At 67.1% G+C, this 111,695-nt stretch carries 110 protein-coding genes, 2 tRNA genes and 4 pseudogenes (1 of these 116 running past the window's edge); 58 read left to right on the forward strand and 58 right to left on the reverse strand.

The genetic code is table 11. The features are described 5' to 3' along the window. Positions 1-742 (reverse strand): annotated as a pseudogene (locus NS6_RS16475) (hypothetical protein); the annotation flags it as partial. Between the two features lie 618 nt (positions 743-1,360). Between NS6_RS16475 and sucC the strand changes: the two are divergent. From sucC to purH, 6 genes are all read left to right on the forward strand, one after another. After that, positions 1,361-2,524, forward strand: a complete 1,164-nt coding sequence (sucC, locus tag NS6_RS16480) for an ADP-forming succinate--CoA ligase subunit beta (protein WP_068042786.1) — start codon at positions 1,361-1,363, stop codon at positions 2,522-2,524. Between the two features lie 42 nt (positions 2,525-2,566). After that, complete coding sequence (sucD, locus tag NS6_RS16485) at positions 2,567-3,481, forward strand: succinate--CoA ligase subunit alpha (RefSeq protein ID WP_068042789.1); 915 nt, start codon at positions 2,567-2,569, stop codon at positions 3,479-3,481. A 181-nt stretch (positions 3,482-3,662) separates the two neighbouring features. Continuing rightward, positions 3,663-4,613 (forward strand): DUF5336 domain-containing protein, encoded by a 951-nt coding sequence (locus tag NS6_RS16490; RefSeq protein WP_068042791.1) that lies wholly within the window; start codon positions 3,663-3,665, stop codon positions 4,611-4,613. 67 nt (positions 4,614-4,680) lie between these two features. Continuing rightward, positions 4,681-6,240, forward strand: coding sequence for a cell division protein PerM (locus NS6_RS16495; protein WP_068042793.1), 1,560 nt, complete (start codon positions 4,681-4,683; stop codon positions 6,238-6,240). 140 nt (positions 6,241-6,380) lie between these two features. Continuing rightward, positions 6,381-7,028 carry a phosphoribosylglycinamide formyltransferase gene (gene purN / locus NS6_RS16500; RefSeq protein ID WP_210747017.1) on the forward strand — a complete coding sequence of 216 codons (648 nt, stop codon included), beginning with the start codon at positions 6,381-6,383 and terminating at the stop codon, positions 7,026-7,028. Continuing rightward, positions 7,025-8,587 (forward strand): bifunctional phosphoribosylaminoimidazolecarboxamide formyltransferase/IMP cyclohydrolase, encoded by a 1,563-nt coding sequence (gene purH / locus NS6_RS16505; RefSeq protein ID WP_068042795.1) that lies wholly within the window; start codon positions 7,025-7,027, stop codon positions 8,585-8,587. Before purN ends, purH begins: the two co-directional genes overlap by 4 nt. Before the next feature lie 376 nt (positions 8,588-8,963). Here purH and NS6_RS16510 read toward each other — a convergent pair whose 3' ends face one another. The 6 genes from NS6_RS16510 to rpmB form a co-directional block, all read right to left on the reverse strand. Then, on the reverse strand, positions 8,964-9,257 hold the full coding sequence (locus tag NS6_RS16510) for a hypothetical protein (RefSeq protein WP_068042796.1): 294 nt from the start codon (positions 9,255-9,257) through the stop codon (positions 8,964-8,966). Between the two features lie 162 nt (positions 9,258-9,419). Next, positions 9,420-9,890 carry a hypothetical protein gene (locus NS6_RS16515; RefSeq protein ID WP_068042798.1) on the reverse strand — a complete coding sequence of 157 codons (471 nt, stop codon included), beginning with the start codon at positions 9,888-9,890 and terminating at the stop codon, positions 9,420-9,422. A 120-nt stretch (positions 9,891-10,010) separates the two neighbouring features. Further along, positions 10,011-10,265: a 30S ribosomal protein S18 gene (gene rpsR / locus NS6_RS16520; protein ID WP_033243519.1), complete on the reverse strand. Its 255-nt coding sequence runs from the start codon at positions 10,263-10,265 to the stop codon at positions 10,011-10,013. A 33-nt stretch (positions 10,266-10,298) separates the two neighbouring features. Further along, positions 10,299-10,604, reverse strand: coding sequence for a 30S ribosomal protein S14 (rpsN, locus tag NS6_RS16525; RefSeq protein ID WP_062973670.1), 306 nt, complete (start codon positions 10,602-10,604; stop codon positions 10,299-10,301). Continuing rightward, the gene (gene rpmG / locus NS6_RS16530) at positions 10,604-10,774 is read right to left on the reverse strand and encodes a 50S ribosomal protein L33 (protein ID WP_068042800.1); all 171 of its coding nucleotides are present in this window, start codon (positions 10,772-10,774) and stop codon (positions 10,604-10,606) included. Before rpmG ends, rpsN begins: the two co-directional genes overlap by 1 nt. A 10-nt stretch (positions 10,775-10,784) precedes the next feature. Next, positions 10,785-11,021 (reverse strand): 50S ribosomal protein L28, encoded by a 237-nt coding sequence (rpmB, locus tag NS6_RS16535; protein WP_033243516.1) that lies wholly within the window; start codon positions 11,019-11,021, stop codon positions 10,785-10,787. Positions 11,022-11,125: 104 nt separating this feature from the next. On the opposite strand from rpmB, the gene mrf reads away from it, so the two are divergent. The 3 genes from mrf to rpmF are packed head-to-tail and all read left to right on the forward strand — an operon-like array spanning position 11,126 to position 12,949. Further along, positions 11,126-12,496 (forward strand): ribosome hibernation factor-recruiting GTPase MRF, encoded by a 1,371-nt coding sequence (mrf, locus tag NS6_RS16540; protein ID WP_084471115.1) that lies wholly within the window; start codon positions 11,126-11,128, stop codon positions 12,494-12,496. Then, on the forward strand, positions 12,496-12,765 hold the full coding sequence (locus NS6_RS16545; protein ID WP_068042802.1) for a type B 50S ribosomal protein L31: 270 nt from the start codon (positions 12,496-12,498) through the stop codon (positions 12,763-12,765). Before mrf ends, NS6_RS16545 begins: the two co-directional genes overlap by 1 nt. Before the next feature lies 1 nt (position 12,766). Further along, positions 12,767-12,949, forward strand: a complete 183-nt coding sequence (rpmF, locus tag NS6_RS16550; RefSeq protein ID WP_068042804.1) for a 50S ribosomal protein L32 — start codon at positions 12,767-12,769, stop codon at positions 12,947-12,949. 294 nt (positions 12,950-13,243) lie between these two features. Here the strand turns inward: rpmF and NS6_RS16555 are convergent, their stop codons facing one another. The 6 genes from NS6_RS16555 to NS6_RS16580 form a co-directional block, all read right to left on the reverse strand. Next, the gene (locus tag NS6_RS16555; protein ID WP_068042806.1) at positions 13,244-13,558 is read right to left on the reverse strand and encodes a hypothetical protein; all 315 of its coding nucleotides are present in this window, start codon (positions 13,556-13,558) and stop codon (positions 13,244-13,246) included. A gap of 6 nt (positions 13,559-13,564) precedes the next feature. Further along, a complete protein-coding gene (locus tag NS6_RS16560) occupies positions 13,565-14,491 on the reverse strand; it encodes an MHYT domain-containing protein (RefSeq protein WP_068042808.1) in 927 nt (308 codons plus the stop codon). Continuing rightward, the gene (locus tag NS6_RS16565; RefSeq protein WP_068042810.1) at positions 14,484-15,116 is read right to left on the reverse strand and encodes a GTP-binding protein; all 633 of its coding nucleotides are present in this window, start codon (positions 15,114-15,116) and stop codon (positions 14,484-14,486) included. The genes NS6_RS16560 and NS6_RS16565 overlap by 8 nt, the downstream gene beginning before the upstream one ends. Beyond that, positions 15,097-15,411 (reverse strand): DUF742 domain-containing protein, encoded by a 315-nt coding sequence (locus NS6_RS16570; RefSeq protein ID WP_068042993.1) that lies wholly within the window; start codon positions 15,409-15,411, stop codon positions 15,097-15,099. Before NS6_RS16570 ends, NS6_RS16565 begins: the two co-directional genes overlap by 20 nt. Before the next feature lie 200 nt (positions 15,412-15,611). Next, positions 15,612-16,025: a roadblock/LC7 domain-containing protein gene (locus tag NS6_RS16575; protein ID WP_068042812.1), complete on the reverse strand. Its 414-nt coding sequence runs from the start codon at positions 16,023-16,025 to the stop codon at positions 15,612-15,614. After that, the gene (locus NS6_RS16580) at positions 16,022-18,820 is read right to left on the reverse strand and encodes a sensor histidine kinase (RefSeq protein ID WP_068042814.1); all 2,799 of its coding nucleotides are present in this window, start codon (positions 18,818-18,820) and stop codon (positions 16,022-16,024) included. Before NS6_RS16580 ends, NS6_RS16575 begins: the two co-directional genes overlap by 4 nt. A 316-nt stretch (positions 18,821-19,136) precedes the next feature. Between NS6_RS16580 and NS6_RS16585 the strand changes: the two genes are divergently transcribed. The 9 genes from NS6_RS16585 to NS6_RS16625 all read left to right on the forward strand — a co-directional run bounded on the left by NS6_RS16585 (position 19,137) and on the right by NS6_RS16625 (position 27,368). Further along, the gene (locus NS6_RS16585) at positions 19,137-19,823 is read left to right on the forward strand and encodes a response regulator transcription factor (protein ID WP_068042816.1); all 687 of its coding nucleotides are present in this window, start codon (positions 19,137-19,139) and stop codon (positions 19,821-19,823) included. 9 nt (positions 19,824-19,832) lie between these two features. After that, positions 19,833-21,311, forward strand: a complete 1,479-nt coding sequence (locus NS6_RS16590; RefSeq protein WP_068042817.1) for a HAMP domain-containing sensor histidine kinase — start codon at positions 19,833-19,835, stop codon at positions 21,309-21,311. Positions 21,312-21,498: 187 nt separating this feature from the next. Further along, a complete protein-coding gene (locus tag NS6_RS16595) occupies positions 21,499-22,899 on the forward strand; it encodes a S1C family serine protease (protein ID WP_084471116.1) in 1,401 nt (466 codons plus the stop codon). Next, the gene (locus tag NS6_RS16600; protein WP_068042819.1) at positions 22,899-23,453 is read left to right on the forward strand and encodes a MogA/MoaB family molybdenum cofactor biosynthesis protein; all 555 of its coding nucleotides are present in this window, start codon (positions 22,899-22,901) and stop codon (positions 23,451-23,453) included. The genes NS6_RS16595 and NS6_RS16600 overlap by 1 nt, the downstream gene beginning before the upstream one ends. Before the next feature lie 15 nt (positions 23,454-23,468). Continuing rightward, a complete protein-coding gene (locus NS6_RS16605; RefSeq protein ID WP_068042821.1) occupies positions 23,469-23,666 on the forward strand; it encodes a hypothetical protein in 198 nt (65 codons plus the stop codon). Between the two features lie 565 nt (positions 23,667-24,231). Then, a complete protein-coding gene (locus tag NS6_RS16610) occupies positions 24,232-24,906 on the forward strand; it encodes an MspA family porin (RefSeq protein WP_068042823.1) in 675 nt (224 codons plus the stop codon). An 80-nt stretch (positions 24,907-24,986) separates the two neighbouring features. Further along, positions 24,987-25,652: an MspA family porin gene (locus tag NS6_RS16615; protein WP_068042825.1), complete on the forward strand. Its 666-nt coding sequence runs from the start codon at positions 24,987-24,989 to the stop codon at positions 25,650-25,652. 305 nt (positions 25,653-25,957) lie between these two features. Next, positions 25,958-26,632 (forward strand): MspA family porin, encoded by a 675-nt coding sequence (locus tag NS6_RS16620; RefSeq protein WP_068042826.1) that lies wholly within the window; start codon positions 25,958-25,960, stop codon positions 26,630-26,632. A 67-nt stretch (positions 26,633-26,699) separates the two neighbouring features. Further along, positions 26,700-27,368 (forward strand): MspA family porin, encoded by a 669-nt coding sequence (locus tag NS6_RS16625; RefSeq protein WP_068042828.1) that lies wholly within the window; start codon positions 26,700-26,702, stop codon positions 27,366-27,368. A gap of 95 nt (positions 27,369-27,463) precedes the next feature. Here the strand turns inward: NS6_RS16625 and NS6_RS16630 are convergent, their stop codons facing one another. The 3 genes from NS6_RS16630 to NS6_RS16640 all read right to left on the reverse strand — a co-directional run bounded on the left by NS6_RS16630 (position 27,464) and on the right by NS6_RS16640 (position 29,524). After that, complete coding sequence (locus tag NS6_RS16630; protein WP_068042830.1) at positions 27,464-28,153, reverse strand: SAF domain-containing protein; 690 nt, start codon at positions 28,151-28,153, stop codon at positions 27,464-27,466. A 115-nt stretch (positions 28,154-28,268) separates the two neighbouring features. Further along, positions 28,269-28,601 carry an FmdB family zinc ribbon protein gene (locus tag NS6_RS33955; protein WP_084471117.1) on the reverse strand — a complete coding sequence of 111 codons (333 nt, stop codon included), beginning with the start codon at positions 28,599-28,601 and terminating at the stop codon, positions 28,269-28,271. A 338-nt stretch (positions 28,602-28,939) separates the two neighbouring features. Next, the gene (locus NS6_RS16640) at positions 28,940-29,524 is read right to left on the reverse strand and encodes a 5-formyltetrahydrofolate cyclo-ligase (RefSeq protein ID WP_068042997.1); all 585 of its coding nucleotides are present in this window, start codon (positions 29,522-29,524) and stop codon (positions 28,940-28,942) included. Between the two features lie 228 nt (positions 29,525-29,752). On the opposite strand from NS6_RS16640, the gene NS6_RS16645 reads away from it, so the two are divergent. The 6 genes from NS6_RS16645 (at position 29,753) to NS6_RS16670 (ending at position 35,024) form a co-directional block, all read left to right on the forward strand. After that, positions 29,753-30,718 (forward strand): UTP--glucose-1-phosphate uridylyltransferase, encoded by a 966-nt coding sequence (locus NS6_RS16645; RefSeq protein ID WP_068042999.1) that lies wholly within the window; start codon positions 29,753-29,755, stop codon positions 30,716-30,718. A 37-nt stretch (positions 30,719-30,755) separates the two neighbouring features. Continuing rightward, positions 30,756-32,015 carry a molybdotransferase-like divisome protein Glp gene (gene glp / locus NS6_RS16650; RefSeq protein WP_068042833.1) on the forward strand — a complete coding sequence of 420 codons (1,260 nt, stop codon included), beginning with the start codon at positions 30,756-30,758 and terminating at the stop codon, positions 32,013-32,015. Positions 32,016-32,026: 11 nt separating this feature from the next. Further along, on the forward strand, positions 32,027-32,677 hold the full coding sequence (locus NS6_RS16655) for a GNAT family N-acetyltransferase (protein ID WP_068043002.1): 651 nt from the start codon (positions 32,027-32,029) through the stop codon (positions 32,675-32,677). Positions 32,678-32,906: 229 nt separating this feature from the next. After that, positions 32,907-33,962: a divisome protein SepX/GlpR gene (sepX, locus tag NS6_RS16660; RefSeq protein WP_245669388.1), complete on the forward strand. Its 1,056-nt coding sequence runs from the start codon at positions 32,907-32,909 to the stop codon at positions 33,960-33,962. 122 nt (positions 33,963-34,084) lie between these two features. Next, a tRNA-Ala gene (locus NS6_RS16665) sits at positions 34,085-34,157 on the forward strand. A 429-nt stretch (positions 34,158-34,586) separates the two neighbouring features. Further along, positions 34,587-35,024, forward strand: a complete 438-nt coding sequence (locus tag NS6_RS16670) for a DUF4254 domain-containing protein (protein ID WP_068042835.1) — start codon at positions 34,587-34,589, stop codon at positions 35,022-35,024. Positions 35,025-35,135: 111 nt separating this feature from the next. On the opposite strand, the gene NS6_RS16675 is transcribed toward NS6_RS16670, so the two are convergent. From NS6_RS16675 to NS6_RS16700, 6 genes are all read right to left on the reverse strand, one after another. Then, a complete protein-coding gene (locus NS6_RS16675; RefSeq protein WP_068042837.1) occupies positions 35,136-36,263 on the reverse strand; it encodes a glycosyltransferase in 1,128 nt (375 codons plus the stop codon). 89 nt (positions 36,264-36,352) lie between these two features. Beyond that, positions 36,353-38,188, reverse strand: coding sequence for a bifunctional diguanylate cyclase/phosphodiesterase (locus NS6_RS16680; protein WP_084471136.1), 1,836 nt, complete (start codon positions 38,186-38,188; stop codon positions 36,353-36,355). Positions 38,189-38,231: 43 nt separating this feature from the next. Further along, the gene (locus tag NS6_RS16685) at positions 38,232-40,376 is read right to left on the reverse strand and encodes an Rv1355c family protein (RefSeq protein WP_068042839.1); all 2,145 of its coding nucleotides are present in this window, start codon (positions 40,374-40,376) and stop codon (positions 38,232-38,234) included. Further along, on the reverse strand, positions 40,366-41,142 hold the full coding sequence (locus NS6_RS16690; protein WP_068042842.1) for a hypothetical protein: 777 nt from the start codon (positions 41,140-41,142) through the stop codon (positions 40,366-40,368). Before NS6_RS16690 ends, NS6_RS16685 begins: the two co-directional genes overlap by 11 nt. Positions 41,143-41,411: 269 nt before the next feature. Continuing rightward, the gene (locus NS6_RS16695; protein WP_068042844.1) at positions 41,412-41,867 is read right to left on the reverse strand and encodes an effector binding domain-containing protein; all 456 of its coding nucleotides are present in this window, start codon (positions 41,865-41,867) and stop codon (positions 41,412-41,414) included. Next, positions 41,864-42,307 carry a GyrI-like domain-containing protein gene (locus tag NS6_RS16700; RefSeq protein ID WP_068042845.1) on the reverse strand — a complete coding sequence of 148 codons (444 nt, stop codon included), beginning with the start codon at positions 42,305-42,307 and terminating at the stop codon, positions 41,864-41,866. Before NS6_RS16700 ends, NS6_RS16695 begins: the two co-directional genes overlap by 4 nt. A 529-nt stretch (positions 42,308-42,836) precedes the next feature. Here NS6_RS16700 and NS6_RS16705 point away from each other — a divergent pair. Together NS6_RS16705 and NS6_RS16710 are read left to right on the forward strand one after the other, a co-directional pair. Then, positions 42,837-44,972, forward strand: coding sequence for a hypothetical protein (locus NS6_RS16705; RefSeq protein ID WP_068042846.1), 2,136 nt, complete (start codon positions 42,837-42,839; stop codon positions 44,970-44,972). Positions 44,973-45,079: 107 nt separating this feature from the next. Next, a complete protein-coding gene (locus NS6_RS16710; RefSeq protein ID WP_068042849.1) occupies positions 45,080-45,994 on the forward strand; it encodes an SDR family oxidoreductase in 915 nt (304 codons plus the stop codon). Here the strand turns inward: NS6_RS16710 and soxR are convergent. Next, entirely contained in the window at positions 45,915-46,493 is a 579-nt protein-coding gene (soxR, locus tag NS6_RS16715; RefSeq protein ID WP_084471118.1) for a redox-sensitive transcriptional activator SoxR, read from the reverse strand. The genes NS6_RS16710 and soxR overlap by 80 nt on opposite strands. 131 nt (positions 46,494-46,624) lie before the next feature. Here soxR and arcA point away from each other — a divergent pair, with 131 nt between their 5' ends. Together arcA and NS6_RS16725 are read left to right on the forward strand one after the other, a co-directional pair. Then, positions 46,625-47,884 carry an arginine deiminase gene (gene arcA, locus NS6_RS16720; RefSeq protein WP_068042850.1) on the forward strand — a complete coding sequence of 420 codons (1,260 nt, stop codon included), beginning with the start codon at positions 46,625-46,627 and terminating at the stop codon, positions 47,882-47,884. 30 nt (positions 47,885-47,914) lie between these two features. Next, complete coding sequence (locus tag NS6_RS16725) at positions 47,915-48,274, forward strand: GntR family transcriptional regulator (RefSeq protein WP_068042852.1); 360 nt, start codon at positions 47,915-47,917, stop codon at positions 48,272-48,274. A gap of 13 nt (positions 48,275-48,287) precedes the next feature. Here NS6_RS16725 and NS6_RS16730 read toward each other — a convergent pair whose 3' ends face one another. Beyond that, positions 48,288-49,913, reverse strand: a complete 1,626-nt coding sequence (locus tag NS6_RS16730) for a dolichyl-phosphate-mannose--protein mannosyltransferase (RefSeq protein ID WP_084471119.1) — start codon at positions 49,911-49,913, stop codon at positions 48,288-48,290. 259 nt (positions 49,914-50,172) lie between these two features. Between NS6_RS16730 and rsmI the strand changes: the two genes are divergently transcribed. Then, the gene (rsmI, locus tag NS6_RS16735; protein WP_068043011.1) at positions 50,173-51,063 is read left to right on the forward strand and encodes a 16S rRNA (cytidine(1402)-2'-O)-methyltransferase; all 891 of its coding nucleotides are present in this window, start codon (positions 50,173-50,175) and stop codon (positions 51,061-51,063) included. Between the two features lie 85 nt (positions 51,064-51,148). Here rsmI and metG read toward each other — a convergent pair whose 3' ends face one another. After that, a complete protein-coding gene (metG, locus tag NS6_RS16740) occupies positions 51,149-52,714 on the reverse strand; it encodes a methionine--tRNA ligase (RefSeq protein ID WP_068042853.1) in 1,566 nt (521 codons plus the stop codon). Positions 52,715-52,923: 209 nt separating this feature from the next. On the opposite strand from metG, the gene NS6_RS16745 reads away from it, so the two are divergent. From NS6_RS16745 to rsmA, 3 genes are all read left to right on the forward strand, one after another. Then, complete coding sequence (locus tag NS6_RS16745) at positions 52,924-53,757, forward strand: TatD family hydrolase (RefSeq protein ID WP_068042855.1); 834 nt, start codon at positions 52,924-52,926, stop codon at positions 53,755-53,757. Positions 53,758-53,908: 151 nt separating this feature from the next. Beyond that, the gene (locus tag NS6_RS34760; protein ID WP_157112794.1) at positions 53,909-54,100 is read left to right on the forward strand and encodes a hypothetical protein; all 192 of its coding nucleotides are present in this window, start codon (positions 53,909-53,911) and stop codon (positions 54,098-54,100) included. Positions 54,101-54,452: 352 nt separating this feature from the next. Continuing rightward, entirely contained in the window at positions 54,453-55,340 is an 888-nt protein-coding gene (gene rsmA, locus NS6_RS16750) for a 16S rRNA (adenine(1518)-N(6)/adenine(1519)-N(6))-dimethyltransferase RsmA (RefSeq protein ID WP_210747013.1), read from the forward strand. On the opposite strand, the gene NS6_RS16755 is transcribed toward rsmA, so the two are convergent. Next, complete coding sequence (locus tag NS6_RS16755) at positions 55,322-55,531, reverse strand: heavy-metal-associated domain-containing protein (RefSeq protein ID WP_068042859.1); 210 nt, start codon at positions 55,529-55,531, stop codon at positions 55,322-55,324. The two genes, rsmA and NS6_RS16755, sit on opposite strands and share 19 nt — an antisense overlap. A 144-nt stretch (positions 55,532-55,675) precedes the next feature. Here NS6_RS16755 and NS6_RS16760 point away from each other — a divergent pair, with 144 nt between their 5' ends. Both NS6_RS16760 and NS6_RS16765 read left to right on the forward strand, forming a co-directional pair. Further along, the gene (locus NS6_RS16760; RefSeq protein ID WP_084471137.1) at positions 55,676-56,647 is read left to right on the forward strand and encodes a 4-(cytidine 5'-diphospho)-2-C-methyl-D-erythritol kinase; all 972 of its coding nucleotides are present in this window, start codon (positions 55,676-55,678) and stop codon (positions 56,645-56,647) included. Positions 56,648-57,093: 446 nt separating this feature from the next. Beyond that, entirely contained in the window at positions 57,094-58,908 is a 1,815-nt protein-coding gene (locus NS6_RS16765; protein ID WP_068042863.1) for an ABC-F family ATP-binding cassette domain-containing protein, read from the forward strand. An 8-nt stretch (positions 58,909-58,916) separates the two neighbouring features. Here NS6_RS16765 and NS6_RS16770 read toward each other — a convergent pair whose 3' ends face one another. Then, on the reverse strand, positions 58,917-59,774 hold the full coding sequence (locus NS6_RS16770; protein WP_068042865.1) for an Abi-alpha family protein: 858 nt from the start codon (positions 59,772-59,774) through the stop codon (positions 58,917-58,919). Then, on the reverse strand, positions 59,765-61,087 hold the full coding sequence (locus NS6_RS16775; RefSeq protein ID WP_068042867.1) for a DUF445 domain-containing protein: 1,323 nt from the start codon (positions 61,085-61,087) through the stop codon (positions 59,765-59,767). Before NS6_RS16775 ends, NS6_RS16770 begins: the two co-directional genes overlap by 10 nt. Before the next feature lie 226 nt (positions 61,088-61,313). Here NS6_RS16775 and NS6_RS35340 point away from each other — a divergent pair, with 226 nt between their 5' ends. After that, a complete protein-coding gene (locus tag NS6_RS35340; RefSeq protein WP_245669390.1) occupies positions 61,314-62,294 on the forward strand; it encodes an Abi-alpha family protein in 981 nt (326 codons plus the stop codon). 342 nt (positions 62,295-62,636) lie between these two features. Beyond that, positions 62,637-63,137: pseudogene (locus NS6_RS16785) on the forward strand (nuclear transport factor 2 family protein); the annotation flags it as partial. Positions 63,138-63,281: 144 nt separating this feature from the next. On the opposite strand, the gene NS6_RS16790 reads toward NS6_RS16785, so the two are convergent. Continuing rightward, positions 63,282-64,916 carry a peptide chain release factor 3 gene (locus tag NS6_RS16790; protein WP_157112795.1) on the reverse strand — a complete coding sequence of 545 codons (1,635 nt, stop codon included), beginning with the start codon at positions 64,914-64,916 and terminating at the stop codon, positions 63,282-63,284. Between the two features lie 383 nt (positions 64,917-65,299). Here NS6_RS16790 and NS6_RS16795 point away from each other — a divergent pair, with 383 nt between their 5' ends. The 4 genes from NS6_RS16795 to NS6_RS16810 all read left to right on the forward strand — a co-directional run bounded on the left by NS6_RS16795 (position 65,300) and on the right by NS6_RS16810 (position 67,111). Further along, positions 65,300-65,899: a 50S ribosomal protein L25/general stress protein Ctc gene (locus NS6_RS16795; protein ID WP_068042869.1), complete on the forward strand. Its 600-nt coding sequence runs from the start codon at positions 65,300-65,302 to the stop codon at positions 65,897-65,899. A gap of 19 nt (positions 65,900-65,918) precedes the next feature. Continuing rightward, positions 65,919-66,494, forward strand: coding sequence for an aminoacyl-tRNA hydrolase (pth, locus tag NS6_RS16800; RefSeq protein WP_068042871.1), 576 nt, complete (start codon positions 65,919-65,921; stop codon positions 66,492-66,494). Between the two features lie 75 nt (positions 66,495-66,569). Further along, positions 66,570-66,794, forward strand: coding sequence for a hypothetical protein (locus tag NS6_RS16805; RefSeq protein ID WP_068042873.1), 225 nt, complete (start codon positions 66,570-66,572; stop codon positions 66,792-66,794). Then, entirely contained in the window at positions 66,791-67,111 is a 321-nt protein-coding gene (locus tag NS6_RS16810) for a type II toxin-antitoxin system PemK/MazF family toxin (protein ID WP_068042875.1), read from the forward strand. Before NS6_RS16805 ends, NS6_RS16810 begins: the two co-directional genes overlap by 4 nt. Positions 67,112-67,120: 9 nt before the next feature. Here the strand turns inward: NS6_RS16810 and egtD are convergent, their stop codons facing one another. From egtD to egtA, 4 genes are all read right to left on the reverse strand, one after another. After that, entirely contained in the window at positions 67,121-68,095 is a 975-nt protein-coding gene (gene egtD, locus NS6_RS16815; protein WP_157112803.1) for an L-histidine N(alpha)-methyltransferase, read from the reverse strand. After that, positions 68,089-68,925: an ergothioneine biosynthesis protein EgtC gene (gene egtC / locus NS6_RS16820; RefSeq protein ID WP_068042879.1), complete on the reverse strand. Its 837-nt coding sequence runs from the start codon at positions 68,923-68,925 to the stop codon at positions 68,089-68,091. The genes egtD and egtC overlap by 7 nt, the downstream gene beginning before the upstream one ends. Continuing rightward, positions 68,925-70,220 (reverse strand): ergothioneine biosynthesis protein EgtB, encoded by a 1,296-nt coding sequence (gene egtB, locus NS6_RS16825; protein WP_157112804.1) that lies wholly within the window; start codon positions 70,218-70,220, stop codon positions 68,925-68,927. The genes egtC and egtB overlap by 1 nt, the downstream gene beginning before the upstream one ends. A gap of 160 nt (positions 70,221-70,380) precedes the next feature. Then, a complete protein-coding gene (egtA, locus tag NS6_RS16830; RefSeq protein WP_068042883.1) occupies positions 70,381-71,673 on the reverse strand; it encodes an ergothioneine biosynthesis glutamate--cysteine ligase EgtA in 1,293 nt (430 codons plus the stop codon). A 118-nt stretch (positions 71,674-71,791) separates the two neighbouring features. On the opposite strand from egtA, the gene NS6_RS16835 reads away from it, so the two are divergent. Further along, a complete protein-coding gene (locus tag NS6_RS16835) occupies positions 71,792-72,964 on the forward strand; it encodes an aminotransferase class V-fold PLP-dependent enzyme (protein WP_068042885.1) in 1,173 nt (390 codons plus the stop codon). Here NS6_RS16835 and NS6_RS16840 read toward each other — a convergent pair. Further along, the gene (locus NS6_RS16840) at positions 72,919-73,392 is read right to left on the reverse strand and encodes a hypothetical protein (protein WP_068042886.1); all 474 of its coding nucleotides are present in this window, start codon (positions 73,390-73,392) and stop codon (positions 72,919-72,921) included. The two genes, NS6_RS16835 and NS6_RS16840, sit on opposite strands and share 46 nt — an antisense overlap. Next, a complete protein-coding gene (locus NS6_RS16845) occupies positions 73,389-73,718 on the reverse strand; it encodes a hypothetical protein (RefSeq protein ID WP_068042888.1) in 330 nt (109 codons plus the stop codon). Before NS6_RS16845 ends, NS6_RS16840 begins: the two co-directional genes overlap by 4 nt. A gap of 307 nt (positions 73,719-74,025) precedes the next feature. Here NS6_RS16845 and NS6_RS16850 point away from each other — a divergent pair, with 307 nt between their 5' ends. From NS6_RS16850 to NS6_RS34770, 7 genes are all read left to right on the forward strand, one after another. Next, positions 74,026-74,913 carry a helix-turn-helix domain-containing protein gene (locus tag NS6_RS16850; protein ID WP_068042889.1) on the forward strand — a complete coding sequence of 296 codons (888 nt, stop codon included), beginning with the start codon at positions 74,026-74,028 and terminating at the stop codon, positions 74,911-74,913. Further along, positions 74,910-75,107, forward strand: coding sequence for a DUF397 domain-containing protein (locus tag NS6_RS33965; RefSeq protein ID WP_084471121.1), 198 nt, complete (start codon positions 74,910-74,912; stop codon positions 75,105-75,107). Before NS6_RS16850 ends, NS6_RS33965 begins: the two co-directional genes overlap by 4 nt. Positions 75,108-75,344: 237 nt before the next feature. Further along, on the forward strand, positions 75,345-75,896 hold the full coding sequence (locus tag NS6_RS16855) for a DUF3558 domain-containing protein (protein ID WP_068042891.1): 552 nt from the start codon (positions 75,345-75,347) through the stop codon (positions 75,894-75,896). Positions 75,897-75,926: 30 nt separating this feature from the next. Continuing rightward, complete coding sequence (locus NS6_RS16860; protein WP_068042893.1) at positions 75,927-76,310, forward strand: hypothetical protein; 384 nt, start codon at positions 75,927-75,929, stop codon at positions 76,308-76,310. Then, a complete protein-coding gene (locus NS6_RS34765) occupies positions 76,310-77,653 on the forward strand; it encodes a hypothetical protein (protein WP_068042895.1) in 1,344 nt (447 codons plus the stop codon). Before NS6_RS16860 ends, NS6_RS34765 begins: the two co-directional genes overlap by 1 nt. A gap of 67 nt (positions 77,654-77,720) precedes the next feature. After that, on the forward strand, positions 77,721-78,488 hold the full coding sequence (locus tag NS6_RS16870; RefSeq protein ID WP_068042896.1) for an ESX secretion-associated protein EspG: 768 nt from the start codon (positions 77,721-77,723) through the stop codon (positions 78,486-78,488). A 91-nt stretch (positions 78,489-78,579) separates the two neighbouring features. Continuing rightward, a complete protein-coding gene (locus tag NS6_RS34770; protein WP_157112797.1) occupies positions 78,580-78,726 on the forward strand; it encodes a hypothetical protein in 147 nt (48 codons plus the stop codon). Positions 78,727-78,832: 106 nt separating this feature from the next. Here NS6_RS34770 and NS6_RS16875 read toward each other — a convergent pair whose 3' ends face one another. The 4 genes from NS6_RS16875 to NS6_RS36560 all read right to left on the reverse strand — a co-directional run bounded on the left by NS6_RS16875 (position 78,833) and on the right by NS6_RS36560 (position 82,009). Next, on the reverse strand, positions 78,833-79,144 hold the full coding sequence (locus NS6_RS16875; RefSeq protein WP_068042898.1) for a helix-turn-helix domain-containing protein: 312 nt from the start codon (positions 79,142-79,144) through the stop codon (positions 78,833-78,835). Continuing rightward, positions 79,137-79,517, reverse strand: a complete 381-nt coding sequence (locus NS6_RS16880) for a type II toxin-antitoxin system RelE/ParE family toxin (RefSeq protein WP_068042900.1) — start codon at positions 79,515-79,517, stop codon at positions 79,137-79,139. Before NS6_RS16880 ends, NS6_RS16875 begins: the two co-directional genes overlap by 8 nt. A 606-nt stretch (positions 79,518-80,123) precedes the next feature. Further along, positions 80,124-80,666, reverse strand: coding sequence for a lipoprotein LpqH (locus NS6_RS16885; protein ID WP_068042901.1), 543 nt, complete (start codon positions 80,664-80,666; stop codon positions 80,124-80,126). Between the two features lie 674 nt (positions 80,667-81,340). After that, positions 81,341-82,009, reverse strand: coding sequence for a pentapeptide repeat-containing protein (locus NS6_RS36560; protein ID WP_503826299.1), 669 nt, complete (start codon positions 82,007-82,009; stop codon positions 81,341-81,343). Between the two features lie 329 nt (positions 82,010-82,338). On the opposite strand from NS6_RS36560, the gene NS6_RS16895 reads away from it, so the two are divergent. Both NS6_RS16895 and NS6_RS36540 read left to right on the forward strand, forming a co-directional pair. After that, a complete protein-coding gene (locus NS6_RS16895; protein ID WP_068042903.1) occupies positions 82,339-83,520 on the forward strand; it encodes a hypothetical protein in 1,182 nt (393 codons plus the stop codon). Between the two features lie 505 nt (positions 83,521-84,025). Beyond that, positions 84,026-84,169, forward strand: a pseudogene (locus tag NS6_RS36540) (hypothetical protein); the annotation flags it as partial. 73 nt (positions 84,170-84,242) lie between these two features. Here the strand turns inward: NS6_RS36540 and NS6_RS34790 are convergent. Continuing rightward, positions 84,243-84,360, reverse strand: a pseudogene (locus tag NS6_RS34790). Between the two features lies 1 nt (position 84,361). On the opposite strand from NS6_RS34790, the gene NS6_RS35205 reads away from it, so the two are divergent. Continuing rightward, positions 84,362-85,036, forward strand: a complete 675-nt coding sequence (locus NS6_RS35205; RefSeq protein WP_168443452.1) for a hypothetical protein — start codon at positions 84,362-84,364, stop codon at positions 85,034-85,036. A 123-nt stretch (positions 85,037-85,159) separates the two neighbouring features. Continuing rightward, on the forward strand, positions 85,160-86,416 hold the full coding sequence (locus tag NS6_RS16905; protein ID WP_068043015.1) for a CHAT domain-containing protein: 1,257 nt from the start codon (positions 85,160-85,162) through the stop codon (positions 86,414-86,416). 140 nt (positions 86,417-86,556) lie between these two features. On the opposite strand, the gene NS6_RS16910 is transcribed toward NS6_RS16905, so the two are convergent. Next, positions 86,557-87,465 carry an NADP-dependent oxidoreductase gene (locus NS6_RS16910; RefSeq protein ID WP_068042908.1) on the reverse strand — a complete coding sequence of 303 codons (909 nt, stop codon included), beginning with the start codon at positions 87,463-87,465 and terminating at the stop codon, positions 86,557-86,559. 113 nt (positions 87,466-87,578) lie between these two features. Between NS6_RS16910 and NS6_RS16915 the strand changes: the two genes are divergently transcribed. Continuing rightward, positions 87,579-88,043: a winged helix-turn-helix transcriptional regulator gene (locus tag NS6_RS16915; protein ID WP_068043018.1), complete on the forward strand. Its 465-nt coding sequence runs from the start codon at positions 87,579-87,581 to the stop codon at positions 88,041-88,043. 40 nt (positions 88,044-88,083) lie between these two features. On the opposite strand, the gene NS6_RS16920 is transcribed toward NS6_RS16915, so the two are convergent. The 8 genes from NS6_RS16920 to NS6_RS16955 all read right to left on the reverse strand — a co-directional run bounded on the left by NS6_RS16920 (position 88,084) and on the right by NS6_RS16955 (position 95,102). Then, positions 88,084-88,608: a VOC family protein gene (locus NS6_RS16920; protein ID WP_210746932.1), complete on the reverse strand. Its 525-nt coding sequence runs from the start codon at positions 88,606-88,608 to the stop codon at positions 88,084-88,086. A gap of 88 nt (positions 88,609-88,696) precedes the next feature. Beyond that, positions 88,697-89,614 carry a ribonuclease Z gene (locus NS6_RS16925; RefSeq protein ID WP_068042909.1) on the reverse strand — a complete coding sequence of 306 codons (918 nt, stop codon included), beginning with the start codon at positions 89,612-89,614 and terminating at the stop codon, positions 88,697-88,699. Positions 89,615-89,764: 150 nt separating this feature from the next. After that, complete coding sequence (locus NS6_RS16930; protein WP_157112800.1) at positions 89,765-90,985, reverse strand: phage holin family protein; 1,221 nt, start codon at positions 90,983-90,985, stop codon at positions 89,765-89,767. Positions 90,986-91,044: 59 nt separating this feature from the next. Beyond that, on the reverse strand, positions 91,045-91,290 hold the full coding sequence (locus NS6_RS16935) for a hypothetical protein (RefSeq protein ID WP_068042912.1): 246 nt from the start codon (positions 91,288-91,290) through the stop codon (positions 91,045-91,047). A 235-nt stretch (positions 91,291-91,525) separates the two neighbouring features. After that, complete coding sequence (locus NS6_RS16940) at positions 91,526-92,506, reverse strand: ribose-phosphate diphosphokinase (RefSeq protein WP_068042913.1); 981 nt, start codon at positions 92,504-92,506, stop codon at positions 91,526-91,528. Continuing rightward, the gene (gene glmU / locus NS6_RS16945) at positions 92,506-93,993 is read right to left on the reverse strand and encodes a bifunctional UDP-N-acetylglucosamine diphosphorylase/glucosamine-1-phosphate N-acetyltransferase GlmU (protein ID WP_068042915.1); all 1,488 of its coding nucleotides are present in this window, start codon (positions 93,991-93,993) and stop codon (positions 92,506-92,508) included. The genes NS6_RS16940 and glmU overlap by 1 nt, the downstream gene beginning before the upstream one ends. A 232-nt stretch (positions 93,994-94,225) precedes the next feature. Further along, positions 94,226-94,795 carry a chymotrypsin family serine protease gene (locus NS6_RS16950; RefSeq protein WP_068042917.1) on the reverse strand — a complete coding sequence of 190 codons (570 nt, stop codon included), beginning with the start codon at positions 94,793-94,795 and terminating at the stop codon, positions 94,226-94,228. Between the two features lie 236 nt (positions 94,796-95,031). Beyond that, positions 95,032-95,102, reverse strand: a tRNA-Gln gene (locus tag NS6_RS16955). Between the two features lie 327 nt (positions 95,103-95,429). On the opposite strand from NS6_RS16955, the gene NS6_RS16960 reads away from it, so the two are divergent. From NS6_RS16960 to NS6_RS16980, 5 genes are all read left to right on the forward strand, one after another. Then, complete coding sequence (locus NS6_RS16960) at positions 95,430-96,092, forward strand: TetR/AcrR family transcriptional regulator (protein ID WP_068043022.1); 663 nt, start codon at positions 95,430-95,432, stop codon at positions 96,090-96,092. Between the two features lie 162 nt (positions 96,093-96,254). Further along, complete coding sequence (locus NS6_RS16965) at positions 96,255-96,902, forward strand: TetR family transcriptional regulator (RefSeq protein ID WP_068042919.1); 648 nt, start codon at positions 96,255-96,257, stop codon at positions 96,900-96,902. Positions 96,903-97,143: 241 nt separating this feature from the next. Further along, complete coding sequence (mfd, locus tag NS6_RS16970) at positions 97,144-100,758, forward strand: transcription-repair coupling factor (protein ID WP_068042922.1); 3,615 nt, start codon at positions 97,144-97,146, stop codon at positions 100,756-100,758. A 179-nt stretch (positions 100,759-100,937) separates the two neighbouring features. Then, entirely contained in the window at positions 100,938-101,594 is a 657-nt protein-coding gene (locus NS6_RS16975; protein WP_245669393.1) for a nucleoside triphosphate pyrophosphohydrolase, read from the forward strand. Between the two features lie 10 nt (positions 101,595-101,604). After that, a complete protein-coding gene (locus NS6_RS16980; protein ID WP_068042923.1) occupies positions 101,605-102,084 on the forward strand; it encodes a hypothetical protein in 480 nt (159 codons plus the stop codon). A gap of 22 nt (positions 102,085-102,106) precedes the next feature. Here NS6_RS16980 and NS6_RS16985 read toward each other — a convergent pair whose 3' ends face one another. The 9 genes from NS6_RS16985 to NS6_RS17025 all read right to left on the reverse strand — a co-directional run. After that, positions 102,107-103,492, reverse strand: coding sequence for an NAD-dependent succinate-semialdehyde dehydrogenase (locus tag NS6_RS16985; RefSeq protein WP_068042924.1), 1,386 nt, complete (start codon positions 103,490-103,492; stop codon positions 102,107-102,109). Positions 103,493-103,683: 191 nt separating this feature from the next. Beyond that, entirely contained in the window at positions 103,684-104,259 is a 576-nt protein-coding gene (locus NS6_RS16990; RefSeq protein WP_068042925.1) for a TerD family protein, read from the reverse strand. A 69-nt stretch (positions 104,260-104,328) separates the two neighbouring features. Then, complete coding sequence (locus tag NS6_RS16995; RefSeq protein WP_068042927.1) at positions 104,329-104,811, reverse strand: pyridoxamine 5'-phosphate oxidase family protein; 483 nt, start codon at positions 104,809-104,811, stop codon at positions 104,329-104,331. Between the two features lie 315 nt (positions 104,812-105,126). After that, positions 105,127-106,476: an MATE family efflux transporter gene (locus NS6_RS17000; RefSeq protein WP_068043027.1), complete on the reverse strand. Its 1,350-nt coding sequence runs from the start codon at positions 106,474-106,476 to the stop codon at positions 105,127-105,129. Positions 106,477-106,574: 98 nt separating this feature from the next. Then, positions 106,575-107,717 carry a PLP-dependent cysteine synthase family protein gene (locus NS6_RS17005; RefSeq protein WP_084471127.1) on the reverse strand — a complete coding sequence of 381 codons (1,143 nt, stop codon included), beginning with the start codon at positions 107,715-107,717 and terminating at the stop codon, positions 106,575-106,577. Positions 107,718-107,797: 80 nt separating this feature from the next. After that, positions 107,798-109,174, reverse strand: coding sequence for an alanine racemase (locus tag NS6_RS17010; RefSeq protein WP_084471128.1), 1,377 nt, complete (start codon positions 109,172-109,174; stop codon positions 107,798-107,800). After that, positions 109,165-110,175 (reverse strand): ornithine cyclodeaminase, encoded by a 1,011-nt coding sequence (locus tag NS6_RS17015; RefSeq protein ID WP_068042929.1) that lies wholly within the window; start codon positions 110,173-110,175, stop codon positions 109,165-109,167. The genes NS6_RS17010 and NS6_RS17015 overlap by 10 nt, the downstream gene beginning before the upstream one ends. Further along, positions 110,147-111,325, reverse strand: coding sequence for a TauD/TfdA family dioxygenase (locus tag NS6_RS17020; RefSeq protein ID WP_084471129.1), 1,179 nt, complete (start codon positions 111,323-111,325; stop codon positions 110,147-110,149). The genes NS6_RS17015 and NS6_RS17020 overlap by 29 nt, the downstream gene beginning before the upstream one ends. A gap of 300 nt (positions 111,326-111,625) precedes the next feature. Continuing rightward, on the reverse strand, positions 111,626-111,695 hold the 3' portion of the coding sequence (locus NS6_RS17025; RefSeq protein ID WP_068042932.1) for a DUF7373 family lipoprotein. 1,139 nt of this gene lie beyond the right edge of the window; the window shows 70 of its 1,209 coding nt (coding positions 1,140-1,209); its start codon lies off the right edge, out of view; its stop codon occupies positions 111,626-111,628.

A 111,695-nucleotide genomic window follows, 5' to 3' on the forward strand; every position in this document is an offset into this window, starting at 1 on the left:
CCGCGACCACCGCGGCCCGGCCCTTGAGCGCGGACGGTGGGGCAGCGACCCGGTGGGCGCCGCGGGAGCGGGACGGTCGCGATTCCTCGTCGGTATCGGACTTGGCAGGCTTGTTCGCCAGGGCCTCGGCGACCGTGCCGGGCCGGTTGTACGGCGCGGGCTCGGCGCTGCTGCCGGGGGCGGGATCGTCGGCCCAGGTCTGCGCCTCGGCCCAACTCTGGTGGCTGTTCCAGTTCGGATCGCTGTGCCAGGCGGGCTTATCGCTGCGGTTCCAGCCGTCCTCACCGTGCCAGTCGCGACCCGACCAGGCGGTGGTCTGCGGCTCCGGCCACGTCCCGGCCTGTGGCTCCGACCAGGCGGCCCGGTGTTCCCGGCCGGCGGGCGTGGGCTCGGGCCAGGTGCTGTTCTGCGGTTCGGACCATGCAGCGCCCTGCGGTTCGGACCACATAGTGGTCTGCGGCTCGGACGACTCCCGGTCGGTGCGGGCGTCGCCGGATTCGGCCCAGCCCTGGTTGGTCGACCAGAAATCGTCGGCGGCGCTGCGCTGGGAATCACTGCGCTGAGAGTCGGCGGCAGCGGATGCCGCGGCGGTATTCAGCGGATGCCTACGCGACCGGCTGTCACCGGGGGCGCCGAAGGCATTGAACGGCTGGGGAGCTTCGGCGGCCGGTGCGCCGTTGTTGCCGCGCGGCCGGTGCCGGTGGCCGTTGTATTGGGCATCCAGGGTGCCGTGGTGGTTCATCAGCGGATCCGCATCCGATCGGCCATCCGAAGGGGTGTACAGGGAATACGTCCGGCCGGGGCGGGACGCGGTGGGAAGGCTGTCACCGAACGGTTCTGCGACTGCGGAGCGGTGTGCTGCGTCAAGCTGCCGTCCTCTCTCAACCTGCTCACGGGAGCAACATCACGGAGATCTCTACTCGCGCGACAACCGGATGCGCAAGCAACACGCCTGGCGACGCTCGTGATCGAGCTGTGACATCGATCGGTTCGACGGTAACGAAACGATTGCGACGCGGCAAGCGGTAGGACGATTCCAAACGTTACTGTGATGTTCCTCACGTTTCGATGTCGTGATAGCTCGCTGCCGGAAACGTTGCGCGGTGATCCGGGAATCCGTCCGTTCGAACGCCGGCCGCCGGGCCCCCGTGTCGCCTGGGGATCCGCAGATAAGCTACTCGCCGGTAGGCATGGCCTGCGGGTTTGACCTCCCCGCAGACGCGCCCGTGACCTGTGCCACTTAGGATGAACGTGCGCGATCGGCCGTCCCTATGAGTGGTTAGAGTCCGAACGACCCGCTACCGACGTCGGGCCGCCAACAAAGACGTTGTCATAGCAACGCAGACGAGACGGTGAATACATGGATCTCTTCGAATATCAGGCGAAGGAGCTCTTCGTAAAGCACGGGGTGCCTTCGTCGGAAGGTCGCGTGACCGACACTGCCGAGGATGCCCGCGCGATCGCCGCGGAAATCGGCAAGCCGGTGATGATCAAATCTCAGGTGAAGGCCGGCGGCCGCGGTAAAGCCGGTGGCGTCAAGTATGCGGCCACCCCGGACGACGCGCTGACCCACGCGAACAACATCCTCGGCCTGGACATCAAGGGGCACATCACCAAGAAGGTCCTGGTGGCCGAGGCGAAGGATATCGCCGAGGAGTACTACATCTCCTTCCTGCTCGATCGCACCAACCGCACCTACCTGGCCATGTGCTCGGTCGAGGGCGGTATGGAGATCGAAGAGGTCGCCGCCACCAAGCCCGACCGGCTGGCCAAGGTGCCGGTCGACGCGGTCAAGGGCGTCGATCTCGCGTTCGCCCGCTCCATCGCCGAGCAGGGCCACCTGCCCGCCGAGGTGCTGGACGCCGCCGCGGTGACCATCCAGAAGCTGTGGGAGGTCTTCGTCGCCGAAGATGCGACCCTGGTGGAAGTGAACCCGCTGGTGCGCACCCCGCAGGACGAGATCCTGGCGCTCGACGGCAAGGTGACCCTGGACGAGAACGCGGAATTCCGGCACGCCGATCACGCGGAGTTCGCGGACAAGGACGCGACCGATCCGCTGGAGCTCAAGGCCAAGGAGAACGACCTCAACTACGTCAAGCTCGACGGTGCGGTCGGCATCATCGGCAACGGCGCCGGTCTGGTCATGTCCACCCTGGACGTCGTCGCCTACGCCGGCGAGAAGCACAGTGGTGTGAAACCGGCCAACTTCCTCGATATCGGTGGCGGCGCCTCCGCTGAGGTGATGGCCAACGGCCTGGACGTCATCCTGAACGATTCCCAGGTGAAGAGCGTTTTCGTGAACGTCTTCGGTGGTATCACGGCGTGTGACGCGGTCGCCAACGGCATCGTGAAGGCGCTGGAGATCCTGGGCGACGAGGCGAACAAACCGCTGGTGGTCCGCCTGGACGGTAACCGGGTGGAAGAGGGTCGCAAGATCCTCGCCGAAGCCGCGCACCCGCTGGTGACGCTGGCGCAGACCATGGACGAAGGCGCCGACAAGGCCGCCGAACTCGCTGCCCGCTGAGTCGACCTACCCGGGCACGCCCAGTAAAGGACAAACAGAACTATGTCAATCTTCCTCAACAAGGACTCGAAGGTCATCGTCCAGGGCATCACCGGCGGCGAGGGCACCAAGCACACCGCCCTGATGCTGAAGGCGGGCACCCAGGTCGTCGGCGGTGTGAACGCGCGTAAAGCGGGCACCACCGTCTCGCACACGGACAAGGACGGCAACGCGGTCGAGTTGCCCGTGTTCGCCACCGTGGCCGAGGCCATGGAGAAGACCGGCGCCGATGTGTCGATCGCCTTCGTGCCGCCGAAGTTCTCCAAGGACGCCATCATCGAGGCCATCGACGCAGAGATCCCGCTGCTCGTGGTGATCACCGAGGGCATCCCGGTGCAGGACACCGCCTACGCCTGGGCATACAACGTCGAGAAGGGCACCAAGACCCGGATCATCGGCCCGAACTGCCCCGGCATCATCACCCCCGGCGAAGCGCTGGTCGGCATCACTCCGGCCAACATCACCGGCAAGGGCCCGATCGGACTGGTTTCCAAGTCCGGCACCCTGACCTACCAGATGATGTACGAGCTGCGCGATTTCGGCTTCTCCACCTCCATCGGTATCGGTGGCGACCCGGTGATCGGCACCACCCATATCGACGCCATCGAGGCGTTCGAGAAGGATCCGGAGACCAAGCTGATCGTGATGATCGGCGAGATCGGTGGTGACGCCGAAGAGCGCGCCGCGGCCTACATCCAGGCCAACGTCACCAAGCCGGTCGTGGGCTACGTCGCCGGGTTCACCGCGCCCGAGGGCAAGACCATGGGGCACGCGGGCGCCATCGTGTCCGGTTCGTCGGGTACCGCCCAGGCGAAGAAGGACGCGCTGGAAGCCGCGGGTGTGAAGGTCGGCAAGACGCCGTCCGAAACCGCCGCCCTGGCGCGCGAGATCCTGGAGAAGGCTGCCGTCAGCGCCTGAAACCGCTCATCCGGTGAGACATCCGAGGCCACCCGCACCCTGGTGTGCGGGTGGCCTCGGTCGTTGACCCCGGACCTCGCGCTGCCGGAGATAGCGCCGATGACACGGCCCGCGTGTGTGCAGTAGCGTCAAAGGGAATTCAGCTGTCAAGTACGTATGACTCGACCGAGGAGACGACGACATGTCATACCCGACCGGGGGCTCCGGGTACAACGCACCCGTTCCGCCCTCCGTACCACCCAATCCCGGCCAGCCACAGGCTGCCGGTGGTGCGAATGCCGCTGAGGCCGGCGGGAAAGGCCTGCCGTTCTTCCTGACCATCGGTGCGGCCGCCGTGGGCGTGCTCGCGTTCCTGCTGGGCTTCCTCGCCTATGTGGGTGCGGATACCGATATGGACCTGCCTTCGTCGGCCGACACCAGCCTGAATCTCTGGGAGTACCAGGAAGCCTCGATCGGTGGCCTGCTGCTGATCGCGGGTCTGCTCGCGGGGCTGTCGCTGCTGCCGAAGCAGAACTGGGTCGGGGTTTCCGCGGCAGTCGCGACCGGTACCTTCCTCACCATTCTGTTCCAGCTGTTCACGCTGCCCGAGGGCGCCAAGGCCGAGATCGGGCTGTACCTGATCCTGGTTCTTGCGCTGGTGCAGGCCGGTTTGGCGATTGCCGTTGTGCTGTTCGACGCGGGCATCCTGTCCCCGCCGGCCGCCCGCCCGTCCGCTCCGTCCGGTTTCCCGGCCGGGCAACAGCAGCAGGGCTACGGCCAGCAGCAGTACCAGGGCCAGCAGGGCTACGGTCAGCAGCCGGGCTACGGCCAGCAGCAGCAGTACAGCAGCGGCCAGCAGCAGCAGCCGGGCTACGCCCAGCCGGGTCAGCAGCAGGCGTACGGTCAGCAGCAGGCCTTCGGCCAGCAGCCGCCACAGCAGGCCCAACAGCAGTACGGTCAGCAGCAGTCGCCATACGCCGGTGGCCAGCAGCAGCAATCGCCGTACGGGCAGCAGCAGCCGCAGGCGGGTTACGGGCAGCCGCAGCAGCCGGGCCAGCCGGGACAGGCGGGGCAGCCGTTCGGCGGTGAACAGGGCTCCGACCCGGCAGGCGACGCCACCCGCGCGTTCCGCCAGTCCGACGACCAGAAGTGATCCTCGGCGGTCCCCGGCGCGGCGCGCCTGAAGCGCCCGCGCCGGGGCAACTGCCACTCTGAAATCCATGAGTGCCCCGCGTACCTCGTCGAACCGACCGTTCCGGGGCGGGCGCCGGGTCTCGGCGCATCCAGCCGGTGAATCGGGTTCGCTCGCCTTACCACCGGACCGCGCCCGGGTGTTGCTCTACGCCGCGTTCCGGCCGGCGGCGTTCGCTCTCGCTGTCATCGTGGTGGCGATGCTCGCAACACTGCTCACTGCGGGTAGTGATCTCACCGGCCTCAGCGGCGCCGTGGCCGCAGGCTGGCTCGCGGTACATCAGGTTCCGCTGACCATCGGTACCACCACCGTGGGCCTGCTGCCCGTGCTGGTCACCGCGCTGGTGATGTGGGCGGCCGCCCGGGAAGCCGTTGCGGCCACCGACACCGATCCCACGCGTGCCGAAATCGGCTGGCTGCTCGGGGCCGCGGCCGGTGGGCCATTGCTCATCACCGCCGTCTGCCTGGCCGTCACCGAAGACGCATCGGGTTCCATCGCCTTGCAACGCCCCAACCCACTGGCCGCATTCGCCTGGGTACTGGTTCTGCATCTGCTTGCCGCGGGCACCGGGATCGTGTTCCGGTGCCGGGAGCGGATCTTCGACCTTCTGCCCTACGATGCGATCGCCGCCGCATATGTGGCCGGGCGGGCTGCCCTGCGACTATCGGCCGCCTCGGCTGCGATGATCGTGGCCGGGCTCGTGGTGCATTGGTCGCAGGTCGGCGATACCTACGGTGGCGCCGAGAATTTCGTGGATGTGCTGGGCTTCACGTTGCTCTCGCTGGTGTACTTCCCCAACGCGGTGATCGCCGGAGTGGGTGTGCTCGTCGGCCCGGGTGTGCAGTTCGGTGATGCCTCCGTCGGGGTGTTCACGGTGGTCGGCGGCCCGGTACCGGCAGTTCCTGTGCTCGCGGCCGTACCGACCGGCGCGGCCGCACTGTGGTGGGCCGTTCTGCTGATCGTGCCGGCGGCGATCGGGGTGTACGCCGGAGTGGAATCCGCCCGGGTGAGCTACGACCGGCCGGCCGCGCCGTGGGCGCTGCTCGCCGCCGCCGGAATGGGAAGCGCCGCGCTCACCGCCCTGGCCGCCCTGGCCGGAGGCGAATTGGGGAATTTCGGCCGGCTGGGTGTCGAGTTGCCGATTTTCGCGCTCGCAGTATTCGCCTGGCTGGCCATCCCCGGGTACGCCGGTTTGCTCTACGCGCGGACCTTCCTGGTCTCGTTCCCGACCCCTCTGCTGCGCCATCCGGATGCGCTGTTCGATCCGGCGGACGACGATTACGACGACGACCGCGACGACTACTTCCCCGGTTATCCGGAGCACGTCGCCGCTCTACCGGCCGGGAAGCTGCCCGAACTGCCCGCGGATACCGCGACCTCCGCCGACCGCTATGCGGGCCTGCTGGAACAACCCCGCAACGAGCCGGTCGGCCCGCAACCACCGCTGGACGTCGAGGTCGTGGACGGTGAACCGGCCGAACCCGGATCGCGGCCGCTGTCGGATTCCGTGGAGTCCGAAACCGAAATCGTGGACGCCGAGGTGGTCGAACCCGACCCGGTCGACGACGAGAACAGCGACCGGCGCTAGCAGGGTTGCCGGCGCGGGTATCGGGCCACCCGACTGCCGCCGGATCGGCCGCGAACCGCGTCTACTAGGCTCTCTCCGTGCCTGCGGGTCCGGTCCCGCCATCACCGGCCACCGCCCCTTCGAACTCCAGGAGTAGAGCCCTGACCGCCCCGGAACCCACCGATTCCATCCCGGCCGGCCTGGTCGTACTCGCCTCGGGAACCGGGTCGCTACTGCGCGCGCTCATCGAGGCCGCCGCAGATACCGCGTATCCGGCGCGGATCCGGGCTGTGGGCGTGGACCGGGATTGCGCCGCCGCCGACCATGCCGCGGCCGCAGGTATCCCCGTGGTGCGCATCCCGGTCGGCGATTACCCCGACCGCGCCGCCTGGGACCGTTCGCTCGCCGAGTCGGTCGCCGGATACGGGCCCGATCTGGTGGTCTGCGCCGGTTTCATGAAGTTGCTCGGCCCGACCTTCCTGGACCGGTTCGGTGGCCGGATCATCAACACCCACCCGGCGCTGCTGCCCGCGTTCCCGGGCGCGCACGGGGTGCGCGACGCGCTCGCCTACGGGGTCCGGGTGACCGGTAGCACGGTGCATCTGGTGGACGCCGGGGTGGATACCGGGCCGATCCTGGCGCAGGAAGCGGTGCCGGTGCGTGCCGATGACGACGAGCCCACTCTGCACGAGCGAATCAAAATTGTGGAGCGACGGTTACTGGTGGACGTTGTCGCCGCCGTCGCCACCCGCGGAATTGTCTCCGATGGACGAAAGGCAGTGATCCCAGATGAGCGAGTTCTCCGGTGAGTGAACGCAAGACCATCCGCCGGGCGCTGGTGAGCGTCTACGACAAGACGGGGCTCGCGGAGCTGGCGACAGCGCTGCATGCGGCGGGTGTCGAACTGGTGTCCACCGGTTCGACAGCTGCCCGGATCGCCGACGCCGGTGTGCCGGTGACCAGGGTCGAGGAGTTGACCGGTTTTCCGGAGACTCTGGACGGCCGGGTCAAGACGCTGCACCCCCGGGTGCATGCGGGCATCCTTGCCGATACCCGTAAACCCGAGCATCTCGCGCAGCTCACCGAACTCGGTGTCGAGGCGTTTCAGCTGGTGGTCGTGAACCTTTACCCGTTCAGCGAGACGGTGGCAAGCGGTGCGACCTCGGACGAATGCGTTGAGCAGATCGATATCGGTGGCCCGTCGATGGTGCGTGCAGCGGCGAAGAATCATCCGTCGGTGGCTGTGGTCGTCGCCAGCGGTGATTACGACCAGGTGCGCAAGGCAGTGGCCGAGGGCGGATTCACACTCGCCGAACGCACCGCGCTGGCAGCCAAGGCATTCCAGCACACGGCGAGCTACGACGTGGCCGTGGCGACCTGGATGGCGGAAACACTGACCGAAAGCCCCGCCGGGGAGACGGAGTTCCCGGCATGGATCGGCGGGAACTGGCACCGTTCGGCGGTGCTGCGTTACGGCGAGAATCCGCATCAGGCGGCCGCGCTGTACACCGGTGGTTCCGGCGAGCCCGGTCTGGCGCAGGCGCAGCAGTTGCACGGCAAGGACATGTCGTACAACAACTACGTCGACGCCGACGCCGCCTGGCGCGCCGCACACGACCACGCCGAGCCCGCGGTCGCGATCATCAAACACGCCAATCCCTGCGGTATCGCCGTGGGTGCCGATATCGCCGAGGCGCATCGCAAGGCCCACGACTGCGATCCGGTGAGTGCCTACGGTGGTGTGATCGCGGCGAACCGCGAAGTCACCGTGGAGATGGCGCAGCAGGTCGCGGAGATCTTCACCGAGGTGATCGTGGCGCCGTCCTACGCCGACGGTGCGGTGGAAGTGTTGCAGCGCAAGAAGAACGTACGCATCCTGATCTCCGAACCGCCGCGGCGTGCAGGTGCGGAACTGCGCCCCATCAGCGGTGGCGCCCTGCTTCAGCAGCGCGACGTACTCGACGCAGCCGGTGACGACCCCGCCGGCTGGACGTTGGCGGCCGGCGATCCGGCGGATGCGGAAACACTCGCCGATCTGGCATTCGCGTGGCGCGCCTGCCGGGCGGTGAAATCGAACGCGATTCTGCTTGCCCACGACGGCGCCTCGGTCGGTGTGGGAATGGGACAGGTCAACCGGGTCGACGCGGTCGGTCTCGCGGTCCAGCGGGCCGGTGACCGGGCCACGGGCTCGGTTGCCGCCTCGGACGCGTACTTCCCGTTCCCGGACGGCCCGGAGACGCTGATCCAGGCGGGCGTGCGGGCGATCGTGCAGCCCGGCGGTTCGGTCCGGGATCAGGAGACCGTGGATGTGGCCCGGGCGGCCGGGATCACGATGTACTTCACCGGCGCCCGCCACTTCGCCCACTGAGCTCCGCCGTTTGCGCCGCCTCCGGCGGCGCGGGTTTTGGCCCCTTGGTCCCTCTGCTTTCCGCGCTCGACACTCGCGGCTGCGCCGCATCGCATCGAGCGCGGAAAGCAGGGACGGGCCAAAACCTCTCAGGGCCTCCTAAGACTCGGCTGCGCCGTCGGTTGCGTTCGGGACGCGCCGAAGTTCTTTCAGGCGCCGTCGCTGGTTGCGGTGGAGGTCGGTGGGTCCTGTTCGTACTCCGCCGAGGGATTCCGTTCTGGGAGTGGCACCGTTCGTCGTTGTGTCCGGGCAGGGTGCTGGTCAGGCCGAGCACTGTGCCGCGTCGGTTTCACAGCTCACCAGGCCGGTTCGGGGCCGGCGCGCGGCTTCCTCGGCGCTACAGCGGCAGGCAGCCTGCGGTGCAAGGGTCGGCGGAGAAGGTGACGACCAGGGGGACCACGATGTTGCGGAAAACTTCGGCAGATCCGGAGGATACCGGGCCGGAGAAGGCGGAGCCGCTGGGCTCGTGCATGAAGCCCGAGCCACTGGAGGGGGCGTTCACCGGCTGGGGATCGGTTACCGCCGGAGCGGCCGATTCGAGGGGGAGACCGGGAGCCGCTGCTGCTACGCCGGTGACCGAGCCGAGCGTCAGCGCGGCCGCGAATACGCCGGAGACCAGTACACGCTTCATTCTGTTGTTTCCTTGTCGTCGACCGCCCGGGCGGTTCGGATTCCTACGTGCAGTAGGTTAGGAAAGCCGCCCCGGCGCGGAAAGCCGAGAATTGCTGTGCCCCTGGAATTCTGGGCATCGACATTCGGTGGGCCCGCGAGGGCCGGACAGCAGGTCGCGGGATCAGACCGCGCTGAGTACCCGGCGTTCCCCGAGCGGTTCGTCCAACTGGATCTCCAGCGTGCCGAAGACCGCCATCATCACGCACATCTTGTCGGTGGCGTCGGCGCGGGTGCCGCTGCGGAGTTCTACGATGACCGTGTTTTCGGCTTCGGTGACCGAGGCGTCCACGCCGTAGCATGCGGGCACTCCGGACTCGAAATGCACGGCGATCCGGTCCTCGGCGACGCGAGTCCAAGAAGTGAAGGGGATGGGGTGGCTGCCGACGATGGACGGGTCGGCGGTGAACATCTGCCCCGGGTCGGCGGTCGGGTCCTCGGTCGGCGTGCTGGGTGATTTTTCCGAGGTGGGGCTCGCCGACGGCCCGGAGGGCGGGCCCGGCTCCGCGCCGGGATCACTGTTGCCGCCGCAGGCCGTGACCGACAGCGCGGCGCAGATTGTGAGAATCGCCAGGAACCCGCGCGCTGAGATCATGTGGACGACTCTAGTGGCCGGGGCCCGGCGTCGCGGGCCGGTGGCCGAGGGGGCGGTGCCCCGGGAAGTCGGATGCCCGGTACCGCTGTGCGGTACCGGGCATCCGACTTCGATATGCGGTCAGCGGTTGGTGAAGGGCAGCAGGGCCATTTCGCGGGCGTTCTTCACCGCGACCGCGACCTGCCGCTGCTGCTGCGGGGTCAGGCCGGTGACCCGGCGGCTGCGGATTTTGCCGCGATCGGAGATGAACGTGCGCAGCAGGTTCACATCCTTGTAGTCGACGGTTTCGATCCCTGCGGCGATGAGTGGATTCTTCTTCGGCCGGCGGGCCTGCTCGGCGCGGGCCTTCTTCGACGGGCCTCGTCTGATTGCCATATGACCGGCTCCTAACTCACGAGATCAGTGGGTTTACCAGCTCGATTTGTGCACACCGGGTAGTTCGCCCCGATGGGCCATCTCGCGTACGCGCACCCGCGAGAGACCGAATTTCCGAAGGTAACCGCGTGGTCGCCCGTCGGCGGTGTCCCGGTTGCGCAATCGTACCGGACTGGCGTTGCGCGGCAGGCGACGCAGGGCGGCCTGGGCGGCCAGGCGTTCGTCGTCCGGGGTGGTGGGTTTGCGGATGAGTTCTTTGAGTTCGGCCCGGCGTTCGGCGTACCGCGCTACGACCTCCCGGCGCTGGGCATTGCGGGCGATCTTCGATTTCTTGGCCATTACCGTTCCTCCCGGAAGTCGACGTGTTTGCGGATCACCGGGTCGTATTTCTTCAGGATCATCCGGTCGGGGTCGTTGCGGCGGTTCTTGCGGGTGACATAGGTGTATCCGGTACCGGCGGTGGAACGCAGCTTGACCAGCGGGCGGAGCTCGGTCGATTTCGATGCCATCGTGGTCTCCTCAGATTCGTTCGCCGCGGGCGCGTAGCCGCGCCACCACGGCCTCGATACCGTCGCGGTCGATCGTCTTGATCCCCTTCGCCGAGACGTTCAGGGTTATCCGGCGGCCCGCACTGGGCAAGTAGTAGGTCTTGCGCTGGATATTCGGGTCCCAGCGACGGTTGGTGCGCTTGTGGGAATGCGAGACGGATTTGCCGAACCCGGGTTTGCGGCCGGTGACCTGGCAGTGGGCCGACATAACGGCTCCCTTCGACGGAGAACGGTGACGACCGCTGTCGAGGTGATGATGACAATCGTTTTCGACAACGGCGAATCGACACTGTAGCGTGTGCCCGGTCCTAAATGAAAATCATTGCCGAAAGGGTCGTGGTGTCCATCTCCGCACAAGCATCCGCAGGCCACCACTCCCGCCGCACTCCGGTCGTGGTGGTCGCCGGTCTGTACGGCGATCCGGCCGGAACCGCCGGTCTCGTCGCCGGTGCCCTCGGCGCGGCCGCCGGCACCGTGATCGTTCGGCACGATCTCACCGAACTTCGTCAGGGAATAGTCCGCCGCACCGTGCACTCCGCCGGGAAAACGTCCGAATCGGTGCACGAACTCGCCCACGGCTGTGTGTCGTGCACGTTGAAGGCGGATCTGCTGCCGCTGCTGTGCACCTTGGCCGCACGCGCCTCGGTGCATCGCATCGTGCTCGCCCTGGATCCCGCCTTCGAGGCCGAGGCGGTCTGTGCCGGGATCGCCGAGATACCGGTCACGGGAATCGTGGGCCGGGTGGACGGTCCGGCGGCACGCGATGTGCACGTGGCCGCGGTGGTGACCGCGATCGACGTCCGTACCTGGCCGGCCGCGGCGACGGGTGACGCGACGCTCGAGGAACTCGGCTGGGCCTGGGCCGACGACGACCGGACAGTCGCTCAGCTCGCCGTGGGCCAGGTCGATTTCGCCGATGCGCTCGTGGTGGCGGGCGGTGCGGACGTGGACCCGGTGGAACACGCCCGGTTGAGCGCCGTACTTTCCCGGCTCGTCCCCTCGGCGCCGGTGCTCTGGCCCGAATCGGCTGCCGCGATCACACCCGCTGCGATGGACGCGCTGCTGAGCCTTGTCCCCCCGGAAGCGCGCCGAGGCCGCACCTTCGATGCACACGCGCCACTACTGCGCGGCGGGCCACCGCTCGGGCCGGAACACGGAGTGGAGCTGGTCGAGTTCGCCGCGCGGCGGCCCTTCCATCCGGAACGGTTGCACGGTGCCCTGGACATGCTCTTCGACGGCGTGGTGACCGCCCGCGGCCGGATCTGGCTGGCCACCCAACCGGATGAGGTGGTGTGGCTGGAATCGGCCGGTGGCGGTCTCCGGATCGGTGGGGCGGGGCGGTGGCTGGCGGCTGTGCCGGCGGACGAACGTGCCGGCGCCGATCCGGAGCGACTGGCCATGGCAGGACTGCGCTGGGACGAGCGATTCGGCGACCGCGATATTTCGCTGGTGATCCTGGTGTACGACGCCGATCCGCACGAGATCCGGGAGGCGCTGCACTGGGCGCTGGTGGACGATGCCGAGCTGTTGCAGGTGGCACGGTCCCCGCAGTCGGTGGCGCGGTGGCCGGATCCGTTCGGTGAATGGCATGCCGACCCCTGCGAGCCGGATGAACCCAGCTCCACCGCCGCCGGTGAGGGGCGGGCAACCGATACGGGCGAGCATGCCCGGAAGGAGAAATGATGAAACCGGGAATCCACCCCGACTACCGGCCGGTCGTGTTCGAGGACGCGAGTACCGGCAAACAGTTCCTCACCGGGTCCACCGCCGGCGCGGACCGGACGGTCGTCTGGTCGGACGGCAATACCTATCCGTTGCTCATCGTCGATGTCACCGCGGATTCGCATCCCTTCTGGACCGGGGCGAACCGTCTGCTGGATACCCAGGGCCGGGTGGAGAAATTCGAGCGCAAGTACGGCAAGCGCGGCGCGCGGGCCCGGAAGGAGAGTTGAGATGGCGGTCCCCAAGCGGCGGATGTCCCGGTCGAATACCCGCAGCCGGCGAGCGAATTGGAAGGCGACCGCGCCGGATCTGGTTCCGGTGACAGTGGGTGGTGTCGTCCATCGGGTACCGCGCCGGTTGGTTGCGGCGGTGCGGCGGGGTGTGATCGATCCGGACGAGTTGAAACGCCGCTGATCTGTCATGCCCCCTAGATATGAATCCGTCTCCGCGGCAGGTCTATCTGGCTCCTGCCGGCGGCGAAAAGTGCTGTCCGGGCAATCGTCCGGCTAGCGTCGAAATATGCTCGACCTGGAATATTCGCTTGCTGGTCGATAGCCGACCGATGGACTGCTGAGTACCGCGATTACGGGCCCGGACACCGCGAAAAGCGGAAAAACTTGCCGGAGGTGCTGATTTCGGGACCTGTTCCCGTTATCCTCGTGCGTGAGGGCGGGTCTCCCAGAAATGGGAGACCCGCTCATCGCCACTTCAGGGGGTCTTGCGCACAGTTTCCGGCAGTTCTTTTTGTGCCGGATCACATTCCGTCGTCAGGGCACGTGCGAGCTCGTCGACCTGCCGGATCAATGCCAGCGTCAGCGCAGCCGGCAGTAGGAGCAGCGAAACCGGCCACGGCAGCTGTATCCGATCGGTCTCGTCCGCCCCGTCCACTAGATCCGCTACGGTGGCTTCCATTTCGCTGATCTCGACCCGCAGGTCGGATACTTCCGTGCGGAGCGCGCGCACCTGCGCCCACAACTCCCGCAGCAGTGTGTCCTGCTCCCCGGCCACGAGTTCCTTCTCCATGGGCGATCAGTGAACGGGCTCGGGCAACGGCCGTGCCCGCTGCGCGAGCGCCGCTGCCGCGGACGGCCGGAGTTCGCGTCCGGGTAGGCCGGATCCGGCGCCATCGTTCGAGTTACCGCCGCCCGGCCCCTCATCCGGTGTAGTCGCCGATTTCCCGGGGCTCTTCCGGGCCGGGGCGGGTTGCTCGTCGCGGCGTTCGGGCGCCACCAGAACCGCGGTGATCGGCACGGCCAGTGACAGCAGCCCGATGACCAGCATCGGGAAGGCGTAACCGAACAACTCCATGCCCTGGGCCGGCTGCGCCTCGGGGTCCGGCCGGAATTCCAATCCGGCGATACCGGTGAAGTAGAACACCGCCACACCCGCCGCGAACATCACGATCGACCCCACCCGTGCGGCCGGGAAACGGAAACGCTGGAAAAGCCATACACACAGCGACGAGGCGAGCACCGCGATCACCACAGCGATCAGGTACATCCAGACGGTCACCGATACCGACCCCTGAATGGCGGCCGAGGACAACTGCAACCACAGCATGACCCCGAAGCCGACGCCGATGGCCGCGGCTGCGCTCCCCATCCGCTTCACATCGAATTCGCGACCCGCCAGCAGCAATCCGGCGAAGACCGCGGCGACGGCGAAGACCAGTGAAAGCGTGAGGTCGGAGATGTCGTAACGCACGACCGTCCCCGGAATGGAAACACCCAGCAGGGAAACCGTACTGGCCAGCCATACGCCGACCCCGCCGATCGAGACGGCGGCGGCGGCGATCCAGACCGGCCGGAACCGGACCGAACGGCGACCGTTGATCGCGCACGCCAATCCGACGAACATGCCGACGGCGGAGACCAGTGCGGTCAGCAGAGTGAGCCAGTAGCCCATGGTGAACAGCTCGACGGTCGCGACCGTCTCCGCGGCCAGCAGGTCAACCATGCCGGGCGACTCCCTCGTACTCCTGTGCCTTCAGCCGGTTGATCGCGTACTCGGTGACGGCTGCCAGGGCCTGGCGGACCTCTTTGGCGTCACGGGCATCGATATCGACGATCGGTACCCCCTCGCGGACCGACAGCGCCTCCCGCAGTTCGGCCATCGCGAACCGCGGCGCGTTCGGGAAACGGTTCACCGCGATGAGGAACGGCAGGTTGCGCGCCTCGAAGAAATCGACCGCGGCGAAACTGTCTTCCAGTCGGCGGGTATCGATCATGACCACCGCGCCGATCGCGCCGCGGATCAGGTCGTCCCACATGAACCAGAACCGTCGCTGGCCCGGCGTACCGAACAGGTACAACGTCAGATTGCCGGGCAGGATGATCCGCCCGAAGTCCATGGCGACGGTGGTGGTCTGTTTATCCGGGGTATCGTCCAGATTGTCGACGCCGTCGGAAAAGCTGGTGACCATCGCCTCGGTGCGTAGCGGCACGATCTCCGATACCGCGCCGACGAATGTGGTCTTCCCCACACCGAAGCCGCCCGCGACCACGATCTTGGTCGACGCGACGCGGGTATCCGATCCCGCCGCGGAACCACCCTCGGTCTTGCTATAGGGCTCGGAGTCCACTCAATGTCCTCTCCATCAGCGACCGGCGCTCGTCGTAGCTCGCCTGCTCGGTCAAAGTCGAATGCACTCGCAGGTTGCCGTCCACGACGAGATCACCGATGACGACGCGGACCATACCGAGCGGACGATCGAGATGGGCGGCGATTTCGGCGACCGACAGCTGGTGGGCACCGAGCCGAAGGATTTCGGCCCGGATATCACCGGACGGCCAATCGAATTGTGCATGATACGAGATGGTTTCGATAACCGCCTCCATCGGCAGATCGACAGCCGGTTGGGTGCGGCCCGAGGTCAGGGCATACGGCCGGACCCGCCCGGCCCGGCGCGGAGCCTTCGGCGCCGGCTCGGTGCGGAACCGGTACGCACCGGTGTTGAACTGCGCGGATGCGGGATCGCTCTGCTGGGCTCCCGGGCCGAAATTATGTGCACCGGGCCCGTAGTCGGGCCCGCCGGCATTGAAGTTGGGCGTCGCTTGGCCGAATTGGGACATGGTGCTCAGACGGTTGATCGGGCGGTCGCGCTGACCACCGAGCCGACGCGGTCCACAAGTAGTGCCATTTCGTAGCCGATCCGGCCGATATCGTGCTGCTTGTTGGCCAGCACGGCGATATGGGACCCGTTGCCGACACTCATGACCAGTAGGTAGCCGCGCTGCATCTCGACGATCGACTGCATCACCTTGCCGCCGTCGAACAATTGGGCGGCGCCGGTGGACAGGCTGGCCAGACCGGCGGTGACCGCGGCCAGCTGTTCGGCCCGGTCGGCGGGCAGATGCGGGCTGACCGCCTGCAGCAGCCCATCCGCGGAGACCAGGACGGCGTGGGAGACACCCGGAACATCCCGGGTAAATCTGGCGACCAGCCAGTTCAGGTTCTCGTCTGTGTCCGTGCTGCCATTCGGGGTGGTCATGCAAGCCCTCCGTCATTGTGCTGTGCGTCGGTCCGCCCACTGCGGACGCCGCTCAGATGTCTGGTCAGATTGCTCCGGATCTCCTCCGGATTCCGTGGGGCCTCGTCTTCGACGGGGGCGAGCCCGCCGGGCACGAGCTGTGCGCCCGGCCGGCGGATCGGGAGCCCGTTGGCGGTTGTGGAATCCGAGCTGGGGCGCGCCGCATCCTCGGCGGCCAGCCAGCCGGCATCGGCCGGCGACGTCCAGTCCTGTCGTGGTTCGTCTTGTGTGGACGCCGGCTCCACCAGCCACTCCGACACCATGCGCTGGTAGATCGGGGTGGGTGTGGCGGCGCCGACGGGCTGTAGCCGGGTGGACGTGGCCGGGCCTGCGGATGCTTCGTCGAGGCGTTGTTCGGCGCGGCCGAACGAATCCTCGCGTTCCATACCCGGGCGGCGGATCGGCAACCCCGAGCGGGAGGTGATCGATGCCGGAGCGTCGTGTGCCGGTTCCGGCCCGGTGTGCGCGGATTCGACCGGGGCCGGGAACGACCGGGGCTTATGGGTCTCCGACCACAATCCGGTCGGAGTTTCGTCGGGTTCGGGCTCTTCGACGGGGTCGAACGCCGAGAACGTATCCCGTGTGCCGTTCGCGCCGGGCCGGCCGTTGCCCGCACCTGTCATCGGCGGGAAACTCGCGGACGGCCGCCGCTGGGGCAGTCCGGCGGCCGTGGTGCCGAGACCCGAGGCAGTGGTACCGGCCCCCGATCCGGTGGGTACCGGAGCCGGTGGCGGCACCGGGTCCCGCCGCACCGGCCAGGACTCGGTCTGCGGCAGGCTGGGTACCGGCATCAACTGTCGTGGCTGTGGCTGCGCCGGCAGCGCGGGGGAGGAGTGCAGCGCCGGTGGCAGCTGGGATGGGGACCCGAGCGAGAAGTCTGTAGTGAGGGTGGTGGAGTTGTCCGGGCCGGTGTCGGGCGAGACCAGCAGCCCCGGTAGATGCAGGCTGGCGGTGATCCCCGGCTGCTGGGCCATCGTCGAGGTACGGCGCAGACCGACCGTGATCTGATGGCGTTTGGCCAACCGGCCCACGACGAACAGGCCCATCCGGCGCGCGGTTTCGACATTGATCTCACCGCCGGAGGCCAGCCGGGCGTTGGCCGCGTGCAGGTCCTCGGTGGCCATTCCCAGGCCGCGGTCGGTGATCTCGACCAGGTATCCGCCGTCCACCGCGCGCGAAACTGTCACGGCCACCGGAGTATTGGGCGGCGAGTAGCGCAGCGCGTTATCGATGACCTCCGCAAGCAGATGTTCGATATCGACAGCCGGCTCACCGGCCACGACCCCATCGGGGACATGACCGATCTCGACCCGCTGATAGTCTTCGACCTGAGATACCGCACTCCACAGCATATCCGAGAGCGGGACGGGTTCGAGCTGACCGCGGCGCAACGCGGTGCCGGCCAGCACCAGCAGGTTGTCGCCGTTACGCCGCATCCGGGTGGCGAGGTGGTCGAGCCGGAACAGGCTCTGCAGCCGCCCGGGATTTTCCTCGTCGTGTTCCAGTTCCTCGATGATCCCGAGCTGCTGTTCGACCAGCGATTGACTGCGCCGGGACAGGGTTTCGAACATATTGCCGATCTGGACCCGCAGACGGGCCTGGTCGGCGGCGAGGTTGAGTGCCTGCTGATGCATTTCGTCGACCGCGCGGGCCAGCTGGCCGATCTCCTCGGTGCCCTGGACGCCGACCGGTTCGATCTCCGGGGTTTCGGCGCCGCCGCGAACCTGCTCGAGTTCCTCGGGCAGCCGGACATGGGCCACTTCCAGTGCGTCGCGGCGCAACCGGCGTACCGGTATGACCAGGGTCCGGGCCACGGCCAGTGCCAGGGTCAGGCCGCCCAGCAGAGCTCCGATCAGCAACGCGGTTTCGCGCAGAGCGATGTTCTGGGCGGAGATGGTGGCGTGGTGGAGCGCGCCGGTGATGGTCGCGGACAGCTGTTCTGTCGTGGTGTCGTAGCCCTGCAGGCTGGCATCCAGTGAATCGCGCGCGGCCGGATCGTTCAGCGCGCCCTGGGTGCCCTGGCTGAAGATGGCCAGCCGGGTCTGGACCGCGTCCAGTAGTGGCCGGATACCGGCGGCCGCGTCCGGCAGGAACTGACCGTACTGCTGGATCATGGTCAGCTCCGCACCGCCGGAGGTGAGGACGCGGGCGCGCAGGGCCGGATTGTCCACGGCACTGGGTGAACTGATCACCAGGCGCTGGGCGGTGAGCGAGCGCCGTGCCGCCTGGACAGCGCTCAGCTGCAGGAAATAGCGCTGGACGGAGAGGTTATCGACGGTCGGCGACTGTGCGAGCGCGTTACCGACCCGTACCGAGATCTCGTCGGCCTGGTCGCCGAGCATGGCGGGCGAGCCGTTGCCGACACCGCTGCGCATGGTGGAGCCGAGGGTGAGCGCGGAGGAGAGTTCGCGTGAGACCGCCGGCGAGATGCGGTTGCTGTCCATCGCGCGTTCGAGGATCTGGTGGGCCGAATCGAACCGGGCGAGCGCCGCCGTGGTCCGGGACTCGGTATCGGAACCCCGCGCGGTGGCTGTCACCGCCAGGTTTTCGGCCGCGGCGTTGTAACCGACGATCGGCTGGATGACACGGGACTGTTCGGTCGCAGCTTCGAGCTGTTCCAGGGTGCGCAGCTCATTGTTGATCCGCAGGACCGCGAACAGGGTTGCCAGGACGACCGGCAACACCAGGACGATACCGACCTTGCGGGTGACCGACCAGTTGGACAGGCTGAATTGCCACGGTCGCGGGGTTTCCATCCGCCTCTGTCGCCTCCGCATCACGATCGACCTCATTTGGTGCGTGGCCGTTTCAGTTATGGTTGAATGTCATACCGAACCGACCGGAGGTCTAGTTTTTCCCGCTCGGAACATACCGTGCATGGTAGCGGTGGGCAATCGGGACGTTCAGCCGGTTATACCGCGAATAAAGCGGATGATGAACAGGTTTCACGACATATCACAGATCGGTAATGGCCGGTCCGGCAATCGGATGAATCCCCTGGTCGGCACCGCGGCGCGCGGGCCGGCCGGGGCCTCTCAGTAGCCTCTCAGTCACTGCGGTCAAACTGGTGCAATGCGCATTCTGGTGGTCGACGACGATCGTGCGGTGCGGGAATCGCTGCGCCGATCACTGACCTTCAACGGCTACACCGTCGATCTGGCGGTGGACGGTATCGACGCTCTGGAAAAGGCGACCGCCGATCGGCCCGACGCCCTGGTACTCGACGTCATGATGCCCAGACTGGACGGCCTGGAAGTATGCCGCCGGCTACGCAGCACCGGCGACGACCTCCCGATACTGGTACTCACCGCCCGCGATTCGGTATCGGAGCGGGTCGCCGGACTGGACGCCGGCGCCGACGACTACCTCCCCAAACCATTCGCGCTCGAAGAACTGCTCGCCCGGCTGCGGGCGCTGCTGCGCCGCCGCGCGCCCGATCCCGGAGAGATCTCGGAAACGATGCGGTTCGCCGATCTCTCCCTGGACCCGGTCACCCGGGAGGTCGCGCGCGCAGACCGGTCCATTTCGCTGACCCGCACCGAATTCTCACTGCTGGAAATGCTGATGGCCAATCCGCGCCGGGTATTGACCCGGGGCCGGATCCTCGAGGAGGTATGGGGTTACGACTTCCCGACCTCCGGTAACGCACTGGAGGTCTATATCGGCTATCTGCGCCGGAAAACCGAGGCCGACGGCGAACCTCGGCTCATCCACACAGTGCGCGGCGTCGGCTACGTGCTACGCGAAACGCCTCCGTAAGCCCGGGATATGGCACGTACCCCCCGCTCGGCGGCCAAAAAACATGCGGTGGCAACACTCGGCGGGCCGTGGCCGGACGAACCCCCGACCATGCGCCCGCCTACCCCGTTGACACGTACCGTTTCACTGCGGTGGCGCGTCACGTTGCTGGCGGCATCGCTGGTGGCGATATTCGTGGCGATCACCTCGATCGCGGCCTACGCCATGGTGGCGCGGGCGCTCTACGGTCAGGTCGACGCCCAGCTGCACGCCCGCGCGGCCACCATGATCAGCGGCGATATCGACAATATGGCGTTCCAGTCGCTGGGCGTCGCCACACTGTTCTCGAACGATATCGGTGTCGCGCTCATCTACCCGGTGCCACCGTCGGGGGCGGAGAAACCGGCGAGCATTCCCGTCTACCTGCCGCCGCAGCCCACCACACCGCCCATCGGCACCGAAGAGGTCGCCGTGGCGCAGGGCAACCGCGATTCCTCCCTGCGCACCTACAACAGCCAGCGAGTGCTCGCCGAGCGGATGGACTCCGGAGTCACCCTGGTCATCTCGCAGCGGCTCGAACCCACTCGCGAGGTGCTGGACCGGCTGGCGTGGTTGCTGTTCGCCGTCGGCGCCTCCGGGGTCGTGCTCGCGGCCGGTGCCGGTACCACCGTCGGCCGCACCGGGTTGCGCCCCATCGCGCGCCTCACCGCCGCGACCGAGCGAATCGCGCGCACCGATGACCTGACCCCCATCCCGGTCACCGGTGACGACGAACTCGCGCGGCTGACCGAGAGTTTCAACACCATGCTGCGGGCACTCGCCGAATCCCGCGACCGGCAGCGCCGGCTGGTCGCCGACGCCGGTCACGAATTGCGAACCCCGCTGACCTCGTTGCGCACCAATACCGAATTGCTGATCGCCTCGAGTCGCCCCGACGCCCCGGCGATACCCGAGGAAGATATGGCCGAACTGCGCTCGGATGTGGTGGCGCAGATCGAGGAGCTGTCGAACCTGGTGGGCGATCTGGTGGACCTGGCCCGTGAGGACGCACCGGAAACGGTGTACGAGCGGGTCGATCTCGGTGAGGTGACCGAACGCGCCCTGGAACGGGTCCGCCGCCGCAGTGCCGTGGCCTTCGCCGCCGAACTGCGGCCCTGGTTCGTCTACGGCCACGAAGCCGCCCTGGAACGCGCGATACTCAATGTGCTCGACAATGCGGCGAAATGGAGCCCGCCGGGTGAACCGGTCCGGGTGCGGATGGCCGAAACGGGACGCGGACTGCTGGAACTATCGGTCGCCGACGGCGGTCCGGGGATACCCCCCGCCGAACGCGAACTGGTCTTCGAGCGCTTCTACCGGACAACGGCGTCTCGTTCCATGCCCGGTTCAGGACTGGGCCTGGCCATTGTGAAACAGGTCGTCACCAAACACGGCGGCACGATCGCGATCGACACCTCCGAGGGCGGCGGCGCGATGATCCGGATCGTATTGCCCGGTCAGAGCCAGTGATCTGCGTCCCCTTCGACCCAACCGGATCCCTGGCCCACCAGGGGCACTCCCCGAACCCCAACGCAACCAACGGCGGGGCCGAGTTCAGCGAGGCCCCGAAGGCGCCGCAAATACACACAGCAATCTCAGATCGTTCTCAGTCGTGTTCGGCACTCTGGACAGGGAGTATGGGCAGAATAGAGAGACTATGACCGAGGATTCCACCAACCGGCCGGACCGGCCGCACGAAGGACCGGTGCCGCCCTCGAATTCGCATCCCCAGCCGAGTGCGGCTCATGACCCCGGCGCCCCAGCGCCGCCGGGGCAGACCTATCCGGGCGGGCAGCCGTTTCCGGGGCCGAGACCCGGCGATACGGCCGTGTACCCGACGATGGGCCACCCCTACGGCGGGCCGCCGCCCCCTGGCGGGCCGCCGCCCGGCGATACCGGGCAGTTCTACGCCGCCGGCCCACCACCCGCGCCGCGCAAGAGTTCGCTGCGTACCCGTCTGGTGGCCGGTGGGATTGCGCTCGCACTGGTCAGCGGTGGTGTCGGTGGTGCGGTCGGTGCCCTGGTCGCCGATTCCGGTAGCGGGCCGGTGGCGACCAACGCGCTCGATGCGCCGGTGCCCGACATCAAGGATGCCGCGCACGCGCCGGCCGGTTCGGTGCAGGCGGTCGCGCAGGAGGTCACTCCGTCCGTCGTGATGATCGAGGTGGCGAGTAACCGCGGGCAGGGCGAAGGCTCCGGCGTGGTGCTTTCCTCCGACGGCCTGATCTTGACCAACAACCATGTCGCGGCCGGTGGCGGCACCGGGGGCGATATGCGGGTGACGTTCGCCGACGGCAGTACCGCCCCGGCCACCCTGGTCGGTGCTGATCCGGTATCGGATCTGGCGGTGATCCAGGCGCGCGGGAAAACGGATCTGAAACCGGTAGAGCTGGGCAGTTCGGCCGGTCTACAGGTCGGGCAGCCGGTGGTGGCCATCGGTTCGCCGCTCGGCCTGGCGGGCACCGTCACCACCGGGATCGTTTCGGCGCTCAACCGCCCGGTCTCCACCACCGGTGAGGGTGGAGGCGACCCGACCGTGCCGAATCCGGTGATCGACGCTGTCCAGACCGATGCCGCGATCAACCCCGGTAACTCGGGTGGCGCGCTGGTCGACGACCAGGGCCGGCTGATCGGTATCAACACCGCGATCGCCAGCTTGGGGTCGTCTGGCGCGGCCGGTCAGCAGAGCGGTTCGATCGGGCTCGGGTTCGCGATTCCGGTGGACCAGGCGCGGCGGGTTGCCGATGAGCTGATCAAGTCCGGCCATGCCACGTACGCTCAGATAGGGATGACCGTGCAACGCGACGAATCCGTGCACGGAGCGCGGGTTCTCGAGGTCACCCCGAACGGCCCGGCGGCGCAGGCCCGGATTCCGGCGGGCTCGATCGTGACCAAGCTCGACGATCGCACGATCGATTCCGGGGATGCCCTGGTGGCCGCGGTGCGATCGAAACAACCCGGGGACAAAGTGCAAGTGACGTACACGGATCGGCAGGGCGGTGGTTCGGAGACGGTCGAGGTGACCCTCGCCGCCGCCGCGGTGGAAGGAGCACGGTGATGCAGTTGCTGACCGGGGGCGGCCACGCCGCGACCGATATCGACGCTACGGTGAGCGGTATGGAAATCGATGCTCCTGTGGCGGGGCGCGCACTGGTGGTGGTCGTCGACGATCGAACGGCACACGGCGGCGAGGATTCGCTGGGGCCGTTGGTCACCGAACTGCTCACCGAGGCGGGGTTCCTGGTCGATGCGTCCGTTTCGGTGGAGGCGGACGAGGTGGCGATCCGGAACGCCTTGAACACCGCGGTGATCGGCGGTGTGGATATCGTGATCTCGGTCGGTGGTACCGGGATGTCGCCGCGTGATGTCACGCCGGAGGCGACAGCCGAGGTTCTCGATCGGGACCTGCCCGGGATCAGTGAGGCGCTGCGGGCATCGGGCCGGGTGGCCGGGTCGCTGGACGCCGGTCTTTCGCGCGGGCTGGCCGGGATCTCCGGTAGCACCCTGGTGGTGAACCTGCCGGGTACGCGGGCCGCTGTCCGCGACGGAATGGCGACCTTGGGTCCGTTGGCGAGTCGCGTCATCGGCGAGCTGTCCGGTCTGCTGGAGTGAGCCGGGGCATGCGGTATGAGTGAGGGTGAGACCCCGGAGGTCCCCCGCCGGGCACGACGCCGGGCGGGGGACCTCGCACGTGTGGACCGGGTTTTCGGTGAGGTGCTGCCGAGTACGACGCGCGATGAATGGGACGACGGCTCGTCAGCGGACCGCGACGGCGACGACTGGCTGCGCTCGCAGGTTCCGCCGCATCACGGGGACGCGGGCTGAGACGCACGGGGGCGGGTGCCGCAAAAGGCTTGGCGCTTAACGTATTCCATTCGAATGCGGTATGAATGTCCTATCTCGAGGGGGTAACGGCGTGGGGTTTTCGGCCTAATTTTCCAGAACTCGGGTCAGCGGGATTCTGACGGTGGGCGTTTGGGCGACGCGCATATTTTCTTTCTTCCATAGGCCTACCGGCCGATCTGTTTACGGATTCTTATCGTTTCGACGTGGCCGCGCGGCATTTCTGCTATGGCCGGTGACCTGCATGTGCACGCTTCGCTATACGTAGATGTGAAATGGATCACATCAACGTATAGCGAAAAGTGCCTTTGTCCAACCTGTTATCGACCGCCTAATCTCGGTGCGTCGACCGCCGCAAAGGCGGTCCGGCGGGCTTGCAAAACGGGGTCAGCCGGTCGCTTTCGTGTGCATTGTCTGTTTTCGGGCTTTGCACCGAAATAACAACGGGTCACCTGTAGGTAACAAACGAGCGAAACACTGGTCGGAGCCGGAGAGCGGTGTGTCCGAGCTCGAAGGCCTGCTGTTTGTCCGAATGATGAGGGGAAATATGAGCGAGAACCGCACCGACGGTGTACGCAGTGGCGCCAGGATCGCGGGTATCGGTGCCGCGGCCGCTGTCGCCGTGGGCCTTCTGTCGGTTGGCGCTGCCAACGCCGATACCTTCGTGCCGCTACCCGACGGCCAGAAAGCCGGTCCCGGGGTCACCATCTCCCGCACCGGTGAACATGCCGTTATATCGCCTTCCATGGCCGCGAACGGTGCGGGCCGGGTCGTGTGGGTTTCCGGCAACGCGATCGCCGATGTCACGGTCACCCCGGAGGGGGAACCGGGGCCGAACAACGGACCGACCGGTGCAGACGGCACCAACAATTCGTCCACCCATGGGTCTTCGCAGCTCAACACCGGTTATATCGTCGGCTGCCAGGTCGGCATCGGCGACGAGGCGATCGGGCTGGGCGGGTCCCTCGGTTTGAGCCTCGACGGCGGAAACGTCGGCGGTTCGGTCGGGTTGGAGGTGGGCCCGGGCGAGGTCAAGTTCGCCCAGATCGACTACAAGAACATCACCAAGCCCGGCCGGTACTCCGTCGAGTACCAGGACGCCGAAATCGAGATCCAAGGTTGCGCGGGTTACGCGCAGGCGCGGTCGTACACGGTGGTCGAGATCATCGGCGACCACTACTCGAAGACGACCCTGTACGGCCAGCCGTTCAGCATCGGCTGAACCGCCCGGCCCGTCCCGTCGTATCGAAACGAACCTCGTCTCGCGTCGATTCGCGAGCTTTCCTCTCGAAGGGTCCAACCATGATCAACCGAAAGAAACTGGTGCGCTTGGCAGGTATCGGCGCCGCTGCCACCCTCGCCACGGGTCTGTTCTCGACCGGAGCGGCCAATGCAGATACATTCGTACCGCTGCCCGGCGGTGAAATCGTCAAAACGCTGTCCGACGGCACGGTAGTGACCGTGCGCATGGTCGGCGAGTCGGCCAATATCAGCCCGTCCATGGGCGCTACCCCGGTGCATCGCAATGCGTGGGTCTCCGGGAGCGCGCAGGTCGAGATCGCCGGCGGTGAAGAGGTGGGCGGCAAGATCTACCCCGGCTATGTCGTGGGCTGCCAGGTCAACATCGCCGGCGGTGGTGCCGAGGGTGGCGCCAGTGCAGATATGGATACGGAAGGAAACGTCAGCCCCGGCGCCGAAACCGGCGCCAACCTGACTGTCGGCCCCGGCCAGGCGAAATCGTTCTATGTCCTCGATATCGAGAAGCCGGACGACTACGGCAGCGAGAACCACTCCACCAACAACAGCTTCGGTGGCAACACCGGTTCGGTGACCTGGTCCGACCAGACCATCGGCCTCAACGGCTGCGGCGGCTACGCCCAGGCGCGGTCGTTCATCAGCGTAGAGGTGGAAACCGAGAACGTGATCAGCTACGTCACGCTGTGGGGTCAGCCGTTCAGCCTCGGCTGACACCCGATCCAACGTTCGTACCGGCACGGAGACAGGCCCGCCGCGGCAGCGGCGGGCCTGTCTCGTCTCTGGATATCCGGTGCCGGGTGGTCCCCTCAGTGCGCGTCACCTTCTGGTTACCTGCGAATCATCCGGATGCCACACCGAATCGGTGGCGCGGTAGCCGAGTATTCACCGGCCGTGTGGTTTCGGGTTCATCTAGTGGCTACAGCCGTAACCCAAGCTCTATGGAGCCTGTTCTCGGGCCGCCCCGACGTCGATCGCTGCGAAGTCGGGTGTCGTTGAAAACCTTGATGAGGGGAAATATGAGCAAGAACCGCACCACCGGTCTGCGCTACGGCGCGCGCGCCCTGGGCGTGGGCGCCGTAGCCGCTGTGGCCATGGGTCTGTTCTCTACCGGTGCCGCCAACGCGGACACCTTCGTTCCGCTGCCGGACGGTGAGAAGCTGGGGCCCGGTGTCAAGATCAACCGCACGCACGAGAGCGCGCTCGTCTCGCCGTCGATGGCCGCCAACGGCGCGGGCCGGACCGTGTGGGTCTCGGGCAACGCCGCCGCCGACGTCTCGGTCACGCCCGAGGGCGAAGCCGGCCCGAACAACGGCCCGACCGGTGCGGACGGCACCAACAACTCCTCCACCCACGGTGCCTCGCAGCTCAACACCGGCTACATCGTCGGCTGCCAGGTGAGCATCGGTGACGACGCGATCGGCTTGGGTGGATCCCTCGGCCTCACCCTGGACGGCGGCAGCCTCGGCGGCTCGACCAGCGTGGAGTTGGGTCCGGGTGAGGTCAAGTTCGTCCAGATCGATTACAAGGACATCGAGAAGCCCGGTGTCTACTCCGTCGAATACCAGGACGTTGAGATGGAGATCCAGGGTTGCGCCGGGTATGCGCAGGCCCGTGCCTACACCGTGGTCGAGATCATCGGTGACCACTACTCCAAGACCACCCTCTACGGGCAGCCGTTCAGCATCGGCTGACGCTGACACCGGTTCACTCACCACAACTCTCGCTGTAGCGAATTCAACCCCAGAGGGGCATCCACACATGTTCAACCGTAAGAATCTGGCGCGCCTCGCCGGCGTCGGTGCGGCCGCCTCGGTCGCGCTCGGTCTGTTCTCCACCGGCGCCGCCCATGCCGACACTTTTATTCCGTTGCCCGGCGGCGAAATCGTCAAAACCCTCTCCGACGGCACCGTGGTGACGGTCCGCATGGTCGGTGAGTCCGCCACCATCAGCCCGTCCATGGGCTCCACTCCGGTCCATCGCAACGCCTGGGCCTCCGGTAGTGCCCAGGTCGAGATCTCGGGCGGCGGCGAGGACGTGGGCGGCAAGATCTACCCCGGCTATGTCGTGGGCTGCCAGGTCAATATCGACGGTGGCGGTGCCGAAAGCGGCGCCAGCGCCGAGGTCGATTCCGAGGGCAGTGTCAGCCCCGAGGGCGAGGTCGGCGGCAACCTGACCCTGGGGCCCGGCCAAGCCGATGCTTTCTACGTCCTCGATATCGAGAAGCCGGACGACTACGGCAACGAGGACCATTCGACCAACAACGGATTCGATGGCAACAGCGGTTCGGTCACCTGGTCCGATTCCACCATCGGCCTGAGCGGCTGCGGCGGCTACGCGCAGGCGCGGTCCTTCGTCAAGGTCAAGGTCGAGACCGACAACGTCATGTCCGTCGTAACGCTGTGGGGCCAGCCGTTCAGCCTCGGCTGATAGGCACCCCGTGTTTCCCGGCCGAACAGCTCGCGCCGGCCGGAACGGCTACCCGGAGGGCCCCTCGCGCAACTGCGCGGCGGGCTCTTCGGCTGTCAATGGAAGATCACCGTGAGCGCGCTGTTCAGCGAAGCCGCGGCGACGGCGGCCGCGCGCCGCGAATCGAGCGCCACCAGCACCACCGGCCCGGCCCGGCCCGCGCCGGGTTCGCGAGGTGGTTCCGGAACCAGCACCACCGCGGCGTCCTCGGCCAATGTCGCGGCCGCCGCCGGATCCGTGGTGTCGGCGGCGACAACGTCCACCCGGTCTCCGGCGCGCAGGATTTCGGTGATGGCGGAATCGGCGAGCCGTATGGGCACGATCCGGGCATCCCGGGAGCCGGTCGCCACCTCGGCCAGGCGTGGTCCGACGATCCGGACATCGGTCAGTACTTCGCCGGGACGGAGTGCTGCGGTGAGGACCGCACCCGCGACCTCGGCCGGATCGGTCTCGGCGCCTTCGGGCGCCGCGCCCGGCGGCAGCCGTGCGAGCCGGAGATCCGCAGGCGCCAGCAGATGGCCGGGAGCGAGATCACGGGTGGCCACCACCACGGAGATACGGGCGCGTTCGGGATCCTCGCGGAGGAAGAGCATCACGGCCGCCACGGCACACAGGCCGGCGAGGATTCGCCGTAACAGGACCGCATCCGCCCACGGTGGCCGGTTGTCGAACGCGTCGCGCCAGGTTTCCCCGGACCCGAGCCGGCCACGGGTACGGGTGGCGGAGGACGGACGTAGACGACTCATAGGCCGAGCGTATGGGCGGAAACACCGCCTCGACCCGGCCTCGGAATGATTGTGGACAACTCGCGGGCTGTGGATGAATCAGCGCGCGGGCACCGACCCCGGTGCGGGTGTTCGCTCAGCTGGCGGCGGCCGCCGGTGCCGAGGAAGTGCCGGCGGAACCTGCGGAACTCGAGGAACTGCCTGCGGAACTCGAGGAACTGGAGCCGGAATCGGAGGAGCCGGACGAGCTGGAGCTGTCCGATTTCGCCGGTTCGCTGGCGGACGACGACCCGCTGCGACTGTCGGTCCGATAGAAGCCACTGCCCTTGAAGACGATGCCCACCGAGTTGAACAGCTTGCGCAGCGTTCCGGAGCACTCCGAGCACACTGTGAGTGCGTCATCGGTGAACGACTGAGCGATATCGAAGCGGTTGTCGCACTGGGTGCACGCGTATGAATAGGTTGGCACTGGGTCCTCCGCGGTATTCGAGAATTAGCACTCTACAGGCCACAGTGCCAACAGTGCCAATCGCGGATTGATTCCCGCAGGTACGAGGGTGTGCTGAGGGTCTCGGTGTCATCGAGAGCTGGGTGGGGCTGTGATTCTGGAGTCACTCCGCGGCTCGCGGGTGGGACCCTGTCGACCCTGGACTTCTCCGCTCCGGACCGAGGGCCCCGGGGGAGGTGAACATGCGGGGGAGCGGATGGTGAGTCGAGCCTTGGTTGACCTCGCTGTCGGGGAGGACCATCTGGGGGTCTCGCCGGCCGGGGTGAATCGGCGGGGTGCCGGGTCTCGCTGATGGGTGATCAGGGGTGGGTGGTGTTCAGGGGGACCGGTCCGGCGGTCGGAGTGAGGGCCCAGGGCATGCGGATGTCGTGTGGTTCTTCCGGCAGATGCTCGACCAGTTCGTCGTCGCGGACCACCACCATCAGTTGCGCGGCGGGGTCGGCCAGTCCGAGCGTCCGGTCGTAGTATCCGGCGCCCTGCCCGAGTCGAACGCCGCGCCGGTCCACTGCCAGGGCCGGAACCAGGATCAGCTCGGCCGTGGCGACCGTTTCCGGTGCCAGGATCGGTCCATCCGGTTCGAGTAGGCCGTAGCGCGCGGGAACCAGGGCGTCCGTGCCGGTGTATTCGCCCCAGTACAGCGGGCCGGTCTCGCGGGTTACGGGCAGCAACACCCGGCTCCCCGCCGCCCGCAGCGCCTCGGCGATCGCCACCGATCCGGGTTCCCCGCGGACCGGCACATAGGCGCACACCCACTCGCCGGTGCCCAACCTGCCGGCGGACGCCGCGAGCGCGGTGGCTTCCGCGGCGCGTACCGAGTCCGGAACTTGCAGGCGCCGGGCACGAATCGTCGCCCGCCAGGCCTGCTTGTCGATCTCCTCGGGCATCCGCACGGCGACAACCCTATGCGCCCACATGGCCTCTGGCGCCGCTCCGGCCGGTTGCGCCCGGATACCGCTCCCGGAACGCGCCGGCAGTGGCACCGAGAACACGCTGGTCCGAAATGTCCGGCGCAGTGGGCTGGACGCACGAGCCGCGCCGCCGGACTCGGGCTCGGAAGGCGCGCCGATATATACAGCCGTTTGAACGCGGAGCACCGTGGATAGGGTGTGTATATGACAGCAGAGGCCGCAGTGCAGGGGAACGGGGAAGTGCACCCGTCGAAACCGGAATTCCGGACGGCCGTCGTACCTGCGGCCGGGCTGGGGACCCGATTCCTGCCCGCCACCAAAACCGTTCCCAAAGAATTGCTGCCGGTGGTCGACACCCCGGGCATCGAACTGGTGGCCAGCGAGGCTGCCGGGTCCGGTGCCCAGCGGCTGGTAATCGTGACCTCCCCCGGTAAAGACGGGGTCACCGCGCATTTCGTGGAGGATCTGGTGCTGGAGAGCACACTCGCCGAGCGCGGGAAGTTCCAGCTGCTGGAGAAGGTGCGCAAGGCGCCGGGGTTGCTCGATGTCACCTCCGTGGTGCAGGAGGAACCGCTGGGACTCGGACACGCGGTGGCCCAGGCCGAAGCAGTGCTCGACCCCGATGAGGAGACCATCGCGGTGCTGTTGCCCGACGATCTGGTCCTGCCGTGCGGGGTGCTGGATGTGATGAACCGGGTCCGGCGTAAACGTGGTGGGTCTGTACTGTGCGCCATCGACGTCCCCGCGGACCAGGTGAGCGCTTACGGAGTTTTCGATGTCGCCCCGGTGCCCGACGCCGTCAATCCAGATGTGATGCGCGTCAAGGGGATGGTCGAGAAGCCGAGCGTGGACGAGGCGCCGTCGACCTACACTGCCGCCGGCCGCTATCTGCTCGACCGCGCGATTTTCGATGCATTGCGCCGGATCGGACCGGGTGCCGGTGGGGAACTGCAACTCACCGACGCGATTTCGCTGCTGATCGAAGAAGGACATCCGGTGCATGTGGTTGTCCACCGTGGGTCGCGCCACGACCTGGGTAACCCGGGCGGCTATCTTCGTGCTGCGGTGGATTTCGCGCTGGAGCGTGATGAATACGGTCCGGCGCTACGCGAGTGGCTCCAGCACCGGCTGAGTCCGGACTGGGACCCGAAACTCACCGTGGACGAATGAGGTCGCCTGCGCCGGCGAGGACATCGGGAAGGGCTGGATGCGCTCTGTCGAGGATCAGCAGATCAAAGTGACGGCCGCGGCCGTCGCGCCGCGACCGGTGCGGGTCGCGATATCCGAGGCCCAGGGGCTGCTGTGCGCCGAGGATGTGGTGACCGAGCGGCCGCTGCCGGGTTTCGACCAGGCGGCGATCGACGGATACGCCGTGCGCAGTGTGGATGTGGCATCCGCGGGCGCCGATATCCGTGACGAGGACGGTGAACTGGTCGATCTGACCCTGCCGGTGGTCGGGGAGGTACTCGCCGGCTCGCGCCAGCCCATTCGGCTGCAGCCGCGGCAAACTGTCCGAGTGGCCACCGGGGCGCCGCTGCCCACGCTCGCGGACGCCGTACTGCCGCTGGATTTCACCGACGGCGGCCGTGGGCGCCTCAAGGTGTACGAGCCGGTGCGGTCCGGCGATTACGTGCGCCGCGCCGGTGACGATGTGCAACCCGGCGATGTGGCCGTGCAGGCGGGCACGATCATCGGTCCCGCTCAGGTCGGGCTGCTGGCCGCGGTGGGGCAGGACAAGGTGCTGGTGCATCCGCGGCCGCGGCTCTCGGTGATCTCCCTCGGGGAGGAACTGGTCGATATCGATCGGATGCCGGGGCCTGGTCAGGTCTACGACGTGAACTCCTATGCGCTGGCCGCGGCCGCGCGCGACGCGGGCGCGGACGTTAATCGGGTCGGTATCGTCGACGCCGACCCGCGCCGGCTGCGCGATGTGGTCGAGGGCCAGCTGGTGCGTGCCGAGGTCGTGGTGATTGCGGGCGCGGTGGGCGGCTGGGCCTCCGACCAGGTGTGTGAGGCGCTGGAAGGTCTCGGTGAACTGGAGATCGCGCGGGTCGCGATGCACCCGGGATCGGTTCAGGGATTCGGCCGGCTCGGCCGCGACGAGGTACCGACCTTCCTGCTGCCGTCGAATCCGGTGGGCGCCCTGGTGGTTTTCGAGGTGATGGTGCGGCCGCTGATCCGGATCGCGCTGGGCCGGCGGCAGCCGATGCGCCGGATCGTGCGCGCCCGTACGATCACTCCGATCCAGTCCATGGCCGGGCGCAAGGGCTATCTGCGGGCCCAGTTGATGCGCGACGAGGCCACCGGCGAGTACTTGGTGCAGCCCTTGGGCAACAGCGCGGGGGGCTCGTCGCATCTGCTGGCCGCGATGTCGGAGGCCAACAGTTTGATCGTGGTCGAGCCCGACGACACCGAAATCCGCACCGGTGACAAGGTTCGAGTCGCGTTCCTGGCGCAGCGCGGCTAGAAGTGGAGTCCATGAACGTATTCCGGGCTACGCAGCATCCCGGGTGGCCTGCGCATCTGGGCCCGGTGCGGGTCGGGGCCGGTGCGGTCACGTTGCGGCCGGTGCGGTTACGGGACGCTGCGGCCTGGAGCCGGATCCGGATGCGGGATCACGACCATCTGGAACCATGGGAGCCGACAGGGCGCGGCCCCTGGGAAGCGCGTAATCATGCGTCGAACTGGCCGCCGTTGTGGTCGAGTTTGAAGGCCGAGGCGCGGCGCGGGGCCATGATCCCGCTGGTGATCGAGGTGGACGGCGCGTTCGGTGGCCAGCTCACAGTCGGCAATATCGTGCGCGGCGCACTGCGGTCCGCGTGGATCGGGTATTGGGTCACCCGGGATCTGGGCGGACGGGGCGTCGCGACCGCGGCCCTGGCGCTGGGGCTCGATCACTGTTTCGGCCCGGTCGGATTGCATCGGGTCGAGGCCACGGTCCGTCCGGAGAATCTGGCCAGTCAGGCCGTGCTGCGCAATGTCGGCTTCCGTGAAGAAGGTTTGCTGCGTAGATATCTCGATGTGGACGGTGCCTGGCGCGATCATCTGCTGGTCGCTGTGACGGCGGAAGAACTGTCCGGCAGAGTGGTCGACCGGCTGGCCCGGGAAGGGCGGTTGACGTTGCGCTGAACCGGCTCCGGGCCCGGCCTGTTCGGTCTCGCGCTGGTGGAAATGTGACTCATGTGGCGTATGTGCACGGCGCGCCTGCCGTGTTGTACCCCTACTCGGAATTAACCTACGGACGTCGGTGGTGCGGCCTCGCGCCATCGGCGGGAAGCTCGTACCACGATCTGCGAGACGTGCCCGCGGGGAAGAACTCCGGTTCCGGGACGCACCGGTCATGGCGTGAGCTGCGACGATGACCATGCGGACGGAGGTGCTGACGACGATGGCGAACTCGATCCTGTGGATCGGCCTGGTCGTGGTGTGGGTCTTCGTCCTGTTCCCTATCCTCGCCGACCGGCATCCGAGGATCCGCCGGACAACGGACACGGCTCTGGCTACGCGGGTACTGCATCGTGGAGATTCCAAACGGCGCAAGAGAAGTGGGTATGGCCGCAAGAAGCGGTCCGCCCGCTCCTATCGAAAGCGTCGCCACGGCAATGATGCGGAGGATCGCATGACCACAACAGCCGAGGAGACCGTCACCGAGGCCGACGAGAAAACACCGCACACCGACCTCGGCGACGAGCCGGCCGATATCTTCGACGATATCGACACCCCGGAGGAATCCGAGGACCACCCGGATATAGAAGACGACAGGGAAACGGAGCCGGCCGGCGACACCGCCGCGGAAACCGAACTGCTCAGCGGAGACGTGATGGACACCGCGCCCGCCCGGATCCCACCGGTCCGCGCCGACACCCGGCGTGCGCCCGTGCCCGAAGAGCCCGAAGGCGAGGGCGGTTTCGTCTCGACCCGGCGCGGGCGCGGCGGCTACGACCCCGAAGCCGACGCCATCGTGCGCGCCGCCCGTTACACCTTCCGGCAGCGCGCCGTGGTCGCTCTCATCCTCGGTGCGGTGCTCTGCGGCGGTCTCGCCGTGGCCATCGGCCCACTTTTCTGGTGGGGGTGCGGCGGCGCGCTGCTGTCGTTGGTCACCTATCTCGGATATCTGCGCAAACAGGTGCGGATAGAACAGGAGATCCGGCGGCGGCGCAGCGCCCGGCTCGCCGACCGCGATCGGGACCTCGACGGTGAGCTGGACGAGTCCGAAGAGTCTGCCGTCCCGGCCGCCGCCCGGCCCGGTATGGACCGCGATACCGCTCGCGCGCTGCGGCGTCGCTCCCATCTGCTCGAACTGGATGACGAAGACCCCGCCTTCGAGCACCTGGACGCCTATGACGCCACCATCGCCCGGACGGTGCGCCACCGTGCCAGCGGCGGCGATATCCGCCGCGCTGCGGGAGCGTGAACAAGACCGGACAGCGCCGTCCGGTCGGCCCTCATCTCGGAATAATTGCAGGTCAGCACCTCGATTCGGTGTACCGTGACCCGGTTTGCTAGAGTGGCACAGCGCGGTTCACTGAGCCGCACGGGGCTATAGCGCAGTTGGTAGCGCGTCTCGTTCGCATCGAGAAGGTCGGGAGTTCGATTCTCCCTAGCTCCACAGATAGAAGGATCCCTCTGGCCGGCGACGGCTCAGGGGGATTCTTGCGTTCGGGGTCGTCTCCGGTGATTCCGGGTCTCTTGATCGGCATCGCGCGGTCATTCAGCAATGTCGGCTTTCTTGCGTTGCGTCGGGGCTGTGGGTGCCCGTGCGTGGGAGGCCGGGATCCCGGTGTGTCTCGATCGGCAACCCGGGAGGTGTTGTGAGAAGCCGGATGTGTGTTGTGCGGCCTTCTGTTACGGCCCTGGATGTGATTTGCTCCAATGAGCGAATGCAATAGTGCGTTTCTCCGGTGCAGAGTGATGTGTATCAACTATTGTCACCGACTGAACAAAACCTATCCGATGTGCGGGATGACCGAATCGAGAGCCGATCATGTTTGAACAGAGTGTGATGGTGCCGGGTGACGTTCGAACGGGGCGGCAGGTAATGCCCCCGAGGGGCGGACTGCCGACAGCGACGCAGCTGCTGTGCAGTTTTCAGGGGACCAAATTCGCAGATCACGATCTATTGAGCTCGGCGCACGCGCTGGCAGCGTTGCATGCGCGCCGGGCCACCATGCGGGACGTGTACCTGGTGGCCGAAGTGGACAACCGCCGCCGCGAGCTGGTGGAGGATATCGACGACTGGGTTCGCGAACGCGGAGCACTACCGCGCGACGGATTGATCCACACCGAGACACTGGGCGCCGTGATCGATCGCATGGCCTGGGGTTGGGTGTATGCCAACGCGGTGGTCGAAACCGACGGGGCGCGCGATCAGTACGCACGTAAACGCTGGCACCGCCTGGCCGAATTGATCGACGGCTACACCGAATTGATCGGCGATATCGTCGGCGGCCGCCGACGGCTGCCTGCGCGGGTGTGATCGCTCGCGGTGCCCGTCCGGTGCGGGCCGGGCACCGCGATACCGCGATTCGAAATATGCGGTGTCGTGTCGCCGGGCTACCCGGCCGCGCCTGTGCGAGGAGTCGGCCGGTCAGCGGTCCAGTACCGCCAACATGCCCGATACGGCTGCCGGCCAAGTGAACTGTTCGGCTCGCTGCCGGGCGGCGCCTCGCCGTTGGGCGGGCGGCCGGGCAAGCACGTCGGTGACGGCTCGGGCGAATGCGGCCGGATCGTCGGCGGCCACCGCGCCGCAATCGGCGGTCACGATATCGGCAAGGGCCGAGGACCGGCTGGCGACCACTGGAGTGCCTGCGGCGAGTGCCTCCAGCGCGGCGAGCCCGAAAGTCTCGTGCGGGCCCGGGGCGAGCGAGATATCCGCGGTGGCCAGCAATCTGGCGACCTCGGTGCGGTCGGTGATGAACCCGGTGAAATGGACCGCGGGCAGGCCTCCTGCCAGAACCGGCATCGACCGAGCCCGTCGTTGCAGCGCATTGCGCCGTGGACCGTCACCCGCGACCACCAGACGCGCTTCCACTCCGTGGTGGTGCAACTCGGCCACTGCCTCGATACTGCGGTCGACCCGTTTTTCCACCGACAGACGCCCGCAGTGCACCAGCAGGGGATGACCGGGCACCACGAGCCCTGCCCGCAGACCGTGATCGTGGCGGTGCGGATTGAACAGGTCCAGATCGACTCCCAGCGGAACCATCTCGACATTGGGTGCGGCGATCCGCCGGAATTCGGCGCGGGCGAATTCGGTGGTGCAGACGACCATGTCGTACTGAGCGGCCGTATGGCGGTTGGCGATATCGGCGAGGCGGCGGGCATACCGGTGCGGCATGACCTGCCCCAGCAGCCGATCGAGCCGTTCGTGCGAAATCATCACTCCCGCCACCCCGCGACGCCGCGCCCAGCGTCCGAACCCGCGCAACGTCAGCCGGTCGGATACTTCCAGCGCGTCGGGACGCAGGCCGGTGAGGATATCGGCCACCCGCCGTGGATCGGCGGCGCGGTAGCCACCGGTCCACGGGATGGGTAATGCGGGCAGAGTGATGCGCAGAACCCCGCCCGGCAGGATCTCCTCGGCGCGCCGAGGCCCGGGAACGATCAGTACTACTTCGTGTCCGGCGGCCACATACCCTTCGCCCAAGTGGTGCAGCGCGGTTCGCAAACCTCCGGAGCGTGGTCCGTAGAAGTTGGCCAGTTGTACGATGCGCACGTCGCCGATCGTGGCCGGGGCCGGGGGCCCGCCGGAACCGGGCCGTCGAACAGCTGGTTGACACCCGGTGTTATTTCGGCCCCGGCAGGCTAGCGGTCGGGCTGGCCGCGGCCGGAGCGTGGGAGATCGAGGTTGAGCGGGATCCGGCCCACGCTCAGATGCTCACCGACCTCGTCGGCGGGTAGCGGCCGGGCGATGAGGAAGCCCTGAGCCCGGTAGCAGCCCAAGCCGACCAGGGTACGGGCGGCGACCGGCGTCTCCACACCTTCGCCGACCACGCCCAGCCCGAAGGACCCGGCCAGGCCGATGATCGATTTCACGATGGCGAGGTCGTCGGTGCTGGCCCCGAGCCGCTGGACGAATCCCCGGTCGATCTTCACCGCATCCACGGGTAGTGCCTTCAGATGGGACAGCGATGAGTAGCCGGTGCCGAAATCGTCGATGGCGATCTGTACGCCCATTCGCTTGAGCCCGCGCAGCGTCACCTGGGTGCGGGCCAGGTCCTGTACCACCACGTGTTCGGTGATCTCCAGGCAGATGGAGCTGCCGTCGATCCCGAAATGGCGCAGAATATCCTCGATCCGCTCGACGAAATCCAAGCTCACCAGCTGCACCGGGGACACGTTGATCCGCATGACCATATTGGTCGCCAACCCCTGGCGGCGCCAGCGGGCGAACTGCGCGCAGGCCGTGCGGATTACCCAGCGGCCCAGCTCACCGGCCAGATTGGTGGCCTCGGCCACCGTGACGAAGGCACCGGGGGGCAACAGGCCGCGGGTGGGATGCAGCCAGCGGACGAGGGCTTCCATCGCGACGATGCGGCCGGTGCGCAGATCGACTTCGGGCTGGTAGTGCAGGATCAGCGATCCGTCGGAGACGGCGCTGCGCAGGTTGAGTTCCACATCGTCCTGGAGCTCGAACTGGGCGCGCATCGCGTCGGTGAACAGGGCGACCCCGTTACCACCGCCGGATTTGGCGGACAGCAGGGCGTGATCGGCGCGCCGCAGGACATCGGCGACGGTGGTCTCTCCGGGGATACCGACCGCCACGCCGACGCTGGCGCCGCGGCTCACCGATTCGCCGCCGACGGTCACCCGGCGGCTGATGAGTTCCCGGATCCGGGTCGCCTCGTATTCGGCGGCGACGGTGTCCATGGGTTTGGCGGGCACGATCACGAATTCGTCGCCGCCGAGACGGGCGATCATATCGTTGGGGTCGAGATTGTCCTGGAGCCGCTCGGACAGGGTTCGGATGAATTTGTCGCCGGCGGTGTGGCCGAGGAAATCGTTGAGAGCCTTGAGCCGGTCCAGGTCGAGGAAGAAAGCCGCGACGGGTCCGGGACTGCCGGCCGTCAGCCGCTGTTCCATATGTTCGAGTAACGCACGCCGGTTCGACAGACCGGTCAGGTCGTCGTGCAGCGCGATGAACCGGAGCTGTTCCTCGGCCTCCACCCGCGCCTGCAACTGGGCGAACAGGGTGGCGATCGCCTTGAGCACATTGAGTTCGCGGTTGCTCCAGTCCCGGTCGCCGACCTTGACGAACCCGAGCAGCCCGGTGGATTTCCCGCGGGAAACCAGCGGGACGGCCGCGGAGCTGATATCGCCGAGCCCGGACGCGGAGTGGATCGTCTGCTGGTAGTCGGCGGCGCTGGCCGGGATCAGGAATGGCTCGGTGGCGTGCTCGAGCGACCGGAACACCGAATCGGCCTGGTCGAAATAGACGATCCTCAGCGGGTCGGGTTCGGGCACGTCCTGACGCGGCGGCCATTCGGCCATGAGCACCGTCGACCGGTTCTTGGGATCGTTGTGCCGCAGGTAGCTGAAGTCCACATCGAAATAGTCGATCAGCATGGCCAGCACTTGCTCGGTCGCCGACACCATGGTCGCCGAATCGACGCCCATCAGCTCCGCGGCGACTTCAGTCACCAGCGAGTCGAGTGTCCGCCGAGGCACCTGATCTCCGATCACACTAACCGCGGAGCTCTCCGCCCGGTACCGGGCGACGCATGCTCCGCACGCTGGCAGCTGCCGCGTAACTCAGGCGTAGTACCAGCGCCACGCTTTCTTGTTCCGGCACTTCCAGTATTTCCAGGAAACGACTCTGAAGTGTGGACAGTCTATCCGCGTACGCGGGAGAAAGTGCATCCAGTTCGGTACGGGTTTGCGAAAACAGGAACACCGGCGACATCGGCTGCACCGCCAGACCCGACCGCTGTGCCTGGAGCCAGACTCGCCCGACCGCCGCCCCCGCACGGGCGTAGCCGGCCAATCCGCCGCCCTGGACGCCGGGTTCCCGGCGAAAGGTGACGGCAATGACGGCGGAGCTGGAACCTACCCGGTCACGGGCGTAATCGCCGAGCGCGGAGCCGGCCGACCAGCTGTGTAATTGCGCCATCACGTCGGCGCGTCGCGCGATCTGCATGGCGGCGCGTTCGTCGGGCGCGAGTTCCAGCGAACGGGTATCGATACCGTCGGAGAGGTCGTCCCCGGGCCAGCGCATCTCCGCGAACATCTCGCGGTGCAACTGTGGAGTGAGGTAGCGGACCTGGTCCGAATCGGCCAGCACCTCGGCCATCGCGCGCAGGGCGGCCGGTGAGGTGGCGGCCCGCAGCTGGGCGTTTTCGGTGCCGGCCGCGGCGGCGAGACCGGACAGGACGGGCTCCGGGATACGGCCACCGTGGCCGATCCGGCGGTTCGTCTCCCGGGCCAGCGCGTACGGGTAATCGGCGGCCAGTTCCGGGTCTGTACCGGTGCCGAGCCGGAGCGCCGCGGTGAGCGGGGCGTCCGGGGATTCGATGAACTCGTGGGGACCGAGCCGATCGTGGGCGGCCGCCGCGACGCGGGCGTTGTACAGCGCGGCGCCCACGGCCACGGCACTGCCGCGATAGCCGGTATCCATGGCGGTGGTGTACTGCGGATCGAGTGTGATCCGGATTTCCTGCTCCGTGGTGTGCAGCGACCACGGCTGGATATTTCCGCCGGACGGCGCCCGCTGCGCGCAATCGAGAATCAGGTCGAGCGGCGCCGTGGGCGCGGTACCGGTCTCGGTGTCGGCGGCGGGTTCGTCGAGATCGAGGTCCGGATCGGCAAGGGCGTCGAGGGCCTGTTCGATATCGAGCCGGGTGCGGCCCGAACGCAACGGCCGGCCCAGGCCGATCCGGCGCACCGCCGTCGCGACACTGGCCGCGCCGAGCACCACATCGCCGCCGAGCTGCGGCCAGCTGTTCAGGGTCTCGCCCACCTCGACCAGGCTGCCCGCCATCCGGGCGGACAGATCGCGCGCGCCGAGCAAACCCACGACATAGGGTGCCTTGTCCCTGGTGGACAGGCCGCGCAGCTGGGTGGCCGCGATATCGCCGAGCAGGCCGTGGAAGGGCTGCCGTCCCGGTTCGAGGTCGAAACGTTCGACATCGAGCAGGCCGCGGTCGCTGGTCTCCATGATCAGCGGTAGCTTCCGGCGCCGAGCCGATTCGCGTACGAGCAGTTTGATATCCAGGGAATCGCATTCCTCCACGACGATTCCCAGCCCGTCGACGAAATCGTCGACGGTATCGGGATCCAGTCCGCCGCCGCGCACCTCCACCGTCAGGTAGGGGTCGAGTTCGGCGATCCGGCGGGCAGTGACGATCGCCTTGTTCACGCCGATATCGAACAGCGTGGCGGGTACCCGGTTGAGGTTGGACAGTTCGAGTTCGTCGAAATCGGCGAGCCGGAGTGCACCGCACGCCCCCTCCTGTGCCAGCGTGTAGGCGATGGCATGCCCCACGCTCTGCCCGACAACCCCGACTGTGAGGGTGCGCAGCCGGTCCTGTTCGGCGCGGGTGAGTTTGTTGCGATTGCGGTCGAGCCGGATCGCGCGGAAGGTCCGCGGCCCCGGCAGGACCAGCACGCTGCGCCGCCACGGGTAGTACACCCAGCGATCGTCGGCCGGGCCTTCGGCGGTTTCCGGGGGATCGTTGAGCCTGCCGAACTCGGCGGCGAGCAAACCGCGCAGATCGTTGATCTCGATATGCGGTGTGCTGCGCAACCCGACCAGTGCTCGTTCGTCGTCGGGATCGCCCGGGTCCAGGATCAGCGGCCGGTATTCCACTCCGAGATCTGCTTCACCGACCATGTGACCGGCATTCCTCCCCACCGCGGCGCAGCGGCCGGAGTGACCGGGACGACCTCGGTTCAGCTAATCCCATAGCGCGAAGTTCACCACGCATCATCAAATACTGCAACTTGTCAGCAAATACATGATAGGTCCTGGTATCCCACCAGATCGGCACCGTTCGGTAGCGCTCGTCCGGGTAGGGCACGGGCGGGATCGCCTGCGCGACCACGCCGCCGCTCGCGCGATGCCGTTCGGTGGTGAACGAGGCGACCGTAGCGAAGCTGTAGCGTGCGCCCAGCAGTCGCGGGGCGTGCGCGATGCAGCGGGAGATCGCGGCCGTCAGATCGTTGCGGCGGTCGGCGTCGCGGGCGACCCAGACGGCCCGGGATTCGACCACGCCGCGTGGAATTCGCCGGGCCATCATGAGACTCAGGTCCGCGGCACCGGGCCGGCCGGCCCACGGCGTGAGCGAGTCGACCTCCGAGGCCCACGTGTACGGGCCCTGTACTCGCAGGCCGCCGACCACCGTTCCGGTGGTGTCGGTGGCGGCGAAGAACAGGGCCGTCGACGATCCGTCGGCGACGGCGTCGTATTCCAAGGCCTGCTCGTTGCCGAAATGGCGGTAGGCCTGCTGGGCACCGGCCAGGTAGCGGTGCCAGAGGTCAGGGGAGTGTTCGGGGGTGGTGGCGCAGATTGTGTAGCCGGAGACGTTGTCGCGAAACCCCGCAGCGCGGCCTTGGCGCGGGTGGTCTTCCTGGCCGACTGCGATCGTTTCGACAGTCATGGCAGTTCCTACTCTTTCGCCGTGCACCCGGTGGGTGCACGGGATATGTTGTCCAGCAGCTCGTCCGACGCCCCGGCTCGTCGGCGTGCCCAGTGCAGTATCCGTCATCGAGGCACAATTGACCAGAACTCTGGTTAATCTTCCGAAAACTGATGTGAGATGCGTCTGTTATCGCAGGTCAGGCCGGGTGATTAGGGAATCCTCAGTTACCAGCAGACCGGTTGGTTCGGAGTTGGTTATCTCTCGGCAACGAACGGTTCGCGCCGCTGTCATGTGGCGATCGAAATGAACAGTTCCACCGATTCCGAACCGTGCCAGAGCTCGATCTCCTCGCGGTAGGCGCGAGTTATCTCGGCCGAAGCCGTCGCATCGTCGACCTGCGCCCATACATCCTCGACAGGATCGTGGTAGTCGCCGTTTGGTACGAACCGCGCGTAGACGCCCCGCGGGACACGGACCAGAACATCGCCGACGGCGGAACCGCCCGGGTCTGCGTATTCGAAACACACCACGGCGTTGTAGGTCCCGGTGGGGGTGCGCACGTACACGGTGTACATCGGGCGCTCCGCCTCCGCCGAACCGGCGAATTCGGCCGCCCGTTCGCTGAGCCGGTCCTTGAGGAACTCGATCAGTTCGCTGTTGCTGACCTTGAAACTGGGGCGCACCTTCGGCACCACCAGGCCGGCGTACACCGACTCGTCGCGCACCACGATCGTGTAGCTCATCGGGGCTCGACCGCCAGATACAGGTCGATCTTGTACGCGTGGGGATAGAACTCGAAATCGCCGGTGAAGGTCCGGCTTATCCGGTTGCTCTCCTCGGCGTAGGCGATCTGGGTCCACAGGCCGATCATGATCTGCGGGAAATTGCCCACCGAGGAGAACTTCGCATAGGTGCCGCGCGGCAGGCGCGCCACCAGATGGCCACGGGTGACCTCGTCGAAGGAGTGGCACGCGTAGCCGACGATCTGAGTGTTGTATGTCCCCAGTTCGGATGAGTAGTCCGTGTACGCGGTGGCGAGTGGCCCACCGAGTTCGTGATGCAGCACCGAAGACCAGGCGCCCTCGAGGTCACGGTCGCGTAGTTCACCGAGCGCGCGCTTGGGGCTGCGTACCGGAAGTCCGGCCACCCACGTCTCGTCCCGCTCGACGATTTCAAACTGCATGGAAGGACTCTTTCGAGATGTCTCCTGGTGGGCAAGCCGACCGGGTGGTCGGCCGGACCCGCCATGCTATCAACCGGTGGCGGTGCGGGCGGCCCGCCCGGCTGCCGGACTTCGGCGGAGCGCCGGCATTGTGCGGGATGGACCCACCATTGTGTACCGAAACATGCAAACCGGTCGGCTGTCGGCAATTGTCGGGTAAATCCCCGGAAGAATTCGGAAAACCCCCGTTGTGGCCAAGTTTATTCGCGCATTCTAGTGGTGTTCTCAATGCTGGTTACGGCACCTGATATTATTTCGTAATTCACCGTGGTCCCCACGATCCGCCACTATCAGTTCAGCTGAACTTCATTCCGCGTCGTTACCAATGCCGACATGATCGGCAGAGCAGATCGGCGGGCACTACCCGCGAAACCCGGGCGCACGACAACCACGGCGCCGTAGCGGACCCACGACAGTGCGTATTCTCGGTGGCCGCGGACTCCCGGCATCATGGGCAGGGCCGCGCCGGCGCCGGCTCCTCTACGGCCTCTTGCTGGTAGCGATTCTCACCGTGTTCCCGGGCGGGCTGGGTGCGGTCGCGATGGCTCAGGACGGTGCGGGTGGTTCGGCACCGAACCGGATGGACGGTGTCGCCTGGATGAATATCCGCGATTCCGCCGGCGTGCAGCTGGCCGATTACACCTTCGTCGGCGCGCGCGGCAGCCTCCTCGATCCCGGTGCGACGGTGGTCTGGACACTGATCGGCCTGGAATTCGTCGGCTACATGGTCATCGTGACCACGGCGATCTGGTTCATCGGTTACGCGCTCAGTTTCGCCTGGCTCGACCTGTTCGCCGGCGCACTACAGGGGGCAGTGAACGCTTTCGCCGACCAGCTCGCCACTCCCGCGGTCCTGATTACGGCCGTAAGCATCGGAGCATTTTTCGTGGCCTGGTTCACGGTGCGAGGCTTTCACAGCAAGGCTGTCATCCAGATACTGACCATGCTGGTCGTGGCCGTTCTGGGGCCACTGTTCCTGGCGTCCCCGCTGGCCGGTGCCCTGGGGTCGGACGGTCCGCTGGCCCGGGGTCGTGATCTGGGTATGGCGGTCGCCGCCGGCCTCAACGGGGCGGACTCCCGGAATCCGGACCAGGTGTTGAGCACTCTGCAGGGGGATATGGCCGATAATTTCGCGCGCCGCCCGGTGCAGGTGTGGAACTTCGGGCATATCGTCGACGACCGGTCCGCCTGCGCCGCAGCATGGTCGGCGGGGATGACGGCCGGCGATCCCGAGCGGACCCAGCGTGAACTCGGTGCCTGCGGCGACACCGCCGCGGTGACCTCCGCCCATCCGCATATAGGCCAGATCGGCACCGGTTTGGTGCTCCTGGTCTCGGCAGCCGTGCTGCTGTTGTTCGCGGTGGTGCTCTCCCTTCGGCTGATGCGCGCGGCGCTCGATGCCGTCTACCAGGCGATCATGGCGGTATTCGGATTCGTCGCCGGTGGTTTCGTCTACGGCCCGACCCAGTCCTTCCTGATACGAAACCTGGTGAATTCGGGCATCGCGGCAGCCCGCATGTGCGCATACACCGTTTTCGTCGGTATCTACCTGGTGCTGCTGGGAAATATCTTCCATCAGGCCCGCGGCCAGGTGGTCGCCGTGATCGTGATCGCCGCAGTCGTGGAAATTGTCGCCATATTCCAGATGGGCCGTTTGTCGAAGAGTCTCACGCGTGGTTCGACGTGGGCTGCCAACCGGTTTGCGCTCGCCATCCAGGGTGCGCCCGCGGGATCGGGTGGGACCGCGCTCGGGATGGGCGGCGCGGGTGGAGGCAGAGGTTCGGGAGGTGGTTCCGGGATGGGAACGATCGCGAGCCTGGCGGCACTGAACACCGTCAACGCCTCACCGCTGACTGCCTGGCTGCTCGGTCGCACGTCGAATCCGCTGAGCCCACTGGCCTTCGGCAGAATGCGCAACGATCGGGCGAATATCGCTTCGGCGGCGGCCCGGTTGGAATCGCACCGGTGGCGAGCCATGGGCCGGCAGAACTGGCGCCTGCTGGCACGCCAGGAAGCCGCCGCATGGGGCGGTATCGACACCGAGCTCGGTCTGAACCGGGCGTTGAAGCATCTCGACAACAACCGGGTACCGGCCGAGATGCTACCGGCGGTACTGCTCGACGCCGGGGCGAGCCACGAACGGATCCACAACCATATGCGGGCACGACAGACCCGAACCGATACCCGCTTCCGGCACCCGTACGGGTTCCCGCCATTGCAGAAGGCCGTCGCCGCGGGCAACGCGGTGCTCAACCACGCCGGGACGGACGCGGAAATGGCCTTCGCCGCTCAGGCCGTCAGCGATGCCGACAGCCTTGCCCGCCATACCCTCGCCCCCGCCCCGGGAGCGCGGCTCGACCACGCCTTTATCGCCCGCGTCCAGCAGCACTGGGATTCCGACCGGGCTTTGCGGGCGAATATCGGTCCCGGCGAATGGGACAGGGTCGGCCGGGACACGCGCACTGCGATCGCCCACCAGCTGGCCACCGAACATCTGGCCACTGCTCGCGCCTACTCCGACTCGCCTACCGCCGGGCGGCGTGGCGAACTCGCGGCCTCACTGAAGCGACTGTCCAATCTGGACCACACGCTGCCCGAGTTCGGACTGGACCCTTGGGATCTGTGACCCGCACGGACAGGATGCCGAGCCCGGTGACCGACGCTCCGCCGTGCCACCCGCGCCCGGTCTCGGTACGCTGCTGCCGACAGCGCAGTCGTAGATCGGGAGTCGGCATGGGGCGGGTCAACCGCAGGAAAACGGTACAGGGCGCGAAAACACTGGTCACGGGTGCCGCCAGCGGTATCGGGAAGGCGACCGCGCTGGCGGCTGCGTCCCGTGGTGCGCAGCTGGTGCTCACCGATATCGATGCCGACGGGCTGGCCGCCACGGCCGGCGAGATCGAGCGTGCCGGTGGAACCGTACTCATTTCGCGGGCGCTCGATATCGCCGACTACGAGGCCGTCGCCGAGTTCTCCGCCGCCGTGCACGAGAGCTTCGGCAGCCTGGACGTGGTGATGAATGTGGCCGGGACCTCCGTTTGGGGGACCGTCGACAGTCTGGAGATCCGGCATTGGCGCCGGATGATCGATATCAATCTGCTCGGTCCGATCAATGTCATCGAACGTTTTGTTCCGCCGATGGTGCGGTCGGGACAGCCAGGGGCGCTGGTGAATGTCTCCTCGGCGGCGGGGCTGCTCGCCCTGCCGTGGCATGCCGCCTACAGCGCGAGCAAGTACGGCCTGCGGGGTTTGTCGGAGGTGCTGCGATTCGAGCTCGCCGAGCACGGGATCACGGTGCATCTGGTGACACCGGGCGCGGTGGCGACGCCGCTGGTGCGGTCCTTCGACCTGGTCGGTGTGGATAAGGAGAATCCGCGGGTGCAGCGGGTGACCTCGCTGTTCACTCGGCACGCCGTCCCACCGGAGAAGGTCGCCGCGGCGATCCTGAAGGGGATCGAACGCAACCGCTTCCTGGTGTACAGCTCCTTCGATATCCGCTTCGGCTACTGGTGGAAGCGGAAATTCGCTTTCCCCTACGAACTGCTGATGCGGCAGGCCAACCAGCAGTTCAGCACGCTGAAACAGTCGGTGAATCGGGATCGGGCGGCAGCGAGCACATCGAATCCGGACTCTCCGGCAGCGCACTGAGTGGGTCGCCGGGGTCGTCGCACAGACCGGGCTCCGAACAGTTCAGGTGAACGTCGAGGACGCGGGCGCCGGGGCCTTCGGCGCCGAGCCGGTCGTATTCGTTGACCAGTTTGCAGCTCCCCAGCGACAGGCAGCCGCAGCCGATGCATCCGGTGAGGTTGTCCCGTAACCGGACCAGCTGAGTTATCCGCTCGTCCAGATCGGCCTGCCAGGTGGTGGACAGGGTTTCCCAATCGCGCCGGGTGGGGGTGCGACCCTCCGGCAAACGATCCAGCGCATCCCGGATTTCGCTCAGTGGGATACCGACCCGCTGGGAGATCCGGATGAAGGCCACCCGGCGCAAGGTCTCCCGGGTGTAGCGGCGTTGATTACCGCTGGTCCGGCGGCTGTAGATGAGTCCTTCGCGTTCGTAGAAGTGCAACGCGGACACCGCGACTCCGCTACGCTCGGAGAGCTGACCCGGGGTCAGCTCCTTGGTTTTCCAATCCGCTGTCGGCATCCGCCCTCCTCCATTATCCTCAACCATACTTCAGGGTTGCTGGCGTTGTGGGCCGAATTCAGGGCAAATATGCCGCGAACCCGGCGGCCGTGAGTATGCCATCGAGCCGCCGCGCGCATTACTGTCGGGACATGGGATCAGATGCCGCATCCGATACCCGGCAACGGGACACCGGCCACCCGGCCCCCACCCACGGGGTGACCAGCGAAGTCGGCAACCTGCGCGCGGTACTGCTGCACCGGCCCGGCGACGAGCTGCGCCGGCTCACCCCGCGCAACAACGACCAGCTGCTTTTCGACGCCATCCCCTGGGTGGAACGGGCCCAGCAGGAACACGACACCTTCGCCGAGGTCCTGCGCGACCGCGGGGTCGAGGTACTGCTGCTCGCCGACCTGCTCGCCGAAACCCTCGCGGTGAGCGGCGCCGCCCGTATCCAGGGCATCTCCGCGGCCGTACACGCACGCCGCCTCGGCCATACCCTCGCCGCCGAACTGGCCGCCCAGCTGCGCGCCATCTCCGCACCCGATCTCGCCCGAATCCTCATGGCGGGGATGACCTTCGACGAACTGCCCTTCGCCGCCGACGACACCTCCCTCGTCCGCCGCATGCACCACGGCGGCGATTTCGTCATCGACCCCCTGCCGAATCTCCTGTTCACCCGCGACTCTTCGTTCTGGGTCGGGCCCAAGGTCGCGATCACCGCACTGGCGTTGCCCGCCCGCGCGCGAGAAACCTCGCTGACCGATCTGATCTACGCGTTCCACCCGAGATTCCTCGGGGTCCGGCGGGCCTACGAATCGCATACCGCGCCCATCGAAGGCGGTGATGTGCTGCTGCTGGCCCCCGGGGTCGTGGCCGTTGGCGTCGGCGAGCGCACCACCCCGGCCGGTGCGGAAGCCCTGGCGCGCAGCCTGTTCGACGACGGTCTCGCGCACACCGTCCTGGTGGTGCCGATCGCGCAGAACCGCGCCACCATGCACCTCGACACCGTGTGCACCATGGTCGATACGGACGCGGTCGTGATGTATCCGGGCGTGCGCGAAACCCTCACCGCGTACACGATCCGCCGCACCGGCGATACCGACAGCTGTGTGGTCACCGGCCCCGACCCGTTCCTGCCCGCTGCCGCCGCAGCGATGGGAATCGGCAAACTACGGGTCATCGATACCGGAACGGACGGGGTCACCGCCGAACGCGAACAGTGGGACGACGGAAACAACACGCTTGCCCTGGGCCCCGGCGTGGTGGTCGCCTACGAACGCAACGAGATGACCAATGCCCGGCTCGAGGATTCGGGTATCGAGGTGCTGCGCATACCCGGCTCGGAGTTGGGCTCGGGACGTGGCGGCCCACGCTGCCTTTCCTGCCCACTTGCCCGGGATAGCGTATGAAAAGCCGCCGGATGCGGTAAGAACGGACCCATGTTCGAGATGACGGTGTCGCACGATTCGGGCGTCCCACCCTACGAACAACTACGTCTGGCCGTGATCGCCCGCGTGCGGGCGGGTGAACTCATCGCGGGAACCAAGATTCCGACGGTGCGCGCGCTCGCGGCGCAACTGGGGCTGGCGCCCAATACGGTGGCCCGGGCCTACCGGGAACTGGAACAGGACGGGGTTCTGGAAACCCGCGGCCGGCTGGGCACCTTCATCGCCTCTTCCGGTGACCCCACCGCCGACGCCGCCGGCCGGGCCGCCGCCGAATACGTAGCGACGATCCGCCGGCTCGGCCTCGACGGCACAGCCGCCCTCCACTACGTGAAAACCGCCCTCACCGCTTGACCGGGCACCTATCTCATCGCCAACTGGGTAGCCAGAGGTGGTCCTGCCAGTTGCCGGTCGTGATGGGCAGGGCCGTCAGGATCGGCCACAACCAGATGAAATTCGCGATCACCAGGGCGAGATACAGGCATATCGCGAGTAGCCCCAGACTGTGCCGTTCGCTGGGTTCGGGCGGGAGGAAGGGGGCGATGCCGCCCGGCTCCCGGGCGGCAGCTCGCCGTGCGGTGCCCAAGACGTCGCCGAAAACCAGTGCCACCGCCATCACCAGGAACGGGGCCAGCGCGACCGCATAGAAGTAGTACATCTGCCGGTCCAGCGTCAGGAACCAGGGCAGCAGCGCCGCGCCGTATCCGGTGAGTACGGCCGCGTAGCGCCAGTCGCGGCGCACCACCCAGCGCCACAGCCCCCAGGCCAGCACCGGCAGCGAGACCCACCACAACGCCGGGGTGCCGATCAGCATGACCGCTTTCACGCATTCGCTCTGCCCGCAGCCGGTGACCCCGTCGTCGGCGTAGTAGTAGAGCATCGGGCGCAAGCCCATCGGCCACGTCCACGGTTTGGATTCCCACGGGTGATGGTTGCCCGCCGAGTTGGTGAGTTCGGAATGGAAGCCGAGGGTGCGGGAGTGGAAGTACCACAGTGAACGCAGGGCGTCGGGGAACAGTTGCGACCAGAAACCACCCGTGCCGATACCGTCCTCGGGAGCCGACGGGTTACCGGCCATATAGCGGTAGACCGCGGTTTCCTCGCGGAACCAGGCGGCGTAACCGGCCAGGTAGACGCCCAGCGGTATCACTACCAGCGCGTACAGCGCCGGACCGATATCGCGGATCGCGGTGCCGAACAGTGGTTTGCGCACGCCGTAGGCGCGACGCGCGGACAGGTCGAACAGCACACTCATCAGGCCGAATGCCGCGATGAAGTACAAGCCCGACCATTTGGTCCCGCACGCGAGCCCGAGCAGGACCCCGGCGCCGAAACGCCACCAGCGCACACCCAGCCGCGGACCCCACGGAGTCTGCGCGATCCGGCCCTCGGCGTCGGCGCGGGCCAGGCGCGCCCGGACCTGGTCGCGGTCGACGATCAGGCAGCCGAAGGCGGCGGTGACGAAGAGGGTGATGAAGATGTCGAGCATGCCGATGCGCGACGAGACGAAACTGGCCCCGTCCGCGATCAACAGGATTCCGGCGAACGCGCCGAGCAGGGTGGAACGTGTCATCCGCCGGACGATCCGGATCACCAGCAGCACCAGCAGGGTCCCGGCGACCGCCGCGGTGAACCGCCATCCCCAGCCGTTGTAACCGAACAATGCTTCACCGAGCGCGATCATCTGCTTACCCACCGGTGGATGCACCACCAGGCCGTAACCAGGGTTGTCCTCGATACCGCCGGTCAGGATCTGCCACCCCTGTGGTGCATAGTGCTTCTCGTCGAAAACCGGGGTGCCCGCGTCGGTGGGGTAGCTGAGCATGGTGAACCGCGTAACGGCCGCGATCGCCGTCAGGAACAGGCTGACCACCCAGCCGCGCACGGTATCGGTGGGACCGAAATCCGGTGCGGGCCGCAGCGGTGCCGGGCTCGACCAGGTACGCGGCGGCCGCCAGGACGCGCTCGGGCGCGAGTCGGTCAGCTGATTCACGGCCCCGAGTCTATGGGGGCGCCTGGCGCACGACGCCACATGCCCGAACCGGTCGCTACCGAACACCTGAACGCGCGGGCCTATCGGCTGCCGCCGATCCGGAGGTGCCGGGCGGCGGCAGCGTAACTCGCACCACTCACCTGATACGTTCCAGGCTGCGCCGGAACAGGCCCGGTGGCCTCGTCGACGCATACCGCTGCTGAGCCGAGCGAGGCCCGCAACGGTTCCGGATCGAGGGGTGGCCGGCGCGTTCAGCAAAATGAATACAGCAGGCCTGGAATTCTCCGGGCCGGGTAGGAGTGTGGTGACAACGGGCGGACTGGTTCTGGCGGCGACACCGCTGGGGCAGATCGGGGATGCCTCCGCGCGATTGCGGGAAGCGCTGGGGTCTGCCGATATCGTCGCGGCGGAGGACACCAGGCGCACCCGGTCGCTGGCGGATGCGCTGGGTGTGGAGATCCGGGGCCGGGTGGTCAGTTTCTACGACCACGTGGAGTCGGCGAAGGTTCCCGTGCTGCTGGAGGAGATCGCCGCCGGCCGGACCGTCCTGCTGGTGACCGATGCCGGGATGCCGTCGGTGAGCGATCCGGGGTATCGGCTGGTGGCCGCCTGCGCCGAACGGGAGCTTCCGGTGACCTGCCTCCCGGGTCCTTCGGCGGTGACGACGGCGCTCGCACTGTCCGCGTTGCCGGTGGACCGGTTCTGTTTCGACGGGTTCGCACCGCGTAAATCGGGTCGGCGCAAGGAATGGCTGGGCACCCTGGTCTCGGAGCGGCGGGCCTGCGTGTTCTTCGAGGCCCCGCACCGATTGGCCGACTGCCTGGCCGACGCTGTCGAGATCCTGGGCGGCGACCGCCGGGCCGCGGTGTGCCGGGAGCTCACCAAGACCTACGAAGAGGTCGTGCGTGGCACGCTGACCGAGCTCGCGCAATGGGCGGCCGAGGGTGTGCGCGGGGAGATCACGGTGGTCCTCGAGGGCGCGAGCGCGACCGTCGCCGAACCGGAGGACCTGGTCGCGCAGGTCGAGGAACGCGCCGCTGCGGGGCTGCGACTCAAGGATGCCAGCGCGGAGATCGCCGAAATCGCCGGAGTCTCGCGCCGCGAACTCTACGACGCTGTCCTGGCTGCCCGTCGCGCCGCCGTCGAGTGAAGCGCCCGGTGTCCGGCGCCTGACACCGCGACGGCTCCGGATTCGGTCGGTCGAGGCTCGGAAGGCTACCGGGCGGCCTCGGAGATCACTCGTCGGTTTTGGGCTCCACGTAGCGCGGGAACACCGGTTCCGGTGCGGGCAGAGGGACACCCGGGGCCAGCGGTGTGGCGATATCGGTGAAATCGCGGCCCGGCTGGGCGAGTAGGTCCAAGATCTTGGCCGACGAACCCGGCATGGCCGGCTGAGTGAGGATCGCCACGACCCGGATCACCTCGAGGGTGACGTAGAGGACGGTCGCCATTCGGGCGAGGTCTTCCTCGGTACCGGATTTACGCAGTGTCCAGGGCGCCTGGGCGGTGAAATAGCGGTTGGTTTCGCCGAGAGTGAGCCAGATCTGTTCCAGCGCCAGGTGCATCTGCTGGACGTCGAACTCGGCCCGGCAGCGTTGCAGCAGGCCGTTCGCGCGGTCGAGCAGGGCGCGGTCGTCGGCGGTGAACTCACTCGGGGTGGGTATCGCCGCGCCACAGTTCTTGGCGACCATGGTCAGGCTGCGCTGCACCAGGTTGCCGAACTCGTTGGCCAGGTCGGCGTTGATCCGGGAAACGATCGCGTCGTGGCTGTAGCTGCCGTCCTGACCGTAGGAGATTTCGCGCAGCAGGAAGAAACGGACGGCGTCGAGGCCGTAGGTGTCGACCAGTTCCAGCGGGTCGACCACATTGCCGACCGACTTCGACATTTTCTCGCCCTTGTTGTACAGGAACCCGTGCACGAATACGCGCTTCGGCAGGTCGACACCGGCCGACATCAGGAAGGCAGGCCAGTACACGGTGTGGAACCGGGTGATGTCCTTGCCGATGATGTGCACATCGGCCGGCCAGAACTTGCCGAATGCCGCGGAATCGGTTTCCGGGAAGCCGACACCGGTGAGGTAGTTGGTGAGCGCGTCCACCCATACGTACATGACGTGGTCGGGGTGGCCGGGCACCGGAACACCCCAGTCGAAGGTGGTCCGGGAGATCGACAGATCCTTGAGACCGGCTTTGACGTAGCTGACGATCTCGTTACGCCGGGTCGCGGGGGCGATGAATTCCGGATGCTCGTCGTAGAGCGCGAGCAGTTTGTCCTGGTAGGCCGAGAGCCGGAAGAAGAAATTGGATTCCTCGGTCCAGGTCACCGGGGTGTTGGTTTCGGTGGAGATGCGGCTGCCGTCGTCGAGCAGCGTGGTCTCCTCCTCGGTGTAGAACGCCTCGTCGCGCACCGAGTACCAGCCGGAGTAGTTGTCCAGGTAGATATCGCCGTTGTCGAGCATCCGCTGCCAGATCGCGATACTGGCGCGCCGGTGGTCGGCGTCGGTGGTGCGGATGAACCGGTCGAAGGAGATATCGAGCGATTTGTCCATCCGCTCGAACACATCGGAGTTACGTGCGGCCAGCTCTTCTACCGCGACGTTCTCCGCGGCGGCGGTCTGCTGCATCTTCTGGCCGTGCTCATCGGTTCCGGTCAGGAAGAACACGTCGTACCCGTCGAGCCGCTTGAACCGGGCGAGCGCATCGGTGGAGATGTACTCGTAGGCATGCCCGATATGCGGCGCACCGTTCGGGTACGCGATGGCCGTGGTGATATAGAAGGCGGGGCGGTCGACTGCGCTCATGGTGCCTTGATTCCATCATGAAGACGGGCGCGAACCCGACTCGACTGCGTGTTCATGGCATCAGAGGTTACTGGGACGGCTCCGTGGGCAGGAATCGGATTCTTTCGCGCGCGCTCTACTGTGTGGGTCGTGCCTCTTCGTGATTTCCTGCGAAAGCCCCGTCCCGCCGTGGACCGGGTCCGCGTGTTCGGTCGGCAGGCGGCGCTCCGATGAGCGCCCGGCGTCCCGCCCCGCCGCTGCCCGAACCGCTGGCGCCGCTGGTGGATGCCCATACCCATCTCGACGCCTGCGGGGCAGGCGATGCGGCCTCGGTCGCGGAGATGGTCGATCGGGCGGCCGGTGTGGGGGTCGGCCGGGTGGTGACCGTCGCCGACGATCTGGCCGCTGCCCGCTGGGCAGTGGATGCCGCGCACTGGGACGACCGGGTGTATGCGGCGGTCGCCTTGCATCCGACGCGGGCGAACGCGCTCGACGACGTGGCGCGCGCGGAGCTCGAGAAGCTGGCGGCCGATCCGCGGGTGGTGGCGGTCGGGGAGACCGGGCTCGACTACTACTGGCCGGGCAAACTGGACGGCTGCGCCGATATCGAAACGCAGGTCGAGGGTTTCCGCTGGCATATCGACCTGGCCAAACGGATCGGTAAACCGCTGATGATCCACAACCGGGAAGCCGATCACGATCTGCTGACCGTGCTGCTCGACGAAGGCGCCCCGGAGACGGTGATCTTCCACTGTTTCTCCTCGGACGCGAATATGGCGCTGTCCTGTGTGGCCGAGGGGTACATCCTGAGTTTCTCCGGGACCGCGAGTTTCAAGAACGCGCACGAACTACGCGAGGCAGTGAAAGTGGTGCCGGACGCCCAGTTGCTGGTCGAAACCGATGCGCCCTATCTGACTCCGCACCCGTACCGGGGTGCGCCGAACGAGCCGTATTGCCTGCCCTACACCGTGCGGGCAGTGGCGGAGTTGCGGGCGCAGGATCCGGTCGAACTGGCGGAGATCAGCACGGCGAACGCGCGCCGGGTATATGGACTCACTGCTTGAAACAGCGATCGAACGAGTGGTGAGTTACGTCACAGTTTGTTCGGCGCCGTTTCGTCTAGCTGGGTCTGGGCCGACGGATATCACTACGGGACCCGTTGGCCGGTTCGTAGCAGTTGTCGGGACCGCCGACCTTCGTTATCGTCCCGTTACCGTGTCACCCTTTGCGAGGATCAACTCCTCACGCTCGCCCATGCTCTACGTGGCGATCGCCGCTGTACTGCTGACCCTGATCGTCGGCGCCGGTGCGGCCATTGCCACCCACAATTCCTCCGCCGACCGGGTGCATTCGGCCCCGGCCGGCCACTCCTACCAACTACCGGTGCATCACCCCGCACTCGTCTAGCTGTACATACAGAGGCCGCTGACCGCCGAGCGGAGGACAGATCGCCCGACATCGATTCGGCGGTCATAACGTAATCACCAATGACCCGAATGGGTGGGGCCCGCCCGGTTCTGGAGCGACGGAGCGGGGGAGCGAAGCGGAGGAGCGCAGGAGTGAAGACCGGGGTTAATAGGGCCCCACCCTCGAGCCGCGGAGCGGCTCCGAAATTACAGCCCGCCCCCTTCGCGCCCTGCCCGTTCCCGAGCCCGATCTGATCGCGCTCTGCGAGACAGTCCGAGCAGGCTCCGGCCCGCAGTGCCGGAGGCGGCGCCGAAATCGCTGTTGGTAAGTTCGCCCGGTGTCGGATGCCGAGATGATGGCCCGTGGTGAGGCGGCTCTACTGGGGCCCGCGCAAGTGCGGGAGCTGGCCGAGCGGCTCGGTGTCCGCCCGACCAAACAGCTGGGGCAGAACTTCGTGCACGACGGTAATACGGTCCGGCGGATCGTGACCGCGGCCGGTGTCGGGCGTGCGGATACGGTGCTCGAGGTGGGGCCGGGTCTGGGTTCGCTGACCCTGGCGCTACTGGATGTGGTGGATTCGGTGCTCGCTGTCGAGATCGATCCCCTGCTGGCGGCCCAGTTGCCCGATACGGTCCGGGAGCGGGCCGCACCCCTGGCCGACCGGCTGACCGTGGTGCCCGGTGACGCGCTGCGGGTCCGTGCGGGTGAGTTGCCGGCCGCGCCGACCGCCCTGGTGGCGAACCTTCCCTACAACGTGGCCGTTCCGGTGCTACTGCACCTGCTGGCCGAATTCCCGAGTATTGCTACGGCATTGGTGATGGTGCAGGCCGAGGTCGCGGATCGGCTGGCCGCGCCGCCGGGGGGCCGGGTGTACGGCGTGCCGAGTGTGAAGGCCGGTTTCTACGGCGCCGTGTCGAAGGCGGGGTCGGTGGGACGGCAGGTGTTCTGGCCGGTGCCGCAGGTGGAATCGGGGCTGGTGCGGGTGGACCGGTTTGCCGAACCGCCCTGGCCGGTGGACGAATCGCATCGGCTGCGGGTATTCGAGGTGATCGATCTCGCCTTCGCGCAGCGCCGGAAAACGTTGCGGGCCGCGCTCGCGGGCTGGGCGGGTAGCCCGGCGGAGGCGGAACGGAGACTGCTCGCCGCGGGAATCGCGCCGACTGCGCGTGGGGAAACCCTCGACACTGCGGCCTTCGTTCGCCTCGCCGCGCAGGCCGGCGATCAGCTCGCCAGTTCGTAACCCGCTTCGTCCACTGCGGCCGCGATATCGGAATCGGCGATTTCCGCGGCGGTGTCGACCACGACCCGGCCCGAGGCGAGATCGACATCCACACTGGTGACGCCGTCGATTTTGCCGATTTCCGTTTTCACCGCCTGGACGCAGTGGTCGCAGGTCATTCCGCTGACGGTGTAAGTGCTGGTGGTGGACATGGTGTCTCCTTCGCGTTCGGTGCTCTGCCGGGACGCCACGAATATACCCCTGGGGGGTAAGTGGTCGCAAGAGTGCTGCGTCCCGGCCCGCTATCCGGTCTTCGGATGGTCCCCGCCCAACAGCACCTATTAGGCTTGGACACCGTGCTGTCCGTTGTGCCCAGTCCCGTCACCGTGCGGGCACCCTCGAAGGTCAACCTCCATCTGGGAGTAGGTGACCTGCGCGCCGACGGCTACCACGAGCTCACCACCGTTTTCCAGGCCCTGTCGCTCGCCGACGATCTGGAGATCGCACCCGCCAACTCGCTCACCCTGCGGGTCACCGGGGAAGGCGCGGCCGAAGTACCCACCGACCGCACCAATCTCGTCTGGAAGGCGGCAGTCCGGCTCGCCCAGCTGGCGGGCCGGCCACCACTGGTGGAGATCACCATCGACAAAGGCATTCCGGTAGCCGGGGGAATGGCCGGCGGCAGCGCCGACGCGGCCGCCACGCTGGTGGGACTGAACGAGCTCTGGGAACTGGGGCTGCATCGGGACGAACTCGCCGCGGTGGCTGCCGAACTGGGCAGCGACGTGCCCTTCGCCCTGCACGGCGGGACCGCGCTCGGTACCGGCCGTGGGGAACGCCTGCTTCCGGTGCTCTCGCGCAATTCATTCCATTGGGTGCTGGCCCTGGCGAAGGGCGGACTGTCCACTCCGGAGGTCTTCACCGAGCTCGATCGGCTCCGTGTCCAGGGCGAGCCCCCGCGCCTCGGCGAACCCCAGGCCCTCATGCAGGCCCTGGCCTCCGGAGACGCGCACCAGCTCGCCCCGCTGCTCGGCAACGACCTGCAGGTCGCGGCCGTCTCACTACGCCCCGACCTGCGTCGCACGCTCCGCGCCGGGGTAGAGGCCGGCGCGCTGGCCGGCCTGGTGTCGGGTTCCGGCCCGACCTGCGCCTTCCTCTGCGAAACCACGGAATCGGCCGTCGCGGTCGCGGCGGAACTCTCCGGCGCCGGAGTCGCCCGCAGTGTGCGTACGGCGACCGGTCCGGTGCCGGGAGCACGCATAACCGGCCAGGAAGAACCGCATCACCCCTCCCCGGAACCGCCGGCCCCCGGGCCACGCCGGGCATGATCCGTTCGGCCTGGCATCGAGTGGGCCGACCACCTACCGCAAGGTGGCTCCCGGAACCCTCCGGCGCCACGGTCTCGTCGGCTGCGGAGCCGGCGAGGCCGGTTGCCACGGCGCAGTCCGCGCGGATGGCTTTGGTATCGAGCCGGCTCGAATCCGGTGTAGCGGAGCGCGCCGCGCGCCCGGATATCCACGATCCGTCGGCGAGGTTTCCCGGCGCGGCCGGCTCGCCGGTGAGCATTGGAACTGCTCGTTCGGCGGGTCGGTTCCGGGCCGACCCGCCGTCGTGCAGAGAGCACGGTGTGCTGCGACCGGGCGGTGGGCCGCGGCCGACCGGATCCCTCGGCCGGGCAGTGCTCGCCCCCGGCGGCGGCCGGCCGATGCGGGGGGCTCGATAGGCTGGTCGGGGTCGCGTATCGGCGTGGCCGGCAGCGGAGGCGGAAGGATTCATGTCCAACCTGATCAATCTCGAACAGGTCAGCAAGAGTTTCGGGATCAAACCACTGCTCGACGGGGTCTCGCTGGGGGTGCATGCGGGCGAGCGGATCGGGGTGGTCGGTCTGAACGGTGGCGGTAAGACCACGCTGCTCGAGGTGCTGACCGGGCTCGAGGAGCCGGACGGCGGCCGGGTCAGCCGGCTCGGTGGACTGCGGATGGCCGTGGTCACCCAGCGCGGGGTGCTGCCCGAGGGCGCGACGATCGGCGAGGTGGTGCTCGCCGGTTTGGCCGACGACGCGCCGACCGGGGATATCGCCGAACACGAATGGGCCGCGGATCCCCGGATCCGTTCGGTACTCGACGGGATCGGGATCGCCGGGCTGGGCCTGGACACCACCGTGACGAATCTGTCCGGTGGGGAACGCCGCCGGGTCGCGCTGGCCGCTGCCCTGGTGCGCGATCTGGACCTGCTGGTACTCGACGAACCGACCAACCACCTCGATGTCGAGGGTGTGCAGTGGCTGGCCGAACATCTGCTGGCCCGGCGCAGCGCGTTGGTCGTGGTCACCCACGATCGCTGGTTCCTCGACACCGTCGCGACCCGCACCTGGGAAGTGGTGGGCGGCCGGGTGGAAACCTACGAGGGCGGATACGGCGACTGGATCTTCGCGCGGGCCGAACGTGCCCGGCAGTCCGATTCCACCGAGGCCAGGCGGCGGAACCTGGCGCGTAAGGAACTGGCCTGGTTGCGGCGGGGCCCGCAGGCCCGCACCTCCAAGCCGCGTTACCGGGTGGAGGCCGCGGAGGCGTTGATCGCCGATGTCCCGCCCCCGCGCGACACCGTGTCGCTGGCTTCGTTCGCGAAGAAGCGGCTGGGCCGGGTGGTGGTGGAACTCGAGGACACCACGCTCTCCACACCCGACGGCCGCGAACTGGTCCGGGATCTGACCTGGCGGCTGGCTCCCGGTGAGCGGGTCGGCCTGGTGGGCGTGAACGGGTCGGGTAAGACCACCTTGCTGCGGGCGCTGGCCGGTGACGTGGAACCGGTCGCGGGGAAACGAGTGCAGGGGCAGACCGTGCGGATCGGCTGGCTGCGGCAGGAACTCGACGATCTTCCCATCGAGATGCGGGTGCTCGAGGCCGTCCAGGAGATCGCCATGCGGATCACCCTCGGGGAGGGGAGCAAGGCGCTGGAACTGTCCGCCGGCCAGCTCGCGGAACGGCTCGGATTCACTCCGGCCCGCCAGCGCACGCCGGTTCGGGATCTCTCTGGTGGCGAACGCCGCCGGTTGCAGCTCACCCGCATTCTCATGTCGGAGCCGAATGTGCTGCTGCTCGACGAACCCACCAACGACCTCGATATCGATACCCTCCAGCAGTTGGAGGACCTGCTCGACAACTGGGCCGGGACGCTGGTGGTGATCAGCCACGATCGGTACCTGATCGAGCGGATTTGCGACAGCACCTGGGCGTTGTTCGGCGACGGTGAGCTCACCAACCTGCCCGGCGGAATCACCCAATATTTGGCCCGGCGGGCCGAACTCGAGGCCGGGGACACGGCCCGGCAGGCAGCCTCGGCATCCGCGAACCGAGCCGAGGCGTCGCAAACCGATTCGGCGGCCTACCGCGCAGCCCGTAAGGAACTCACCCGCCTGGAACGCGCCATCGACAAACTCGGCGAACGTGAGGTGAAGTTGCACACCGCGCTCGCCGCCGCCGCGACCGAGCCCGAGAAACTGATCACTCTCGGCGCCGAGCTGAAAGAAGTGCAGGCGCAGAAGGAAACCGCCGAGGAACGCTGGATGGAACTCGCCGATCAGGCATGAGTGGCGTGTCAGGGGGTCCCGGTGGCGGGACCCTCCTCGCCGGCGATGGGCAGGCTGGTCTGCACGAATTCGCCGCCGAAGCTGGTGAGTGCGATTCCCCGGTGCTGGAGTTTGCCGCGCCCGCCTGCCTGTTTCAGCAGGTCCGTCACCGCTGTCTGGGCTTCCAGGAGCTGATAGCGCTCCGGGGTGCCCACCGGTTCCGTCAATGCCTCGATCAGACCCACCCGCCGCAAGTTGTTCAGATAGCGCTGGACCCGTTCCGGATGCCGGAGCCCCGCATTCTCACCGATCATGCTCACCCCGAGATCGCCCGCCCCGGAGCGCGTTTCCCCGGATCGGCGGGCGCGCCGCGAGGAACGGCCGCCGCGTACGGTGACCGTCGGCTGCGGCCCGTCGAGGCGGAGCAACCGCAGGATGCGGGCTTCGTCGGAGGTGAGTTCGGCCAGAATCCGGGCGAACGCCGGATGTCCCTCGTCGGGCGCCCGTGTGCTCGCGGCCAGGCGCAGCAGCGCCGCGCCCTGTTCCCGCAGTGATCGTTCCGTCGGGGAGGCGGTGGCGGACGACTCTGTGGCGGTGACTCCGAGCGCCAGGCGCAGTGCTTCCCGGATCTGCCGGGTCGCATCGGTGCGGATCTCGGTGGGCGGCTGCCCGGCCATACTGCCGCGTACCACCGTCTCGGTGACGTCCAGCGCGGTGTGCACACCCCACCGAGCGGTGCCGGACACTACCGAGGCCGCGACCCGCGCGACTCCGCTCACGGCGCGCACCGCCGCGACAGGACCGATGGGCCCCACCGGATCGCGGCGTTCGCTCGGACCTGGTTCGTCCTGCTCGCCGGTATCCCGGGATTCCTCGTTCACAGCCATGTGGTCGCCACCCCCGTTCCGAACACCAGGATATGCGCGTATCCCGCGAACAGCCCGAGGACGCCGCCGTGCACGAACAGCAGCCATTCGTCCTGTTTGATGGCCGAGCGCAACATATCGACGAAATCGTTCGGTGAGAGCTCCGACATCTGTTTGGCGATGTAGGCGCCGATCTGTTTGCCCTGGCGTTCGTTGAAATCGGCGTCGGCGAACGCCAGTGGTGCGATGGCCATCGCCTCGGAGGTCAGGGTCTGGGTCAGTGTTTTGTAGTCGCGGTTGCCGAGTACCAGTTTCACCGCGCCGCGCGCCGGGCCCAGGGCACGATCGGCGGCCGGTCGCAAAGTGTCTTCCAGCATCTGCAGGGTGCGATCCGATTTGGGTCCGTTGAGCAGTTCGTCACCGATATTGGCGACCGTCATCACCTGGGTGGATACGAGTTCGGCGTAACCGTCGGTGATTTCGTTCTGCCGTTTGATCAGCAGACCCTGCCGCCACGGGCACCACCATTTCGGCTCGGCGGGAGCGAAGATCATATTCAGGCCCACCCAGTTGACCACCCAGCCGATGATCACCCCGCCGATCGGCAGGACCGCCAATGTCGGCCACCCGGTCGTTTGCAGGATCACGACCAGCACCACCCCCATGGGGGCGCCGAAATAGAGACCGAAATTCTGCATGAACCGCAGTTCTTTGGCACCCAGCACCTGGAACAGCTGGTTGAGCAGCTGGGGCCGCGCCTGGAAATAACGGATCACCATCTGTTTGACGTCGAGCAGCTGATCGATGTTCGCGCCCAGTTCATCGGTGAGTTCGCGCAGAATATCCGGCAGTTGCTGGCGGACCCGCGCGTGCACCATCTCCCGGAGCGGGGACGGCAGGTTGTACCAGAGCTGCGGATGGTCGCGGCGCAGGATGTTCTCGACGATATCGTGTATCTGGGTTTCGGCGGTGAGCGCGAGATGCTCGGCGAGCGCGTCCGGTTCCAGTTCACGATAGAAATCGCCGACATTGCCGAGTTTCGAAAGCCCTTTGTCCACCGCGATACTGGCCATTTTGTCGGCTCGTGACGGCACGATGCCCTGCCAGCCGAAGCGGCCGTCGTGGCTCAGCAGCGGCAGGATCTGGATCCGCTTGGGCAGGTACGGGTACAGATACCGCAGGCCGGGGACCCGGATACCGTGAAAGGCGATCGGCCGGAACAGCATCAGCACACCGGTCCAGTTGGTGACGTAACCGATGACGCCGGTGAACAGCGGAATGGTCAGTAATTCCAGGAGGATCGTCGGGTGCACCCCGAACACGCTCTCCAACACGACACACCCTCCTGCTCCCGGTGATCGCCGCCTCACCGGGACTTCAAATTAGCACCACAGCCGACCGGGACCGCGCTGCGGCGGGCCTCCCACCGGCAGCGCGACCGGCCGCGACACATTAGTGTCTCAGACGTGAGCCGGATCCATGGTCCGGCGCGGGGCTATCACCGGAGATGGGCAATAATCGGTGAGCGGGATTCGTTCATCTGGCGATATCGGAGTAGACGTGGCAGACGACAGGACCGGACAGGAGTTCACCTGGACCGGTTCCCGGCCTGTGCAATGGAGTCCGCCGGTCGGCACCGGCCCGGGTCCGGCGGCGAAGGCGAGTCCCGACCCGGCGGATGTCGCCCGCCGTCCGCCGTCGAGTGTCGAGCGCAGCGCCGATGTCGAGCAGCGGCAGATCAGCAACGAGGCCCGGCTCATCCGCGGGGTTTTCCGCGCGGCCGGGGTCGCCGCCGGCACCGTGGTGCGCAGTGGGCAGTGGGCGGCGAACACGTCCTTCGAGGTCACTCGGGAGATCACCCAGGCGGCCTTGGACGGGGAGTCCTCGGCCGAGATCGCCGAGCGCACCGGTAACGCGCTGCGGTCCATCGCGCGCAGCGCGCTCGGGGTCACCGAGGGCTCGGTGCGCGAAATCGTCAGCTATGTGCCGACCGGGCAGGCCTCCGGGCAGCAGACGGTGGCGGTGGGTTCGTACATGCGTTCGGCCACCGTCGCCGAACTCCGTAAACGCGGGGACGCGCTGCTGGCCCGTTCGGCCGACGTCTACTTCACCGAAGAGGTGCATCCCGCCTACGACCGGATTCTCGACGAACTTGCCCCGGATGAAGCCCGCATCCTGCGCTATATGGCCCTCAACGGCCCACAGCCGACGGTCGACGTCCGCACCAACCGCCCGCTGGGTATCGGATCCGAGCTGATCTCCGGTGGGCTGACCTCGGTACCGGAGCAGGCCGGTGTGCGCTATATAGACCGGGCCCGGTCGTATCTGATCAACCTCAGCCGGCTGGGCCTGACCCATAATTCCGACGATCCTGTGGTGTTGAGCCGGTATATGGTGCTCGAGGTCCAGCCGATCGTGGAAGACGCTTTGAAAAAGGCGGGCCGAGCCCCGAAAATCGTGCGCAAAAGTCTGCGCCTGACGGAATTCGGCGAGGATTTCTGCCGTACCTGTTTCACCATGGGCAACGGCCAGCAGTTCTGACAACCAGCCTCCCACGGTCACAGAACGCGGCCCGAATCTGCCCGAAAACTACCGCTGACCGGCCCGGATTCGACTCCCGTAATATCGCCGACGCTGGATAGCAATCCGATACAGATCTGAATAGCCTCCCAATTTGTCCATTTCAGGTGGGATGGTGGAGTTATGGACCAGGGCGAGGAGCGCAACGATCCGGGGCCGGACCCGGGTGGTTTTCCCCGGCGACCGGGCCAGAACAGTGACACTGCGGCCTTCTCCGGTGCCGCGCTCGCGGCGGCGCTGGGCGCCGGACTGGATATTTCACTCCCGCCGCGGCTCGAACCCGAAACGGATGTGCCGTTGACCATGGGACCCGCACGACCGAACCCCTCGCCCTCGACGACACCCACCGTGTCGGAGGATGTCCTGGAGATCCATCGCCTCAAGTTCCGCTATGTCCGGGCGCTGGACAGCAAACTCTGGGAGGACTTCGCCGAGACGATGATCCCGGAGGCCACAGCCACCTACAGCGAATACCTGCAGTTCGAGTCCCGGGAAGCGTTCTTGACTTTCCTGCGCAACACCCTGGGCCCGCATGTCATCACCGAGCACCGCTGCGATCATCCCGAGATCGATGTGAACGGCGATCGGGCCGATGGCGTCTGGTATCTCTCCGATACGGTGCTGATTCCCGAGAACAATATGCTGCTGCGCGGTGCCGCCTTCTACACCGACGAATACGTCCGCTGCGACGACGGCCACTGGCGGATCGCGCACACGGGCTACGAACGCACCTACGAGGTGGTGCTCTCGCTCAGCGATCTGCCCAGTCTGCGGCTGACAGCCAACCGGTGGGGGCTGATCCAGCAGTCGGACGGCGTCGAAGCCGTCGAACGCGACCCGCGCGAGACCGCGAGGCGCGACGAGACGCCCGAGGAGTCCATCGGCGGCAGCAATCAGCAGTATCCGGCTTCCGAGCACCGGGCGTTCGGCCCGCGAACCGCGTAATTCTCAGTCGGCGGCGGCGACCAGCGGTTCCAAGGTGAGTTTCGGCATTTCCTTCTGGATGTACTGCAACCGCCATTTATCGCTGAACACCGCGAGTATCGCGCCGTCGCTGCGCGTGAACACTTCTACCCCGCGCTGGCGGTCCAGTTCGGGTGCCGAATCGGCATCGGTGCGGCGGGCGATGGTGTAGGCGAGATGGTCGAGCTGGGTTTCCACCCCGAATTCGCCCTGCATCCGGGCAGTGACCACCTCGAACTGCATAGGCCCCACCGCGGCGAGCACCGGGGAGGCGTCACCGCGGGAATCGTTGCGCAGAACCTGCACCACGCCCTCGGAATCGAGCTGATCGATCGCCTTACGGAACTGCTTGTACTTACCGGCGCTGCGCGCCCGCAGGGCAGCGAAATGTTCCGGGGCGAACGACGGAATCGGCGGGAACTCGACTTTCTTGTCGACGAACAGCGTGTGCCCGGGCGCGAGTGCGGTCGCGTTGACCAGGCCCACCACATCACCCGGGTAGGCGGTATCGACGGTTTCGCGTTCCCGGCCGAAGATGGTCAACGCGTATTTGGTCGCGAACGGCCGGCCGGTCTGCGCGTGGGTGACCACCATGCCGCGTTCGAACTCACCCGAGACGATGCGCATGAACGCGAGCCGGTCGCGGTGGGCGGTGTCCATCCCCGCCTGCACCTTGAACACGACAGCGCTGAACGGGTCCTGCGGGGTACGCGGGCTGCCGCCGGTATCGGCGCGCGAACCCGGCGCGGGTGCCAGCTCGACCAGCGTTTCCAGCAGCTGCCGGACACCGAAGTTCAGCATGGCCGAGGCGTAGATCACCGGTGAGGTCTGCCCGGCCAGGAACATTTCCTGATCGTGGTCCTGTCCGGTGGCCGAGAGCAGTTCGCTCTCCTCCGCAGCGGTGGTCCACGCCGCGGCCTCGCGTGCCTCGGCGGATTCGGGCGTGAGCGATTCCTCGGGCGCGATGGTGGCGCCACCGGCGGTCCGGGTGAAATGGATGTATTCGGCGGCCGCGCCCTCGGGGCCGCGGCGCAGCAGACCACGGAAATCACCCGCGATGCCGACCGGCAGGAACAGTGGGGTCGGGGTGAGACCGATCCGTTCCTCTATCTCGTCGAGGAGTTCCAGCGGGGCCCGTCCGGGACGGTCCCATTTGTTGATGACGGTGATCACCGGGATACCGCGGTGGCGGCACACCTGGAACAGTTTCAAGGTCTGCGGTTCCAGACCCTTCGCGGCGTCGATCAGCATCACCGCGGCATCCACCGCCGTCAGGACCCGGTAGGTGTCCTCGGAGAAATCGGAGTGGCCCGGAGTGTCGACGAGATTGATCACATTGTCGATATCGGAGCCCGCGGCCCGGTAGTTGAACTGCAGCGCGGTGGAGCTCACCGAGATACCGCGCGCCTTCTCCATCTCCATCCAGTCCGAGACGGTGGATTTGCGGCCCGCCTTACCGTGGATGGCACCGGCCTCGGAGATCTTGCGGGCATGCAGCGCGAGCGCTTCGGTGAGCGTCGATTTACCTGCGTCGGGATGCGAGATCACGGCGAAGGTGCGGCGCCGCGACACCTCGCCGGCCAATCCGCGCGCGGCGGAGCCCTCGGTGGAGGCGGTCAACGGAGGAAACCTTTCGCGGGGAGATCGGGAACAACCGTCCAGGTTACGTGATGGCGCGACCGGAGCCGATGCCCGGTCAACGCTGCGGTCCCGGGACCCGGCCTCCAGCGCCGAGTGCAGCGAGGCCCTGTGCGGTTTCGGCCCGCAAACCCGCGCGCCGGTAATCACAGCCCCTCCCGATTCCGGACTTTCAGGGCCGCTGGGTTACAGTATTCGGGTTGTCTCGGCGAGGGTTCGCAATCTTGCGGCACCGTGATCGGCGCGGCGCGGCTTCCGGCCGCTTGCGTTCGGTCTTCGCCTGACGAGCAGACCACCTGACCAGGGGCGCGATTTCCCTGGCAACCGCCCATAAGCCCGGTAGAGCCCGTAGGAGTTATCTAGTCATGTCCGACGTCAACCTTCTCGAAGCGAAGATCCGCACCGAGTTCGGCAAGGGTGCCGCGCGCCGCACCCGCCGCGCGGGCAACGTTCCGGCGGTCCTGTACGGGCATCAGTCCGATCCGCAGCATCTGTCGCTGAATGCGCTGTCGTTCGCCGCCATCCTGCGCCAGCACGGCACCAACGCGGTGCTGAACCTGGACATCGACGGTAAAAAGCAGCTGGCGCTGACCAAATCGGTCGTGGTGCACCCGATCCACCGTTACATCGAGCACGCCGATCTGCTGATCGTGCGGCGTGGTGAAGCGGTTACCGCCGATGTGCCGATCAACCTGACCGGTGAGGCCGCCGCGGGCACCCTGGTGACCCAGGAGGTCACCACTGTTTCCGTTTCCGCCGATGCCCTGAACATCCCCGAATCGATCGACGTTTCGATCTTCAACGCCGAGGCCGGCACTCAGATCACCGCCGGTGCGATCGAACTGCCCAAGGGTGTCAGCCTGGCCGGCGATCCCGAGGCGCTGCTGGTCAACATTGTCGAGGCCCGCGCCACCGCCGAGCCGGAGGCCGAGGGCGAGGCCGCCGAGGGCGAAACCGCCGAATAGGACGGGGTCACCTTCCACGATGGCCGATACCGTGCCGGCGCTCGTCGTCGGTCTGGGCAATCCGGGTCCCGAGTACGAACGCACCCGGCACAACGTGGGTTTTCTGGTCGCCGATTCGCTCGCGGAGCGGATCGGCGGCCGTTTCGCCGTCCACAAGAAGTCGGGCACCGACCTGTTGCAGGCCCGGCTGGACGGGCGGCAGGTGCTGATCGCGAAACCGCGGTCGTATATGAACCTGTCGGGGCGGCCGGTATCGGCATTGGCCCGCTTCTTCTCCGTGCCGCCCACTGACGTGATCGTCGTGCACGACGAGCTGGATCTGCCGTTCGGCGCGGTCCGGTTGAAACGCGGTGGCGGCGAGGGCGGCCACAACGGGCTCCGCTCGATTTCCGGCGCCCTGACCACCAAGGACTATCTGCGTACCCGCATCGGGATCGGCCGCCCGCCCGGCCGCCAGGATCCGGCCGATTTCGTGCTCAAACCGTTCGCGTCGGCCGAGCGTAAAGAGCTGCCCGTGGTGGTCGAGCAGGCGGCCGACGCGGTCGAACTGCTGCTGCGGGTGGGTTTGGAAACCGCGCAGAACCAGCTGCACTGACGCCTGGACTCCGATGATTGATCGCCGCGTCAGGCCGATACTCTACGTAACACATTTTGTGTTACGCTCGATTTCATGGGAACGCTCAACGTACGTACCGATGAGGCAATGGAAACCGCGTTGGCCGAACTGACGTCCGGCACCAATCGGAGCCGGACGGAAGCGGTTCGTTACGCACTCTTGCACACGTACAAGGAACTCATCCTGCAACAGGCGTCTGCCGATGCGGAACGCCTCGCCGAAGATCTGGATGATCAGGCCGAGATGCTGGCCATTCAGCGGTTTATGGGTGTGGCGTGATCCTTCGGGGGGCGATCTACGAAATCAAGGGAATACCGGGAGCCCGGGGGCACGAACAGCAGGGGCGCCGGTACGCGGTCATCGTCCAGTCGGACCGCTTTTCTTCCAGTGCGATCATCGTCGCCTTGACGTCGGGCAGTGCCGGGCCCGCGATCTACCGGCCCGAGATCGAACTCGACGGCACTCGCACCCGCATACTTGCCGATCAGATCTACACTGTCGCGCCGGAACGGTTGGGCGACTTCAAAGGCAGCCTCGATGGTAGAGAACTCACCGAATTGGACCGCGCCCTGATGCTGAAGCTCGGCCTCTTCTGAACGCCACGGTCAGACGCGGGCGGCGAGGGTCAGGGCGAAACGATCGTCGGGGTCTGTCCAGGTGTGCTCCGATACGAAGCCCGCGGCGCGGAGTTCGCTGTCCAGGCCGGTGGGACGGAATTTCGCGGAGATTTCGGTGCGTAGCTCTTCACCGCGGGCGAATTGCACGGTGAGGTCCAGGTCGGCCACGGTGACCTCCATATCCGCGGTGGCCACCAATCGCATTTCTATCCATTCGTTTTTCGTATCCCAGTGCGCGATATGGTCGAACGCCGCGGGGTCGAAATCGGCTCCCAACCGAGTATTGAGGACGTGCAGCACATTTCGGTTGAATTCCGCGGTGATACCGGCGGCGTCGTCGTAGGCGGGGACCACGATCGACGGGTCCACCACCAATCCTGCACCGATCAGTAGCTGTTCCCCGGGTTCGAGCACATCACGAATACCGCCGAGAAATTCGGCGCGTTCCGCGGGCACCATATTGCCGAGTGTGCCGCCGAGGAAAGCGATCATCCGCCGCCCGCCGCGCGGCAGGGTTGCCAGGGTGTCGGTGAAATCGCTGACCACACCGTGCACGGCCAGGCCGGGGAACTCCAGCGCGACCTCCGCTGCGGAAGACCGCAGTGCCGATTCCGAAACATCCTGCGGCACATATGTTTTCAATGGCCCTTCGGCGGTGAGGGCAGTGAGTAGCAGGCGGGTCTTACTGGCCGAACCCGAACCCAGCTCGACCAGCACCTCCGCCTGCGCCGTCCGCGCGATCGCCCCCGCGACCTTCTCCAGTAGATCCCTTTCGGTGCGGGTGGGGTAGTACTCGGGCAGGGCCGTGATCTGCTCGAACAGATCACTACCGCGAGCATCGTAGAACCATTTGGGCGGCAGCCATTTCGGGCTGTCGGTGAGACCGCGCCGGGCGTCGGCGTGCAGGGCTGCCGTCAGGTCGGCGTCGGTGAGGTGGACTTCCACAGTGGGTTCGTTCACGATGGCAGACTCTCTGTCGCGGTGGCTCCGGCCGGCTCCAGTGGTTCGATATTCAGCCGGCCGGGTTCGGCATGGACGACCACACGGTCGGGTAGCGACTGCCACCGCGGATCGTCGTCGTACGGTTCGGAGGACAGGATCGCGAAATCGTCGGTGACCAGCGCCGACAGCGAGTGGTAGCAGGTGCTCGCCCAGAGCGCGCGCCCGTCGCCGATCAGCAGGTTCAATCGGGCGTCGGGCGCATGGTGCAGCACCGTGGTCACCAGCAGGCGCACGGCGGTGCCGGGGTCTTCGGCGAGACCCGCCGGGGTATCGGGGTCGAGCAGGCGGCGCAGCAGCACCCACAGCGCGGCGGAATCGGTGAGCGCTTCGGCTTCGAGTAGGTGGCTGGTTTCGTAGCGGCGGGTCAATCCCGTGCGGGTGGCGGCCACATCGAGATCGGACAGGACGGCGGTGAGCACCGGCCGCCAGTGCGGAATCACCCCGTTGTGGCTGAACGCCCACCGATCCCACAGGAACGGCGCGCACGCCGATCGCTGCACCGGCATCCCGACGGTGGCCGACCGGACACTGCCCAGGACGGCACGGGAGGTGAGCAGCGGAAGTACTTCCTCCACCGCGGGGTCGGTCCAGATCGGGTCGGGATTGCGGTAGTGGGTCACCGCCGCCGGGGCCGGACCCCACCAGGCGACCCCGAACCCGTCGGCATTGATGGTGCCGCCGCCACGCATATCCCGCGGCGCCCACGATTGGGTGCGCAGCGAATGCGGTCCGCGCAGCAGGAGCTCGCCCACCGATGCCGGTGGGCCCACATAACCCAGATGACGGCACATCATGCCTCCCGTGGGTCCAGGGTGCGGGCCAGCCGAAACCCCGAGAAGATCTGCCGGCGGATCGGATGATCCCAGTTGCGGAAGGTACCGCGGCAGGCGACCGGGTCGGTGCCGAACGAACCACCTCGCAGCACCCGGTAGTCGCCGCCGAAGAAGACCTCCGAATACTCGCGGTAGGGGAAGGCGCGGAACCCGGGATACGGGTGGAATCCCGAGGAGGTCCACTCCCAGACGTCGCCGATGAGCTGATGCACGCCCGCCGCCGACGCACCCGCCGGATAGGCGCCGATATCGGCCGGCTCCAGATGACGCTGACCCAGGTTGGCGGTGGCCGGGCCGGGCTCGGTATCGCCCCACGGGTAGGTGCGGGTGCGGCCGGTATCGGGGTCGTAGCGGGCGGCTTTCTCCCATTCGGCTTCGGTGGGCAGGCGTTTACCCGCCCACGTGGCGTAGGCCTGCGCTTCGAACCAGCACACGTGCACCACCGGCTGTTGCGGCCGGACCGGGCGGCGCACCCCGAATACGCGTCGCCACCACTGCCCGGCGGAATCACGTTCCCAGAATCCGGGCGCGGTGAGCTCGCCCTCGTGCCGATGCTCCCAGCCGCGCTCGGACCACAATTCCCGCCGGTCGTACCCGCCGTCGGCGATGAATTCCAGGTACTGCCCGTTGCTGACCGGGGCGGCGTCGATCGCGAAGGCGGGGACGTGCACGGGGTGGGCCGGGCGCTCGTTGTCCAGGGCCCACGGGTCGGTGGAGGTTCCCATGGTGAACTCGCCCGCCGGAATCAGGACTTCCCCGCGCACCGCGCTGTCGGCGACCGGTGGTGCCGCCGCGGACAGTACCGGGGGCCCGGCGCGCAACTGATGGGTGGCCAGCATGGTTTCGTCGTGCTGCTGTTCGTGCTGGGCGATCATGCCGAACACGAAACCGCCGTCGACCAGCTCGTCGCCCTGCAAGGGGCTGTGTTCGAGCACATCCCACACCTTTTCCCGCACGGTGTCCACGTATTCGCGGGCCTCGCCCGGATTCAGCAGCGGTAGGTGCGGACGGTCCGGCCGGGCATGTTCGAACGCGTCGTAGAGGTAGTCGATATCGGCGCGCACCGGGTCGCGGCCGCCGGCATCACGGACCAGCCACAGCTCCTCCTGATTGCCGATATGGGCGAGATCCCACACCAGCGGGCTCATCAGCCGGGAATGCTGTGCGACGAGTTCGGCCTCGTCCACGGAATCGGTGAGCGCAATGGTCCGCTGCCGGGCTCGCTGTAGCGTCGACGCGATATGTTCGCGCAGCCGCTCGGTACCGGATCGATCGGTGTAATGCTGGGTGGTCACGTAATCACTCCGCTCGACGGCAAGGTTCGGGTGTCCTCGGGGGCGTAGGCGCCACCCGCGGCAGCAAGGACTGCGGAGCGGGCCGGCGCCGAGCCTGCACGCTGCGCGCCGCCGGTGCTCATACCGTCCCCACCGGCTGTGCGCCGGCAGAGCACCGGCGCAGCGCTGCAAGCAGCTCCGGAGCGGGGGTTCGGCTGTGCGCTATGGCTGCTTCCAGCAGCGCGACCGCGGCGGCGCGTAGCTGTGGATCGGCGAGACCGTGGCGTGCGGCGTCCAGCCAGCGGCCCGCGGTGCCGGCCGCGGCGGCAGTGGCATCGGCGACGGCGGCCGGGGTGGACAGCAGGGCGTGCAGCACAGCTATCGGCACCTTCCAGCCGTCGCCGGGTTGGGCGTCGAGGTAGCGGACCTCGAAGTATCCGGCCGGGCGCACCGGCGGGAACAGGGTGGTGAGGTGGTATCGCAAATCGCCGATATCCGGCCGGCGCCCGATTTCGTCATCCAGACCGCCCGCGAGCCAATCGTCGAACGTGGCCCCATCGGGCGCCCGCCAGTCCGGACCCGTCTCGGCGCGGCGCACGCACAGCAGCGGCGCGTCCAGCGCCCAGCGCGCATAGCCGGTCACCGGATCCGTCCAGTCGGTGACCGGGGGACACGCGCGGGCGGGGTCCAGATGCAACCAGGTGCGCATACGTTGCGAGGCCCACTCGCCGGACGGGGCGCCGCGCAGAACGGGGGAGCATGCGAAAGCCGCCACCAGTGCCGGCCCGAGAGTGTGCAGGGCCGTCCAGCGGGCGGTGAGCTCGGCTCGGTCGGCGCCGATATCGACGCTGACCTGCGCGGCCGCGGTATTGCTCATCATCAGCCGGCCGAACGGGCCGATCCGGCCGAAATAGTGTTCCATGGCCTGATAGCGCGGAAGCCGTAACTGGCAGCGGGGTGCGCGAGCCGGGTCGGCGGCGGCGGAAACCATCCCGATCGACCGGGAACCGAGGAGTTCGTGCAGGCGCCGGTAGTCGGCGCCGAGGCGGGCGCACAGGTCGGCGGGGTCGGGGACGGCGATGCTGGAGAGTTCGATCTGCCCGCCGGGTTCGACGGTGACCCGGCTGCCGCCGGACAGCGGCTCGGCGGGGGAATCGGAGGCGATGGAGTGGGGTGCGTGCGGGCCGAGGGCCTGCGCGAGGAGAGCAGCGGTGGGACGGCGGCCGGTGAACGAACTCTGCCGCGAATTGCGGCTCGCTGCGGTACCGGGGCGATAGACGGTGAACCATTCGAGTTCGGCGCCGATGAGCATCGGCGGGCCCAGTTTGAAACAGACGCCGCCGAGATACGCTTCGGCCGCCGCGCGGCTGCTGAGCGCTGGGTGTGGGGATGAGTCTCTGGTCGAATCCGGATGTTCGAGGGTGACCGCCATACCAACCTCCATGGGGGTTTCTCGGTGGTGCGGTTTATGCGTGGAATCCAGCGTAGCGACGGGCGCAGACACATTTTGAGCGCGAACTTGTCACGGAATCGGCACTAGGGTCGGGGATATGGTCGATGAGCAGCGAGTACGCGCGGATACGCCCGGCGTCGGAAACGGCGCCGTTTTTCTGGACAGCGCGGGGTCCTCGCTCCCGCCGCGGGTGGTCACCGAAACCGTGATCGGTCATCTGCGCCGGGAGGCGGAGATCGGAGGTTACCGGGCCGCCAGCGAACGGCTCGACGACCTGGCGGGGGTCAAGACGGTGATCGGGGAGCTGATCAACGCGACCCCCGGCACCATCGCCCTCAGCGACAGCGCGACCCGCGCTTGGTCCGACTTCTTCTACGCGGTGCCGTTGCGCCCCGGCGACAGGATCCTCATCTCGGGCGCCGATTACGCCAGCAACGCCATCGCCGCGCTCCAGCGCGCCCGCGCCACCGGCGCCCGGGTGGAGCAGATCCCCGATGACGCCGAGGGCCGGATCGATATCGAAGCTCTCGACGCGATGATGGACGAACGGGTGCGGCTGGTTTCGCTGCTGCATGTGCCCACCAACGGTGGCCTGGTGAATCCGGTGGCCGCGGCCGCGCGGATCGCGCGAGCCGGTGGCGCACTGGTCGTACTCGATGCCTGCCAATCCGCCGGGCAGCTCCCCCTGGACGTCACCGAACTGGGCGTAGACGCGCTGTCCGCTACCGGACGGAAATGGTTGCGCGGCCCCCGCGGCACCGGGTTCCTCTATCTGCGACCCGAATTGGCGGCCTCGCTGGAACCCGGCCGGCTCGATCTGCACAGCGCCGCATGGATCGCCCCGGACGAATACCGGATGGCGCCGGACGCCTCCCGTTTCGAATTCTGGGAGCACGATGTGGCAGCCCGGCTCGGGTTGGGTGCGGCCGTACGCTATCTTCTCGATCTCGGACCCGACCAGGTCTATGCCGCGATCGCCGAGCGCGCCGATTATCTGCGGGGCGCGTTCGGCGACTTGCCGGGGGTGACGGTGCGGGATCTGGGTGTGGACCACAGTGGAATCGTTTCGTTCACCGTCGAGGGTGTTGCCCCTGTCGATGTGCGCGATCGCCTCCGGGACTCCGACATCACTGTGACGGTCAGCCATGCGGGTTCGACTCTGCTCGATATGTCGGCCCGCGGTCTGGATTCGGTGGTCCGTGCCTCCCCGCACTGCTTCGTCGGCTACGAGGAGATGGACCGTTTCGTCGCCGCCGTCGCAGCGTTGTAGCGGCGCCACCGTGCCCACTCACTGATTCGACAGGGCGGCAGCCTCGAGCAGAGAAGCGCGCGCAGGCGTGCGAGAGGTCCGGCGGTTTTCGGGAGCACGGTGCTGTCCACGATCACCGGTGTCATCGCACGCAAGGCGCGAAACTGCCGGCCGGGTAGGTGTGCCGCCGACACGATGATCACCGCGTCGGCGGCGGTCCGATCCAGCGTGGTGCGCAGTGTTGTGAGATGGTCCGCGCTGGGGTAGGCCGGGAGTTCGACCAGCCAGCGCAGCCGGTAGCCGTGGGCGATGGCGGTCAACCGGAGGCGGGCGGTGACGAATCCGCGGTAACTGCACAGATCGGTGCGGAGATAGCCGATAGCTGTCGGCTGGGCGCCGAGTGTGGAAGGGGAAATATCGCTGGTCCGGCCGGTTTCGTGATCGATCACCGAAAGACCTCGGGCGTCGCCGGTATCCACTGGTCCACTTCACCGCGGCGGTACCACCCGTAAGGGTGGACGATCATCAGGGCGCACCGCTCGAGCACGACCGGAGCGCGGAAGCCGATATGTTCCACGGTCGGTGTCACAATTGCGTCGCCGCCGAGTAGATCCGATTTCCGTAATGTCCACGGCAGCACATCCACACCGGATTCCAGCACCACCCGGGCAATGGCGAATCCGTGGGCGCGGGCGAAATCGCGGCATTCGGTTTCGAGATGCTGTTGTATTGCGCCACAAAGACTTTTGTTCAGGTATACGATCGCAACGGGCATGGCTCCGCCTTTCCTGAAGAGGCGATGGGATGCAGCCCGGCGCAGGGTCCGATAGGGAGTAGCGGCCGCGATCGGACCACCGGTTCCACAATGCTCCAGATTGTGGAACCGGTGTTACCCAATGGGTTTCGGGGGATTTCCTGCGCCGGGCGCGAAATCAGTAGACCGGAACAGTGCGCTTGGTGGAACCGCCTCGGTGGAGATTCCTGCCCTGATCGGCCCGGCATCCGTGCCGGGCCGCTTCCGGTAGCGCGTTCCGGGCCGGAGTGTTCCACAACGGAATTCGATAATTAGGAAAGGTAATAAGATGGCGGGTGGATCCACACTCCCGAAACGAGCACTCGGCCGCGAACTCCGCCGGCTGCGGGAACGCAGCGGCACCAACCAGGCCGCCGCGGCGCGCGCGATCGAGGTGAGCCCGCAGACGATCGGCCGCCTGGAAGACGGGCACGCCTCCCGGCCCACAACGTTGCAGATCAACGGGCTGTGCGACCGGTATGGAGCCTCGGACGAGGAACGCCGGTTCCTGCTGGATCTGCTACAGGATTCACGGACGGTGAAGCAGAACGGAGCCGGCTGGTGGAGGGCTTACACCGACCAGATCCCTGCGGATTTCAACCATTACCTTGCGCTGGAATCCGCAGCCTGTCATATCACTTCATGGCAGGTGACGCTTCTTCCAGGCTTGTTGCAGACCCCTGGATACCGGCGCGCACTTCTCTGGGCGGCTCATCCCGACTGGTCCACTGATGATGTCGAGCGCAGGATCGAACTCGCGACTACGCGCCAGGAACAGTTGATAGGCACCGGATGCCGTATGACAGTGCTGCTCTCGGAGGCTGTGCTGCGGCACGGTATCGGAGGCGCCGGAATCATGGCAGAGCAACTTCTGCATATGCGAGCGATGACCGAATTGCCGGCTTTCTCCCTCCGCGTCGTGCCTTTTATGGCGCGTAGTCCGATGGGGCTCATCGCCCGATCATTCGTACTCTTTCGATTCCCGGTTCCTTCGAATACGAAGATCGCGGAGCCACCGGTCGTGTATGTGGAGGGATTCGCTGGGAGTCTCTACCTCGAACGTGCAGGAGAGATCTCGTTGTATCAGGGCGCTCTCCGTGAGATCGAACGTGTAGCTTTGAACGAAGACGAGACCAGGGAGCTGGTCTCGGGTGTGGTGAAGGAGTTCGCGGGGTGAGCAACGATCCGGCCCGGAGCCAGTGGTTCAAGAGTTCGTACAGTGGGCCGGATCGAGACTGCGTCGAGGTTGCTCACCTTGCCAGGGGAGCTGTCGGTATCCGGGACAGCAAATGCCGGGCTGGGGCCGCGCTGTTGTTTGATGCCACCGCGTGGGATGAGTTCCTGGCCTGGGTACGGAACGGTCGACCGTGATCCGTCCGGTCCTCCGTCGGTGGGGGCCGGGCATACACGGCGGTGTACTGGCCACAACGCAAAGGATCAGCGCAACGGCCGAGGCAGCGAGCTCACTGACGTGGCCGGCGCTCGGCCTTCATAACAGGTCGTCTGCCAGGACCATGAGGTCGCCGGAATCGGGTGGAACCGCCGAGCCCGCTGGCGCGTCTTATAGTAATGGCGGGGCAATCCGCCGCATCAACACAGGGGAGATCCATGCGAACCGCCGACTTCGTCCGCGTCACGCTTGTCGCGGCGATCGCAGCGGCTTTGGCCACCGGGTGCGCATCGAGTACCGGGGGGACCGCCACTGATACCACCATGCCGACGCCCACTGAGGTCGTCGAGGTTTTCAACCCGTGCACCTCGCTGTCGGATCAGCTGTTGACCGAAATCGGATTGGATGCATCGACTGAGCGGGTGGTGACCGATGCGCCGGAGGGGGCAACCAGCTGGCGTGTTTGTGCCTGGGAGCAACCCGACGCGCTGGTCCGCGTCACTGTCATGTCCACATCACACACCCTCGACGATGCTCGTGCTAACGACAACTTGATCGACAAGGTCGAAACCACGGTTGGTCCCCGGGCCGCTCTTCAATCCAAGGATCGGGCCGAAACTCCCGGAAAGGCCTGCTACACATCCTTCGAAGCCGAGCAGGGCATGTTCGAGATCAAAGCGTCCTGGTTCGACGCGGACGACTGGACACGGGATATCTGCGAGATTTCCGGCGAGTACGCAGCGGAATTCGAACCGCATCTCCCGAAATAACCAACCGGCGGACCCAGGAAGACCCGGCGCATGAGTGACCAACTGGCACAGTGGCAGAACCTGAAACAGCAGGCAATCGAGGGTGCGGTGAGTATCGAATACGACCTCGGTTCGGACCTGCGTCGCGAGTGCGAAACTCTACTGACCGACTTACGGCGGTATCTTGATGACGCGACGAGTCTCGGGCGTTTATCGGGCTACGGCGGATTGCCGTCCGCGCTGGATATGCAGAAGAAGTTCGAGCTCAAGGCCACCGGCGGTGAGAACGACGATTCGGCGGTCGCCAGGCTCGAGGGGCTGATTGCGATTGCCGAAACCATGCGCGATACCTACGCCGCCATGATCGGAGAACTCACCGAAACCGATCAGCAGAACTCCTCCCAGACCACTGCCGCCGGGGAAGGGGTCCGCTGATGTCGCTAGGTTTTCTCACCGAGATCAATGACGCACTCAGCGCAATTGCCAACGGCATCCCCGAAATACTGAACAACTACAGCGAATCCACTGATAACCGGAACCGTGCCACCGATGCTGCGGGCGCGGCCGAACAGGAGTGGAGTGGTGACCGGGCCCATATCAACGGCGAACTGACCCGGGTCGGTCAAGGTTTCGACGGCGAGTACGCCCCGGCCACGGCAACCAAGGAGGCGTTCAAAACCTGGACCCATCAGCAGATCTGGGAGGGGTTGAACGGCACCGCTGAGCGTTCGGCTGTCGATTCCGCTGGTATCAATGCCGGTGCTGACGGCTGGCGGCGGCTCACCGAGGATCTGTTCAGCTCATTGGAGACCTTTGGTAAGAACGTGGACGCCTCCGTCACCGAGAAATGGGGCGGCCAGTCCGCGGCCGCCGCAATCGACGGTACGCGGGCATACACCGCGGAAGCGCAGAAGCTCGTGAAGACCTTCGAAATGGTCGCCAACGGTATCGATCTCATGCAGGGTTACCTCGCCCAGACCAAGATGTCGATCGTCCCGCCGGTCGAGGTGTCCGGGTTCGACGAATTCGTGGGGCATATACCCGGCAACGGTGTTATCAAGGCCGCAAAGCATCGCGCCAACGAAGCGCAGGCGCAGGCCCAGGATCTGATGATCGAGTTCTATCAGCCGGGTGTCACGGCAGTCGATACCAAAACCCCTGTGCTGCCCGTGACGAAAAGCCCAATCGGCGGGGGCCCGGGACCACAGCAGCCGGTCGGGCCCGGCGGAACGCAGAACCCCGCCGGTACCAACACGAACGGCAGCAACCCAGCCGGGACGAACCCGCCCGGCGCGAACCCGCAGGAACCGGCTGCTCCCGGCCAGGAGACCCCGCAGGGGGCCGGCCCCGCCGGTGCCGAAATTCCGTCGTCGACCACCCCGTCGACCACTACGACCCCGGCGAACACTGTGCCGCTGGAAGAGCCGGCCGGCCGGCCGAGCACTACCACGCCCGGATCACCGAGTACTACCTCCGGCGCCCCGATGCTCGGCGCCCCGGGTGGGCAACAGCCTCCCGGAGCCCCGGGCCGCACGGTCAGCGGTTCACCCGGCGCCCCGAATCAGGCCGGTGGGCCTGCGGCCCGTGCCGGTAGCCCGGTCGCGGCCACTCGCGGAATGTCCGGGATGCCCGGCATGATGGGTGCCGGTGGGCAACGCGGTCGCGGGGAAGACGACGACGATCACAAGATCCCCGACTATCTCGTGCAGGATCGTTCCACCGAACTGCTCGGTGATCAGCCCCGGGTGCTTCCGCCGGGCGGGGTGATCGGCGGATGAGCGAGTCGCGGCCGCGGGTGGGAGCGCAGCGCGACCACGGGGCGCCTTCCTGCGCAATGGATGCCACATGAGCGAATCCCGTTGGCAGTTGGGTGGTTACGATTTCACGCTGGCGCTCGAGGTGATGGGTCGCGACCGGTTGCCGTATCCGCTGGAGTACCTGCCGCCCCGGATGGAGCACGACGACGATTTCCAGCGTTTCCGGCAGCAGTGCGCACGCCGGTTGCAGCCAGTGTTCGGCGAACCGCTCTACCAGGCGCTCACCGTGCTCCTGGAACCGGAGATCCGGGTGGAAATCTACGGAGTGCACGGCCCGCAGCAGAACGCCGCGATCCGGATGCACGCCGGTGTCGTCGGCCGAACCGCTGTGCTGGCCACGCAGTTACCCGGGCCGGAACCGAAAACCGGTGGTGACATCGTCCTCACCCGGCTCCGCAGCAACGAGCTGGCCCCCCGCCTGGTCGCGGGGCTGCCCCGGGCCGCGACCGGCAGCCACCTTCCCCTCCGCGCCCGCCGCGCCGACCTGAACGCCCCCGTGTATTCCCGCCACCCGACGCAGCTCTCGCCCCTCGAAGATATGCAACGTTTCTTCCGCCGCCCCCGCGCCGGCACCGGCGAAATCACGGTCTACCCCGGATACACCATCGACACCCGCCCCACCGGCGACGGCTACGCCTTCCTCTGGCTCGACTACCCGGACGACGGCCGCTACCTACTCCACAACCACAACACCGACGATTTCACCGTCGCCCCGGGCCCTCCGGACGAAATCCTGCGCCAACTCCGCAGCAGCATGGACACCGCCTACCGGGCCCGAACCCGCACCTATCAGTGACGTCCGGAAACTCCGAGTAGTTGACGGTGTGCTGATCGGCAGGATCGAACCATGTCGTCAGGAGTGGTTTTCAACAGTGCTCACCGGTTTGATGCCCCTGCCGAGAGCCGCCTTGCCCATCGGGATGAGCTGGAAATCCGCGATCCTCACCTACGGCGAGCCAGCGCAGCGGCTGCAGGGCGAGTTGGATGTCCGGGACCGGGACGAACCCGCACCTCATGACCGGATGGTCACCTAGACGTTGGCCATGTGATCTGTGAAGACCTGAGCATCGACACAACACGTCAGCGTCGCGCGAGTCGGAGCCCTACCGAGGCGGTGAGGTGCCGCTGTGGCATCCAGTCTCAGGCCGCGTCCGGTTTTTCGAACCGTGCGACGAAGCGCAACTCCAGGGCGTACGCCAAACGTTCGAGCATGCCGATGGTCGGAGTACCGCCACCGGATTCGAGGCGCGAGACGTCCGGCTGATGCAGTCCCGCACGCTCGGCGACATCATTCTGGGTCAACCCGAGTTCCAGGCGTCGCTCACGTATCGCGTTTGCGAACTCGACGGCGAGCCGGGCTTCTTCTCGACCTGCCTCGTATTCCGCAGCGTTGAAGTCCGCGCGAGCGAAGCGCTCGCGCCGCAGATCATCCATGGACTCGTGTTCAGCCATCGCCGTTCACCTCTCTGTTGAAGCTGGATCGGGCGTGGGTATGTTCCGCCTCGCATACTTTGCGGAGCAGCTTCGCCCTGTCGACCTCGGCTGTCTCTCGCATCTTGGTTTTACGAAACACCGTCAGCAAGATCACTCGTCGGCCCGGCGCAAGCCAATATGTCACACGCATTTCCAGCGGGTGCAGGTGGAAACGCAGTTCTCGCAATTTGTCACCGAGGTTTCGCGACCAGGGCTCTCCGAGTGTCTCCGCTTGCTCCGCCAGTATGCCGACATATGTATCGACACGACCGAAATCCCGGTCCGGTAGGGAACGGAGCCAGTCGGCGACTTCCGGCTCGATCTCGACCGCATACAGCGACATGGTGTCCATCCTATATAGGAACAATCCTATATGGCAATGCACCGTTGTGTCGGCGGAGTCATCTCTGGAGCTGGAGCTTTTCGTTCGGGAGGCGAGGCCGAGGGGATGATACGGAATCAGAGAACAGGTCACGCCAACGGCGTACCGACCCAGAGTGAGCCTGGATCGGTAATATCTCGCAGCTCACGAGGGGGTGGCGACGAGAACGACGCGTCAGGAAGAAGCTCCGTACAGCCGAGGTCGTACCTCGAAGTCGCCGCGATAGCCCTACCGTCCGATCGACCAGCTGGATCATCAGCGCTGTGGATCCATGTGCACCTCCGGCCTGAACGGTTAGGCCGCGGATCCGTCGGCATCGGACCGCCACACCGGGTGATTCTTGGTGACTTGCCGGGTCTGGCAGTGATGCGCGGCCCGTTTCGCGTCGCGATCCCGTCGAGGCGATGACACGCTGCGCGGCCGCGCCGTCACCGGACAGATCCAGCTGTACGACGCCGGGACGGTACGGAACCTGGTTACTCCTGTGTGGATCGTGGTCCGGATACCGGGCCACCCCGTCGCGCCCGGACACCCTGTGGGTGCGGGGGCGACGGGGAGCCCGATGTCCGCAGCACGTCAGCCGATGATGTCGGAGCAGGCGAAGGTGATGTCGAACTTCGCGGTGGCCGGGCCGGCCATCGGGTTCGCCATATCGGGTGCGCTGATCCCCTCACCGGTGACGGTGTAGGTGTCACCGTCCTTGCTGACCTGCGCCGAACCGCCCGGCTGACCGTTGCCGTAACCGACGGCGTACGGCATTCCGTCGGACCCGCCCTGGCTGCCCGCGATCGCCACGGCCTGCACTGTGGTGTCGTCGACGATGCTCGCGCTGACACTCAACTGGCCGTACTGTTCGTTGGCGGTATCGGTGAGCGCCAGCGCCAGCGTGTTGCCCTCCTTCGCGCAGGTGGTGTCGAAATCGGCGGTGAGGGCCTTCCCGTCGACCAGAGCCTTCGAATCCCCGCCGGCTTCGCCTGCCGGGGCGGCGGACTCCGTGGCCGGGGCATCGGCGACCGTGGTGGCCGTACTGCTCGCGGCATCGTCACCGCAGGCGGAGGTCAGCGCGATGGTGGAGGCGGCGAGGACGGCGGCGCCGATACGGAAGAGCATGGTGTTCATGGTGGATCCTGTTCTCTCGGTGTCGCGGCTCGATCGGCCGCCCGAGAGCAAAGTTAGGAACCCGCGCTCACCTACCGATCCCAACTTTCGCCGCCGCGCACCGCCCTGAACTCCGATAACCTGGGCTCATGCGACGACCGCGGGCCATGGTGCTCGATGAGGTGTGGCGCGGTCTCGAGGGTGTGCAGGCGTTGAGCGGGCCCCAGGGCGGGCCGCTGCGCCGCACCGTGAAACTGATACTGGACCCGCTCGTGATCCGGCCGGTCCAGTATCCGAGCTGCGCGGGCGCGGTCCTGTCCGCCGACGGAGCGGCCCTGCTGGCGGCCCGGATCCACGACCACGCCGATACGCTGCGGGCAGCGGCTGCCTGGTTCACGCTCCTCAAACAGGTCCGGCGTGAGCTGCGGATTACCGAGGGCAACGCCCAAGACCTGTACTTCCAGCGCAGTTTCGAACTCGCCGCCACCCGCGGCCGTCCCGACCCGCAGCGCGACCGGTTACGCGCCGAGGCCGTGCTGCGGGAGGTCCACGGCTTCACCGCCGGTCGAACCACCCAGGCGTTGAAGGACCATCTCACCGATCCCGTGCGGGCCGCCGAACTGGACCGGCTGCTGGAAGCGGCATGGGCCGGCCGGCCGGCGCCGCCGCCGGTCGCGCCTGAATACAGCGGCGAACTACGGCAACTCCTGGAGTTCGCGGTCGCGACCCGGTTGGAAGGCGATACTGCACCCGGACGGCTGTTGTGGCAACGGCTGATCGATACGCGCACCGGAACGCATACGGGTATCGAGTTGTGGCTGGAGAGCGGTGATCGCTCGGCGGTGGGCGCGGGCGGCGCGGCACGCGAGAACACTCGGGTCGGCTCTGTTACCGAGCCGACCGCTGCACCCGTGCAGCGCATCGGCGTGCGTGAGTCGGGCGTGCGTGAGTCGGGCGTGCGTGAGTCGGGCGTGCGTGAGTCGGGCCGAGTGGGCAGGGCTGCCGTCGCATCCGATTCGCGGTATGACGCGAATGTGCTCGGGCTCACCGAAAACCCTGTTCCGTGCCGTCCCGAGCTGGGTTCGTCGGCCTCGACCGCGGCGCTGGGCCTGCCGTTCGACCGCACCGTTTACGAGCGGGTATTCACGGTCCTCCAGGTGTCGACCGAACGCGCCGACCTGCCACCGATTCCCGAACTGGTGACCGCCGAGATCACCAGAAGCTGCGCGCCCTGGGCACTGCTCGGCGAATCCTTGCGGGTCACCGCCGCGATGGGCGTGGAGCTGGCGCTCGGGCTGACACCGATCACCACATCGGCGGGCCCGCAGTCCTCGGCGGGCGGGGTACCGGAAACGGCCGCCCACCGCCTGATCAACAGTCGGTGGCAGCGGGAGGCCTACGTCCTACAGGCGCGGCGGCTGGCGATCCACCCCGTCACCGGCGACGGTGATCCACTCGCCGCGATCGCGGCCGAACTGCGTACCCCGTGGCGGCCCTACCTGCGGAGGCTGTGGGTTCGGTTGCACGGGCGCGATGTGCGGGAACTGCCGGTCGCCGAGCCGGACGAACTCTGGGACCTGCTGGACGGAATCGCCCGGTCGGTGGTGCTCGATCACCGCACCCGTGTCCGCAAGGTTCTGAGCACGCAGGCGTCCGGATCCGGCTCGGCGATGGCCGAATCGAGGGCTGTCTGATGGTCGATATGGTGCGTATCCGGCGATCAGCACCGGATTTGTGGCTCATCGGCCCACCCGCAGCTCCCGGCACGGCCGATTCCGAACCGGGCGTCGATACGGCGGTCCTCGAGGTCGCGGGCGGTCATCTCACCTGGAGCCTGACGGCGGGGCAGCGAGTTCCGGCGGCGACCCTGCACGATCTCGACACCGCGCAGGAATGGCTGTGGGCGCTCTACGGCGCCGAGGTCGCACTCGCCGCCGACGCGTACACCGAGCCGGTCGATAGTGCTGCCGGGCCCGGAAACCCCGATCTCGCGTCGGCGGTTCGCCGGCTCGCCTACGCCCACTGGGCGGCGCACTGGTGGCCTGCCTCGACCGTCGACGATATCGCCGCACTGGACCCGGCACTGCTGGGCAGCGAGATAGCCGAGCTGACGGAGTTCTGCGAAAGTGTGGTCGACGGCGCGGACTCTGCGCCGGTCACCGGCATCGAAGAGATTTCTGCCGGCCGCACCGGCGATCGAGACATCGGCTGGGACACGGGAGCAGGCGAGTGGGCCACAGGACGTGCCGACGAGTACGCACTTGCCGCAGGGCCGAACCCATCCACCCGGGGGGCGGACCTCGTGCTCGAGCGCGGTACGGGCGGCTGGGATTGGCGGTATTGCCCGGCCGGCGTGGTCGATGCGTCCGAGCGTGCCGTGTCGTGGGAGTTGTTCCGGGCGGCGAGCAGCACAGTTGTCCGGGTGCGCGCGGTCGCCGCCGCCGGAGTCCCGGCGGATCTGCCCGGCTACCTGCGACCCCACGCCCTGATTCATACGCCGGCCGGATTCCTCGACATCGCCTTGGAATTCAGCGGTGACGCCTGGTCGGGCGAGGCCGCGGAACCGGCGGATTCGGTGCGGGGCATCGAGATCTATGTGCCGGGTGTGGGGCCCAGCGCGCCGGCCGGTGCTGCCGCGCACCGAATTCCGGATGCGGCAGCCGATGCGGAGCAGCGACGGAGGGTGCGGGAGCTGGCGCGCACCAGGCTCCGGCTGGCCGCGACCTGGTCCGGGGCGGTTTCGCCCGGCGCCGCCGGACACCCCGCAACTGGTGAATCCGGCTACTCCGCCGCGCCGCCGACCGTTCACCCGCTCGCCGATATCGCGCCGCTGGAATCGGAAATAGCTGCGGCAGTGGAGGATTCGGATTTCTGAGATGAGCGGAACCGAGAATCAGCCGCCCGGCCTGGAACTCCTGTACGAGGGTGCCGCCGCGCACGAGCGCGGCGATCTCACCGAGGCGCTGCGCATTTTCGAGCACGCCGTGGACACCACTACCGACGGTGTCCGGACCAGCGCTCTTGTCAACGTCGCCAGTATGTACGACGAACTCGGCGACCACGAGGGCGCCGTGGCCCGATACCGGGCAGCGCTCGGCGAGATCCCCGGTGATGCCGTCGAGAAGCGGGCCTCTGCACTGATCAACTATTCGCAGGCCCTGCAACACCTCGGCGCCCTGGACGAGGCGCAGGAAGCGCTGGAACAAGCCCGCACGCTGCTCGCCGACGCGGACGAGCTCGGCGTCCTGCGCGTATCGTGCCTGATCTCATTGGGCGCGGTGGCGACCCACCGCGCCCAATGGAGCCGTGCGATCGATATCGCCACCGAATCCCTGAACGCCGCGCTTCGGTTCGCTCCCGAGCTGGCCGGTTATCCGTTGATGAACCTGGCCGGCACCTACTTCGAAACCGGCCGCCGCGATCTCGGCGTGGATTTCGCGCGGCAGGCACTGACGGCGTTCACCGAGGCCGGAAACCACAGCGCCCTCGCCGACACCCAGCAGAACCTGGCCCAGATATTCCTGCGCCTGGACCGGCTCGACGAGGCCGAGGAATTCGCCGAGGCCAGCCAGCGATATTACGAGCGGACCGGACAGGCGCACCGGGCGGGAATCGGCTGGAAGATCCGCGGTTTCCTCGCCGAACGCCGCGGCGACCTCGACCGCGCGCAGGAATGGTATCGACGCAGTCTCGACCATTTCCAGGCCACCGGTGCGATGCTCGACGTTGCCGCGCTGCAATGCCGTTTGGCGACCATCGAATTCGCGTACGGCAGGGTCGGTGCGGGACAACTTCTCCTGGACGGCTCCTTCGCCATCTATGCGGAGCGCGGACTCGGTGCCGAATGCGCCAAACTCGACTACTGGCATGCGGTGCTGCTGGAGATGGTGATCGACGATTTGGAAGAACCGGCCCCGGAGCTGGCGGTTCTCGGGCGGGATCTGTCGGTTACGGCCGCGATCGCCATCGACGCCGTCCGCTACACCTTGCCGAGCGGGAGCCGGCGCGAACAATGGCACCGGGAAGTAGCGGAACCCGCGATGCGTCTGGCGTTCCGCTTCGCCCAGCTCTGCCAGGACGGTTCGCTGCTCGCCGATCTGATCGAAACACGTTGTGCAGGAACCACATTGGATATCGATCGGGCGCAGCCCGTCGAAGGTCCGCAGTTCCCGCTGGACACCCCGGATCCGCCCGCCGCCACGGAATTGCCCGGACCCTTGCAGTTGGGTGCCGCACTGGCCCAGGTAGCCGCATCCGCGGGCCTGCCTGTCGCGCCGCCGCCGCGGCTCCTGGTCGAACCCGGCGCCCGGATCGCGCTCGCCGACTATATCGAGGCGGCCGAACACCGCTACGGCGGCCGATTCCGGGAGGATCGGGTGATCCCGGCATGAAAAAAGGACACGGCCGGCACGGTGAACCCCGCGGCGGCGATTGCCGAGCACACCACAGCGATCGTGGGGAGGCACTACGGCGGGGCAGCGGCCGATACGGCCACGCGGCGGGCGGAGGATCCGATGAGTGACCGGCCGACCGTGGTGGTCCGGATGGCCGATGCGGGCGATGTCTACATGTCCTGGCGGTGGACAGACGGATCGGCGCTGCCGGGCGTGGCCGTGCTGCCCGGCGACGATATCGACGCGGCCGTCCGCAACCTGTCCGCGGCGCTGCCCGCCCCCGAAGTAGCCGGTGGTCTCGAGAAAGCGCTCACCGCCGGGGCGTTCGCCGCGCCCGGTACCGAGTACGAGCTTGCCCGCGATCTGTCCCGCGCGCTGCTGCCCTACGATCTGGCCGCCCGCTTGTACGAGCTGTATCAGCGTGGTGTGCGCCCGCATATCCGGTTACAGCCCTCGCCGCGGGTCGCGCAGGTGCCGTGGGAGATCATCGCCCCGGCCCCGGACGTCCGTTTGATCGATATCGCCGATATCAGCCTGCTCGTCCCGGCCGGAATCGTGCACGCACCGGTGCGGGTGCCGCGGTCGTGGCCGTCCTCGCGTGACCTGCCGGTGGTCGCGGTACTCGACCCCCGGGTTCCCGGGTTCCGCGCCGATTCCGCTCTCGGTTCGGTCCTGGGCCGGATGGACCGGCCGACACCGCTCACCGCCCGCATCGCCGACCACCTCGCCGCCGGCCGGTTGCGCCCCCTCGCCTCCGGGCCGTCGGCCGTTTTCCGCCGCACCGACCTCGACCGCACCTGGCTTTCCGAAACTCTGCGCGCCGGCGCGTCCCGGTTGATCTACGTCGGGCATGTCACCGCCGCGTCCCCGGAATCGGGGCAGAGCGAGAACACCGAACTGCACCTGGCCTGTTCCGCCGAGGCCGTGGGTTTCGCCGAACCGCAACGCGACCACCGCCCGCTTTCGGCGAAGGACCTCCTGCTCGGCACCTACACCTTGGAACCGGATCCCGTTGCCGGCAACGAACTCTGGCCGATACCCGCCCGGGTCGCTCTGATCGCCTGCGAAAGTGGCGGCGACCTGCGTTTCACCGAAGCGCTCGGTTTGATCGCCGCCATGGTCACCGGCGGGGCGGAACTGGTCACCGCCACCCGCTGGCCCCTCCCGACCGACCTCGCCTTCCAGCGCTTCGGCGCTGCCCCTCGAGCCGCTCCGCTTCAGGACACGATCTGCGCCGTGGACTCGGCCCACGACACCGCGGATCCGGTCCCCGCGCTCACCGCCTGGCAGCGCGAGAGGTTACAGCTCTGGCGTTCGACGGGTGCCCTCGAATACTCGCCCCTGTTGTGGTCATCCTTCGCGACCTTCACCACCTGACAGCCGGTCGGGTGAGCCGGCCGGACGGGGCCGCCGGGAGCATTGCCCTCGGCGGCCGCAGGATCTGTCGCGCCGGTAGGCCCTTCGTCCGGTGGCCGCGAGTGGGCACCGGAGGTAGCCGGCGATCGGTGCCGGCCGGCTCAGGGCTGTAGGACATACCGGCCGCGGATACCGCCCTGCGCGACCGCCCGGTGGGCGTCGGCGACTCGGTCCAGCGGGACGACGGAATGAACACGTGCCGGAAGCCGTCCGGTCGCCGTATCCTGCAGCAACCCGGCCAGCCGTTCGCCGTCGGGGCGCACCGATACCGCGCGCACGGTGATGCCGCGCTCGGCGACCGGTTCGCCACCCGGCCGGACACCGACCAGCAGACCGCCGTCGCGGACCAGGGGCACAGCTTTCTCCTGGAAGACAGCGGTATCGGCCACCGCATCCCAGCCCGGTATCGCCGTTGCCGTGAAATCCGCCCCGAGGCCGCGGACGAACTCCTCGTCCCGTGGCCGGGCCAGTCCGGTGACCTTCCAGCCGCGGTCCTGCGCCAGCGTGACCACATACCCGCCGACCGCGCCCGCCGCCCCGGTCACCAGCAGGCTGCGCTCGCGGCCCTCGCCGAGCAGATCCACCAGCTGCGCCGCGGTCAGGCCGTTGAGCGGGACCGTTGCCGCCGCCGTCAGCTCGAGTTCGTCGGGCACGACCGCGATATCGGCCGCCGGCACGACCAGTTGTTCGGCGTAGGTGCCGAAATCGCGATCGAATCCGTCGACCGTGCCCGCGACCCGGCTGCCGACAGCTATGTCCACATCCGGGCCGACGGCCTCGACGATGCCTGCGAAATCGGTGCCCAGGCCGGTGTGGCCGGGCTGGGTGATGAACCCCAGCTGATGGAAGACGCCGGCGGTGGTCGCGAGATCCACGGGATTGACGGAGGTACCGGCGATCGCGACCCGAACCCGGCCCGGTCCCGGTTCCACGACGGGAACGTCGATGAATTCGATCGAATCGGGACCACCCGGAGTGCGGACGACTGCGGTGCGGAATGTGGCGGACATTGCGTCTCCTCTGGATTGATCGGTGTTGTTACTCCAGAATGGAGAGGTAACTCTCCAGTAGGAAGTAGGCACTCCGAAGTGCGTAACTCACCGGCAAGTAGGAAGGTGTGGTCATGGCGACGATGACGGCGGCCCAGCAGCGGGCCCAGCAGAAGGCCGTTTACGACGCATTCTTCGCGGACTGCCCGAGCCGGCAGCTACTCGAACGGATCTCCGGCAAATGGGTGGCGCTGGTGCTCGCGGCACTCGGCAGCGACGGCCCCCACCCGGCGGGACAGTGCGCAGGCGAACCCCGGGCCATGCGATACTCCGAATTGTCCCGGCGGCTGGCCGGCGTCAGCCAGAAGATGCTCACCCAGACACTGCGCTCCCTGGAACGCGACGGCCTGGTGACCCGCACGGTGACCCCGACCGTGCCGGTCACCGTCACCTACGAGCTGACCGATCTGGGCCTCTCACTGCACCAGGTGATCCGCGGTATCAAGGTGTGGGCAGAAGCCCATATGGACGAGGTTCAGGACCACCGGGTCCGGTTCGACAGCGAATCCCCCGAACTCGCAGGGGCGCCCGCTAGATGATCGCCGGCCGGGACGCCCGTGCGGCAAGGCTCGGCGGCTGTTACCGGGGCGGGCGCAGTTCCCGCATCGCCCGGCAGATGGTCGCGTGAACCGTCGACTCTCCGGTCTCCGCGTCGGGATCCCAGGACGGTTCGGGCGCCCCCTCGATCGCCGGCCCGAACAACCACCACACATTGCTCCACGGATCGATGAATCGCGCCAGCGAAGCCGCACCGTAGAACGGCGTCGTCTCGGTGATCACCTGCGCCCCATGAGCTTTCGCCCGCCGCAAAACCTCGTCGCAGCCGGTGACATTCACCTGCAGCAGCGCGGGAGTGAACACCCAGTCGGGTTTGGAATCCGCAATCATCAGGCACGAATCACCGATCCGCACCTCGGCGTGGATCAGCAGCCCATCGGTATCGTCGGCATGCGCCTCCGGCGTCTCCCGGCCGTCGAAGACGTCGCCGAGGAATTCGATGAATCCCCGCGCCCCACCGGGTCCCTTGACGACTGCAAAGGGGTTGACGCTGCCGTATCCATTGCCGAGTCCTGAAGCAGGCGTGATCAGAGGTGATGTGGTCATGCCGAGAGCATCGCACCGCTTCCGGCCGATTCCTGTCCGCTATCGGTGTGCGCCCGCGTCGCTTTGCCCTGCCCCATAGCCCGGCCGGTCAGCGGCGAGGCGGCAACGGGATACGGGCGAGGTCGGTGGCGATCACGATCTTCCCGGCGAATTCGCGCCGCGCTTCGGCGAGGTGATCCTCCAGAGTGCGGTAGCGCTGGGAGAAATGGGTCAGCACCAAGGTTCCTACCCCGGCTTCTGCCGCGATGCGGGCCGCCTGGCCGGCGGTGAGATGGCCGTGCTCGGCGGCCAGGTGCGCGTCGTCGCCGCGGAAGGTTGCCTCGATGACGAGCATGTCGGCACCGGCAGCGAGTTCGCCGGCCGCCGGGCAGATACGAGTGTCCATCACGAACGCGAAGCTCTGACCGCGGCGGATCGTGCTGACGTCCGACAACCGGACGGTGCGGCCCTGCCAGGTGATTGCGCCCTCCCGCTGTAGCCTGCCGACGAGCGGACCGGAAAGCCCCAGGTCGGCAAGCCGGTCGGGCAGGATGGCGCGGTAATCGGGTTCGGTGACCCGGTAGCCGAATGCCTCGACCGGATGGTCGAGCCGGGCGGCCGTGAGTCGAAAGGGCGCACCGATGGCCGGCAGCGGACCCGGTTCGGTGATCGGGTGCGACCGGAGTTCAACGGTGCGGTGGTAAGCGGTGGCGTCGCACAGGTTGTCGAAATAGCGCCGGCCCGACGCCGGATAGTAGGCGTCGATCGGGTGCGGGACACGGTCCAGGTTGATCCGCTGCATCACTCCGGCCAGCCCGAGACTGTGATCACCGTGGAAGTGGGTTATCGCGATGCGGGTCAGGTCGGTCGCGGAGATCCCGGCGCGGATCATCTGCCGCTGCGTGCCCTCACCCGGGTCGAACAGGATCGCTTCGCCGCCCCACCGCAGCACATAGCCGTTGTGGTTACGCTGCGCAGTCGGCACTTGGCTGGCGGTGCCCAGAACCACCAGCTCCCGCTGCGACATCTACGCGCTCCGCTTCTCGGTCGCCGGCCGGTGGTGAATCTCGATTGGCATAGGCCGACCCTATCCGGGCACCAGCTCAGGCGCCGATACTCCTGTAGACGCACGAAGGCGCGCCCACCGGAACCCGGCGAGCCCGTCCGTCCAGGAGTCCTATCCCGCGGATTCGATGGGGACCACGTCCATTCCGGAGAGCGCCAACGCCAGGACCATTCCGATGATCAGGCATACGCCGGCCGCGATGGCTGCCCATTTCCCGAGGGATTCACCGCGAATATGCCCGATCACGCCGAGTGCTATACCGGCGAGGCCGAACACGAGCGGACAGAACAGCAGAGAGACCGCGGCGCAGACGAAACCGATGATGGACAGGACCTGCGGTCCGGAGCGTTCCGGCTCCTGGGTGGCGCCATAGGGCTGGTACTGCTGCTGCGGATAGGCGGGATAGCCGCCCGGTTGTCCGCTGCCCCAGCCCTGCTGCCCGCCCCAGCCGGGCTGCCCGGGTTGTTCCTGACCCCAAGGCTGCTGTCCGGGTTGGTCGGTACCCCAGCCCTGTTGCCCGGGTTGTTCCTGACCCCAAGGCTGCTGACCGGGTTGATGGGCACCCCAGCCGGCCTGGCCGCCACTCCAGCCCTGTTGGCCGGGCTGCCCGGCACCCCAGCCTTGCTGTCCGGGCCGGTCGGCGCCCTGGCCGGGTTGCTCACCGGGCGGGGGGCCCCAACCGGAGCGATCTCCCGGCTGGTCGGGTCGGCTGCCGTATGCGCCCGGCGGCGGATAGGGAGTGCCGCCGGCCTGGGGATAACCGGGCTGACCAGGTGACTGAGGCTGCCAGGCCTGGCCCGGCTCCCGCTCCTCGGGCTGCGCGGACCACGCCTGCGGTGGGACCTCGCCCATCGGCCGGTGGCCCGGCTGCTGTTCGGGCGAACCCGGCTGCCACCCGTGGGTGTAGGCCGCGGTTCCTTTGTCCACCGGCGGTGCCGCGGAGCCGGGTTCACCTGGATGCTCGGACTGTCCGGGCAACATTCGGGTGGGATTGTCGTCGGCGGGGCTGCTCACCCCGGGCGCGGGGCTCTCCGGTCCGGACTCGGTGCCGGTGCGGCCCGACTCGCGGTGCAGGATCTTCGGGAGATATTCGGTGGGTGGGTCGTCGGCAGATCTCGGCGTTGGTTCGTCCGGAGTTTCAGGAGGCCGGCTGCTGGACTCTTGCTCGCCGGGGCGGGGTGCGCCGGTCTCCGGGTCCCTGTCCACGGGCGGCTCGCCGCGCTGTGGTGCCGGCCCATCGTGAGAGTGCGGTGGCTGGTCGTGGGGGTGTGGCGTCTCGCCGGAGTCTCGTGGCGTCTCGCCGGGATTGCGCGGGTCCTGCGGTGTGCTCATCACGTCTCCTCGGTCGTCTCGTCGAGGGCTCGTAGTCGGTACCGCGGTGTTGGGGCGTGTCAGTCTTCGGGTTCGTCCTCGATATGGATGGCGGCGACCTCGGCGGGGCGGTTATCCGCGCCGGAGCGGTCACGGCGGCCCGATTCCTCGGCCAGCTCTTCTGTGATGCCCAGCCGGTCGTCGTCGCTTTCCCGGTCGCGGATTCGCAGGTCGTTCGGCGGGTCCTCGATATTGCGTTCATAGGCGCGGACCTCGTCCAACTGGTCGTCGTCGCCCATATCGGGCTCTCGTGGTTCGCGATCCATACCACCCAGTATGCGCTGCTGCGAGGCTACGTCGAGAGACCGCGACCAGTCATGGCGAGCCATCCGCAGGGATGGGACGCGCCGACCCGAAGCGCACGATGCGATCACCGGCAGGACCGTGCGGCTCGAAGGATGAATGGGGGGCGACTGCTCCCGAGTACGGCCGCGGGGTGGGCCCCCGCAGAAATGCGACAACCCCGGACCGGGCGGCGGTCCGGGGTTCTCGTCACAGATTTCAGGCGTTGCCGTTGAACAGCCCGGTCACCGAACCGTTCTCGAACACCTCGCGGATCGTGCGAGCCAGCAGCGGCGCGATGGACAGCACCGTGAGCTGCGGGAACTTCTTGTCCTCGGTGATCGGCAGGGTATTGGTGACCACTACCTCCTTGGCGCCGCAGGAGGCCAGCCGCTCGGCGGCGGGGGCGCTCAGCACGCCGTGCGTCGCGGCGATCACCACATCGCCGGCGCCGGCTTCCTTCAGCACATTCACCGCGCCGGCGATGGTGCCGCCGGTGTCGATCATATCGTCGATCAGGATGCAGGTTCGGCCCTCGACCTCACCGACCACGCGGTTGGACTTCACCTGGTTGGGAACCAGCGGATCGCGGGTTTTGTGAATGAACGCCAGCGGCGCCCCGTCCAGCGAATCCGCCCATTTCTCCGCCACCCGGACACGGCCGGAATCGGGGGAGACGACCGTGATGTTGTTCAGGCTGTAGTTGTTGCGGATGTGCTCCGCGAGTTGCAGCTGGGCGTGCATATGGTCGACGGGGCCGTCGAAGAAGCCCTGGATCTGATCGGTGTGCAGGTCGACCGTCACGATGCGGTCGGCACCGGCGGTCTTGAGCAGATCGGCCACGAGCCGGGCGGAGATCGGTTCGCGGCCGCGGTGCTTCTTGTCCTGGCGGGCGTAGGGGTAGAACGGCAGGATGGCGGTGATCCGCTTCGCCGAACCGCGCTTGAGCGCGTCGATCATGATGAGCTGCTCCATCAGCCACTGGTTCAGCGGCCCCGGGAAGCTCTGCAATACGAAGGCGTCGGAACCGCGTACCGACTCTTCGAAACGGACGAAGATTTCCCCGTTCGCGAAATCACGCGCGATCTGCGGGGTGACCTCGACGTCCAATTCCTTGGCCACCTGCTCGGCCAGTTCTGGGTGCGACCGTCCGGCGAAGAGCATCAGGTTCTTCTGGTTGTCGATCCATGACGCGGTCACTACTGGTTGCCATCCTTAAGCTTTGTTGCCCGATCCGGTAAATCATCGGCCGCGAGTGCCTTCGCCGCCGCATTCGCTGCAGCAGTACCTGGACGTTTCCGCTGCACCCAGTTTTCGATATTGCGCTGAGTACCCCCGGACACGGCAAGCGCGCCCGGCGGGACGTCTTCCCGCAGCACAGTACCCGCTCCGGTATACGCTCCGTCACCCACGGTCACCGGTGCGACGAACATCGTATCGCTGCCGGTGCGGACATGGGAACCGACGACCGTACGGTGCTTGTCTACCCCGTCGTAGTTCACGAAAACACTGGATGCTCCGATGTTGCTGTGCTCACCGATGGTGGCATCGCCGATATAGGTGAGATGCGGAACCTTGGTGTGCCTGCCGATATCGACATTCTTGGTCTCGACGAATGCGCCGATTTTGCCCGATTCGCCCAGAACGGTGCCCGGTCGCAGAAAACTGAACGGTCCTACGGTCGCATTCGCGTCGACTTTCGCGCCTTCGCCGTGTGTGCGGATCACCCGGGCGGCGTCACCGATGATCGAATTGGTGAGCGTGGTGTCCGGGCCGATTTCCGCGTCCTCGCCGATCACCGTCGTCCCCAGCAATTGGACCCCGGGGCGGAGGACGGTATCGCGGCCGATCCGGACATCGGTATCGATCCATGTGGACGCCGGGTCGACGATCGTCACCCCGGCCCGCATATGGCGTTCCACGATGTAGCGGTTGAGCGTGCGCGCCGCCGCGGCCAGCTGAACCCGGTCGTTGACACCGGTGACCTTGGCCGAATCCACCAGCCGGGCGCCCTGCACGGGATAGCCGGCCTCACGGGCGAGTTTCAGGACATCGGTCAGATACAGCTCGTGCTGCGCATTGGCGGTGGACAACCGGCCGAGCATGGTGCGCAGGACAGCGACATCGAAGGCGTATACACCGGAGTTCACCTCGGTGATGGCGGCCTGCTCCGGTGTCGCGTCGGCGTGCTCGACGATCTCGGCGACCTCGCCGTCGGCATCGCGGACGATGCGTCCGTAACCGTTCGGGTCGTCCGGAACGAAGGTGAGGACGGTGACCGCGGGCCGGTCGGGATAGCTGCGATGCTCGTCGAGCAGCGCGGAGAGGGTGTGGCCGTCCAGCAGCGGAACATCGCCGGAGGTGACGATCACGTCGCCGGTGAACTCGGCGGGCAGCCCCGTGAGGCCCACCTGCACGGCGTGCCCGGTGCCGAGCTGCTGTTCCTGCACGGCCGTGACGTTGGTGCGGCCGAGTTCGCGCGCCACACCCGCCGCCTCGGCACCGACCTGTTCCCGGTCGTGCCCGACAACGGTCACCAGATGGTGCGGATCGATGGTGTGCGCGGCGTACAGCGCATGCGCCAGCATGCTGCGCCCGGCCAGCGGATGCAGCACCTTGGGCTTCTTCGACCGCATTCTCGTACCGGCACCTGCGGCTAGCACGATGACGGCGGTCTGCTCCTGCATGAATCTCCCTCGGGCCGACGATGGTCGTCGTGCACGCGAGTTGCTCCGTCGCCAGGACTCGAACCTGCCCAGGTCGGATCGGGGCCGGGCGATGGGATTTCGTCGGGATTTCCCAGGCATACGAAGAGGCCGCTCGATGACGGCCTCTTGTCGCGCTGCACGGGGGATGAGCGTATCAGCCTTGGCGGGGGCCGGGCCCCATGATCTCGGCGTCGACGGGCCGGGCGCAGTGTCACTGCAGAGAAAACCCCGGCGGCAGGCTGGAGTATTGGATATTCGAACTGGTGATCCCGACGAGGGTCGCGGTGCCGTCGCCGTTCGGCCGGTACACCGGCCCGCCGGAGTCGCCCAGTCGAATGCCCGTGTATCCGTCACAGCGTGTCCCGCTCCGCTGCCCCCACCTGCACAGGACCCCGCCGGGCGTCCCTCGGCCGGTCAGTCGCTCACCGCTCGGGAGGGTGTTGTGGGTCGGGGTGCCGGGCAGTAAGGGGATCATGGCCCAGTCGACGTCGGGTAGCCGGATCACTCCGAACAGCCCGAGTGTGCAGTGCCCGGCGGTGAGTGCGACCGGCTGTCCCTCCGCGTACCCGGTCGCGGTGATCGAACACAGACCGAGTGATGAGCCCGGCCCCACGGCGACCAGTGATGAGCCCGACCCGGCAGAGCCCGGCCAGGCAGAGCCGGACCACGCTGAGCCCGGGTCTACAGCGGACTGTGCCGAGGCCTGCCCGGTGGCGAGGGTGGCGGTGGCGAGGGCGGCGGCGACGGCGATCAAAGGTAGTGCCTGCGGTGTCTTGGGCATGGCATTCCTAAGGCGGAAGACGGTCGAGTTGCGGCGAGCCCGATAGCCCCGGTCAACATTGCGAGGTTGCGGCGGACATGAATATGCACCTGTCGCCCGGTGGAAGACCACTCGACACGCGGCGCTATCGACCAGCTTCTGTGAGTGATGGGATTTTGATGGGATTTGGGGGTAATCCGGGGCCCGATTTGGCCTCTCTGGGAGGGGTGTATCCCCAGCTAGATCGCTATTTCTTGCTCCGCCGCCAGGACTCGAACCTGAACTATCTGAACCAAAATCAGAGGTGCTGCCATTACACCACGGCGGACTGTCACACCGGTGGGTCGTCGGTCACCCGCCGCTGTGCCCAGGCACGGCAACGATAATCGCATGCCACCCCGGTTTTCGTCGAACCGTGGCCGCCGGTGACCCGCCGGGCGGGCGCACAGCATGCCCGCGTGACCCACGTCGCGGCAGGTCTGAGACAGTTGGTCTCGATGGTTTTGGTCGCTGGCCCGGATCCGGCCGTATCGGCGACCCCGGTAACCAGGGAGGCGGGAACGTGTCGTCGGGAGAGCCGCGAACGGTCGGGGAGTCATCGGCCGGTGGGGGTGCGAAAGAGATCGCCGAGCAGGTTCCACCGGCCCGGCAGCGGATGACCGGTACTCAGCGGCGCCGGCAGTTGATCGAGATCGGGCGGGCACTGTTCGCCGAACGAGGATACGACGCCACTTCCATCGAGGAGATCGCGTTGCGTGCCCAGGTCTCCAAACCCGTCGTCTACGAGCATTTCGGCGGTAAAGAAGGCCTGTACGCGGTGGTTGTCGACCGTGAGATGTCGATGTTGCTCGACATGATCACTTCCTCGCTCACCAACAACAGATCCCGGGTGCGCCTCGAACAGGTGGCGCTCGCGCTGCTCACCTATATAGAGCAGCGCACCGACGGCTTCCGCATCCTGGTGCGCGATCAGCCCGTCTCCTCGACCGACGGCCGGTACTCGAGCCTGCTGAACGAGGCGGTCAGCCAGGTCGCGCACCTGCTGGCCGGAGATTTCGATCGCCGCGGTTTCGACACCAGCCTGGCGGGCCTGTACGCGCAGGCGCTGGTCGGGATGGTGGCCACCACCGCCACCTGGTGGCTGGACGTGCGCAGCCCGTCCAAGGAAGTGGTGGCTGCGCACCTGGTCAATCTGTGCTGGAACGGGCTCAGCCACCTCGAGGCCGATCCGCAGCTGAGCTCGGAATGGCCCGGCGTCCCGGAGTCGCGCCCGGCGAACTCGCCCGGCGGGCAGGACAGTTCGGGCAACCATGCGTGAACGGCCCGCGAAATCCGGCGGTCCCTCGAATCGAGAGCCGTACCGCGAGCGGATGGTACGGTTCACGCATCCTTTGGGTGCTGTTCGGGCGGTAAGTCGGTCTACTTCGACAATGTCGGTCTACTTCAGGATGGCTGGTTATTGGGATGACAGGCGGAGCTGATGGCTAGGCAAGCGCGCGCGGAGATAACCCGCGATTCCGTCCTGGCGGGCGCTGCCGATGTCTTTCTGCGCTTGGGCTACGCCAATGCGAGCCTCAGCGAGATCATCGCGCAGTCGAATGTGACCAAGGGCGCCTTGTATTTTCACTTCGGGTCCAAGGAAGAATTGGCCCGCGCCGTGGTCGACCAGGGGCAGGAGCGGCTCACTGCCTCCTGTAAAGGTTTCTTCGACTCCCGGGTACCGGCCCTGGAAGCGGCGATCGGTATCACCTACGTGGTGGCAGATCTGTCGATGAACGATCCGATGGTCGGCGCGATGCTCAAACTGACCCATCAGATCGGCGACTACCGCGGCGCCAACGGCGACAATATCGCCAAAATGTGGGGCGAGACGTACCGGACGCTCGCCGAGAAGGCGATCACGCAGGGAGATCTGCTCCCCGATCTCGACCCGGAATCGATCGGCCTGCTGCTGTACGGACTCACCACCGGTATTCATATCGTCGCGGTCGGCACCGAATCGATGGACCAGATGGCGTCGCGTATGGAGCGGGCCTGGTATTTCCTGATCCCGTCGATCGTGCCGGACGACAAGACCTCCTACTTCCGCGAGTTCGCCGCCCGCCGCCTCCGCCGCTACGTACCGTAGTATCGGGGCGTCGTGCGTGGGGTTCGGCCTACGGGCAAAACCTCTGAGCGCCTCGCTGACCTGGGCGCCGCTGCTGGACTGGGTCAGCGTGGTCCGATCCGGACAAGACCGGCTCGACCCCGTTTCAGGTATCCGTGTGGCCCACATCAATGGAACGAGACCAAGGGGGGCCCCGAACCTGCGGCGCCGGAGGCGGCGCAATATAGACAGAATCGCCTTCGTTCGCGGTCAGGAGAGAATAATGTCTGCCCCTCGTCCACCACTGGCGGGACTGGCTTCGGCAGCCGGTGCCGATGCCGCGTTGCAGACCGTTTCCGGGATGCTCGGCCGGTCGCCGGTCGAGTTGGTGGCGCCGAGCGCGGCGCGGTCTTTCGTCGCGGCCACCGTTGCCGTCGACCGGCCGGTTGTCGTGGTCACCGCGACCGGTCGCGAGGCCGATGATCTGACCCTCGAGCTCACCGAGATGCTGGGGCCCGCGGTTGCGCAGTTCCCGTCCTGGGAGACCCTGCCCCATGAGCGGCTGTCGCCGGGCGCCGATACTGTCGGGCGCCGGCTGGAAGTGCTGCGCCGGCTGTCCCATCCGGAAGATCCGGTGTATCCGGAGCCGTTGCGTGTCGTAGTGACCACGGTGCGTTCCCTGATGCAGCCGATGGCAGCCGGCCTGGGCGATATCGAACCGATCGTGCTGCGGATCGGCGCCGAGGCCGATTTCGACGAATTGGTCGCGCGGCTGGTCGAATTCGCCTACACCCGGGTGGACATGGTCGGTAAGCGCGGGGAGTTCGCGGTGCGCGGCGGCATCCTCGATCTTTTCCCGCCTACCGCGGATCATCCGGTGCGCGTGGAGTTCTGGGGCGACGAGATCACCGAGTTGCGTGCGTTCTCGGTGGCCGACCAGCGGTCGCTCGGGGAGGATTCGCTGCCCGCCGTGGTGGCATCGCCGTGCCGGGAGCTGCTGCTCACGGCCGCGGTGCGGGAGCGGGCGGCGGCGGTTGCGGCGGCGAATACGGCGGATGCCGCGCTCGTGGAGATGCTGGACAAACTGGGCGAGGGCATCCCCGTCGAGGGCATGGAGGCGTTGCTGCCGGTGCTGCAACCGGGTGAGTTGCAACTGCTCACCGAACAGTTGCCCGGCGGCACCCACCTGCTGGTTTGCGATCCGGAGAAGGTCCGCACCCGCGCCGCCGACCTGATGCGCACCGGCGAGGAGTTCCTGGAGGCGTCGTGGACGGCGGCCTCGTTCGGGGCAGATGCTCCGATGGGCGCACACGGCCTGGATCTGGCGGCGTCGGCGTATCGCCCGCTGACCAGGATCCGTGACAGCGCCGAAGACCGGGAACTGCCCTGGTGGACGTTGAGCCCACTGGCGACCGGTGATCCGGCGGAGATACAGCTGCCGGTGCAGAGCGGGCCCACCGCCCGCGGTTCCGACGAATTGGTGGCGACGATCTTCGCGTCGCTGCGCGCCCATGTCACGACCGGTGGGCGGGCGGTGGTGGTGCTGGCCGGTCACGGCACGGCCCAGCGCACGCTGGAGCGCCTCGGTGAGGCGGAGGTGCCCGCCGCGCAGCTGGAGGCCGGTGCGGAACCGGCGCCCGGCGTGGTGGGTGTGCTGTGCGGTTCACTGCACGACGGCGTGATCTTCGGCGACGCCGGTCTGGTGGTGGTCGCCGAATCCGATCTCACCGGTAACCGGGTGACGGCGCCGGGCGACGGGAAGCGGCTTCCCGCCAAACGCCGCAACCAGGTTGACCCGCTGGCGTTGAATGCCGGTGACATGGTGGTGCACGACCAGCACGGTATCGGCCGTTTCGTGGAAATGATCGAACGTACCGTCGGCGGTGCGCGGCGCGAATACCTGGTGATCGAGTACGCGCCGAGTAAACGCGGCCAGCCGGGTGACCGGCTGTTCGTGCCGATGGAATCGCTGGACCAACTGTCCCGGTATGTCGGCGGGGAGATGCCCAGCCTGTCGAAACTGGGCGGCGCGGACTGGGCGAACACCAAGCGCAAGGCCCGTAAGGCGGTCCGCGAGATCGCGGGCGAACTGGTGCAGCTGTACGCCGCCCGCCAGGCCGCGCCCGGCCACGCCTTCGGTCCGGACACGCCGTGGCAGCGGGAGATGGAGGACGCGTTCGTCTTCACCGAAACCGTGGACCAGCTCACCGCCATTTCCGATGTGAAATCGGATATGGAGAAACCGGTGCCGATGGACCGGGTGGTCTGCGGTGACGTCGGGTACGGCAAGACCGAGATCGCGGTGCGGGCGGCATTCAAGGCGGTGCAGGACGGTAAACAGGTGGTCGTCCTGGTGCCGACCACCTTGCTCGCCCAGCAGCATCTGCAGACCTTCACCGAGCGGCTCGCCGGGTTCCCGGTCACTGTGAAGGGCCTGTCCCGGTTCACCGATCCCGCGGAATCCCGCGAAGTGCTCGCCGGGATGGCCGAGGGCGAGGTCGATATCGTCGTCGGCACCCACCGGCTGCTGCAGACCGGTGTGCGCTGGAAGAATCTCGGCCTGGTGATCGTCGACGAGGAACAGCGCTTCGGTGTGGAACACAAAGAGCACATCAAAGCCCTGCGCACCCATGTGGACGTACTCACCATGTCGGCCACCCCGATCCCGCGCACGCTGGAGATGAGCCTGGCCGGTATCCGGGAGATGTCGACCATCCTCACCCCGCCCGAGGAACGGCATCCTGTGCTCACCTATGTCGGCGGGTACAACGACAAGCAGGTCACCGCCGCCATCCGGCGTGAGCTGCTGCGCGACGGCCAGGTGTTCTATGTGCACAACCGGGTGTCGTCCATCGAGAAGGCCGCCCGCCGGATCCGGGAACTGGTTCCGGAGGCCCGCGTGGTGGTGGCGCACGGGCAGATGAACGAGGACATCCTGGAACGCACCGTCCAAGGGTTCTGGCAGCGCGAATACGACGTACTGGTGTGCACCACGATCATCGAGACCGGCCTCGACATCTCCAACGCCAATACGCTGATCGTCGAACGCGCCGACACCCTCGGCCTCTCCCAGCTGCACCAGTTGCGCGGCCGCGTGGGGCGCAGCCGGGAACGCGGATACGCCTATTTTCTGTACCCGGCGGAGAAACCGCTCACCGAAACCGCCTACGACCGTCTCGCTACCATCGCCCAGAACTCCGACCTCGGCGCCGGTATGGCGGTCGCCATGAAGGATCTCGAGATCCGCGGCGCCGGTAACGTACTCGGTGCCGAACAGTCCGGGCATGTGGCCGGTGTCGGGTTCGACCTGTACGTGCGGCTGGTGGGGGAGGCCGTGGAGGCCTATCGGGCGGCCGCCGACGGGAAACCGATCACCACCGAGGAAACCAAAGAGGTCCGCATCGACCTGCCGGTGGACGCGCACATCCCGCCCGACTACATCGCCAGCGACCGCCTGCGCCTGGAGGCGTACCGGAAACTGGCCGCCGCCCACGATGATCCGGCGCTGGCCGCGGTGGTCGAGGAACTCGTCGACCGCTACGGCCCGCTGCCGGTGGAAGTCGGCCGCCTGGTTTCGGTGGCCAAACTGCGGCTGCTCGCCCGCGAATACGGGGTCGCCGAAATCGCGGTCACCGGTACCACGGTCAAGATTTCCCCCCTCTCGCTGCCCGATTCCAAACAGATGCGGCTCAAGCGGATCTACCCCAGCGCCGGCTACCGCGCCGCCAGCGGGGTGGTGCAGCTGCCGCTGCCGCGTATCCAGGACAGTGTGGGCGCCGACCGGCTCCGTGACGTCGCTCTGCTGCAATACCTCGCGGACCTGCTGCTCGCCCTCGACGGTAAAGCCGCCGGTGCGGTGGATCTCACCGTCGCAACCGAGGTGTCACCGGCGCGATGACCTCCGATCAGCCCACCCGGGACCCCGAAACCGGGCAACCTACCGCCGCTCGGAGGCAGGACGGGGCGGGAGAATCCGGGTCGACGGAACCCGGGTCCCGCCCGGCCCGGCCCGCGCCGAGCGTTCTCGAGGCGGAAACGGCAAGTGTGGCAGCCGGGCTGACCGAGGCGGTCGAGGTGATGGACCGGTTGTGGCGGTTCGGCGGGTGGGAGGTCACCCAGACCCACGATTCGCTGCGTCCCTATCTCCTCGAGGAGACCTATGAACTCCTCGATGCCATCCAGCAGGACGACCCCGGCACAATCCGCGAGGAACTGGGCGATCTGCTGCTGCAGGTGCTGTTCCATTCCAGGATCGCCGAGGCGGCCGGGGAATTCACCATCGACGATGTCGCCGCCGCCTTGGTCGCTAAACTGGTGAACCGCAGCCCCCACCTCTCGGATCCGGCGGCGCCCGGTTTCGACCCGCACGCATCGGTGACCGAGAAGGTCGCCGCGCAGGAAAAAGCCTGGGAGGAACGTAAAACCGCGGAGAAGGCGCGCCGTTCGTGTCTGGACGGTATCGCGATGGCCCAACCCGCGCTGGCGCTGGCGGAGAAAATCCGGTCCCGCAGTGCCCAGGCCGGGCTACCGGACGATCTGATCCCCGACGAGCTGCGCGTCGTTCGCCTGGGGGGCGCGCAGAACGCGGAAGAGCAGTTGCGCAAAACCACCCTGGAATTCGCCGCGACCATCCGCCGAGCCGAAGACTCCGCCGAAGCGGCCCGCGGCGCCCGCCTACCCCTGAACGCCGGCGACTGGCACAGGTTCTGGCCCGCCGGCACCCGATACCGCTAGCGTCGCCCGGTTGCCGGGCGCGATCGCACTGGAGTTGCGCTCGGCGGACGCGGACAAGGTATGGAGCGATATCGGATTACGGCGCTCCGGCCGAGTGCTCTATCCTGATGTCGGAGTTGAATTGGGGGGATTGCATATGAATCCAGAGTTGCCGCAGGCGCAACCGGGATACCGGCCGCCGCCGCTTCAGGTGCGCAGCGATCGGGAGGTGCTGACGCCGAATCAGCGGATCGTATTTTTTGCTGCCCACTTGTTCACCTATTTCGGCTGGTTGATCGCGGCAGCGGTGATCGGTTACACCAGCTGGCGTTCGGATTTCCGGACCTGGGTTTCTGCTGATTCGGAATATCGCGGCGACTCGCCGTCACTGGCCATGTATACGGCAGGGGCGGTTGCGTTTATCGCCGCGGTGACGGTACCGCTGATCCTGATACTGATTGTGATCAAGAACAAGCTGCGAACCTATATGCTGGAGCGGCCGTTCCGCTGAAGCCGGTAATCCGGTTCCGGGATTATTTCCGGTCGCTGGGCGAGATGCGGCGGAGTTTTGTATTGACGAATTCGCCCAAGCCCCAACGTCCCAGTTCGCGGCCGTAACCGGAGCGGTTCACACCCCCGAACGGCAGGCCGGGCAACGTGGTTCCGTGTTCGTTGATATAAGCCATCCCGACATCGAGGCCGTCGGCTATAGGCGCGGCGCGGGAGGTATCGGTACTCCACACCGACCCGCTGAGCCCGAAATCGACATCGTTGGCCAATGCCAGTGCGTCCTCGGCCGAGGACACCTTGTAGACCATCGCCACCGGCCCGAACAGTTCGTCGGAATAGGCGTCCATCTCCGGGGTGATCCCGGTGAGCACCGCGGGCTCGAGAAACGCGCCGGTGCCGTTGCGGGCAGAACCGCCGGTATGCAACGTCGCACCCTGCCGCACGGCCGTATTGATCTGGTCGGCGACGGTGTCACGCGCTGATTTCGACGATAGGGGGCCCACCTCGGTGTCGGGTTCCGCCGGGTCGCCGACGACGGTGCGCTGGAACTCCTCCACCAAACCGGCGACGAAGTCGTCGTAGAGGTCGTCGAGCACGATGAATCGTTTCGGCGAGTTGCAGGCCTGGCCGGCGTTGGACAGGCGTGCCCGCGCAGCGATCCGGACCGTTTCGGACATATCGGCGGTGTCGAGCAGAATGAACGGATCCGAGCCACCGAGTTCGAGCACGGATTTCTTCAGATTCTTACCGGCTTCCGCCGCGACCGATGAGCCGGCGCGTTCGCTACCGGTCAGCGAAATGCCCTGAATCGCAGGATGCCGCAGCAATTGTGCGACCTGGTCATTGGTCGCATAGACATTGATATAGGCGTTCTCCGGAACGGCGGCATCGTGCAGAATCTCCGCCATGAGTTTCGACGAGGCCCCGCATATATGGGCGTGTTTGAGAATTATCGAATTTCCCAGCAGCAGGTTCGGTGCGGTGAATCGCGCGACCTGGTAATAGGGATAGTTCCAGGGCATGACGCCGATCAGTGGGCCGATCGGTAGTTTCTGGACCAGCGACTCCTGTGCCCCCTGGGGGTCGAGTTGCTCGGTGGTGAGCAGGTCGGGGCCGTGCTCGGCATACCAGCGATAGATATCCGCTGCGAGCTGCACCTCACCCGCCGCCTGGGACTTCGGCTTACCCATCTCGGTGGTGATGGCGGCGGCCAGTTCGGCAGCTCGTTGCTCGTATATCGCCGCCGTCCGCGCCAATGCCGCGGCACGCTCCGCCACCGGTGTATGCCGCCAGGTCTGGAATCCTTCGGCGGATCGGTCGGCTATATCGGATACCTGGTCGTCGGTCAGTTCTGGAAACTCGTGCTCGGTGATACCGGTCGTCGGGTTGGTCGTGACATACGCACTCATCTCGAAACCTCCGGGCTACGGTGCGGTGTAGGTGCCCGTCCGGGTGCACACGTTGTGGTTCCTTCGCGGGCACTGCTCGCGGTACCCCACGCGTGGGTGGCGAAACCTGTCCGGCTCTGCCAGGTGAGAGCTGCGCCGGTTCTCGGCGGCGTGGGGCGCCGAGACCGGTTCAGCGTCTCACCGAGAAGGACTCAGACATTCACTCCGTAGTCGCGGGCGATCCCCGCGAGACCCGACGCGTACCCCTGACCGATCGCCCGGAACTTCCATTCACCCGCACGGCGGTACAGCTCGCCGAACACCATGGCGGTTTCGGAGGAGGCATCCTCGGACAGGTCGTAGCGGGCCAGTTCCGCCCCGGTGTTCAGATCGACGACGCGGATATAGGCGTTGCGGATCTGGCCGAAGGATTGCCCGCGCTGGTCGGCGTCGTGGATGGAAACCGGGAAGAAGATATTGGTGATCGTCTCCGGCGTATTGGCCAGGTCGACATTGATCACCTCGTCGTCGCCGTCGCCCGCACCGGTGAGGTTATCGCCGGTGTGTTCGATAGTGCCCTCCGGGGAACGGAGGTTGTTGTAGAAGACGAAATGCTGGTCCGAGAGGACCTTCATGCTCGGGCCGGTGGCCAGGGCGCTGGCGTCGAGGTCGTGATCGGCGCCCATGGTGGTGCGCACATCCCAGCCGAGTCCGACAGCGATTTTGGTCAGGTTGGGGGCCTGTTTGGACAGCGAGACGTTGCCGCCCTTGGCCAAGGTGACGCTCATGATCTCCTCCCCGCGACGCCTGGGCGCCGGATGTTGATTGTCCGGGACCGCCGCAGCGGTGATCCGGCCTCAGACCAGTTCTTCGTTCTCCGCCCACGATTTCAGTGTCGCCACCCGATGTTGCAGGGCGTGTAGTTCGCCGTCGTCCAGGACGGTGCGCTGAATACCTTGCACGACCGCGAAAGCCGACTGCCGGTGATCGTCGATGACGTCCACATCGAGGCGGACCGCCACATAGTCGTCCGCGCCGGGCATCTCCTCGGCGATGACCTTGGCCGACCCGCGGGCGCATAACGCCACGTTGTTCCCGCCGAGGATCAGCAGTGCCACCTGCGGCCGCTCGCGCAGCCGGGCCAGGGAACCGCGATCGAACTTGAGACTCAGCAGAATTCGCCGATCACCGGCGCGGACCGGCCAGGACACCGGGATCGCGTGCGGCGCCGGGTCGGTGGTGACCAGGACGGCGATCGTTTCACGCGGCCATTCCGGCAGCGCCTCCAGCTCGGGATGATCGGTTGCCGACTGTTCGACTCGGCTGACTCCGGCTGCCATATCGTCCCCTCCTGGATCGACGTGGTTCGGCGGGGGTGTGCCGTACCACGCCCCAGTCTAGAGGGCGGCCCGGACACGTGCGGGGGAAGTTCCGCCCCGGGCCCGCGACAGAGCGGCATCATCGGCGAACAAATCCAGGCGGCGAAAGGTAAGGGTAGCTTCGGAACCGGGACGCTACGCGTTGTCCTCGCAGGTGTTGTCACGCCGGCGGCGCCGGCGTTGTACCGACACGGCTGTCGGTTCGACCTCGGCGGCAGCGTGGATACTCGCCCATCACGCACGCCGCCACTTCTTCCGCGAATTCGGAGAGGCGACCTAACTCACGGTTTCCCGGTGGTGCGCAACCACCAGCGCGTCGTGCTCGTAGAGCAGGGCGAAGTACTTGCGCAGCATCAAGGCGGCGGTAGCGGCGAGGCCCGCGGTCAGTCCCCACCACACTCCCGCAGCGCCCAGTCCGGCAGGGAAAGCCAGCACAACCGCGGTGGGCAGGCCGACGAACCAGTAGCCGACCACCGATAACCGGAACCCCGCCTTCGTCGCCTGTAGCCCGCGCAACAGTCCGGTCCCGATGTTCTGGGCCGCGTCGAAGAACTGCAGCACGATACCTATCAGCAGCAGCGAACGCGCCACTTCGAGGGTTGCCGAATCGCCGAGGTCGAGGAACGGGCGCAACACCAGTTGCGGGACAAAGACATAGGCCAGGCCGGTGACCAGCGCGATCACCCCGGCGCACCGCAGTGCCAGCCAGGCCAAGCCGCGGGCGTGCGCGATTTCGTCGCGCGCCACACTGTGACTGACCAGGATCGATGCGCCGTGCGAGATACCGATGGCTACCTGGAAGACGATGTAGATCACCTGGTAGACGACGTTGTGCGCGGCCAGCGCGGCCGGCCCCAGCGAGCCCATGACGAGGGCGAGTACCGAGAACATCCCCGCTTCGGAGCCGTAGGTCAATGCGATCGGCGTACCGAGCCGCAGTTCGGCGCGTATCGTCGCCGGGCGCACCGGCCACGGGCGAAGCGGCAGGGTACGGCCCAATTGCGGGTCGCGGCGCACCATGGCCCAGAAGGCCACGAACATGAGCAGGAAGACCAGTGAGCTCGCGACCCCCACACCGGTGAGGCCGAGCGCGGGCAGCCCGGCCCAGCCGTGGATCAAACTCAGCGCCAGCACCAGATTGACCGCGATGGAACCGAGGGTCACGACCAACAGGGCTTGTGGGCGCTGCATACCGACCGTGTATTGGCGCAGCACCTGGAACCACAGGCACGGCAACAGGCCGGGAGCCAGGGCGACCATCAGTGGCCGGGCCTGCTCGAGCACACCGGCGTCCTGGCCGAGCCATTGCAATGACCAGCCCAGACCGATGAGGAGCGCGCCGCCGAGTAATCCGGCGACCGTTGCGATCAGGAAACTCGACCGCACCACATCGCGGATCTCCGGGTCGGGATCGGTGCCCCGTTTCCCGGCGGCGCCCACGGCCGCGGCGATCTGGTTACCGCTGCCGGTGATCAACCCGACGCACATGGTCCGGATCTGGTTGAACAGCACCAGCGCCAGCCCACCGGCCGCCACGGCCTGCACACCGAGACTGCCCATCAGGGCGATATTGGTAGTGGAAACCGCGACCTGAGCGAGCTGGGTCAGGGCGATCGGGGTGGCCAGGGCGGCGAGCCGCCGGAAATCCGGGGCGGCGGGCCGCCGGAGGTCAGGGCCGGCCGGCCGGCGGCCGTCGGGGCGATATCGCGAGAGTGGTGTCCTGATCACCGGGCCCGCACCATGGTGTCCGAATCCTCCGTATCGTCGTGCTCGTCGTGGGTGTGCTCGTCCGGCCGTGCGGCAGCGGAATCTCCGGTGCCGGAATCGCCGCGCACGGTCGCGTTCACCGGTTGTGTACCACGGCCCGCGGGAGCATAACGGGTCAACAGCGCGTGCACCTCGTGTTCGGCGGCGGTGTCGAGCAGATCGTGTTCGGCCATCCATTCGTCGTCGAATACCGTGTCGAGGTATTTCTCGCCGCCGTCGCACACGATGGTGACGACGGTGGAACCGGCAGGGAACTCGTCGAGCCTGGTCAGCCCCGCATGCACGGAGCCGCCCGCCGAACCGCCCAACATCAGGCCGAGTTGCCGTGATACCGCTCGGCAGGTGGCGAAAGCATCCCGGTCCGAGACCTTGACCCCCTCGTCGAGCAGGTCGTAGTCGACGGCCGTGCCGATGGTCGCGCCGGGCGGGGTGCCGGTGCCCGATTGCCAGTAGGGCCCGCCGGGGCCGCCGAACGCGATCGAACCGACCGGTTCCACCCCGATGACGCGCGGTACACAGCCCAGCTGCCGTAATCGGGTGGCCGTACCGAATAGCGAACCGCCGGTGCCGACCGCGGAGAGCAGGATATCCACCCGGTCCACCTCGGCCAGTAACTCCTCGGCCACCGCGTAATAGCCCACCGAGTTGGCATCGTTGTTGTGCTGTTCGGTGAAATACGCGTCGGGTAGCCCGGCCGCCATGGCTTCGGCGTGATCTTCGCGGGCGGAGGTGGCCAATGTGTCGTCATTGTCGTCGGCGACGAAAACCAGATCAGCACCCATTGCCCGCATTGCCCGTAGTTTGTCCCTGCTCGCGTGATGGTCGACCACCGCGGTGAACCGGTAGCCGCGTTCGGCGGCCACCACCGCCAGGCCGAGCCCGGTATTTCCGGACGTGGATTCGATGATATGCCCGCCCGCGCCCAGAAAACCCCGGCGTTCCGCGTCCAGAACCATTTCCCGAGCCATCCGAATCTTGGCGGCACCCGTCGGATTGAATTGTTCGAGTTTGAGCAGTAGGCGGCTACCGGATGGGGTGGTCGCCAGTTCGAAGAGCGGGGTGCGGCCGATCAGGTCCGTCACGCGGGTGACGAGGGGCATGGCAAAACTCCTGGACGTCGATAACAGTCGGTGCGAAGGGCTTGGGCCGGCGGCCGTGCCGTCCGGATCGGAGAAGGATGTCAGGATCGATCGAGAGCCCAGCGGAACCGGCCGTCCGGTGCATGCGAAAGCACCACCTTCGGCGGAATGGGTAATTCGTGGAAGGGTGATTCGTTGGAATCCATCTGGTACCCGGCGGTATTCGGGTAGATCAGCAGATCGCCGGTTTCCGCGGCGCGCGGCAGCGGGATCCGCCGCCAGCTGAGCATGTCGGATTCGAGGCAGGTCGCGGCGCCGACGACCGTGGGGGTGGGCGTTCCGGCAGCGGCGGGCCACAGCACCGGGTCGGGCAGGTATTCGCTGTCGAACCACTGTTCCGACAGGCTCAGGCTGGAACCGTCCACCGTCAGCACTCGGTACGGCTGCCCGTGCTCGTGGCGTGTCTTGTTGCCCTGGACGCGGAACACGGTGCTGCCCGCGCGGTCGAGCAACGCCCGGCCCGGTTCGACCGCCAGCGTGGTGCCGGTCTGCCGGAGCCGCCGGGCCAGGTCGTCACGTTCCAGAATCGCGGCCAGCATGGCCGGGCCGGCTTCGGGAAAGGAATACGGATAATACGATTCGAAGGCTTTTCCGGAATGGAACCACCGGCGGTTGGCTTCGTCGCGGAACGCGGACCAGTGTTCGGCGGGTACGTAATCCACCCCGAAGCCGCCGCCGACGGAAATAACGGTGGCCGGATGGCCCTGCGCCCGCGCGGAATGAATACGATCCAGCAACTGAACCGCCAATTCGGCACGGGGAACCGGGTCGTATCCGGACAGATGAAAACTGAAGCCCTGGAGTGTGATCGACGGGAATTCGGCGGCCGCAGCGACCGCCTGGCCGAGTTCGTCCGCCGCCATTCCGAACCGGCTGGCCGAAGCGGCAGGCAGCGCCCGCAGCAATATCCGTACCGGGATATCCAGGGCGGAGAGACGTTTCAACTCGTCCACGCTGTCCACGGCGATCAGGCATCCGTGCCGGGCAGCGAGCCAATGCAATTCATCGGCCTTCTCCGGCCCGGTCACCAGCAGATCCGCACCGCGGACGCCCTGCGCCAGTGCGGCGACGAGCTCGCCGGTACTGGATACGTCGACCCCCGCGCCCGCGGTCGCGCAGGCTCGGGCGACGCATGCCGCCTTGTTCGCCTTCTTCCCGTAGAAGACCGTCCCGGGAACTCCGGTGGCGGCGAAAACCCGCTGGAATCCCCGGATGTTGTCGACCACCCGGGCCGGATACATCATGTGGAAGGGCCCGCCGACAGCGAATGCGATATCTGCCAGCAGATGCGGATCCGCGAGCACCTGCTCCTCCCAGGGGTCACGGTGAGCGGGCAGTGGTGCGGCCACTGTGCCCGCATGCTCACCGCGGGAACCGGGGCCGGCTCCTGCGGGCGCGCCGGCTCCGGTCAATCCCATAGCGCGACCTCCGTGCCCCGTCCCTCGGCGATGGCCCGTTCGGCCAGTGCGTGGGCCACCGCGATATCGGTGAGCACCAGACCGCTGTTGTAGACGAAGATCCGTTCGTCGGCGTGCCGGCGGGCGACGGCCCGCCGGCTCAGGATCTGCGGCAGTTCGGCGTCCACCGGGCGCAGCGCACCGGTTTCGTCGGCCATATCGGTGCCGGTCAAGGCCATTTGCTCGGCGCTGGTGGCGATCACCCGGTCGGCGCCGCTCAGGGTGGAAGGGGCGAGACCGTAACCCACCAGGACCACCACCGCGCCCGGTTTCAGGTGCTCGGATTCGATCGCGACCTCGGTGCCCGGCCCGGCCGTGGCCAGTACGACATCCGCCGTCCGTGCCGCCGCGTAGGGGTCGGCCACCGTTTCCAGCAGCGCATGGGGCGCATACTCGGTGAGCTGGCGGTGGACCGCTTCGATGCCCTCGGGGTGGGTGCCGTAGAGCATCAGTTTGCGCAGTTGCGGATTGGCGGCCAGCAGATGCGGTAGCGCGTTACGCCCCTGGGTCCCCGTGCCGATCAACAGTACCGAATCCGCTTCCCGGCTCAGTGTTTCCCGCACGAGCAGCGCGGATACCGCCGGGGTGCGCAGGGCACCCACCCGGGCGCAGTCCATCATGGCGATGGGGGCGCCGGTGGTGTCGTCGTAGAGCGTGATGGTGGTGAAGTAGCGCTTGGTGGTGCGGTCGTGGCCCGGGTCGAACTTGTACGACGACTTCATCGCGACCACCCGGCGCCGGCCGTCGCGGCCCAGCATGGCGTAGGCCACCGACCAGCCGTCCGGGTTGGCGACGCTGAGTTTGCGTGGGTTGTCCGAATCACCTGCGGCCAGGGCGATATAGGCCTCTTCCACAGCGCGGACCACCTCGGCCGGAGCCACCGGCACATCGGCCAGGTCGCTGCGGCTCAGGACGCGCAGTGGAGTTGCTCGGTCACGTGTGCCCAATGGATCCTCGATCATCTACTGCACCGTTCCGCTCATTGCGCACCTCCCGAGCCGGTGCCGCCTGTCGCGGTGGCGCCGGTGGAAAGGGTGCGACGATCTGCTGACCGTATCCATTCTCCCTGGATTCGGCTGCGCGGCGCGGGTGTTCGGGTAGCCGGATGTTCACTCGTTTGAGCCAGCGGTCGGTGCCGTCGTAGCGTGGAGTGAACGGTACCCGGCCGTGGACGGCGACATCGTTGTCGATCAGCAGCAGCTCACCGGGGCGTAACGCGGGCATGGCGCAGACCCGTTCGAGTTCGCGTTCCAGCTGCGCGTAGGCCTCCCGGAACTCCGGGCAGGCGTCGTCGAGGGGCGTGTAGGCCGGGTCGAAACGCAGTGTGAGCGAACCCGGGTCGTCTTCGTGTCCCGGTTCGCTCCACAGTGTCGGCACCGGGACGGCCTCGGCTCGTTCGAATGCCGATCCGTAGGAGACATCCGGCAGGATCGGCAGGGTGGGCGTGCGCAGTATGTCCTGATGTGGCCGCGTCAGCCGGACCCGGCGTATCGATGACACCGTCGTGCCGACCGATTCGGGGTTACGCAGGCAGGCCAGCATGAGCATATTGGCGCGCTGCGGGTGGAACGCATCCTCGGTATGTGGGCTGAGCAGGACGGTGCTGCTGGCGCCGGATTGTTCGAATTCGTGCCCCGCGGCGGGGACGATGTTGTTGACCAGCCGCCCGTCCTGCTGGCCGGCCCAGCCGAACGGTTCACCGGCGGCCGCGGCCAGCAGCAGCATGGCGATATCCAGTTCGAGCGAGCCGCGCGCCCGGCCGGGATCGGTACTCCACAGTGCCGCGGTCTGCCAATCCGGTGGCGTGGGCCCGATTTCGCTGTCGGACAGCGGTAGTCCGCGCACTATGCAGGCGCCGGCTGCGGTGGCCGGTGGGCGGAGGGTGGCGCGTACCGCCGCCGGCAGGTCACCGGCGTGGGTGCTGATTTGTGCCAGCAGGGCAGGGTCGGCGAGCGGTTCGGACGCGTTGACGGCGGAGTGAGTCGATGTGCGAGCTATCTCAGCGGCCAGGTCGCGTACCGCCTGTGCGGCGGTGCCGGGTAACTCACGGTGCTCGATATCGTCGATGTTGGGTGGGTGAAGCGCTTTACGTTCGGAGAGAACGCTTTTCACCAAAGTTTCCCTTCTCGGAATCGTGGATCGCGGTACCGGTGCGGACGAGTCGATGTGCGAAGTTAGTGCGTGGCCGCTGCGCTGGCAAGGCTTACCTAACTAAACTGTGTCATAGCGACCGTGTATAACGCGCTCGATGCGCAGGTGGGTGGGTGTATGGTCATCGGGTCTTGCGGCTGCGGTGAGACGCAGAACACGGTAAGGCTAGCCTGCCCTTGCGGCAAAATTCCGGACGACTCGCCGGTGATGAGAAGGGCGGGGCCGCAACGTTTTCCACCCGGTCATCCCGGGCCGGAACGGCTACAGGCTGTTCGCCAGCAGCGCGTACTGGGCCGCGGTCTTCTGCCGGATCTGGGTTTCGTCGTCGCTG

The sequence above is a fragment of the Nocardia speluncae NBRC 108251 genome (assembly GCF_001613245.1).
GTDB classification, from domain to species: domain Bacteria; phylum Actinomycetota; class Actinomycetes; order Mycobacteriales; family Mycobacteriaceae; genus Nocardia; species Nocardia speluncae.

What these genes read in the sequence shown, in the direction of transcription:
- NS6_RS16630 (WP_068042830.1), bottom strand. Translation starts at nt 28,153, where the DNA reads ATGAGTCGTCTACGTCCGTCCTCCGCCACCCGTACCCGTGGCCGGCTC.
- NS6_RS16910 (WP_068042908.1), bottom strand. Translation starts at nt 87,465, where the DNA reads ATGTCCGCCACATTCCGCACCGCAGTCGTCCGCACTCCGGGTGGTCCC.
- NS6_RS16620 (WP_068042826.1), top strand. Translation starts at nt 25,958, where the DNA reads ATGAGCAAGAACCGCACCACCGGTCTGCGCTACGGCGCGCGCGCCCTG.
- metG (WP_068042853.1), bottom strand. Translation starts at nt 52,714, where the DNA reads ATGAGCGCAGTCGACCGCCCCGCCTTCTATATCACCACGGCCATCGCG.
- NS6_RS16515 (WP_068042798.1), bottom strand. Translation starts at nt 9,890, where the DNA reads ATGATCTCAGCGCGCGGGTTCCTGGCGATTCTCACAATCTGCGCCGCG.
- NS6_RS16510 (WP_068042796.1), bottom strand. Translation starts at nt 9,257, where the DNA reads ATGAAGCGTGTACTGGTCTCCGGCGTATTCGCGGCCGCGCTGACGCTC.
- NS6_RS16545 (WP_068042802.1), top strand. Translation starts at nt 12,496, where the DNA reads ATGAAACCGGGAATCCACCCCGACTACCGGCCGGTCGTGTTCGAGGAC.
- rpmF (WP_068042804.1), top strand. Translation starts at nt 12,767, where the DNA reads ATGGCGGTCCCCAAGCGGCGGATGTCCCGGTCGAATACCCGCAGCCGG.
- NS6_RS16685 (WP_068042839.1), bottom strand. Translation starts at nt 40,376, where the DNA reads ATGGTCGGTGAAGCAGATCTCGGAGTGGAATACCGGCCGCTGATCCTG.
- NS6_RS16975 (WP_245669393.1), top strand. Translation starts at nt 100,938, where the DNA reads ATGGACCGGTTGTGGCGGTTCGGCGGGTGGGAGGTCACCCAGACCCAC.
- NS6_RS16690 (WP_068042842.1), bottom strand. Translation starts at nt 41,142, where the DNA reads ATGACTGTCGAAACGATCGCAGTCGGCCAGGAAGACCACCCGCGCCAA.
- NS6_RS16625 (WP_068042828.1), top strand. Translation starts at nt 26,700, where the DNA reads ATGTTCAACCGTAAGAATCTGGCGCGCCTCGCCGGCGTCGGTGCGGCC.
- NS6_RS16580 (WP_068042814.1), bottom strand. Translation starts at nt 18,820, where the DNA reads ATGGAAACCCCGCGACCGTGGCAATTCAGCCTGTCCAACTGGTCGGTC.
- NS6_RS34765 (WP_068042895.1), top strand. Translation starts at nt 76,310, where the DNA reads ATGTCGCTAGGTTTTCTCACCGAGATCAATGACGCACTCAGCGCAATT.
- NS6_RS16895 (WP_068042903.1), top strand. Translation starts at nt 82,339, where the DNA reads ATGGTCGATATGGTGCGTATCCGGCGATCAGCACCGGATTTGTGGCTC.
- NS6_RS16950 (WP_068042917.1), bottom strand. Translation starts at nt 94,795, where the DNA reads ATGCCCAAGACACCGCAGGCACTACCTTTGATCGCCGTCGCCGCCGCC.
- NS6_RS16860 (WP_068042893.1), top strand. Translation starts at nt 75,927, where the DNA reads ATGAGTGACCAACTGGCACAGTGGCAGAACCTGAAACAGCAGGCAATC.
- NS6_RS16880 (WP_068042900.1), bottom strand. Translation starts at nt 79,517, where the DNA reads ATGGACACCATGTCGCTGTATGCGGTCGAGATCGAGCCGGAAGTCGCC.
- NS6_RS16585 (WP_068042816.1), top strand. Translation starts at nt 19,137, where the DNA reads ATGCGCATTCTGGTGGTCGACGACGATCGTGCGGTGCGGGAATCGCTG.
- NS6_RS16990 (WP_068042925.1), bottom strand. Translation starts at nt 104,259, where the DNA reads ATGAGCGTCACCTTGGCCAAGGGCGGCAACGTCTCGCTGTCCAAACAG.
- NS6_RS16590 (WP_068042817.1), top strand. Translation starts at nt 19,833, where the DNA reads ATGGCACGTACCCCCCGCTCGGCGGCCAAAAAACATGCGGTGGCAACA.
- glmU (WP_068042915.1), bottom strand. Translation starts at nt 93,993, where the DNA reads ATGCAGGAGCAGACCGCCGTCATCGTGCTAGCCGCAGGTGCCGGTACG.
- NS6_RS16915 (WP_068043018.1), top strand. Translation starts at nt 87,579, where the DNA reads ATGGCGACGATGACGGCGGCCCAGCAGCGGGCCCAGCAGAAGGCCGTT.
- NS6_RS16695 (WP_068042844.1), bottom strand. Translation starts at nt 41,867, where the DNA reads ATGAGCTACACGATCGTGGTGCGCGACGAGTCGGTGTACGCCGGCCTG.
- NS6_RS16805 (WP_068042873.1), top strand. Translation starts at nt 66,570, where the DNA reads ATGGGAACGCTCAACGTACGTACCGATGAGGCAATGGAAACCGCGTTG.
- NS6_RS16765 (WP_068042863.1), top strand. Translation starts at nt 57,094, where the DNA reads ATGTCCAACCTGATCAATCTCGAACAGGTCAGCAAGAGTTTCGGGATC.
- NS6_RS16555 (WP_068042806.1), bottom strand. Translation starts at nt 13,558, where the DNA reads ATGGAGAAGGAACTCGTGGCCGGGGAGCAGGACACACTGCTGCGGGAG.
- rpsR (WP_033243519.1), bottom strand. Translation starts at nt 10,265, where the DNA reads ATGGCAATCAGACGAGGCCCGTCGAAGAAGGCCCGCGCCGAGCAGGCC.
- NS6_RS16795 (WP_068042869.1), top strand. Translation starts at nt 65,300, where the DNA reads ATGTCCGACGTCAACCTTCTCGAAGCGAAGATCCGCACCGAGTTCGGC.
- NS6_RS16745 (WP_068042855.1), top strand. Translation starts at nt 52,924, where the DNA reads ATGAGCGCCCGGCGTCCCGCCCCGCCGCTGCCCGAACCGCTGGCGCCG.
- sucC (WP_068042786.1), top strand. Translation starts at nt 1,361, where the DNA reads ATGGATCTCTTCGAATATCAGGCGAAGGAGCTCTTCGTAAAGCACGGG.
- NS6_RS16870 (WP_068042896.1), top strand. Translation starts at nt 77,721, where the DNA reads ATGAGCGAATCCCGTTGGCAGTTGGGTGGTTACGATTTCACGCTGGCG.
- egtA (WP_068042883.1), bottom strand. Translation starts at nt 71,673, where the DNA reads ATGGCGGTCACCCTCGAACATCCGGATTCGACCAGAGACTCATCCCCA.
- glp (WP_068042833.1), top strand. Translation starts at nt 30,756, where the DNA reads ATGCGCTCTGTCGAGGATCAGCAGATCAAAGTGACGGCCGCGGCCGTC.
- NS6_RS16965 (WP_068042919.1), top strand. Translation starts at nt 96,255, where the DNA reads ATGGCTAGGCAAGCGCGCGCGGAGATAACCCGCGATTCCGTCCTGGCG.
- pth (WP_068042871.1), top strand. Translation starts at nt 65,919, where the DNA reads ATGGCCGATACCGTGCCGGCGCTCGTCGTCGGTCTGGGCAATCCGGGT.
- NS6_RS16615 (WP_068042825.1), top strand. Translation starts at nt 24,987, where the DNA reads ATGATCAACCGAAAGAAACTGGTGCGCTTGGCAGGTATCGGCGCCGCT.
- soxR (WP_084471118.1), bottom strand. Translation starts at nt 46,493, where the DNA reads ATGCCGACAGCGGATTGGAAAACCAAGGAGCTGACCCCGGGTCAGCTC.
- NS6_RS16850 (WP_068042889.1), top strand. Translation starts at nt 74,026, where the DNA reads ATGGCGGGTGGATCCACACTCCCGAAACGAGCACTCGGCCGCGAACTC.
- egtC (WP_068042879.1), bottom strand. Translation starts at nt 68,925, where the DNA reads ATGTGCCGTCATCTGGGTTATGTGGGCCCACCGGCATCGGTGGGCGAG.
- rpmG (WP_068042800.1), bottom strand. Translation starts at nt 10,774, where the DNA reads ATGGCATCGAAATCGACCGAGCTCCGCCCGCTGGTCAAGCTGCGTTCC.
- NS6_RS16835 (WP_068042885.1), top strand. Translation starts at nt 71,792, where the DNA reads ATGGTCGATGAGCAGCGAGTACGCGCGGATACGCCCGGCGTCGGAAAC.
- NS6_RS16885 (WP_068042901.1), bottom strand. Translation starts at nt 80,666, where the DNA reads ATGAACACCATGCTCTTCCGTATCGGCGCCGCCGTCCTCGCCGCCTCC.
- NS6_RS35205 (WP_168443452.1), top strand. Translation starts at nt 84,362, where the DNA reads ATGCTCGACGTTGCCGCGCTGCAATGCCGTTTGGCGACCATCGAATTC.
- NS6_RS16845 (WP_068042888.1), bottom strand. Translation starts at nt 73,718, where the DNA reads ATGCCCGTTGCGATCGTATACCTGAACAAAAGTCTTTGTGGCGCAATA.
- sepX (WP_245669388.1), top strand. Translation starts at nt 32,907, where the DNA reads ATGACCATGCGGACGGAGGTGCTGACGACGATGGCGAACTCGATCCTG.
- NS6_RS16925 (WP_068042909.1), bottom strand. Translation starts at nt 89,614, where the DNA reads ATGTCGCAGCGGGAGCTGGTGGTTCTGGGCACCGCCAGCCAAGTGCCG.
- rpmB (WP_033243516.1), bottom strand. Translation starts at nt 11,021, where the DNA reads ATGTCGGCCCACTGCCAGGTCACCGGCCGCAAACCCGGGTTCGGCAAA.
- NS6_RS17010 (WP_084471128.1), bottom strand. Translation starts at nt 109,174, where the DNA reads ATGGGATTGACCGGAGCCGGCGCGCCCGCAGGAGCCGGCCCCGGTTCC.
- rpsN (WP_062973670.1), bottom strand. Translation starts at nt 10,604, where the DNA reads ATGGCCAAGAAATCGAAGATCGCCCGCAATGCCCAGCGCCGGGAGGTC.
- NS6_RS16710 (WP_068042849.1), top strand. Translation starts at nt 45,080, where the DNA reads ATGGGGCGGGTCAACCGCAGGAAAACGGTACAGGGCGCGAAAACACTG.
- sucD (WP_068042789.1), top strand. Translation starts at nt 2,567, where the DNA reads ATGTCAATCTTCCTCAACAAGGACTCGAAGGTCATCGTCCAGGGCATC.
- NS6_RS16960 (WP_068043022.1), top strand. Translation starts at nt 95,430, where the DNA reads ATGACCGGTACTCAGCGGCGCCGGCAGTTGATCGAGATCGGGCGGGCA.
- NS6_RS16755 (WP_068042859.1), bottom strand. Translation starts at nt 55,531, where the DNA reads ATGTCCACCACCAGCACTTACACCGTCAGCGGAATGACCTGCGACCAC.
- NS6_RS16605 (WP_068042821.1), top strand. Translation starts at nt 23,469, where the DNA reads ATGAGTGAGGGTGAGACCCCGGAGGTCCCCCGCCGGGCACGACGCCGG.
- arcA (WP_068042850.1), top strand. Translation starts at nt 46,625, where the DNA reads ATGGGATCAGATGCCGCATCCGATACCCGGCAACGGGACACCGGCCAC.
- NS6_RS16600 (WP_068042819.1), top strand. Translation starts at nt 22,899, where the DNA reads ATGCAGTTGCTGACCGGGGGCGGCCACGCCGCGACCGATATCGACGCT.
- rsmI (WP_068043011.1), top strand. Translation starts at nt 50,173, where the DNA reads ATGAATACAGCAGGCCTGGAATTCTCCGGGCCGGGTAGGAGTGTGGTG.
- NS6_RS16490 (WP_068042791.1), top strand. Translation starts at nt 3,663, where the DNA reads ATGTCATACCCGACCGGGGGCTCCGGGTACAACGCACCCGTTCCGCCC.
- NS6_RS16725 (WP_068042852.1), top strand. Translation starts at nt 47,915, where the DNA reads ATGTTCGAGATGACGGTGTCGCACGATTCGGGCGTCCCACCCTACGAA.
- NS6_RS16645 (WP_068042999.1), top strand. Translation starts at nt 29,753, where the DNA reads ATGACAGCAGAGGCCGCAGTGCAGGGGAACGGGGAAGTGCACCCGTCG.
- NS6_RS16655 (WP_068043002.1), top strand. Translation starts at nt 32,027, where the DNA reads ATGAACGTATTCCGGGCTACGCAGCATCCCGGGTGGCCTGCGCATCTG.
- NS6_RS16855 (WP_068042891.1), top strand. Translation starts at nt 75,345, where the DNA reads ATGCGAACCGCCGACTTCGTCCGCGTCACGCTTGTCGCGGCGATCGCA.
- rsmA (WP_210747013.1), top strand. Translation starts at nt 54,453, where the DNA reads ATGATGGCCCGTGGTGAGGCGGCTCTACTGGGGCCCGCGCAAGTGCGG.
- NS6_RS16640 (WP_068042997.1), bottom strand. Translation starts at nt 29,524, where the DNA reads ATGCCCGAGGAGATCGACAAGCAGGCCTGGCGGGCGACGATTCGTGCC.
- NS6_RS16985 (WP_068042924.1), bottom strand. Translation starts at nt 103,492, where the DNA reads ATGAGTGCGTATGTCACGACCAACCCGACGACCGGTATCACCGAGCAC.
- NS6_RS17015 (WP_068042929.1), bottom strand. Translation starts at nt 110,175, where the DNA reads ATGATCGAGGATCCATTGGGCACACGTGACCGAGCAACTCCACTGCGC.
- NS6_RS16670 (WP_068042835.1), top strand. Translation starts at nt 34,587, where the DNA reads ATGCCCCCGAGGGGCGGACTGCCGACAGCGACGCAGCTGCTGTGCAGT.
- NS6_RS16995 (WP_068042927.1), bottom strand. Translation starts at nt 104,811, where the DNA reads ATGGCAGCCGGAGTCAGCCGAGTCGAACAGTCGGCAACCGATCATCCC.
- NS6_RS16700 (WP_068042845.1), bottom strand. Translation starts at nt 42,307, where the DNA reads ATGCAGTTTGAAATCGTCGAGCGGGACGAGACGTGGGTGGCCGGACTT.
- mrf (WP_084471115.1), top strand. Translation starts at nt 11,126, where the DNA reads ATGAAAATCATTGCCGAAAGGGTCGTGGTGTCCATCTCCGCACAAGCA.
- NS6_RS16875 (WP_068042898.1), bottom strand. Translation starts at nt 79,144, where the DNA reads ATGGCTGAACACGAGTCCATGGATGATCTGCGGCGCGAGCGCTTCGCT.
- NS6_RS16610 (WP_068042823.1), top strand. Translation starts at nt 24,232, where the DNA reads ATGAGCGAGAACCGCACCGACGGTGTACGCAGTGGCGCCAGGATCGCG.
- NS6_RS34770 (WP_157112797.1), top strand. Translation starts at nt 78,580, where the DNA reads ATGCCCCTGCCGAGAGCCGCCTTGCCCATCGGGATGAGCTGGAAATCC.
- NS6_RS16770 (WP_068042865.1), bottom strand. Translation starts at nt 59,774, where the DNA reads ATGGCTGTGAACGAGGAATCCCGGGATACCGGCGAGCAGGACGAACCA.
- NS6_RS16575 (WP_068042812.1), bottom strand. Translation starts at nt 16,025, where the DNA reads ATGACCACCCCGAATGGCAGCACGGACACAGACGAGAACCTGAACTGG.
- NS6_RS16905 (WP_068043015.1), top strand. Translation starts at nt 85,160, where the DNA reads ATGAGTGACCGGCCGACCGTGGTGGTCCGGATGGCCGATGCGGGCGAT.
- NS6_RS16920 (WP_210746932.1), bottom strand. Translation starts at nt 88,608, where the DNA reads ATGACCACATCACCTCTGATCACGCCTGCTTCAGGACTCGGCAATGGA.
- NS6_RS16560 (WP_068042808.1), bottom strand. Translation starts at nt 14,491, where the DNA reads ATGGTTGACCTGCTGGCCGCGGAGACGGTCGCGACCGTCGAGCTGTTC.
- NS6_RS16595 (WP_084471116.1), top strand. Translation starts at nt 21,499, where the DNA reads ATGACCGAGGATTCCACCAACCGGCCGGACCGGCCGCACGAAGGACCG.
- NS6_RS17005 (WP_084471127.1), bottom strand. Translation starts at nt 107,717, where the DNA reads ATGCCCCTCGTCACCCGCGTGACGGACCTGATCGGCCGCACCCCGCTC.
- mfd (WP_068042922.1), top strand. Translation starts at nt 97,144, where the DNA reads ATGTCTGCCCCTCGTCCACCACTGGCGGGACTGGCTTCGGCAGCCGGT.
- NS6_RS16495 (WP_068042793.1), top strand. Translation starts at nt 4,681, where the DNA reads ATGAGTGCCCCGCGTACCTCGTCGAACCGACCGTTCCGGGGCGGGCGC.
- NS6_RS16930 (WP_157112800.1), bottom strand. Translation starts at nt 90,985, where the DNA reads ATGAGCACACCGCAGGACCCGCGCAATCCCGGCGAGACGCCACGAGAC.
- NS6_RS16935 (WP_068042912.1), bottom strand. Translation starts at nt 91,290, where the DNA reads ATGGATCGCGAACCACGAGAGCCCGATATGGGCGACGACGACCAGTTG.